108 protein-coding genes and 4 pseudogenes (2 of these 112 only partly in view) are annotated in these 110,387 nt (G+C 66.6%); 70 read left to right on the forward strand and 42 right to left on the reverse strand.

Translation table 11 applies throughout. The features are described 5' to 3' along the window. The 9 genes from leuC to ACSFBL_RS00305 all read left to right on the forward strand — a co-directional run. On the forward strand, nt 1-425 hold the 3' portion of the coding sequence (leuC, locus tag ACSFBL_RS00265) for a 3-isopropylmalate dehydratase large subunit (RefSeq protein WP_435513728.1). It extends 976 nt beyond the left edge of the window; 425 of the gene's 1,401 nt are visible here — the last part of the coding sequence; its start codon lies off the left edge, out of view; its stop codon occupies nt 423-425. Between the two features lie 8 nt (nt 426-433). Further along, the gene (leuD, locus tag ACSFBL_RS00270) at nt 434-1,060 is read left to right on the forward strand and encodes a 3-isopropylmalate dehydratase small subunit (RefSeq protein WP_435513729.1); all 627 of its coding nucleotides are present in this window, start codon (nt 434-436) and stop codon (nt 1,058-1,060) included. A 123-nt stretch (nt 1,061-1,183) separates the two neighbouring features. Continuing rightward, nucleotides 1,184-2,167: a Bug family tripartite tricarboxylate transporter substrate binding protein gene (locus tag ACSFBL_RS00275; RefSeq protein ID WP_435513730.1), complete on the forward strand. Its 984-nt coding sequence runs from the start codon at nt 1,184-1,186 to the stop codon at nt 2,165-2,167. Nucleotides 2,168-2,203: 36 nt separating this feature from the next. After that, nucleotides 2,204-3,319 carry a TauD/TfdA family dioxygenase gene (locus ACSFBL_RS00280; protein ID WP_435513731.1) on the forward strand — a complete coding sequence of 372 codons (1,116 nt, stop codon included), beginning with the start codon at nt 2,204-2,206 and terminating at the stop codon, nt 3,317-3,319. A 25-nt stretch (nt 3,320-3,344) separates the two neighbouring features. Then, on the forward strand, nt 3,345-4,079 hold the full coding sequence (locus tag ACSFBL_RS00285; protein WP_435513732.1) for a Sua5/YciO/YrdC/YwlC family protein: 735 nt from the start codon (nt 3,345-3,347) through the stop codon (nt 4,077-4,079). A 7-nt stretch (nt 4,080-4,086) separates the two neighbouring features. Continuing rightward, nucleotides 4,087-5,082 (forward strand): Bug family tripartite tricarboxylate transporter substrate binding protein, encoded by a 996-nt coding sequence (locus ACSFBL_RS00290; RefSeq protein WP_435513733.1) that lies wholly within the window; start codon nt 4,087-4,089, stop codon nt 5,080-5,082. A 56-nt stretch (nt 5,083-5,138) separates the two neighbouring features. Then, nucleotides 5,139-6,608, forward strand: a complete 1,470-nt coding sequence (locus ACSFBL_RS00295) for an MmgE/PrpD family protein (protein ID WP_435513734.1) — start codon at nt 5,139-5,141, stop codon at nt 6,606-6,608. A 31-nt stretch (nt 6,609-6,639) separates the two neighbouring features. After that, on the forward strand, nt 6,640-7,626 hold the full coding sequence (locus ACSFBL_RS00300; protein ID WP_435513735.1) for a Bug family tripartite tricarboxylate transporter substrate binding protein: 987 nt from the start codon (nt 6,640-6,642) through the stop codon (nt 7,624-7,626). Between the two features lie 101 nt (nt 7,627-7,727). After that, nucleotides 7,728-8,474 (forward strand): DUF4124 domain-containing protein, encoded by a 747-nt coding sequence (locus tag ACSFBL_RS00305; RefSeq protein ID WP_435513736.1) that lies wholly within the window; start codon nt 7,728-7,730, stop codon nt 8,472-8,474. On the opposite strand, the gene ACSFBL_RS00310 is transcribed toward ACSFBL_RS00305, so the two are convergent. Continuing rightward, nucleotides 8,415-9,575: a glycosyltransferase family 4 protein gene (locus ACSFBL_RS00310; protein ID WP_435513737.1), complete on the reverse strand. Its 1,161-nt coding sequence runs from the start codon at nt 9,573-9,575 to the stop codon at nt 8,415-8,417. The genes ACSFBL_RS00305 and ACSFBL_RS00310 overlap by 60 nt on opposite strands. Before the next feature lie 238 nt (nt 9,576-9,813). Between ACSFBL_RS00310 and ACSFBL_RS00315 the strand changes: the two are divergent. From ACSFBL_RS00315 to ACSFBL_RS00325, 3 genes and pseudogenes are all read left to right on the forward strand, one after another. Continuing rightward, nucleotides 9,814-9,996: pseudogene (locus ACSFBL_RS00315) on the forward strand (helix-turn-helix domain-containing protein); the annotation flags it as partial. 101 nt (nt 9,997-10,097) lie between these two features. After that, the gene (locus tag ACSFBL_RS00320; protein WP_435513738.1) at nt 10,098-10,916 is read left to right on the forward strand and encodes an SHOCT domain-containing protein; all 819 of its coding nucleotides are present in this window, start codon (nt 10,098-10,100) and stop codon (nt 10,914-10,916) included. A gap of 8 nt (nt 10,917-10,924) precedes the next feature. Continuing rightward, nucleotides 10,925-11,239 carry a hypothetical protein gene (locus ACSFBL_RS00325; protein WP_435513739.1) on the forward strand — a complete coding sequence of 105 codons (315 nt, stop codon included), beginning with the start codon at nt 10,925-10,927 and terminating at the stop codon, nt 11,237-11,239. Between the two features lie 26 nt (nt 11,240-11,265). Here the strand turns inward: ACSFBL_RS00325 and ACSFBL_RS00330 are convergent. Beyond that, nucleotides 11,266-11,592: pseudogene (locus ACSFBL_RS00330) on the reverse strand (NADPH-dependent FMN reductase); the annotation flags it as partial. 224 nt (nt 11,593-11,816) lie between these two features. On the opposite strand from ACSFBL_RS00330, the gene ACSFBL_RS00335 reads away from it, so the two are divergent. Further along, complete coding sequence (locus tag ACSFBL_RS00335; RefSeq protein WP_435513740.1) at nt 11,817-12,593, forward strand: SDR family NAD(P)-dependent oxidoreductase; 777 nt, start codon at nt 11,817-11,819, stop codon at nt 12,591-12,593. 111 nt (nt 12,594-12,704) lie between these two features. Here the strand turns inward: ACSFBL_RS00335 and ACSFBL_RS00340 are convergent, their stop codons facing one another. Further along, the gene (locus ACSFBL_RS00340; protein ID WP_435513741.1) at nt 12,705-13,919 is read right to left on the reverse strand and encodes a CaiB/BaiF CoA transferase family protein; all 1,215 of its coding nucleotides are present in this window, start codon (nt 13,917-13,919) and stop codon (nt 12,705-12,707) included. 88 nt (nt 13,920-14,007) lie between these two features. Here ACSFBL_RS00340 and ACSFBL_RS00345 point away from each other — a divergent pair, with 88 nt between their 5' ends. Next, nucleotides 14,008-14,970, forward strand: coding sequence for a Bug family tripartite tricarboxylate transporter substrate binding protein (locus ACSFBL_RS00345; protein ID WP_435513742.1), 963 nt, complete (start codon nt 14,008-14,010; stop codon nt 14,968-14,970). A 37-nt stretch (nt 14,971-15,007) separates the two neighbouring features. Here ACSFBL_RS00345 and ACSFBL_RS00350 read toward each other — a convergent pair whose 3' ends face one another. From ACSFBL_RS00350 to ACSFBL_RS00360, 3 genes are all read right to left on the reverse strand, one after another. Beyond that, nucleotides 15,008-16,522 carry a sensor histidine kinase gene (locus ACSFBL_RS00350; RefSeq protein ID WP_435513743.1) on the reverse strand — a complete coding sequence of 505 codons (1,515 nt, stop codon included), beginning with the start codon at nt 16,520-16,522 and terminating at the stop codon, nt 15,008-15,010. Beyond that, nucleotides 16,523-17,329, reverse strand: a complete 807-nt coding sequence (locus ACSFBL_RS00355; RefSeq protein WP_435513744.1) for an alpha/beta fold hydrolase — start codon at nt 17,327-17,329, stop codon at nt 16,523-16,525. Nucleotides 17,330-17,438: 109 nt separating this feature from the next. Next, nucleotides 17,439-18,245, reverse strand: coding sequence for an IclR family transcriptional regulator (locus ACSFBL_RS00360; protein WP_435513745.1), 807 nt, complete (start codon nt 18,243-18,245; stop codon nt 17,439-17,441). Nucleotides 18,246-18,392: 147 nt separating this feature from the next. Between ACSFBL_RS00360 and ACSFBL_RS00365 the strand changes: the two genes are divergently transcribed. The 9 genes from ACSFBL_RS00365 (at nt 18,393) to ACSFBL_RS00405 (ending at nt 27,455) form a co-directional block, all read left to right on the forward strand. Further along, nucleotides 18,393-19,370 carry a tripartite tricarboxylate transporter substrate binding protein gene (locus ACSFBL_RS00365; protein ID WP_435513746.1) on the forward strand — a complete coding sequence of 326 codons (978 nt, stop codon included), beginning with the start codon at nt 18,393-18,395 and terminating at the stop codon, nt 19,368-19,370. Nucleotides 19,371-19,390: 20 nt separating this feature from the next. Continuing rightward, nucleotides 19,391-20,188: an enoyl-CoA hydratase/isomerase family protein gene (locus tag ACSFBL_RS00370; protein ID WP_435513747.1), complete on the forward strand. Its 798-nt coding sequence runs from the start codon at nt 19,391-19,393 to the stop codon at nt 20,186-20,188. Continuing rightward, nucleotides 20,188-22,272, forward strand: coding sequence for an acetate--CoA ligase family protein (locus ACSFBL_RS00375; RefSeq protein ID WP_435513748.1), 2,085 nt, complete (start codon nt 20,188-20,190; stop codon nt 22,270-22,272). The genes ACSFBL_RS00370 and ACSFBL_RS00375 overlap by 1 nt, the downstream gene beginning before the upstream one ends. Before the next feature lie 257 nt (nt 22,273-22,529). Further along, nucleotides 22,530-23,666 carry an ABC transporter substrate-binding protein gene (locus ACSFBL_RS00380; RefSeq protein ID WP_435513749.1) on the forward strand — a complete coding sequence of 379 codons (1,137 nt, stop codon included), beginning with the start codon at nt 22,530-22,532 and terminating at the stop codon, nt 23,664-23,666. Nucleotides 23,667-23,814: 148 nt separating this feature from the next. Continuing rightward, nucleotides 23,815-24,042 (forward strand): hypothetical protein, encoded by a 228-nt coding sequence (locus ACSFBL_RS00385; RefSeq protein WP_435513750.1) that lies wholly within the window; start codon nt 23,815-23,817, stop codon nt 24,040-24,042. 44 nt (nt 24,043-24,086) lie between these two features. Beyond that, entirely contained in the window at nt 24,087-24,962 is an 876-nt protein-coding gene (locus ACSFBL_RS00390) for a branched-chain amino acid ABC transporter permease (RefSeq protein ID WP_435513751.1), read from the forward strand. Beyond that, entirely contained in the window at nt 24,959-25,939 is a 981-nt protein-coding gene (locus tag ACSFBL_RS00395) for a branched-chain amino acid ABC transporter permease (protein WP_435513752.1), read from the forward strand. Before ACSFBL_RS00390 ends, ACSFBL_RS00395 begins: the two co-directional genes overlap by 4 nt. Then, entirely contained in the window at nt 25,936-26,700 is a 765-nt protein-coding gene (locus tag ACSFBL_RS00400) for an ABC transporter ATP-binding protein (RefSeq protein ID WP_435513753.1), read from the forward strand. Before ACSFBL_RS00395 ends, ACSFBL_RS00400 begins: the two co-directional genes overlap by 4 nt. Nucleotides 26,701-26,756: 56 nt before the next feature. After that, nucleotides 26,757-27,455 (forward strand): ABC transporter ATP-binding protein, encoded by a 699-nt coding sequence (locus ACSFBL_RS00405; protein WP_435514507.1) that lies wholly within the window; start codon nt 26,757-26,759, stop codon nt 27,453-27,455. Here ACSFBL_RS00405 and ACSFBL_RS00410 read toward each other — a convergent pair. After that, nucleotides 27,433-28,356 (reverse strand): LysR substrate-binding domain-containing protein, encoded by a 924-nt coding sequence (locus ACSFBL_RS00410; protein ID WP_435513754.1) that lies wholly within the window; start codon nt 28,354-28,356, stop codon nt 27,433-27,435. The two genes, ACSFBL_RS00405 and ACSFBL_RS00410, sit on opposite strands and share 23 nt — an antisense overlap. Before the next feature lie 112 nt (nt 28,357-28,468). Here ACSFBL_RS00410 and ACSFBL_RS00415 point away from each other — a divergent pair, with 112 nt between their 5' ends. From ACSFBL_RS00415 to ACSFBL_RS00425, 3 genes are all read left to right on the forward strand, one after another. Continuing rightward, on the forward strand, nt 28,469-29,962 hold the full coding sequence (locus ACSFBL_RS00415) for a lyase family protein (RefSeq protein ID WP_435513755.1): 1,494 nt from the start codon (nt 28,469-28,471) through the stop codon (nt 29,960-29,962). Next, on the forward strand, nt 29,959-30,918 hold the full coding sequence (locus ACSFBL_RS00420) for a Bug family tripartite tricarboxylate transporter substrate binding protein (RefSeq protein ID WP_435513756.1): 960 nt from the start codon (nt 29,959-29,961) through the stop codon (nt 30,916-30,918). Before ACSFBL_RS00415 ends, ACSFBL_RS00420 begins: the two co-directional genes overlap by 4 nt. A 105-nt stretch (nt 30,919-31,023) precedes the next feature. Continuing rightward, nucleotides 31,024-32,448 carry an amidohydrolase gene (locus ACSFBL_RS00425; protein WP_435513757.1) on the forward strand — a complete coding sequence of 475 codons (1,425 nt, stop codon included), beginning with the start codon at nt 31,024-31,026 and terminating at the stop codon, nt 32,446-32,448. Nucleotides 32,449-32,475: 27 nt separating this feature from the next. On the opposite strand, the gene ACSFBL_RS00430 is transcribed toward ACSFBL_RS00425, so the two are convergent. The 4 genes from ACSFBL_RS00430 to ACSFBL_RS00445 all read right to left on the reverse strand — a co-directional run bounded on the left by ACSFBL_RS00430 (nt 32,476) and on the right by ACSFBL_RS00445 (nt 37,077). After that, entirely contained in the window at nt 32,476-33,501 is a 1,026-nt protein-coding gene (locus tag ACSFBL_RS00430; RefSeq protein WP_435513758.1) for a YeiH family protein, read from the reverse strand. A gap of 33 nt (nt 33,502-33,534) precedes the next feature. Continuing rightward, nucleotides 33,535-34,761 (reverse strand): porin, encoded by a 1,227-nt coding sequence (locus ACSFBL_RS00435; RefSeq protein WP_435513759.1) that lies wholly within the window; start codon nt 34,759-34,761, stop codon nt 33,535-33,537. 168 nt (nt 34,762-34,929) lie between these two features. Next, nucleotides 34,930-35,973, reverse strand: a complete 1,044-nt coding sequence (locus ACSFBL_RS00440; protein ID WP_435513760.1) for an AraC family transcriptional regulator — start codon at nt 35,971-35,973, stop codon at nt 34,930-34,932. 132 nt (nt 35,974-36,105) lie between these two features. Continuing rightward, nucleotides 36,106-37,077: a quinone oxidoreductase family protein gene (locus ACSFBL_RS00445; RefSeq protein ID WP_435513761.1), complete on the reverse strand. Its 972-nt coding sequence runs from the start codon at nt 37,075-37,077 to the stop codon at nt 36,106-36,108. A gap of 190 nt (nt 37,078-37,267) precedes the next feature. On the opposite strand from ACSFBL_RS00445, the gene ACSFBL_RS00450 reads away from it, so the two are divergent. The 4 genes from ACSFBL_RS00450 (at nt 37,268) to ACSFBL_RS00465 (ending at nt 41,371) form a co-directional block, all read left to right on the forward strand. Next, nucleotides 37,268-38,236: a tripartite tricarboxylate transporter substrate binding protein gene (locus tag ACSFBL_RS00450; protein WP_435513762.1), complete on the forward strand. Its 969-nt coding sequence runs from the start codon at nt 37,268-37,270 to the stop codon at nt 38,234-38,236. Between the two features lie 31 nt (nt 38,237-38,267). Continuing rightward, entirely contained in the window at nt 38,268-39,110 is an 843-nt protein-coding gene (locus ACSFBL_RS00455) for a TauD/TfdA dioxygenase family protein (RefSeq protein ID WP_435513763.1), read from the forward strand. A gap of 71 nt (nt 39,111-39,181) precedes the next feature. Next, on the forward strand, nt 39,182-40,255 hold the full coding sequence (locus tag ACSFBL_RS00460) for a beta-keto acid cleavage family enzyme (protein WP_435513764.1): 1,074 nt from the start codon (nt 39,182-39,184) through the stop codon (nt 40,253-40,255). A 57-nt stretch (nt 40,256-40,312) separates the two neighbouring features. Beyond that, nucleotides 40,313-41,371 carry a beta-keto acid cleavage family enzyme gene (locus tag ACSFBL_RS00465; protein ID WP_435513765.1) on the forward strand — a complete coding sequence of 353 codons (1,059 nt, stop codon included), beginning with the start codon at nt 40,313-40,315 and terminating at the stop codon, nt 41,369-41,371. 120 nt (nt 41,372-41,491) lie between these two features. On the opposite strand, the gene ACSFBL_RS00470 is transcribed toward ACSFBL_RS00465, so the two are convergent. Further along, a complete protein-coding gene (locus ACSFBL_RS00470) occupies nt 41,492-42,697 on the reverse strand; it encodes a BamA/TamA family outer membrane protein (RefSeq protein WP_435513766.1) in 1,206 nt (401 codons plus the stop codon). Nucleotides 42,698-43,080: 383 nt separating this feature from the next. Here ACSFBL_RS00470 and ACSFBL_RS00475 point away from each other — a divergent pair, with 383 nt between their 5' ends. Together ACSFBL_RS00475 and ACSFBL_RS00480 are read left to right on the forward strand one after the other, a co-directional pair. After that, nucleotides 43,081-43,293, forward strand: coding sequence for a hypothetical protein (locus ACSFBL_RS00475; protein ID WP_435513767.1), 213 nt, complete (start codon nt 43,081-43,083; stop codon nt 43,291-43,293). Further along, entirely contained in the window at nt 43,290-43,613 is a 324-nt protein-coding gene (locus tag ACSFBL_RS00480; protein ID WP_435513768.1) for a hypothetical protein, read from the forward strand. The genes ACSFBL_RS00475 and ACSFBL_RS00480 overlap by 4 nt, the downstream gene beginning before the upstream one ends. Before the next feature lie 5 nt (nt 43,614-43,618). Here the strand turns inward: ACSFBL_RS00480 and ACSFBL_RS00485 are convergent, their stop codons facing one another. Continuing rightward, entirely contained in the window at nt 43,619-43,861 is a 243-nt protein-coding gene (locus ACSFBL_RS00485) for a hypothetical protein (protein WP_435513769.1), read from the reverse strand. Between ACSFBL_RS00485 and ACSFBL_RS00490 the strand changes: the two genes are divergently transcribed. From ACSFBL_RS00490 to ACSFBL_RS00500, 3 genes are all read left to right on the forward strand, one after another. Next, on the forward strand, nt 43,845-44,225 hold the full coding sequence (locus ACSFBL_RS00490) for a hypothetical protein (protein ID WP_435513770.1): 381 nt from the start codon (nt 43,845-43,847) through the stop codon (nt 44,223-44,225). The genes ACSFBL_RS00485 and ACSFBL_RS00490 overlap by 17 nt on opposite strands. A 242-nt stretch (nt 44,226-44,467) precedes the next feature. Continuing rightward, a complete protein-coding gene (locus tag ACSFBL_RS00495; protein WP_435513771.1) occupies nt 44,468-44,932 on the forward strand; it encodes a (2Fe-2S)-binding protein in 465 nt (154 codons plus the stop codon). A 14-nt stretch (nt 44,933-44,946) separates the two neighbouring features. Next, nucleotides 44,947-47,277, forward strand: a complete 2,331-nt coding sequence (locus ACSFBL_RS00500) for a xanthine dehydrogenase family protein molybdopterin-binding subunit (RefSeq protein ID WP_435513772.1) — start codon at nt 44,947-44,949, stop codon at nt 47,275-47,277. 39 nt (nt 47,278-47,316) lie between these two features. Here ACSFBL_RS00500 and ACSFBL_RS00505 read toward each other — a convergent pair whose 3' ends face one another. From ACSFBL_RS00505 to ACSFBL_RS00540, 8 genes are all read right to left on the reverse strand, one after another. Beyond that, nucleotides 47,317-47,943 carry a DUF938 domain-containing protein gene (locus ACSFBL_RS00505; protein WP_435513773.1) on the reverse strand — a complete coding sequence of 209 codons (627 nt, stop codon included), beginning with the start codon at nt 47,941-47,943 and terminating at the stop codon, nt 47,317-47,319. A 41-nt stretch (nt 47,944-47,984) separates the two neighbouring features. Further along, entirely contained in the window at nt 47,985-48,428 is a 444-nt protein-coding gene (locus ACSFBL_RS00510) for a TfoX/Sxy family protein (protein ID WP_435513774.1), read from the reverse strand. Nucleotides 48,429-48,465: 37 nt separating this feature from the next. Next, complete coding sequence (locus ACSFBL_RS00515) at nt 48,466-48,714, reverse strand: hypothetical protein (RefSeq protein WP_435513775.1); 249 nt, start codon at nt 48,712-48,714, stop codon at nt 48,466-48,468. 175 nt (nt 48,715-48,889) lie between these two features. Then, the gene (locus ACSFBL_RS00520) at nt 48,890-49,627 is read right to left on the reverse strand and encodes a TraB/GumN family protein (RefSeq protein WP_435513776.1); all 738 of its coding nucleotides are present in this window, start codon (nt 49,625-49,627) and stop codon (nt 48,890-48,892) included. A gap of 62 nt (nt 49,628-49,689) precedes the next feature. Beyond that, complete coding sequence (locus ACSFBL_RS00525; RefSeq protein WP_435513777.1) at nt 49,690-50,247, reverse strand: hypothetical protein; 558 nt, start codon at nt 50,245-50,247, stop codon at nt 49,690-49,692. Between the two features lie 14 nt (nt 50,248-50,261). Further along, nucleotides 50,262-51,581, reverse strand: a complete 1,320-nt coding sequence (locus ACSFBL_RS00530) for a PQQ-dependent sugar dehydrogenase (RefSeq protein WP_435513778.1) — start codon at nt 51,579-51,581, stop codon at nt 50,262-50,264. After that, nucleotides 51,578-52,021, reverse strand: a complete 444-nt coding sequence (locus tag ACSFBL_RS00535) for a DUF2231 domain-containing protein (protein ID WP_435513779.1) — start codon at nt 52,019-52,021, stop codon at nt 51,578-51,580. The genes ACSFBL_RS00530 and ACSFBL_RS00535 overlap by 4 nt, the downstream gene beginning before the upstream one ends. Nucleotides 52,022-52,191: 170 nt before the next feature. Continuing rightward, complete coding sequence (locus ACSFBL_RS00540; RefSeq protein WP_435513780.1) at nt 52,192-52,809, reverse strand: TetR/AcrR family transcriptional regulator; 618 nt, start codon at nt 52,807-52,809, stop codon at nt 52,192-52,194. A 90-nt stretch (nt 52,810-52,899) separates the two neighbouring features. On the opposite strand from ACSFBL_RS00540, the gene ACSFBL_RS00545 reads away from it, so the two are divergent. Both ACSFBL_RS00545 and ACSFBL_RS00550 read left to right on the forward strand, forming a co-directional pair. Continuing rightward, nucleotides 52,900-53,631 carry an SDR family NAD(P)-dependent oxidoreductase gene (locus ACSFBL_RS00545; RefSeq protein ID WP_435513781.1) on the forward strand — a complete coding sequence of 244 codons (732 nt, stop codon included), beginning with the start codon at nt 52,900-52,902 and terminating at the stop codon, nt 53,629-53,631. Nucleotides 53,632-53,641: 10 nt separating this feature from the next. Next, entirely contained in the window at nt 53,642-54,871 is a 1,230-nt protein-coding gene (locus ACSFBL_RS00550; RefSeq protein ID WP_435513782.1) for an MFS transporter, read from the forward strand. Nucleotides 54,872-54,914: 43 nt separating this feature from the next. Here ACSFBL_RS00550 and ACSFBL_RS00555 read toward each other — a convergent pair whose 3' ends face one another. Beyond that, a complete protein-coding gene (locus ACSFBL_RS00555) occupies nt 54,915-55,730 on the reverse strand; it encodes a haloacid dehalogenase type II (protein ID WP_435513783.1) in 816 nt (271 codons plus the stop codon). Nucleotides 55,731-55,953: 223 nt separating this feature from the next. Between ACSFBL_RS00555 and ACSFBL_RS00560 the strand changes: the two genes are divergently transcribed. The 10 genes from ACSFBL_RS00560 (at nt 55,954) to ACSFBL_RS00605 (ending at nt 66,339) form a co-directional block, all read left to right on the forward strand. Then, nucleotides 55,954-56,163: a hypothetical protein gene (locus ACSFBL_RS00560; RefSeq protein ID WP_435513784.1), complete on the forward strand. Its 210-nt coding sequence runs from the start codon at nt 55,954-55,956 to the stop codon at nt 56,161-56,163. Nucleotides 56,164-56,675: 512 nt separating this feature from the next. Next, on the forward strand, nt 56,676-57,584 hold the full coding sequence (locus tag ACSFBL_RS00565) for an amidohydrolase family protein (RefSeq protein ID WP_435513785.1): 909 nt from the start codon (nt 56,676-56,678) through the stop codon (nt 57,582-57,584). A gap of 9 nt (nt 57,585-57,593) precedes the next feature. Then, nucleotides 57,594-58,562 (forward strand): ABC transporter permease, encoded by a 969-nt coding sequence (locus ACSFBL_RS00570; protein ID WP_435513786.1) that lies wholly within the window; start codon nt 57,594-57,596, stop codon nt 58,560-58,562. Continuing rightward, nucleotides 58,559-59,479 carry an ABC transporter permease gene (locus ACSFBL_RS00575; RefSeq protein WP_435513787.1) on the forward strand — a complete coding sequence of 307 codons (921 nt, stop codon included), beginning with the start codon at nt 58,559-58,561 and terminating at the stop codon, nt 59,477-59,479. The genes ACSFBL_RS00570 and ACSFBL_RS00575 overlap by 4 nt, the downstream gene beginning before the upstream one ends. A gap of 12 nt (nt 59,480-59,491) precedes the next feature. Then, a complete protein-coding gene (locus tag ACSFBL_RS00580; protein WP_435513788.1) occupies nt 59,492-60,331 on the forward strand; it encodes an ABC transporter ATP-binding protein in 840 nt (279 codons plus the stop codon). After that, nucleotides 60,328-61,170 carry an ABC transporter ATP-binding protein gene (locus ACSFBL_RS00585; protein WP_435513789.1) on the forward strand — a complete coding sequence of 281 codons (843 nt, stop codon included), beginning with the start codon at nt 60,328-60,330 and terminating at the stop codon, nt 61,168-61,170. Before ACSFBL_RS00580 ends, ACSFBL_RS00585 begins: the two co-directional genes overlap by 4 nt. 26 nt (nt 61,171-61,196) lie before the next feature. After that, the gene (locus ACSFBL_RS00590) at nt 61,197-62,882 is read left to right on the forward strand and encodes an ABC transporter substrate-binding protein (RefSeq protein WP_435513790.1); all 1,686 of its coding nucleotides are present in this window, start codon (nt 61,197-61,199) and stop codon (nt 62,880-62,882) included. 55 nt (nt 62,883-62,937) lie between these two features. Further along, nucleotides 62,938-65,082, forward strand: coding sequence for an acetate--CoA ligase family protein (locus ACSFBL_RS00595; RefSeq protein ID WP_435513791.1), 2,145 nt, complete (start codon nt 62,938-62,940; stop codon nt 65,080-65,082). After that, complete coding sequence (gene hutC / locus ACSFBL_RS00600) at nt 65,079-65,828, forward strand: histidine utilization repressor (RefSeq protein WP_435513792.1); 750 nt, start codon at nt 65,079-65,081, stop codon at nt 65,826-65,828. The genes ACSFBL_RS00595 and hutC overlap by 4 nt, the downstream gene beginning before the upstream one ends. Nucleotides 65,829-65,904: 76 nt before the next feature. Next, the gene (locus ACSFBL_RS00605) at nt 65,905-66,339 is read left to right on the forward strand and encodes a PaaI family thioesterase (protein WP_435513793.1); all 435 of its coding nucleotides are present in this window, start codon (nt 65,905-65,907) and stop codon (nt 66,337-66,339) included. Between the two features lie 52 nt (nt 66,340-66,391). Here the strand turns inward: ACSFBL_RS00605 and ACSFBL_RS00610 are convergent, their stop codons facing one another. Next, the gene (locus ACSFBL_RS00610; RefSeq protein WP_435513794.1) at nt 66,392-67,186 is read right to left on the reverse strand and encodes an IclR family transcriptional regulator; all 795 of its coding nucleotides are present in this window, start codon (nt 67,184-67,186) and stop codon (nt 66,392-66,394) included. 207 nt (nt 67,187-67,393) lie between these two features. On the opposite strand from ACSFBL_RS00610, the pseudogene ACSFBL_RS00615 reads away from it, so the two are divergent. Continuing rightward, nucleotides 67,394-68,697, forward strand: a pseudogene (locus tag ACSFBL_RS00615) (MFS transporter). Nucleotides 68,698-68,722: 25 nt separating this feature from the next. Further along, nucleotides 68,723-69,170: pseudogene (locus ACSFBL_RS00620) on the forward strand (type II 3-dehydroquinate dehydratase). A gap of 26 nt (nt 69,171-69,196) precedes the next feature. On the opposite strand, the gene ACSFBL_RS00625 reads toward ACSFBL_RS00620, so the two are convergent. Then, nucleotides 69,197-70,117, reverse strand: coding sequence for a LysR family transcriptional regulator (locus ACSFBL_RS00625; protein ID WP_435513795.1), 921 nt, complete (start codon nt 70,115-70,117; stop codon nt 69,197-69,199). Nucleotides 70,118-70,307: 190 nt separating this feature from the next. Between ACSFBL_RS00625 and ACSFBL_RS00630 the strand changes: the two genes are divergently transcribed. The 3 genes from ACSFBL_RS00630 to ACSFBL_RS00640 are packed head-to-tail and all read left to right on the forward strand — an operon-like array spanning nt 70,308 to nt 73,829. After that, nucleotides 70,308-71,663, forward strand: a complete 1,356-nt coding sequence (locus ACSFBL_RS00630) for an MFS transporter (protein ID WP_435513796.1) — start codon at nt 70,308-70,310, stop codon at nt 71,661-71,663. A 52-nt stretch (nt 71,664-71,715) separates the two neighbouring features. Continuing rightward, nucleotides 71,716-72,693: a PDR/VanB family oxidoreductase gene (locus ACSFBL_RS00635; protein WP_435513797.1), complete on the forward strand. Its 978-nt coding sequence runs from the start codon at nt 71,716-71,718 to the stop codon at nt 72,691-72,693. Nucleotides 72,694-72,716: 23 nt separating this feature from the next. After that, nucleotides 72,717-73,829 carry a Rieske 2Fe-2S domain-containing protein gene (locus ACSFBL_RS00640; RefSeq protein WP_435513798.1) on the forward strand — a complete coding sequence of 371 codons (1,113 nt, stop codon included), beginning with the start codon at nt 72,717-72,719 and terminating at the stop codon, nt 73,827-73,829. Nucleotides 73,830-73,910: 81 nt separating this feature from the next. Here ACSFBL_RS00640 and ACSFBL_RS00645 read toward each other — a convergent pair whose 3' ends face one another. After that, nucleotides 73,911-74,081: a hypothetical protein gene (locus tag ACSFBL_RS00645; protein ID WP_435513799.1), complete on the reverse strand. Its 171-nt coding sequence runs from the start codon at nt 74,079-74,081 to the stop codon at nt 73,911-73,913. 201 nt (nt 74,082-74,282) lie between these two features. Between ACSFBL_RS00645 and ACSFBL_RS00650 the strand changes: the two genes are divergently transcribed. Then, a complete protein-coding gene (locus ACSFBL_RS00650) occupies nt 74,283-74,447 on the forward strand; it encodes a hypothetical protein (RefSeq protein ID WP_435513800.1) in 165 nt (54 codons plus the stop codon). A gap of 19 nt (nt 74,448-74,466) precedes the next feature. Here ACSFBL_RS00650 and ACSFBL_RS00655 read toward each other — a convergent pair whose 3' ends face one another. Continuing rightward, the gene (locus tag ACSFBL_RS00655) at nt 74,467-74,727 is read right to left on the reverse strand and encodes a hypothetical protein (RefSeq protein WP_435513801.1); all 261 of its coding nucleotides are present in this window, start codon (nt 74,725-74,727) and stop codon (nt 74,467-74,469) included. Nucleotides 74,728-74,758: 31 nt separating this feature from the next. On the opposite strand from ACSFBL_RS00655, the gene ACSFBL_RS00660 reads away from it, so the two are divergent. The 3 genes from ACSFBL_RS00660 (at nt 74,759) to ACSFBL_RS00670 (ending at nt 76,060) form a co-directional block, all read left to right on the forward strand. Further along, the gene (locus ACSFBL_RS00660) at nt 74,759-74,998 is read left to right on the forward strand and encodes a hypothetical protein (RefSeq protein WP_435513802.1); all 240 of its coding nucleotides are present in this window, start codon (nt 74,759-74,761) and stop codon (nt 74,996-74,998) included. Between the two features lie 137 nt (nt 74,999-75,135). Further along, complete coding sequence (locus ACSFBL_RS00665) at nt 75,136-75,765, forward strand: DUF72 domain-containing protein (RefSeq protein ID WP_435513803.1); 630 nt, start codon at nt 75,136-75,138, stop codon at nt 75,763-75,765. An 82-nt stretch (nt 75,766-75,847) separates the two neighbouring features. Next, the gene (locus tag ACSFBL_RS00670) at nt 75,848-76,060 is read left to right on the forward strand and encodes a hypothetical protein (RefSeq protein ID WP_435513804.1); all 213 of its coding nucleotides are present in this window, start codon (nt 75,848-75,850) and stop codon (nt 76,058-76,060) included. A 77-nt stretch (nt 76,061-76,137) separates the two neighbouring features. Here ACSFBL_RS00670 and ACSFBL_RS00675 read toward each other — a convergent pair whose 3' ends face one another. Further along, a complete protein-coding gene (locus tag ACSFBL_RS00675; RefSeq protein WP_435513805.1) occupies nt 76,138-76,338 on the reverse strand; it encodes a hypothetical protein in 201 nt (66 codons plus the stop codon). A gap of 191 nt (nt 76,339-76,529) precedes the next feature. On the opposite strand from ACSFBL_RS00675, the gene ACSFBL_RS00680 reads away from it, so the two are divergent. From ACSFBL_RS00680 to ACSFBL_RS00700, 5 genes are all read left to right on the forward strand, one after another. After that, nucleotides 76,530-76,727, forward strand: coding sequence for a hypothetical protein (locus ACSFBL_RS00680; RefSeq protein ID WP_435513806.1), 198 nt, complete (start codon nt 76,530-76,532; stop codon nt 76,725-76,727). Nucleotides 76,728-76,892: 165 nt separating this feature from the next. Continuing rightward, nucleotides 76,893-77,558, forward strand: a complete 666-nt coding sequence (gene paoA, locus ACSFBL_RS00685) for an aldehyde dehydrogenase iron-sulfur subunit PaoA (RefSeq protein ID WP_435514508.1) — start codon at nt 76,893-76,895, stop codon at nt 77,556-77,558. Further along, nucleotides 77,555-78,499 carry an FAD binding domain-containing protein gene (locus tag ACSFBL_RS00690; protein WP_435513807.1) on the forward strand — a complete coding sequence of 315 codons (945 nt, stop codon included), beginning with the start codon at nt 77,555-77,557 and terminating at the stop codon, nt 78,497-78,499. The genes paoA and ACSFBL_RS00690 overlap by 4 nt, the downstream gene beginning before the upstream one ends. A 3-nt stretch (nt 78,500-78,502) precedes the next feature. Further along, complete coding sequence (gene paoC, locus ACSFBL_RS00695) at nt 78,503-80,698, forward strand: aldehyde oxidoreductase molybdenum-binding subunit PaoC (protein ID WP_435513808.1); 2,196 nt, start codon at nt 78,503-78,505, stop codon at nt 80,696-80,698. Nucleotides 80,699-80,792: 94 nt separating this feature from the next. Beyond that, nucleotides 80,793-81,722, forward strand: coding sequence for a cation diffusion facilitator family transporter (locus ACSFBL_RS00700; protein WP_435513809.1), 930 nt, complete (start codon nt 80,793-80,795; stop codon nt 81,720-81,722). A gap of 3 nt (nt 81,723-81,725) precedes the next feature. On the opposite strand, the gene ACSFBL_RS00705 is transcribed toward ACSFBL_RS00700, so the two are convergent. Beyond that, complete coding sequence (locus ACSFBL_RS00705) at nt 81,726-83,231, reverse strand: FAD-dependent oxidoreductase (protein ID WP_435513810.1); 1,506 nt, start codon at nt 83,229-83,231, stop codon at nt 81,726-81,728. 116 nt (nt 83,232-83,347) lie between these two features. Further along, nucleotides 83,348-84,595: an MFS transporter gene (locus ACSFBL_RS00710; protein ID WP_435513811.1), complete on the reverse strand. Its 1,248-nt coding sequence runs from the start codon at nt 84,593-84,595 to the stop codon at nt 83,348-83,350. A gap of 149 nt (nt 84,596-84,744) precedes the next feature. Between ACSFBL_RS00710 and ACSFBL_RS00715 the strand changes: the two genes are divergently transcribed. Both ACSFBL_RS00715 and ACSFBL_RS00720 read left to right on the forward strand, forming a co-directional pair. Beyond that, entirely contained in the window at nt 84,745-85,554 is an 810-nt protein-coding gene (locus tag ACSFBL_RS00715; RefSeq protein WP_435513812.1) for an AraC family transcriptional regulator, read from the forward strand. 69 nt (nt 85,555-85,623) lie between these two features. Continuing rightward, nucleotides 85,624-86,586 (forward strand): LysR family transcriptional regulator, encoded by a 963-nt coding sequence (locus ACSFBL_RS00720; RefSeq protein ID WP_435513813.1) that lies wholly within the window; start codon nt 85,624-85,626, stop codon nt 86,584-86,586. On the opposite strand, the gene ACSFBL_RS00725 is transcribed toward ACSFBL_RS00720, so the two are convergent. From ACSFBL_RS00725 to ACSFBL_RS00750, 6 genes are read right to left on the reverse strand one after another with little or no spacing between them, the layout of a single operon-like run. Further along, a complete protein-coding gene (locus tag ACSFBL_RS00725) occupies nt 86,574-87,458 on the reverse strand; it encodes an intradiol ring-cleavage dioxygenase (protein ID WP_435513814.1) in 885 nt (294 codons plus the stop codon). The two genes, ACSFBL_RS00720 and ACSFBL_RS00725, sit on opposite strands and share 13 nt — an antisense overlap. Before the next feature lie 34 nt (nt 87,459-87,492). Then, nucleotides 87,493-88,431, reverse strand: a complete 939-nt coding sequence (locus ACSFBL_RS00730) for a SphA family protein (protein ID WP_435513815.1) — start codon at nt 88,429-88,431, stop codon at nt 87,493-87,495. After that, nucleotides 88,428-89,495, reverse strand: a complete 1,068-nt coding sequence (locus tag ACSFBL_RS00735; RefSeq protein ID WP_435513816.1) for a maleylacetate reductase — start codon at nt 89,493-89,495, stop codon at nt 88,428-88,430. The genes ACSFBL_RS00730 and ACSFBL_RS00735 overlap by 4 nt, the downstream gene beginning before the upstream one ends. Then, the gene (locus tag ACSFBL_RS00740; RefSeq protein ID WP_435513817.1) at nt 89,492-90,373 is read right to left on the reverse strand and encodes an FAD synthetase family protein; all 882 of its coding nucleotides are present in this window, start codon (nt 90,371-90,373) and stop codon (nt 89,492-89,494) included. Before ACSFBL_RS00740 ends, ACSFBL_RS00735 begins: the two co-directional genes overlap by 4 nt. A 9-nt stretch (nt 90,374-90,382) precedes the next feature. Then, entirely contained in the window at nt 90,383-91,936 is a 1,554-nt protein-coding gene (locus ACSFBL_RS00745) for a 4-hydroxyphenylacetate 3-hydroxylase N-terminal domain-containing protein (protein WP_435513818.1), read from the reverse strand. 40 nt (nt 91,937-91,976) lie between these two features. Continuing rightward, entirely contained in the window at nt 91,977-92,528 is a 552-nt protein-coding gene (locus tag ACSFBL_RS00750; protein ID WP_435513819.1) for a flavin reductase, read from the reverse strand. 288 nt (nt 92,529-92,816) lie between these two features. Between ACSFBL_RS00750 and ACSFBL_RS00755 the strand changes: the two genes are divergently transcribed. Next, nucleotides 92,817-94,265 carry an efflux transporter outer membrane subunit gene (locus tag ACSFBL_RS00755; protein WP_435513820.1) on the forward strand — a complete coding sequence of 483 codons (1,449 nt, stop codon included), beginning with the start codon at nt 92,817-92,819 and terminating at the stop codon, nt 94,263-94,265. An 83-nt stretch (nt 94,266-94,348) separates the two neighbouring features. Here the strand turns inward: ACSFBL_RS00755 and ACSFBL_RS00760 are convergent, their stop codons facing one another. Continuing rightward, complete coding sequence (locus ACSFBL_RS00760) at nt 94,349-94,804, reverse strand: carboxymuconolactone decarboxylase family protein (protein WP_435513821.1); 456 nt, start codon at nt 94,802-94,804, stop codon at nt 94,349-94,351. A 13-nt stretch (nt 94,805-94,817) separates the two neighbouring features. Continuing rightward, nucleotides 94,818-95,243 (reverse strand): cupin domain-containing protein, encoded by a 426-nt coding sequence (locus ACSFBL_RS00765; protein ID WP_435513822.1) that lies wholly within the window; start codon nt 95,241-95,243, stop codon nt 94,818-94,820. 207 nt (nt 95,244-95,450) lie between these two features. On the opposite strand from ACSFBL_RS00765, the gene ACSFBL_RS00770 reads away from it, so the two are divergent. After that, complete coding sequence (locus ACSFBL_RS00770) at nt 95,451-96,785, forward strand: HlyD family secretion protein (protein WP_435513823.1); 1,335 nt, start codon at nt 95,451-95,453, stop codon at nt 96,783-96,785. An 8-nt stretch (nt 96,786-96,793) separates the two neighbouring features. Beyond that, nucleotides 96,794-98,395 carry an MFS transporter gene (locus ACSFBL_RS00775; protein WP_435513824.1) on the forward strand — a complete coding sequence of 534 codons (1,602 nt, stop codon included), beginning with the start codon at nt 96,794-96,796 and terminating at the stop codon, nt 98,393-98,395. Between the two features lie 34 nt (nt 98,396-98,429). Here ACSFBL_RS00775 and ACSFBL_RS00780 read toward each other — a convergent pair whose 3' ends face one another. Further along, the gene (locus ACSFBL_RS00780; RefSeq protein ID WP_435513825.1) at nt 98,430-99,092 is read right to left on the reverse strand and encodes a TetR/AcrR family transcriptional regulator; all 663 of its coding nucleotides are present in this window, start codon (nt 99,090-99,092) and stop codon (nt 98,430-98,432) included. A gap of 234 nt (nt 99,093-99,326) precedes the next feature. Here ACSFBL_RS00780 and ACSFBL_RS00785 point away from each other — a divergent pair, with 234 nt between their 5' ends. The 3 genes from ACSFBL_RS00785 to ACSFBL_RS00795 are packed head-to-tail and all read left to right on the forward strand — an operon-like array spanning nt 99,327 to nt 102,906. After that, nucleotides 99,327-100,937 carry a linalool dehydratase/isomerase domain-containing protein gene (locus ACSFBL_RS00785; RefSeq protein WP_435513826.1) on the forward strand — a complete coding sequence of 537 codons (1,611 nt, stop codon included), beginning with the start codon at nt 99,327-99,329 and terminating at the stop codon, nt 100,935-100,937. Further along, nucleotides 100,934-101,491, forward strand: coding sequence for an SCO family protein (locus ACSFBL_RS00790; RefSeq protein ID WP_435513827.1), 558 nt, complete (start codon nt 100,934-100,936; stop codon nt 101,489-101,491). The genes ACSFBL_RS00785 and ACSFBL_RS00790 overlap by 4 nt, the downstream gene beginning before the upstream one ends. A 29-nt stretch (nt 101,492-101,520) precedes the next feature. After that, complete coding sequence (locus tag ACSFBL_RS00795) at nt 101,521-102,906, forward strand: chloride channel protein (RefSeq protein ID WP_435513828.1); 1,386 nt, start codon at nt 101,521-101,523, stop codon at nt 102,904-102,906. A gap of 16 nt (nt 102,907-102,922) precedes the next feature. On the opposite strand, the gene ACSFBL_RS00800 is transcribed toward ACSFBL_RS00795, so the two are convergent. Then, the gene (locus ACSFBL_RS00800; protein ID WP_435513829.1) at nt 102,923-103,300 is read right to left on the reverse strand and encodes a FlxA-like family protein; all 378 of its coding nucleotides are present in this window, start codon (nt 103,298-103,300) and stop codon (nt 102,923-102,925) included. A 104-nt stretch (nt 103,301-103,404) separates the two neighbouring features. After that, nucleotides 103,405-104,169, reverse strand: coding sequence for a helix-turn-helix domain-containing protein (locus tag ACSFBL_RS00805; RefSeq protein WP_435513830.1), 765 nt, complete (start codon nt 104,167-104,169; stop codon nt 103,405-103,407). Between the two features lie 255 nt (nt 104,170-104,424). Between ACSFBL_RS00805 and ACSFBL_RS00810 the strand changes: the two genes are divergently transcribed. Then, a complete protein-coding gene (locus ACSFBL_RS00810) occupies nt 104,425-104,835 on the forward strand; it encodes a DNA-binding transcriptional response regulator (protein WP_435513831.1) in 411 nt (136 codons plus the stop codon). Here the strand turns inward: ACSFBL_RS00810 and ACSFBL_RS00815 are convergent. Beyond that, nucleotides 104,796-105,539 (reverse strand): response regulator, encoded by a 744-nt coding sequence (locus ACSFBL_RS00815; protein WP_435513832.1) that lies wholly within the window; start codon nt 105,537-105,539, stop codon nt 104,796-104,798. The two genes, ACSFBL_RS00810 and ACSFBL_RS00815, sit on opposite strands and share 40 nt — an antisense overlap. Before the next feature lie 13 nt (nt 105,540-105,552). Continuing rightward, nucleotides 105,553-110,387, reverse strand: the 3' portion of a protein-coding gene (locus tag ACSFBL_RS00820; RefSeq protein WP_435513833.1) for a PAS domain-containing protein. The gene runs 1,594 nt beyond the window's last position; only the last 4,835 of its 6,429 coding nucleotides appear in the window; its start codon lies off the right edge, out of view — the gene reads right to left on this strand; the stop codon is at nt 105,553-105,555.

Below are 110,387 nucleotides of genomic sequence, written 5' to 3' on the forward strand. Positions count from 1 at the left end.
ACATGGGTCTGCAGGCAGGCCAGGCGATCGCCGGCACGCCGGTCGACTGGGTGTTCATCGGCTCATGCGCCAACTCGCGCATCACCGACCTGCGCGCCGCTGCCGCCGTCGTGCGCGGCAAGCATGTCGCGGCCGGCGTCACGGCTTGGGTCGTGCCCGGATCGGAAAACGTCAAGCGCGCCGCCGAAGCCGAGGGCCTGCACGATGTCTTCAAGGCGGCCGGCTTCGCCTGGCGCGAGCCCGGCTGCAGCATGTGCGTGGCGGCCAACGGCGAGCAGGTGCCGCCGCAGCAACGCTCAGTCTCGACCTCGAACCGCAACTTCGTCGGACGGCAGGGACCGGGCGCGCGCACCCACCTCGCCAGCCCGGCGATGGCCGCGGCCGCCGCCATCGCCGGCGTCATCACCGATCTCGCACAGGCCTGAACATGTCGATGCAACCCTTCACCATCGTCACCGGCGCGGCACCCTACCTGTCGCGCGCCAACATCGACACCGACGTCATCATCCGGATCGAACGCCTGACCTCGCTCGCACGCGAAGAACTCGGCCCGTATGCGATGGAAGCGCTGCGCTACCGCGAGGACGGCAGCGAGGACCCGGACTTCATCCTGAACCAGCCTGCGTTCCGCGGCGCGCCGATCCTCCTGGCCGGCGACAACTTCGGCTGCGGTTCATCGCGCGAAGGCGCGGTGTGGGCGCTGCAGGGCATCGGCGTGCGCTGCGTGATCGCGCCGAGCTTCGGAGACATCTTCTACAGCAACTGCTTCCAGAACGGCGTGCTGCCCATCCGGTTGCCGGCGGCCGAGGTCGAGGCCTTCGCCGCCGCGTGCGCCGGCGGCGCGGCGATGACGGTCGACCTGACAAGGCGCAAGTTGATGGCGCCCCACGGCACCGAGTCGGGCTTCGTGGTCGACCCACTGCGTCGCGAGGGCTTGCTGCACGGCCTGGACGACATCGGCCTCACGATGAAGGACGACGCGCTGATCCGTGAATGGCAGCAGGCCGATCGCATCCGTCGCCCGTGGGCTTGGCCGAGCGCCACGGTCGCCGTCGGCTGAGCCACCGGCGTACGCCCGATCCCTCAAGACGACAGGCGCCCGCAGCGACCGCGCCGCTGCGACGACGAAGCAATCCCTCGCCGAACAAGGCGAAGTGCAAAGACCCATCACGGAGACAAACCGATGCCCGCTTTCCTTCTCACCCTCTCGCTGCGGCGCCGCGCCGTCGCTGCGTTCGCCCTGGCCGCCTGCATGCCCGTCGCAGCCCTCGCCGCCGACTGGAAACCCGATCACCCCGTGACGCTGGTGGTGCCCTACAGCCCCGGTGGAGGCACCGATGCGCAGACGCGTGTCGTGGCGAAGGAACTGCAGCAGATCTGGGGCCAACCGGTGATCGTCGAAAACGTGCCCGGCGCCGACGGCGTCATCGGCACGCGCAAGGTGATCGATGCCAAGCCGAACGGCCTGACGCTGCTGGTGCAGTTGCCGTCGCTGACGCTGATCAAGCATCTGCCCACCTTCAAGGGCACCGACCCGCTGGCGCAACTGGCGCCGGTGTCGGCCTTCTCCGCCCTGCCCGGCGTGGTGACGGCCAACGCGGCATTGCCGGTCAAGTCGATGGAGCAACTGGTGCGCTACTGCAAGAGCGCCGCCACGCCCTGTTCGGTCGGCACCACCGAGAACATGGCCCGGCTGCAGGCGCGCATCATGGGTGAAGAGAGCGCACTGCCGACGCTGGTGGTCGCCAACTACAAGGGCGGCGGGCAGATGATCACCGACCTGGTGGCCAACAACATCTCGTTCGCCATCGCCGGCAGCACCGCCGTGCTCCCCTTCGTCAAGACCGGCGCGCTCAGGGTCGTGATGACGATGGGCGACAAGCGCTCGGCCGTGCTGCCCGACGTGCCGACCGCGATCGAGGCCGGCTATCCGAGCTTCGACGCGACCACCTGGTATGGCCTCTTCGCGCCGAAGGGCACGCCCGTCGAGATCCAGGAGGGCATCGCCGCCGCCGTGCGCCAGGCGGTCAAGAGCGAGGACGTGCGCAAGTCCCTGTTCACGATCGGCGCCGAGCCGGTCGGCAACACGCCGGCCGAGTTCGCGGCCATGGTGCAGCGTGAAGCGAAGCGTATCGATGCCCAGGTGAAGCGCTTCCCGCTCGACTGACGCCCATCCATCCATCGTTTCGAGGAGTTCGAACCCGTGATCACCGCCCCCACATCCGCCGCCATCGGCCGCGACGCCGCTGCCTGGCGCGCCATCGACCTGGAGCGCGACACCGCGCGCTGGACGCTGCACTTCGACGACGCCGAGCGCGCCGATCTGCTGCAGGTGCTGCGCGCGGCGCATCGCCCGGGCCAGCCGCTGCTGGCCTACCGGCGCAGCGACTTCCCCTTCGGCGCCGCGTCGCTCGCCAAGATCCGGCGTGCCGTCGACGAGGCACAGCACGGCCTGGGCGTGGCGTTGATCAAGGGCTTCCCGCGCGAGGGCCTCGCGCCGGACGAGTTCGAGTTGCTGACCTGGGCGGTCGGATTGCATTTCGGCGTCGCCCGGCCGCAGGACAGGATGACGCGCTACATCAACCGCGTGCAGGACGTCGGCACCGTCTACCGCAGCCCGACCGGGCGCGGCTACTCGTCCAACGCCGAGCTCGACTTCCACGTCGACGGCGCCGACATCGTGCTGCTCAGTTGCTACAACCAGGCGCCGGTCGGCGGCGACAGCATGTGCGCCAGCGCCATCGCCGCCTGGCGCCAGTTGCTGGCCGAGCGCCCCGACCTGGCCGAGGTGCTGCGCGAGCCGCTGCCTTTCAGCCGCCAGGGCGAACAGGCCGAGGGATTGGCGCCGTTCCGCCTGATGCCGGTGTACGGCGAACTGGGGGACGACGTGTTCTGCATGTGGGTGCGCAACCGCGTCGAGCAGGGCGAGAAGCTCCCCGGTGCGCCGCGCGTCACCGCCCTCCAGCGCGAGGCCATGGATCTCCTCGACGCCATCGTGCGCCGGCCCGACTTCATGTACTCGATGCGGCTGGAGCCGGGCGACCTGCAGATCCTCAGCAACTTCACCGCGCTGCATTCGCGCACCCAGTTTCAGGACGTGGAGGAGCCGGACAAGAAGCGCCTCCTGTTCCGCCTGTGGCTGGCGACGCCGGATTCGCCGCGCCTGCCGGCCGGCTGGAACGGCTTCTACGAATCGATCGAGCCGGGCGTGGTGCGCGGAGGCGCCTACGGCCAGCACTACGACGACGCCTGCCGCCAATTCGATGCCGAGCAGGCGCATGCCATGGGCATGGCGCTCGGCCCGCGCTTTTCCGACTGAACCTTGAATCCCACCTGGAGACGACATGAGCAGACTCGACATCGCCGGCGACGCCCGCCGCACCATCGACGTGATCAAGCGCGGCGGCATCGCCATCGTGCCGAACGACACCGGCTACGCCTGCTGCGGCGCGTCGATGGACCCGCTGAAGAAGATCTACGACACCAAGCGCCGCGGCAGCCACAAGCGCAACGCGATGGCCGGCGACCTGGTCACGCAGCGCGAGCTGCACACGCTCAGCCCGCGCGCGCAGGAGATGGTCGAGGCGGTGGTCGTCGACCACGACCTGCCGCTGGGCGTCATCGGCAGCTTCAGGCCGGACCATCCGCTGCTGCGCAAGCTCGACGACGAGGCGGTCAAGGCCAGCACCGCCGTCGGCACCATCGGCATGCTGCTCAACGCCGGCCCGTTCCACAAGGAGCTGACGCGCCTCAGCCGCGAAGAGGTGGTGCCGCTGTTCGGCTCGTCGGCCAACCTCACCGGAACCGGCACGCGCTTCTCCGTCGAGGAGATCCCCGACGAACTCAAGCGGATCGCGGACATCACCATCGACTACGGCCTGCGCCGCTATCACACCTACCGGCGCGCCGGCACGCTGATCAACTTCGACACCATGCAGGTGGTGCGCATCGGCGCCTGCTACGAGTTGATCTCGGGTGTGCTCAAGCGCTGGTTCGATGTCGACCTGCCGGCCGACCCAGGCGTCGACGCGTTGCCCTCGGGGCACCTCAACGAGTTCGCGCTCAAGAACGTCCAGTAGCACCGCCATGGACTCGAACCTTTTCAATCCCGCACGCCGCACCGTCCTGGCCGGTGGCCTCGGCGGCGCGGCGCTGGCCTTGTGGGGCACCCGCGCACACGCGCAGGCCTGGCCCGCCCGGCCGGTGCGCGTGCTGCTGGGCTACACGCCCGGCGGTGCCGCCGACGTGACCGCGCGCGAGGTGATGACACCGCTCGGCAGGCTGCTCGGCCAGCCGGTCGTGATCGACTACAAGGCCGGCGCCAGCGGCACCATCGCGGGCGCCGAGGTGGTGCGCGCCCCACCCGACGGCTACACGCTGGGCCTGCTCGACAACGCGCCGCTGACCATCGTGCCGGCGCTGCGCAATGTCGGGTACGACCCGCTTACCGGTTTCGCGCCGGTCGCGATGGTGTCGCAGCTGCCGCAAGTACTGGTGGCGCCGCCCTCCGCCGGTGTCGCCACCGTGCAGGACCTGATCGCATTGATGCGCAAGGAGCCCGGCAAGCTGAGCTACGCCTCGGGCGGGTCGGGCAGCGTTGGCCACCTGGCGGCCGAGCTGTTCAAGTCGCGCACCGACACGTTCGCGGTGCACGTGCCGTACCGCGGCGGCGCGCCGGCCATCACCGCGCTGCTCGGGGGCGATGTCCAGTTCGCCTTTCTTACTGCATCGGCGACCGGGCCGTTCATCTCCAGCGGCAAGCTCAAGGCGCTGGGCGTGAGTTCGCTCACTCGCATGCCCTCGCTGCCCCATGTGCCGACCATCGCCGAATCCGGCGTGCAAGGCTTCGACGCGCCCGGCTGGTTCGCGCTGATGGGCCCGGCGGGCCTGCCGGAGCCCGTCGTCCTCGCCATTCGCAAGGCCCTGGCCGAAGTGCTTGCGTCACCGGGCATGGCCAGCCGGCTCGAAGCGCTGGGTCAGAACGCCGCACCGCCCAGTGCCGACGTGCGTCGCACCATCGCCACCGAAGGCGCGATGTGGAAGAAGCTCATCAGCGAACGAAAGATCGCGGTCGAAGGCTGAGCACGAGCGTCCCTTTTCCCATTCAGTACTGCAGCGACCACATCACGGAGCAACGCATGAGCCAACTTTCTTCCACCACCGCGCCGACTTCCACGACTTCTCCCGGTGCGCCGACGGACCCCGCCGGCCCGACCGGCCGCCTGTCGCAGTGGCTGGCCGACTTCCGACTCGATCAAGCGTCGGGTTCGGCGCGCGAACGTGCCCGGCTGCTGACCCTCGACGGCATCGGCTGCGCGATCGTCGGTGCGCAACTGCCGTGGTCACGCACGGCCGTCGACATCGTGCGCAGGTTCGAAGGCACCGGCGACCGCACGATCGTCGGCTGGGGCGCGAAGACGAGCGCGCCCGGCGCGGCGCTGCTCAACGGCACCTTCATCCAGGGCTTCGAGCTCGACGACTTTCATCCGCTCGGCCCGCTGCACTCCGCATCGATCGTGCTGCCGGCGCTGTGGGCCGTGGCCGAAGGGAGCGAAACGCCGGTGAGCGGCAAGCGCTTCCTCGAGGCCGCGATGGCCGGCTATGAAGTCGGGCCTCGTGTCGGCATGGCGCTGCACGGCGCGCAGATGCTGTCGCGCGGATGGCATTCGGGCGCGGTGTTCGGCACCCACGCGGCGGCCGCCGCGGTGGGCAAGTTGCTGGGCCTGGACGCCGCCCGCTTCGAGGACGCGCTGGGCCTGGCCGGCACCCAGTCCGCAGGCTTGATGGCCGCCCAGTACGAGGCGATGTGCAAGCGCATGCACCACGGCTTCTCGGCGCGCAACGGCATGTACGCGGCGGTGCTGGCCGAAGGCGGCTACACCGGCATCAAGCGCGTGTTCGAGCGCGAGTACGGCGGCTTCCTGTCTACCTTCGGCGAAGGCCACGACCCCGATGCCTCGCAGATCACCGACGGCCTGGGCGAGCGCTGGGAAGTCGAGCGCATCGTGCTCAAGCCCTATGCGGCAATGGGCGCGATCCATTCGCCGCTGGACGCCCTGTTCGACATCGACGCCCAACGCAAGCTGTTGCCCGGCGAGATCACGCGCATCGAGTGCGACGTGCCGCACGCGGCGTACCACCACGGCTGGTGGGTTCCCGAGCGGCCGCTCACGCCGATCGGCGCGCAGATGAACATCGGCTACGCGCTGGCGGTCGCCGCGATCGACGGCGCCGCGATGGTCCAGCAGTTCACGCCGGCGCGCATCGACTCGGACGACGTGTGGGAACTGCTGCGCAAGGTCGAGGTGCGGCACGAGCCGGCCTTCGACGCGATCGGCGGCGACATCACGAAGAAGTTTCGGGTGCGCCTGGCCGTCACCTTCAGCGACGGCCAGCGCATCGAGGTCGATCGCGGCGCATCGCGCGGCATCCAGTCGCCGTTGCCCGCGGCCGAGGTGTTGGCCAAGTACCGGACGCTCACCGACGGACTGATCGACGCGCCGCGTCAGGCGGCAATCGAGCAACTGACGCTGGGTATCGAGGACGTCGCCGACGTGCGCGAACTGCTGGCGTTGCTGGCACCGCCGGCGGCGGCTGCCTTCGAGTGACTGTTCTCAATCAGACGAAGAGAGACACACCATGAGCACCTTGCACCGTCGCACCCTGCTGCTGGCCGGATGGGCCGGCCTTGCCGTCATCGCAGCCGCCAGCGCGCCCGCGTATGCGCAAGGCACCTGGCCGGACAAGCCGATCCGCCTGGTCCTGCCCTTCTCGGCTGGCGGCCCGGGCGACATCACCGCGCGCCTGATCGCGCAGGGCCTGGGCAAGCAACTGAACCAGACCGTGATCGTCGACAACAAGCCGGGCGCGGGCGGCCTGATCGGTTCCGACTTCGTGGCCAAGAGCGCGCCCGACGGCTACACGATCCTGATTGCCGGCAACGGTGCGGTGGCCAATGCGCTGCTGCGGACCAAGATGCCTTATGCCGACAGCGACCTGGTGCCGGTGGTCGAAGGCAACACCGCACCCTCGGTGATGGTCGCATCGGCCACCGCCAGTTTTCGCGACCTGAAGGAATTGCAGGCCTACGGCAAGCGCAAGGGCGGCCTCACCTTCGGCACGGCCGGTGCCGGCAGCACGGGCCACTTCGTCGGCGAGATGGTTGGCGCCGCGCTCGGCGTGCCGGTGACCATCGTTCACTACAAGAGCGGCTCGGAAACCGTCAACGCCATCGTCGGCGGCCAGATCGACCTGGCATCGGAGGCGCCGATCGGCGTGACGGGCTACGTCAAGGGCGGCAAGCTGCGGGCCGTGGCCGTCACCGACGACAAGCGCACGGCCGCGCTGCCCGACGTGCCAACCACCACAGAACAGGGCTTCCCGACCATCCAGATGCAGCACTGGGGCGGCCTGTTCGCGCCGAAGGGCACGCCGCCCGTGGTGCTCGACCGCATCGCCGCAGCGCTCGACACCGCCTTCAAGACGGATGCCGCGATGCGGGCGCAGTTCGAGGCCAATGGCTCGCAGGTGGGTGGCGGCACGCGGGCCGACTTCGCGCAGGTGATCGCGAGGGAGAAGCAGCGCCTCGGCAAGATCGTGAGCGACGCAAGGATGTCGCTCGATTGATCAGCTTCATTCCACCGGAATCGCGCCGTGTAGGAGGGAGCCCACGCCCCGAAATGAAATATGCTGATACATAAGTATTACATCGTAGCAACGATCGTGGCATGGACGAACAACGCCACGCCGCCCTCCTTCGATGCCTCGACGCGGGCATCGTCGCCCTGGCTGCGTGCCTGCTGCTGGCCCTCGCCTCACCGCGCGCGGACGCCCAATCGGCGCCGCGGATCTATGCCTGCAAGGACGCCCGCGGCCGCACGCTGAGTTCCGACCGCCCGATCGCGGATTGCGCCGACAGGGAGCAGGCGGAGTTGCGCAAGTCGGGCGGCGTCCTGCGCACGATCGATGCGGCCGCATCGCCGATGGACCTCGCGGCGCGCGAGCGACGGGATGAGGAAGCGGAGCAGGCGGCGCTGCTCCGCTCGGGCGAGCGTCGGCGGGAGCGCGCGCTGCTGGTGCGCTACCCCGACGCGCGCATCCACGACCAGGAACGCGCCGAGGCCTTGGCGCAGATCGACCAGACTACCCGGGTGGCCAACGACTATCTCGCGGCGCTGAAGGTCGATCGCCAGCGCCTCGACGGCGAGCTGGAGTTCTATCGCGGCGACCGCGCGCTGGCGCCCGCGGTGTTGCGGCGCAAGTTTGACGAGAACGAAGCCGCGGTGCGTGCGCAGCTCCGCTTCATCCGGCAGGCCGAGGACGACAGGCAACGCCTCGCACTGCGCTTCGCCAAGGAACGCGCGCAGTTGGAACCGCTCTGGCGCACATCCTCGCAAGGCATTGACCTGCCGCGATCAGCACGCCACCGGCCGCTGCAAGGGAGGCGGTGCCTCGCCCGTGATCTCCCGCAGTAGCGCCACGTATTGATCCACGAGCGGGGCCGGTGCGAATTCCTTCGCGCGCTTGCGGCCACGAGCGGACTGCACGGCCTGCAATTCAGGGTTGTTCAACAGATGCGTCATGCGCTCGCCCAGTTCCTCGTGGTCGCCATTGGTGAAGACGAGTCCCGCATTTCCCATGCATTCCGCCAACCCTCCGTGCTTGGAAACGATGAGGTTTCGTCCGGCGGCCATCAGCTCGACGACCACGCCACCCATTGGCTCGTACCACGCGGAGGGCACCACACCGATACGCCCCTTGGAGACCCAGTGGACCAGGTCCTGACCGCGTCGGTTTCCGGCAAACACGACCGACGACTCGACCTCGAGCTCCAAGGCCAGCGCCTCGATCTCCGCCCTCCGGTCCCCATCGCCGATGATGAGCAATCGAGGCGGCGCGACAGGGTGGCGCGCGACGACACCGGCGAACGCCTTCAACAGCGTGTCGATGCCTTTCTCGGACACGAGCCGCCCCAGGTAGAGAAACTCGAACTCCGGCGCAGCCACCTCTCCTCCGACGGCTTCAAAACGCTCGACCGGAAACGGGTTGTAGATATGGACCTGCCGGGGCAGTCGGTTGGCATGCGCCATCCATCGGGTGATGGCGACGTTCTTCGTGACCACATGCCTTGCAACCAGGCGACGCACGCCGAGCTTGAGGCCTTCCCGCAAGGCGGGGGCCCAGCCGCGCAGCGTCGCGTGGTGGACGATCGAGGCGAAGGGGGTCAGCGGCGCGGGCTTGCCGTCCTGCCAACCCGCGCCGTCGATGCACGCGGCCTGATAGCCGACGTGGACCCAGACAAAGGGCTTGCGATACAGCAGCACCCACGGCAGCAGCGCGAGCGTTGCACCGTTGAAGAGAATCACGTCCGCCCATTTCACCAGTTCGCGCGCATCGCGGCTGCCAGGGTTGGCGACGACCTCGAACTCGAAGGACGTGCCGGGCTCGAGCGGCGTTCGCGTGACGACCTTGCACTCGAATCCAAGGCTCGTGAAACCCTCGGCGAGTTCCATCGAAACGGTCTCGACACCGCCGGTCGAGGGATAAAAGGCGTGGGAATAGAGAAGGATTTTCATGGGGGGGGAGGCGTGCCGCTTGGCTGACACCGGCGTGTCACCGGCGCACGGCAGGGATCCTGACGCGTTCTGGAGAAATTACCCTTCTCGCGATCATGCGGCGGGCAGTCCGGGGTTCCCCTTCGACGTAGGTCTACAGCCCATACCCAAGGAACTCCAAGGAACTCCGCACGGCTGCCAGGAACCCTGTCGTTCAAGACCTTCGCTTCCCGTGCTCGAGTTACTCAATGACACCGCTGTCCTCGAACTGGCGCGTGCCGAACTCGTGCCCCGCTATGTCGCGAGCCGTGACCGACCCCTGTCGGAGGTCGCGAGCCTCCTCGGTTTTGCATCGCTCAGCGCGTTCTCGCGATGGTTCAACGGACGGTTCGGGTGCAGCGTGTCCAGGTGGCGGGTGCGGGGCGATTCGACGCGGCGCTGACACGACTGCGGTTTTCTCGCGGCGCCGACTGACAAGGCCGGCTCGCCGGTCGCGGCAGAGTCGACGACCTGAAACCAGCAAGCTGAAAGCAAGGTCTCGCCATGCAAATGCAATCCCAGTCCCAAACCGGCGACGCCGCACGTCTGCGGGACGACCCAGGCCGAATGACTGCGCAGGGGCCGCTTCCCGCCCCGGTCGTCGAGATCGGCGCGCGACACGGCTTCGGGCGCGACGCGACCCGCGCGCTCTGGAGCGCATTGCTGCTGGGACGCGGCGCCATGGCGCAGTTCAGCCATGCCGAGTTCGGGGGCAGCGGGCAGTGGATGCGCGGCGGCATGTTGATGATCGGCGACATGTTCAACCGCCAGCTGGCCGCCCGCGTGGGCGCGTTGTGCGACGACCTCTCGCTGTGGCTGGCAGAGCATCCGGAGGCGGCCGCCTCGTCGGGCGCCGCTGCCATCGCGCGCGAATCGGAATGGTGGCCCGCCGGCCTTCACTCGCCCGCGACGAGCGGCGCTCAGAACGGCATGCGCTATGCGTACTTTCCGGATCAGCGTCGGCTGGCCATCGAACGAAACGGCGGCGTCGAGCTGTACGACACCGGGGATCACCTGATTGGCGGCGTATCGCAGCAGCAAGGGGGAGCGGACGCTCTCACCTTTGCCAGCCAGCGAGGCGCCGTCGACCTCGCGACCCTGCGCAGGATCGGACAGGAATCGGCGACGCCACCGACCCTTCAGCCACGCGCCGAGACCTCGCCTGACGCATCGCCGGCGCGGCGGCCCGACAGCGCGACGGCTTCGCACCAGAGCGGCGACGTCCTGGCAACCATCGAGCGACTGGCTGCCCTGCACGAGCGGGGCGTGTTGACCGATGCCGAATTCACTGCCAAGAAGACCGAATTGCTCGGGAGACTCTGATGGAACCGATGAAGCCTATGGAACCGATGAAGCCCATGCAGCCGATGAAGCCCATGGAACCCATGCAGGCGCCCGCCGCCGGCTGGTGGCCCGACGACCTCGGGCATCCTGCAAGCAGCGGCGCACAGGACGGGTGGCGCTACGCAGTCTTTCCTCACAAGCGACGACTCGCGATCGAGAAGAGCGGCAAGGTGCAGCTTTTCGACACCGGCGACCACGCCATATCGGGCATCAGCCAACAGCAGGACGGCCAAGGCACGTCGCCCACGTTCGTGAGCCAGCACGGAAAAGTCGATCTCGACGCCCTCACGCCGGTGAAGTAAGCTGATGGGTGCAAGCACCCCGCCGCCTACTTGGGCCTTGGTCGCGTCAATGCACGGTCCGGCATGCTGAGCTTGCCTTCACGCAATTCAACCACCGCACGGGCGACGGCGCGCGCCACGTTGCGGGTTTCCTCCTGCACGTTGACGTCCTGGTCGAGCGTGTCGTGGCTCGTGGCGTAGGGCTCGTAGTAGCCGATGTAACGATCCAGGCGCGACTGCGCGCCGGCGTCGACCAGGCCCATCCAATCGAGCCAGTCGCAGAGATTGCGGCGCAGGCTCTCGATGCCGGCCACATCGCCATGCACCAGCACGCCATAGACGCGGCCGGCCAGGTGCTTGGGAAAGTTCCAGCCGTTTCCGTCGAGGTCCCTTCAGCACGAAGCGCGCAGGCCATGTTGCAGTAGGTGCGCAACTACGTCGCGGCCTCAACGGCGCCGCCTCTGTTACGGGCGTAACGGCGCGACGCCGCGTTGAAATCATCTGCTCAACGAGGCTTCCGAAGATACGCCACCCGGAAGGCCGGCATCCCGATCTCCGGCGTCATCAACCATTCACTTGCATTCAGCCAGGAGCAGAAATGTCCGAAATCCCCACTCAGTCGACCTCGAAAATCGCCATCGTCACCGGCGGGAGCCGCGGTCTCGGCCGCAACACGGTGCTCAGCCTTGCCAGGCGCGGTGTTCGATCCATCTTCACCTACAACGCCAGCCCCGAAGAAGCCGAAAAGGTCGTGGCGGAAGCCAGAGGCCTCGGCGTGGAGGCGATCGCCTTGCAGCTCGATGTCTCCAAGGCCGCGACCTTCGATGACTTCGTTCGACGCGTGCGGCAGTCGCTCGTCGAACTGGGCGCGCAGGGCTTCGACTTTCTCGTCAACAACGCCGGAACCTCCTACCACGCATCGTTCGAAGCCTCCCTGGAGGAGGACCTCGACCTGCTCTACAACGTCCACTTCAAGGGCGTCTTCCTGTTGACGCAGAAGCTGCTTCCCCTGATCAACGACGGCGGCCGAATCGTCAATTTCTCGACGGGCCTGACGCGGATCATCGTTCCAGGAAGCGCCGCCTACGGGTCTTTGAAGGGGGCCGTCGAGGTGCTTACCCGCTACCTGGCCAAGGAACTCGGCCCGCGCCGGATCGCCGTCAACGTGGTGGCTCCCGGAGCGATCATGACCGACTTCAGCGGCGGAATGGTCCGCGACAACCCCGCAGTCAGACAGCGGGTTGCCGACATGACGGCACTCGGTCGCGCGGGCGAACCCGATGACATTGGACCGATGGTGGCGTCTCTTGTTTCCGACGACAACCGCTGGGTCAACGCACAGCGGATCGAGGTGTCCGGCGGCATGTCGATCTGAGGGGCGCCGGCGTGCAACGGCGAGCCACTATGCGACCCGCCGTGCCGCGCTGCTTGGCGCTGCCCGCGAAGACGCGACCAGGCGCGAAAACGACGGCGGACAGGCGAGGTTTTACTCAGGCAGTCGAATGACACCTGTCGCGTGCATCTCGTCGATCCGCTCGTCGTCGTAGCCAACCTCTCGAAGGATTTCACGCCCGTGCTCGCCAAGCGCTGGTGGCGAACTGCGCAGCGCGGTGCGCTCGCCGCCGAAGCGCAGGGGCTGTGCCACCGAGCGCATCGGGCCCAGCAGATCGTGCGCATACCCGAAGATCATGCCGCTCGCGGCGGCGTGCGGATGGGCTGACAACTCGCCCAGCGTATGCAAGGGCGAACACGGAATGCCCAGCGCACCCAGCGCTTCGATCCATTCGTCGCGATCGCGACCGGCGAGCGCGCGCTTGACCAGGGCCACGGTCTCCTCGCGGTTCGCCACGCGCGCTGCGTTGGTCGCGAAGCGCGGATCGTCCATCACCTCCTGCAGGCCCGCCACCGCACAGAACGCGCGCCAGAGGCCATCGTTCGCGACGCCCAGGATCAGCGGCTTGTCGCGGGTTTCGAAGACTTCGTACGGACACAGCGACTCGTGCCCCGATCCGGGCTTCTCCGGCTCGGTCCCCCGCTCCCAATACCCCTGCAGGAAGTAGCCGAGAAAACCGGTTGCCGTGTCGAAGAGCGAAGCCTCGACCGTTCCGCCCACGCCCGTCCGCGAGCGCTCGAGCAGCGCCGCGAGGATGCCGATCAACGCATGCAGCCCGGTCGCCTGATCGACCGGTGAAAAGGGACTGCGCACCGGCGGTCCGTCACGCTCGCCGGTGATCGCGAGCATGCCGCAGAAGGCCTGCAGAATGACGTCGTAGCCCTTGCCGTCCCGCATGGGACCGACGCTGCCGAAACCCGAGATGCTGCAGCAGACGAGGCGGGGATTGCGTGCGCGCAAGGTGGCGGCATCGACGCCCAGGCGCTGCGCCACGCCGGGCCCGAAGCTCTCGATGACCACGTCCGACTGGTCGACGAGGCGCAGCACGGCCGCCTTGCCCGCTTCGCTTCGCAGGTCGATGGCGAGGCTGCGCTTGTTCCGGTTGGCGCTCAGGAAGACGGTGCCGGTGGCCTCGCCATCCGCGTCGGTCCGAAACGGGGGCCAGCCGCGCGTCTCGTCGCCCGCACCGGTGGTTTCGACCTTGATGACGTCCGCGCCCATGTCGCCGAGGTACTGCGCACACAGGGGACCGGCCAGCACCTTGGACAGGTCCAGCACCTTCAGCCCCGCGACGGGTGTCGGACTCATCTTTGTCTCCGGAAAATGTTGGTATTTATCATAACCTAGCATACTATATGCGAGCAAACCGTAGCTCGCGGAAACCGGAGACAAAGGAATGAGAAGACGCGCAATCGCCGGCATCGCGGTGGCCGCACTGTGGTGCCTTGGCGCATCCGCTGAGGTCTGGCCGTCCAAACCCGTCCGCATCGTGACGGCCTTCGGGGCGGGCAGCGCGAGCGACATCGTCGCGCGCACGCTGGCGGACGAACTGCAAAGAGTCTTCGCGCAGCCTTTCATCGTCGACAACAAGCCGGGCGCCTCGGGAATCATCGCCGCTGAACAGGTCGCCCGATCCGCACCGGACGGCTACACGCTGTTCCTCAGCACGAACACCGCGCATTCGGCGAACCCCTTCCTGTTCAAGAAGCTGCCCTACGACCCTCTCAAGGACTTCACGCCCATCGCGCGCGTGTGCTACTTCCCCTTCGTGCTCGCAGTCAATGCGTCGATTCCGGTGAAAACGGTGCCGGAGCTGATCGCCTACGCGCACGAACCGGGGCACAAGCTGAGCTATGGTTACGGCAACAGCACCGGCCAGGTGGCGGGCGCCGCCTTCAATTCGCTGGCGAAGCTCGACGCGACCGCCGTGCCCTACAAGAGCACGCCACAGGCGCTGACGGACCTGATCGGCAACCAGATCGGCTTCCTGTTCGTCGACCTGGCCTCGAGCCAGGCGCACCTGAAGTCGAACCGCCTGCGCGCCCTGGCGGTCACGACGGAGCGCCGCAGCAAGCTCGCGCCGGAACTTCCCACGATCGCCGACAGCGCCAGGCTGCCGGGCTTCGACCTCGCCGCCTGGGTCGGCGTGCTGGCGCCGGCCGGCCTGCCCAAGGACATCACCGACAGGCTCAGCGTCGAGATCACCCGCGCGCTCGCGAGCCCGAAGATCTTCGACAAGCTCACGGCCTTGGGCGCGGAGGTCGCGCCGGGCTCGGCGAGCGAACTGCGCAGCACCATGGATCAGCAACTCGAAGTTTGGGGTCGCAAGGTCAAGGAATCGGGCATCGAGGCCGAGTAGCGGGCCCGGGCTTCGACCCGCTTGCCGGGCCGGACGGTCACATCCGGGGGAATGCGAAGACGAAGGTCGTCCCCTCGGCGTGCGACGAACTGACGCTGACCTCACCGCCATGCGCAAGCGCGATGGCGCGAACGATGAACAAGCCCAGCCCGACGCTGCGCGCTGCACTGTCGCCCGGGTCGCCGCGCACCATGGGCTCGAACAGCGAGGCCTGCATGCCGGCCGGGATGGGCTCGCCATCGTTGTGAACCGACAGGCTGGCGGTCTCGCCGCGCAATGCCGAGGTTACGGTGACCACGCTGGCCGGCTCGCCATAGGCCATGGCATTGCCCACCAGGTTGCCGATGAGCTGGGCCACACGGTCCGCGTCGGCGATGCAGGCCCCCTCGCCTTCGGCATGGTAGACAAGCGCGCGTCCGGGAAAGGCCAGCGCAAGCTCGTCGACGATCCCCGCGACCAAGACGTGCAGGTCGACCGGCGCGGGTGCGACCGTCAGGCCGCGGCCCACCCGCGCGAGCGTGAAGTCCAGCAACTCCTCGATGAGCCGCTGGGCTCGCTGCGCGGAGCTGGTGACATGACCGAGTACACGCACCTTGGCCGGTGCGTTCTCGCCGTGCGCGAGCAGCTTGGCGCCCATGAGGATGGCCGACAGCGGGTTGCGCAGGTCGTGGCTCACGATCGCCACCATCTGCTCTGCAAACAAGGCCCTGTCCTGCGCACGGGCGTGCTCGCGGGTCGGCTCCGTGATGTCGCTCAGCACGCCGACGAAATAGGCCAGCGTGCCGTCGTCGTTGAAGACGCCATGGCCCGATGACGCCACCGTCCGCGCGACGCCGTCGACGCCGTTGAGCCGGTAGGTGCAGTTGTAGGCATCCTCGCTTCGGCCGAGGGCGCATGCCATCGCCTGCCGTTCGCTGTCCCTGTCCTCGGGATGCACCGCCGCGGCGTAGCAGGCGTCGTCGATCGGGCGCGCACCGCCGTAGCCCAGCAGGCGCGCGACGTCGTCTTCGTACCGACGCGCGCCGGTGGCGGCGTCGACGTCCCAGAGGAACAGGTTTCCGAGCCGCAGGGCCTGGCGAAGTCGGGCTTGCGTCACCTGCAAGGCGGCCTGCGCCTCGCGCTCCTTCGTCACGAGGTCGTCGGCTCGCTTGCGCGCGACGACGAGCTGCCGTTCGTACTTGTTGCGCTCTTCGGCGACGACGATCGAGATCTCGTCATAGCTGCCCCGGTCGGTGATGCGCCGGATGGCGTTCAGCATCATCGGAATCGTGTGGCCGCCCTTGTGCCGCACATCGAGCTTCACTTCCGACAGCGAGCCTTGCATCTCCAGCGTCGGCAACCAGTGGGTCTGGTGGAAGATGCGCCCACCCATCGTGAAGAGCTCCTGCAGCCGCTTCTTTCCGACCAGTTCATCGCGCTCCAATCCGAGCCAGGTGCAGAACGTCCTGTTGACCTTCAGGATGGTGCCCGTCGTGCTCGTGACGAGCAGCCCCGTCGGAAACTCGTCGAAGAGTTGCTCGGCGTTCGGCAGCTCGAAAGCGTTCTCGGGCATTCACGGACGGCCGAGCGTCGCGAGAAACTCGTCCATTGCGCTGGCACTGGCGCAGGGCGCGCTCAGGTGCGGGCAATGCCCGACGTTCTCGACGACGCGAAGCATGCAGTTGGGAAGCGTGCGTTGGAGGTATTCGCCGACGGCCATTGGCGCGATGAGGTCGTCGCTGGACTGGACCACCAGCGTCGGCGCGGTCAGCCTGGGAAGGTCGGCGCGGTTGTCGGACAGGAAGGTCACGCGTGCGAACTGCTTGGCGATTTCCGGGTCGGTGCGGCAAAAGCTGTTCGTGAGCTCCACGCCGAGTTCAGGCTGCTCCGGCGCGCCCATGATGGCCGGCGCCATGCTACTGGCCCATCCCAGGTAATTTGACTCGAGCGTGTCCAGGAGCGAATCGATGTCCTCTCGCGTGAAGCCGCCCACATAGTCGCCGTCGTTGATGTAGCAGGGAGAGGGCCCGACCATCACGTGGCCCGCAAAGCGCTGCGGAGCGCGGATTCCCGCCAGCATGCCGATCATGGCGCTCACGGAGTGCCCGACGAAGACCACAGGGCCCTGCGCGAATTCGTCCACGATTTCAAGGACGTCGTCCGCGTACCCGGCAAGCTGGCTGTACTTAAGCGCGTCGTAGGCCGCGAGATCCGATTGGCCCGCGCCGACCAGATCGAAGGTGACCGTGCGGAACCGGGCCGAATACTGAGGCGCAAGAAACCGCCACATGTGCTGGTCGCAGCCGAAACCGTGCGAAAACAACAGGGTCAGCGGGCCATCCCCGAGAACCTTCACGTTGTTGCGTTTTTCGACAGACATGTCCGGGCCTTCTTGACAGTAGCCGGCGCAGCCCAGCAGTCCGCTCAGCGATGGAAAAGGCCATTATCGCGGTTTGCGAAGGCGGCGAGCGGCGCAAAATCCAGCGTCTTCACGATGCGTCCGTCGCGGCGTCCAGGTCATGCTGAATGCGCGCACGCAAGGCGAGGAGCGTCGGCGCGAGTTCGCGCACCACCGCCGCCAGGGGTTCGGCCGTCGACAGGCTCACGTTCAAGGCATACCGCGAGCCCTTGAACAGCAGTGGACTCGCTACAGCGACGACCTCGGGCTGCCAGGCGGCCGCACAGAAGCCCTTTTCCTCGACGTCGCGGATGGCCGCTGCGATCGCAGGCCCCAGTTGTGCCCATTGCGCACGCCGGCTGTGGCGGAAATGCGCGAACAGGGCCTTCCGCTGGGCTTCCGGCGCGCTGGCGAGGTAGGCGCGGCCGAGCGAAGTCAGTGCCATCGGAACACGCTGGCCCGAAACGACCCGCCGCAGGGAAGGCCGGCGGTTGTATCGGATCGATTCCAGGTAGACCATTTCGTCCCTGTCGGGAGCGGCCAGGCCCAGGTTGATCCGCTCCGCCTGGGCCACGGCGCCCATGTAAGGCGCGGCAATGGCGAGCACGGTGGAACCGGTGCGCATCGCGTGCGCCAAGCTGAGCACGGCGGGCGCCAGACGATACGCCCTCGTACGCGGTTCGACCTGCAGATAGCCAGACCCGACGAGCGTCTGCGTCAGCCGGCTCACCGTCGAGCGAGAAAGGCCCGTTCGCTCCGCAATCTCGGCGTTGCCCAGCAGTTCGGAGCCGGGACGGAAGGATCGCAGGATCTCGATGCCCCGCTCCAGCGACCTGTTTGCGGGCGAGACACCGGGTTTCTCTGCCCCGAGAGACTGCGCAAGCTTGGATGAATTCATGAGTCCGCACGAGTGTAGTGAATTCCACTGGTTGGAATCGAAGGTATGTCAAACGCAGCGCGGCTCCCTAAGCTTCTTCTGCACGGCGGCTTCATCCCGAAGCGCCAACCGCCAGAGACCTTTGCCCCCGTGGCAGGAGACAAACCAATGACCCTATCCTTCCGTTCCTTTCTGTGCCGTCTCGCAGCCTGCCTGGCCGCGACCGCGCTGGCAGCCTCCGCGGCTTTCGCCGTGTACCCCGACAAGCCCATCAAGCTCGTCGTTCCCTTTGCCCCGGGGGGCGGAACCGATGCCATCGCGCGCGCACTGGGCGTCGCGATGGGCCAGGCGCTGGGCAAGCCGGTCATCATCGACAACAAGCCCGGCGCAGGCACCATCATCGGCAGCGATGCTGTGGCCAAGAGCGCCCCCGACGGCTACACGGTGCTGGTGTCGACCTTCGCACATGCCATCAACCCCAGCCTGATGGCCAAGCTCCCGTACGACACGCACAAGGCGTTCGCACCCGTCATCCTGCTGGCGCGTGGCCCCAACGTCCTCGTCGTGCGTGCGGACAGTTCCTACAAGTCGGTGGCGGACGTGGTCGCGGCCGCGCGTTCCAACCCCGGCAAGCTCACCTACGCCTCGCAGGGCAACGGCACCTCCGCGCATCTTGCGGGCGAGATGTTCACCAACCTCGCCAAGGTGCAGATGACGCACATCCCGTACAAGGGCGCCGGACCGGCGCTGACGGATCTCCTCGGGGGCCAGGTCGACATGATGTTCGCCACCGCGGCAGCAGCCTCTTCCCAGGTCGCCTGCGGCAAGCTGCGCGCCATCGGGGTCACGACGCCACAACGCGCGCCCGCGCTCAAGGATGTGCCCGCCATCGCGGAGACCGTGCCCGGCTACGCCGTGGAAAGCTGGTATGGACTTTTCGTCCCGGCAACGACCCCGCCCGACGTCGTCGGCAAGCTCAACGCTGCGGCGAAGAAGGCCTCCGCGAGTGCCGAGTTTCGCAAGATGCTCGAACCGGAAGGACTCACGGTAAGCGCCGGAACGCCGGCCGAACTCGCTGACTTCGTCAGTTCCGAGACGTCGCGGTGGTCGCGGATCGTCAAGGAAAACAACGTCAAGACCGACTGAGCCGAAGAAGGATGATTGCCATGGACTACTCCCTGATCCAACTGCAGGTGGAAGGCGGCATCGCCACGCTGACCTTCAATCGCCCCGACAAGCGCAACGCCATGAGCGACGAGATGCGCACCGAGTTCGTCGACGCGCTGGAGCGCGTTGCCGCCGACAAGGCCATTCGGGCCCTGGTGCTTACGGGCGCCGGCAAGGGCTTCTGCGCCGGCGGCGACATCGCCGGCATGGAGCGCCGCATGAACGCGCCAGCCGGCGAGATTGCATTCAACGGCTGGCACCGGCAGCAACGCGTGCACCACACGCAGGCGCTGCTGCACACGATGCCCAAGCCGGTGATCGCTGCCGTGAACGGCGCCGCCTCCGGCCTCGGCGCGGACACCGCACTCGCGTGCGACTTCGTCATCGCGAGCGAGTGGGCCAGCTTCACCTGGTCCTACATCCACCGCGGCATCATCCCCGACGGCGGCGGCATGTACTTCCTGCCGCGCCGCGTCGGCTTGTCCAAGGCCAAGGAGCTGATCTTCACCGGCCGCAAGGTGGATGCCGCCGAGGCGCTTGCCCTGGGCATCGTGGACCGCAAGACCGCGGCGGACCGGCTCGTGGCCGATGCGCAGGCATGGGCGCTCGAATTGAGCACGGGTTCCGCGACAGCACTCGCGCTCTCCAAGACGATCCTGAACCAGACCTTCGAGCTGCCGGCCCAGCAGGTCTTCGCCCAGGGCAGCCAGGCGCAGGGCATCTGCTACACCAGCACCGAGCATCGCGAGTCGGTCCAGGCCTTCCTGGCCAAGGCCAACGCCAACCGGACGGAATGATGGACGCCCTCTCCCGATTGCTCCAGCCCCGAAGCGTCGCCGTGATCGGCGCCTCGGGCGACCCGGCCAAGACGGCCGGCCGTCCGGTGTCCTACCTGCTCAAGCATGGCTTCGCCGGCACGATCTACCCCGTGAACCCGAAGCTCGATCGCATCGGCGAGCTGCCGTGCTACCGCGATGTGGCCTCGCTGCCGGAGGTCCCCGATGTGGGCATCGTCCTGCTCGGCGCGGAGCGGGCCCATGTCGCCGTTCGCGAGCTCGCCGAACGAGGTGCGGCCGCGGCCATCGTGCTGGCGAGCGGGTACACCGAGACCGGCGCTGAAGGCGCACGGCGCCAGCAGCAACTGCTGGAGGCCGCGGGCGGCATGCGCATCCTGGGTCCCAACACCATCGGCCTGGTGAACCTCACCGACGACATCGTGCTCTCGGCCAGCGGCGCGCTGGAGATGGACCATTTCCACGCAGGCGCCATCGGCGTGGTGTCGCAGAGCGGCGGCATCCTCGGCGCGCTTCTGTCGCGAGCGTCCGCGCGGGGCATCGGCCTGTCGAAGCTGGTGTCGACCAGCAACGAGGTGGACCTCGAGCTGGCCGATTTCGTCGATGCGCTGGTCGACGATCCGGCCACGCGCGTGATTGCGCTGTACATCGAGGCGATCCGCTACCCGGAGAAGTTCCGCGCCGCCGCGCTCAGGGCCGCGCGTGCCGGCAAGCCCATCGTCGCCTTCAAGATCGGGCGCTCCGAGGCAGGCGCCAAGGCCGCCGTGTCGCACACGGGTGCGCTGGCCGGCGCGGACCGCATGTACGACGCCCTGTTCCGGCAGACCGGCGTGATCCGGGCACAGACCTTTGCCGATCTGCTCGACATCCCGGCGGCCCTCGCGACGGGCCGCGTCCTGCGTGGCAAGCGGGTCGCGATCCTGACCTCGACCGGCGGCGCCGGCACGCTCGTGTCCGACAGCCTGGGGGTGTCCGGCTTCGAGACGCCTGTGCCGGATGAGCCCACGGCGGCCGCCTTGCGCGCCCTGCAGACGGGCGATCACGCCGCGCTGGACCGCAACCCGATCGACGTCACCCTGGCGGGCCTTCAGCCTGATCTGCTGCGCGGTGCGATCAAGGCACTCCTGGCGAGTCCGAGCTACGACGCCCTCGTCGTCATCGTCGGCTCATCGGGCGTCGGCAGGCCCGAGCTGATGGCCGGCGCGATCGAGGACTGCCTGCCCCTGTCGGACAAGCCGGTGCTGGCCTATGTCAGCCCGCATGCGCCCGAGGCGGCCGCCCTGCTCACGCAGCACGGCGTGCCTGCATTCGTGGCCGCGGAGAGTTGCGCAGCGGCGCTGGCGGGCATGCAGCAGGCGAGCGAATGGCAGGCGCCAGTCGGCGAATCTGGCCGCGCTGCGCAAGTGCCGATGCAGGACCTGCCCAGGGGCTCGCTGGACGAGGCACAGGCCAAGCAGTTGTTCGCGCGCTTCGGCGTGCCCTGCGCCCGCGAGCGGGTCGTCGGAAGTGGCGAGGAAGCAGAACGCGCCGCGCGCGACCTGGAGGGACCGGTCGTCCTGAAGATCCTCTCCAGCGAGATCACGCACAAGAGCGACGTCGGCGGCGTGGCCGTGAATGTCCCGCCCGAGCAGGTCGCGGCACGGCTCGGCGCGATGGCCACCGAGGTGGAGCGGCAGACGGGCGTGCGCCCGGCCCGCTTCCTGGTGCAGGAGATGGTCAGCGGCGGAACCGAACTCATCCTCGGCATGCACCGCGACGCGCTCGGCACGGCCATCCTGCTCGGCATGGGCGGGGTCACCGCCGAACTCTTCAAGGACACGGCGATCCGCCTGTTGCCCGCGGAAGGCGGCCTCGGCCGCGACGAAGCCCTGGCCATGGCGCGCGAGCTCAAGACCTGGCCGCTGCTCGATGGCTTTCGCGGACGGCCCAAGGCCGACGTGGAAGCACTGGTCGACGCCATCGTCGCCTTCTCATGCATGGCCGCGCAGCTGGGCGATCACCTGGTGGAGGCCGAGATCAATCCGATCTTCGTGCTGCGCCAAGGCGCGGGCGTGCGTGCCGCCGACGGGGTCGTGGTGCTTCTCTGAAGGCGGCCGGGGCGAGTGGCGCCCCGCAACAACGGGGCAGCCGGCACGGCGCGCCGGTCGTGAAGCATTGCCTCCGTGATAACCCGTAAAACAGTCGATTGGCGAGCATGCGCGTTTGAATATCGAGCATATTTGCAGCAAGGAACGGGTTGCTGCCTTGCTTTCCGCCTTACAACGCTCGCCGGGTCGGGACATCAGCGCGTCTTGAACTCGGCGCGCCGGGCCTGGCAACAAGAAATCACTGAGGAGACACGACCATGCACAGAGCGGGATTCATTCGTCTGGCCATCGCCGGACTGCTTGCAACCGGCGTTGGCCTGGTACAGGCCCAGGACATCAAGATCGCCAACATCGTCGAACTCTCCGGACCCGGCACGACCTCCGGAACGATGTTCAAGAACGGCGTCGAGATGGCCATCAAGGAGATCAACGCTTCGGGCGGCATCCTCGGCAAGAAGATCAGCTACACCACGGAAGACACGCAGTCCAATCCGGGCGTCGCGAAGGGCCTCACGCAGAAGGCGGTGGACAACGAGGTCTTCGCCATCTACGGCCCTGTCTTCTCGGGCTCCATCATGGTGTCGATGGCCGAGAGCAAGCGTGGCGAGACGCCCAACTTCACCGGGGGCGAGGCGGCATCGATCACGCAGCAGGGCAATCCCTATGTCTTCCGGACCTCGTTCGGCCAGAGCATCGCCTTCCCCAAGGTGGCCCGCTACATCAACGCCAAGTCGAAGAAGCTCGCGGTCATCTATGTGAACAACGATTTCGGCAAGGGCGGGCAGGCTGCCATCAAGCAGTTGCTGGCCAATTCACCGACCCAGATCGTTGCCGAGATCTCGACGGAATCGGGCCAGGTCGATTTCTCCGCCGCGGTCATCCAGGCCAAGCAGTCGGGCGCCGACGCGCTGTTCGCCTATACCAACGAGGAAGAGTCGGCGCGACTGCTGCGCGAGCTGCGCAAGCAGGGATGGGACAAGCCCATGATCGGCGAGACGGTGCTGACCAGCGCCAAGGTGGTCGAGTTGGCCGGCGAGGCTGCCAACGGTGCCGTGGCCCACGTCGGCCTGACGGTGGATGCGCCGCAACTGCAGGACTTCGGCAAGCGCTACCAGACGGTCTACAACTCGGTGTCCGATCACAACGGCGTGAAGGGCTATACCGGCGTCTACATCCTGAAGGCCGCGATCGAGAAGGCAGGGAAGATCGACCGCAAGGCCGTGGCCGCGGCGCTGCACGACAGCTGCTTCAGCGCCAAGCAGAACCCCGGCATCCTGATGGACGTGTGCTTCGACGCCAAGGGCGACCTGGATCGCGACAGCTTCATGACGGAGATCCGCAACGGGAAGACGATGGTCGTCGAGACGCTGCCTCCGCTGACCGGCAAGAAATGACCGGCCGCGGCGGCCACATCGATCCGGGAGCACCGATTGTCTGATTCGCGTTTCATCCTGGCCGGTGTCATGGGCTGGCCCGTGGCCCACACGCGCTCGCCGGCCATCCACAACCACTGGATCGCGCACTACGGCCTCAAGGGCGCCTATGCTGGATGTGGCGCTCGACGCGCTGCCCGCGCAGGCGCTGGTCTCCGATGCGATCTACATCCCGCTGGAGACGCCCTTGCTGGCGCAGGCCCGGCTTCGCGGCCACCTCACCGTCAACGGCCTCGGCATGCTGCTGAACCAGGCGCGGCCCGCCTTCCAGGCGTGGTTCGGCGTGCTGCCCGAGTTGACGCCCGAACTGCGCGCGGCTGTCCAGGCGACGTTCTGACGTGACGTCGTGATCGCCCGAAGACCTTCGGCCGCTCGACGCGCATGACCGACTTCCTGCAGCTTTTCTTCAGCGGCCTGGCCACCGGAAGCATCTACGCGCTGGCCGCACTCGGCTTCACCTTGTTGTGGCAGGCATCGGGCACCATCAACTTCGCCCAGGGCGAGTTCGTGATGCTTCCCGCGTTCATGATGCTGATCCTGCTGCATCAGGGCGCCCCGATGGCGCTCAGCTTCGCGCTGACGGTCATCGTCGCGGTGGTGGTGCTGGGATGGCTCTTCAAGCGCGGCCTGGTCGACCCGCTCTTCCGCTTCGGCATGATGCCCATCGTGGTGGCGACCATCGGCCTGTCGATCGCCCTTCGCAATGGCGTGCGCGCGGGCTACAGTGCCGAGCCGCAACCGTTCCCGCAGATCTTCCCCGACACGGTGTTCCACGTGGCCGGCGTGGCGCTCTCGCCGAGCGATGTCGGCACCTTCGCCTTCGCGGTGGGCCTGGTGCTGCTGACGCAGGCCTTCCTCGCGAAGACGGTCACCGGCCGCGCCATGCAGGCCGTAGCCCAGAACACCGAAAGCGCGGCGGTGCTCGGCATCAACGTGCCACGCATGATCTTCTATACGTTTGCGATCAACGCGGTGCTCGCCACCGCCGCGGCCTTGCTGGTGACGCCGACCTACCTGGCCAAGTTCGACATGGGCGAGTCGCTCGGCAACAAGGCCTTCTTCGCGGCCATCATCGGCGGCTTCAACAACTCCCGCGGGGCCCTGCTGGGCGGGCTGATCGTCGGGGTGTGCGAGAACCTGGCCGCGGCGTACATCTCTCCCGCGTACAAGGACGCCGTGGCCCTGGTGATCTTCATGATCGTCATCCTGTTCAAGCCGCAAGGCCTGCTGGGACGCAAGCAGGAGCGCAAGGTATGAGGAAGGCTGGGCTCGGGCTCGGGCTGCTGTCGCTGGCGCTGCTCGTGCTCGTTCCGGCCTTCCTGAAGAACTACGGCATCCATCTCTTCACGACATGGCTGGTGTTCATCATCGCGAACATGGGTCTGAACCTCACGGTGGGCTACGCAGGCCAGAAATCGCTGGGCCATGCGGCGTTCTTCGGCATCGGTGCCTACACCGTGGCCATCTTCCTGCGCGAGGGCATCAGCTTCTGGCTCGGGCTGCCGGCCGGCGCGCTGCTGTGCTTCGTCGTCGGCCTGGGGCTGGGCTTTCCGGCGCTGCGCGTGCAGACGATCTATCTCGCCTTCGCGACGCTCGGCTTCAACACCGCGCTGTGGCTGGTGATGCGGAACGAGGAATGGCTGACCGGCGGCTCGTTCGGCATCAACAACATCGCGCGGCCGAGCCTCGGCGGGCTGAGCCTGGACGGCAACCTCGCCTTCTACTACCTCGTGCTGGTGGTCGCGCTGCTGCTCGCCGCCGCGATGTGGCTGCTGCTGCGCAGCCCCTGGGGCAAGGCCTTCAAGGCCCTGCGCGACAACCCGATCCGCGCGGAGAGCCTGGGCATCGACACGCGCAGCTATACGCTGCTGAGCTTCGCGATCGGCGCGGCCTACGCCGGCGTGGCGGGCGGGCTCTATGCGGCGCAGATGCAGTTCATCGATCCGGCCCTCTTCACGGTGGGCCAGTCGATCATGATGTACCTGATGGTGGTCGTGGGCGGCCCGGGCTATTTCCTCGGCCCGCTGCTCGGATCGGCCGTCGGGGTCATCCTGCCGGAGTGGCTGCGCTTCGCCCAGGCCTGGTATCTCTTCGTCTTCGGCACCGCCGTGGTCGTGCTGATGATCTGGCTGCCCGACGGCCTGCTCAGCCTGCCTGACCGCGTGCGGGCACGCCGCCGCTCGCGCGAGGCGTCGTCCGCGCGTGCGCTTCAGGCGCAAGGGGCGAAGCCGTGAGCGTCACGCAGCCGCTGCTCAAGGTGTCCGGCCTGAAGAAGGCCTACGGCGCCATCCAGGCCGTGGGCGGCGTGAGCTTCGAGGTGATGCCGGGCGAGATCTTCGGCGTGATCGGGCCGAACGGGTCCGGCAAGACGACGCTGTTCAACAGCATGCTCGGCCAGATCGCGCCGGACGAAGGAAAGATCGAGCTGAACGGCGAGAACGTGACCTCGCTCGGGCCGCTGCAGCTCAACCGCCGCGGCGTCGGGCGCACGTTCCAGACCCTGCAGGTCTTCGCGAGGATGAGCGTGCGCGACAACCTGCTGGTCGCCGCGCAGGAGCACCAGGGCTCGATGTTCAGCCGCATGTTCGCGCCCTCGGATTCGGGGCTGGGAAAGAAGGCCGATGCACTGATCGACCAGTTTCACATGGGCCACGTCGCCGACAAGCGCGCGGGGGAGCTTTCGTACGGCCAGCAGAAGCTGGTGGACATCGCGATGGCCTTCATGAGCGACCCGGCGCTGGTGCTGCTCGACGAACCCTGTGCAGGTGTCAATCCGAGTCTCGTGGGCGGCATCGGCCGGCTGCTGAAGCAGCTCAACCGCGATCCGGCCGCCGGCTCGCGCAGCTCGTTCGTGGTGATCGAACACAACATGGATTTCGTGATGGATCTCTGCCACCGCATCATGGTCATGGTGGAAGGCAAGGTCATGGCCATCGGCACCCCGGCGCAGATCCGCGCGAACAAGCAGGTGCTCGACGCCTACCTGGGAAGCTGACCGTGCGCGACACCTGCATCGAGTTCCGGGACGTGGTGGCGGGCTACAAGGATTTCATGATCCTCAACGACCTGTCGTTCCAGGTGCCGGGCGGGTCCATCACCCTGCTGATCGGTCCCAACGGCGCGGGCAAGTCGACCGTGCTGAAGACGCTCTTCGGCCTTCTCAAGCCACGCAAGGGGCGTATCACCCTCCATGGGCAGGACATCGCGGGCGCCACGCAGAAGGAACTGCTCGCACGCGGCATCGCCTTCGTTCCGCAGGGCCGCAACCTGTTCGGTCAGCTCAGCGCCTTCGAGAATCTCGAACTGGGCGGCATCACGCTGGGGATGAAGGTCACCCATGAGCGAATCCCGGAGGTGCTGGAGTTCTTTCCGCGCCTGAAGGAGCGCCTGCACTCGGCGGCTTCGACGCTCTCCGGTGGGGAGCAGAAGCAGTTGGAGATCGGTCGGGCCCTCCTGCTGCGGCCGAAGGTCCTCCTCATCGACGAGCCTTCGATCGGCCTGTCGCCGATCGTCGTGCAGGACGTCTTCAAGCTGCTGCGGAAACTCGCGGACCAGGGGACCACGGTGCTGATGGTCGAGCAGAACGTCAAGAGCGCGCTGAAGTTCGCCGACGACGCGATCGCGCTCGAATCCGGACGGCTGGTGCTGCACAAGTCCGCGAGCGAAATCCTGCTCGACCCGCAGATGGAGCGCCTGTTCCTCGGCGGCGCGCACGCGATGGCCGGCGTCAGCGAAGCTGCGCCTCGATAGCCTCGCGCGTCCATCCGGGCGCGACCATCCCGATGAAGTCGAAGGCGAACTTCTTCAACAGATGGTCTCGCCGCAGGCTGATCATCGCGGTCGACGAGGGGAACAGGTGGTCGACCGGCACGGCGCGCAGGTCCTTGTCCTGCGCCGCGTTGAACGCCATCTTCTGCAGCACGGCCACCCCGACACCCGCAGCGACATAGGCTTTGATGATGCTCGCGTCCATCGCCCGCATCACGACCCAGGGCGTGACGCCATGCCGTCGAAACTCGCTCTGGACGACCGACCCCGATGTGTAGCTGTTGTCGTAGGTGATGAGCGGCCATCGCGCGATCTGCTCCATCGTCACCTTGCCCATCTTCAACAGCGGATGGCGCGGCGGCACGATCAGGCACCGGTCGATGTCGTAGGCCTTCACCGAGACGATGCCCTTGGGCACCGCGTCCGGAAGCGTGCAAAGGCCGATGTCGAGGGTTCCTGCCGTCACGCCCGCCAGGATCTGGGACGGGGGGCCGACGGTGAATTCGAGCTTCACCTGCGGATAGACCGACAGGAACCGCCTGGTCACTTCGATCAATGAATAGCGCGCGTGGATGTGGGTCGTCCCGACGCGCAAGGTGCCTTCGCTGTCGGCAGGCAGATCCTGCTTCAGGCGCCTGAGGGCCTGGGCGTCCTGCAGCACCCGGGCGCACAGCGAGAGCGCTTCCTTGCCGGGCTCGGTCAGCGCCGTGAGGCGGTTGCCGGACCGCACGAACAGCTCGACGCCGATCTCCTTTTCGAGCGCGCGGATCATCTTGCTGACGCCCGGCTGCGTGGTGTGCAGCGCTTCGGCCGCGCGCGACACGCTGAAGCCGCTGTCGACGACCTGGCGCACGCACTGGAGCTGCTGGAAGGTGATGGGCACTGCGCAATCCAGTATGCCTTGAGGGCAATGATGACGGCCTAAATATTCATTTTACACAATGGTCTTCGGCGTCAAGAATCGCGTCACCCCAAGCAATCCCGGAACCAGAGACATGCCAGAGGCTGCCGATCCCCACGACGTGAATGCGAGTTTCCGGGGCGGTGGCCGCTCCGTCGAATACCTCGACCGGATCAACAAGGCCTCGATCGTGGCCCTGCACGAGGCGCACATCGTGACGCCCGGCATGGCTCGGCGCATCGCGACCGGCATCCTCGCGGTGATGCGGACCGAGCAGGACATGCCACGGCAGTGGTCCGCCGACTACCTCGACTACGAACCGAAGCTGCTGGCCGCCGTGGGCCCCGACGCCTCGCGCCTGCATTGCGGACGCAGCCGGCAGGACATCTCCGCGACCATCGCGCGCATGAACCTGCGCGCAGGGGTGCTCGACGAAAGCGACGCGCTGATCGAGGCCCGCCAGGCCTTGCTCGCCCTGGCGGAAGCGCACAAGGAGACCATCGTGCCGGCCTACACGCACGGCGTGCAGGCCCAGCCGACGACCCTCGCCCACTACCTGCTCGGCATGGGCGGCGCGCTGGCTCGCAGTTCGTCGCGGCTGCGAGCCGCATACGGGCACGTCAACGAGGGGCCGCTGGGATCGGCGGCCCTCACGACGTCGAGCTTCGCGCTCGATCGTCACCGCCTGGCTTCGCTCCTGGGATTCGACGGGCTCGTCGAGAACGCCTACGACGCGAACCATCTCGCGCCCGTCGACACCAGCCTCGAAGTGGCCGCCGCGCTCGGGATCGCAGCGGTGCAGATCGGGCAGTTCGCGCAGGATCTCCATGCGCAATACGCGTCGCCGACGCCGTGGATGACCCTGCAGCGGGGCGAACTCGTCGGGGTCAGCAGCATCATGCCGCAGAAGCGCAATCCGGCCGCCCTGGAGCAGTTGCGCGTGCAGAGCAGCATGCTGCTCGGCGAGATGCAGGCGGTGTCGCTCCTGGCGCACAACGTGCGCAGCGGGATGTTCGACTACCGGGCCTACGACCCGGTGCCGAGCGGCCGGGCCCTCGCCCTGTTCGAGCTGCTGCGCAAGGTGCTCGGCGGACTCGTCGTCGACAAGGAGCGCGCGCTCGCCGAGGTCCTCGCCGACTATTCGACGGCGACCGAGATCGCGGACGCCCTGCTGCAGCGCGCGGATGTCCCCTTTCGCATCGGCCACCACTTCGCGTCGGCTCTGACAGACTTCGGCCGCGCGCGCCATCTCAGCCTGCGCGAGATTCCCTACCGCGAGGCCGCCCGCATCTACGAGTCCATGGCCTCGCATGCCTTCCCGCTGGACGCGCAAGCCTTCGCCGAGGTCGCGAGCCCCGAGTACATGGTCTTCGGCCGCAAGGGGGCCGGCGGCCCGCAGATCGCCGAGGTGGACCGGATGCTTTCCCGTCAACGCGAATCCGTCGCTGCCGACCGTGCCTGGACGCAATCCCGCCGCGCCGAGTTGTCACATGCCGATGCCCGGCTGGACGCCGCCGTCGAGGCGATCGCGAACGGCGCGACGGCCTCTTTCCCCACCATTCCTTCGAACCCGGAGACAACCTCATGAAAAGACTTCTCTCGCTGCTGGCGGTCCTGACCGTATCGCTCTCCGCCATGGCCGCGCCCTACCCGGACAAGCCGGTGCGCATCGTCGTGCCGTATTCCCCGGGCGGCGGCGGCGACGTGGTGGGCCGCCCGCTCTCCCAGGAACTGGGCAAGCAGTTGGGCAGCTCGTTCTTCATCGACAACCGCGGCGGCGCGGGCGGCAACATCGGCATGGAGTACGTGGCGCAGTCGCCGGCGGACGGCTATTCGGTGGTGCTCGCCCTCACCTCGCAACTGGCGATCAACCAGGCCCTGTACCCCAAGCTGCGCTACGACGCGCTGACGGATTTCGTGCCGATCACGCTGCTGGGCTCGGCGCCCTACTTTCTCGCGGTCAACGCGTCGCTGCCGGTGAAGAACCTGGCCGAGTTCATCCAGCTCGCGAAGTCGAAGCCCGGCGGCATGTCCTATGCATCGACGGGCAACGGCAGCGGCCTGCACCTGTCGATGGAGCTGCTCAAGTCGATGGCCGGCATCGACCTCGTGCACGTGCCGTACAAGGGCGGCGGCGCGGCACTGACCGACCTGCTCTCGGGCAATGTGCAGGCGATGTTCGTGAGCTACGGGACCGGCAACGCGCAGATCAAGGCCGGCAAGATCCGGGTTCTCGCCGTGTCGTCCAGCCAACGCTCGCCGGCGCTGCCGGACGTCCCGACCATCGCGGAAGCCGGCGTGCCGGGCTACGAGTCCGGGGTCTGGTACGCCCTGCTCGCGCCGCACGGCACGCCGAAGGAGGTCGTCAAGCGCCTGCACGACGGGTCGGTGGCCGCGCTCCAGTCGAAGGACCTGCGCGAACGCTTCGCGTCGGACGGCGTCAAGGCCATCGGCTCGACGCCGGAGGACCTCACGAAATACATCCAGTCCGAGCGGGTCAAGTGGGCCGAGGTCGTGAAGCGGTCAGGGGCCACGGTCGAGTGAGAGCGTCAACCGCCCGGCGGAACCCGAGACATCGCACGGATCCGGACCTATCATGCGTCGACCCGGCCCATCACGTGTGTCGGCAGTGCCATCAAGGACACGCATATGGACAACCCACCGTCAGGGCTTTCGCGTCGCGGCTTCGTGGGCGGCATCGGTGCCGGAGGACTCGCCCTTGGCGCCAGTCTGATGGGTCAGCCCGGAAGGGCAGCGGCCGCATCCGTGATCGACGTGAGCACGGTCACCACGCCCATCTCCAGCGTGCAGGCCCTGCCGAACGCGTATTACCTGACCAACGTCCGCGTCGAGACTGGGTTTATCGAGGAAAGGAAGCCCTGGCTCGATACGCCGGTCATCGCTCATACCAGGACCGAACTGAAGACGCTGCGCATCGCCAACGGCGCGGTGGCCGAAATCCTGGAGACGAAGTCGCCTGTTCCTCCAGACGCAGCGGTCTATGACGCGCAGGGGCAGTTGATGCTGCCGACCTTTCGGGACATGCACATCCATCTGGACAAGACCTTCTACGGCGGCCCGTGGGAAGCGACACTTCCCACGCAGCATGGACGCGCAGACCGCGTCGCCCAGGAGCAGGAACTTCTGCCCCGGCTTCTCCCGGTGGCCGAAGAGCGGACGGCTGCAATGATCCGTCTCATGCATTCGCAAGGCACGACGGTGTGCCGCAGCCACTGCAATGTCGATCCCGTCAGCAAGCTGGGGAATCTCGAACATCTCAAGGCGTCGCTGGACCGGTACAAAGGTACGCTTGATTCAAGGATCATCATCTTTCCGCAACACGGCCTGTTGGCCTCCGACAGCGTGGGATTGATGCGCGAAGCGTTGAAGTCGGGCGGCGTCAGCTATGTCGGTGGGGTCGATCCCACCTCATTCGATCACGCGATGGAGAAGTCGGTCGACACGACGGTTCAGCTCGCGGTCGATTTCAACGTCGGGATCGACATCCACATCCATGAGCCGCGCGGAACCGCGATACCCGCATTCAATCGCTTCATGGATCACGTGGAGAAGAACAAGCAACTGCAAGGCAACGTGACCTTCAGCCACGCCTATTCCCTGGCCGAACTCTCCAAGGACGAACTCAAGGACATCGCCGCCCGCATGAAGGCACTCGGCATCACGCTGGCCAGCGCGGTTCCGTTGGGCAAGAACGCCATGCCGCTACGCGAACTGCACGAGGCGGGCGTCAAGGTGATCTGCGGCACCGACAGCGTCATGGACTGGTGGAATTCGTTCGGCAATTGCGACATCCTGCAGAAGGCGCAGGAGATTGCCCGAATCCAGTACCCCAGCACCGAATACGACATCAGCCGCACGCTGGGGTATGCGACCGGCTTCGTCACTCCGCTCAACGACAAAGGTGAGCAGGCGTGGCCGAAAGCCGGGGACGAGGCGAGCTTCAATCTTCTGCCGGCGAGTTGCTCGGCCGAAGCGGTTGCCCGTCTGCCCGTCCGCAATGCCGTATTTCACAAGGGCAGACTCGTCCACGGCGCCGTGCCGAAGGCCGTCTGACCGCCTGCTTTCCGGGGCAGGACTTGCTCACCCGCGTGCTGCGCCATCCAGGTGCAGCCAACCCGCCACGAACGCGGCCAGGAACAGCGTCTCGCCGACCATCAGGGCGATGGGCTTCCATCCCACCGTTGCAAGCTCTTTCAAACGGGTCTTCATGCCGATCGCGGCGATCGACGCGACGAGGCACCATTGCGAATGGTCCACGCCCGCCTGGGTGACGGCCTTGGGCACCCAGCCCGTGCTGTTGATCGCGACCAGTGCCGCGAAGGCGATCGCGAAGAAGGGCAGGAGCGGCGGACGCTTGCCTTCGACGGCGCTGCCTTGATGAGCTCGCGTCAGGAAGCCCGCGAACACGATCACCGGCAGGAGCATCGCAACGCGCAGCAGCTTCACGAAGGTGGCGGCATCGCCCGTGGCGTTGGAAATGCCATAGCCGGCGCCAACGACCTGGGCCACGTCATGGATGGTGCCCCCGAGGAAGATGCCGGCCTGTACCGGATCGAGGCCGAGCGCGCGCACGATCATCGGATAGATGATCATCGCGAGCGTCGACAGCGCGCTGACGCTGATCACGGTAAACAACGTGGCGCGTTCCCGCATGGGATGGTTCGGCATGGCCGCAGAAAGCGCCATGGCCGCCGACGCACCGCAGATCGCGACTGCGCCGCCCGTGAGCAAGCCGAAGAAGCTTCGATACCCCATGAGCCTGGCCAAACCGATACCCAGGCCGATGGTGAGCGCGACCGACGCCACCACCATCAACACCGGGTGCCAACCCATCGCGGCAATCTGGCCGGTCGTGATGCGCAAGCCCAGCAGCGCCACGCCCAGGCGCAGCACCTGGCGTGCCGTCCACTCGATGCCGGCGATGCAGGGGCCGTCGGCGGACAGGAAGTTCATTGCCATGCCGAGCAGCAGCGCGAAGAGCATGACAGGCGCGCCGTAGTGCTGCGACAGGAACGTGGCCGCTGCGGCCACGACGCCACTGGCGAGGACGCCCGGGAACAACTGGCGTCCGAGCGTCGGCCAACCCGCCAAGGTCAATGCAGTCATGGTGATGCGCTCGCAACCGGGCGAAGGGTTCAATCAGAAGATGTGCCGAATGCCGACGTCGTAGCCGGTCGACGACTTTGGCGTCGGCACGGCGCCGTTGATCGCCTTCGTGAAGAAGGCGGGCCCGCCAACGGTCAGGTCCGCACCATTCTTGTTGTCGATCCGCGCAGCCGTCGCGTAGACGGCCGTCCGCGCCGACAGGTTGTACACATAGCCGAGGGCGAACTTCTCGGACTTCGGGTCCGGCGCCAGACCAGGCGCGATCTGATTCGCGGCAGTGACGTTGTTGTACTTCACCTGCGTATAGACGGCGCGAATCAGGCCCGGCCCGACCGGTATGTTCAGGCCGACCAGCGCGCCATTGGCGCCCGGGCTGGTGAACCCGAAAGCGTTCGCGACTGGCGGGACGCCGGAGAACTCCGTCTTCAGCTTGTTGTGCGAGTACTCGCCGAACAGCTTGACGACGCCGAAGTCGTACGTGGCGGCGAGGTTCCAGATGTCGAGGTTGGTCCTCGTGCCCAGGAAGTACTGGTCGCCGATCGTGCTTTGACCCGCGGCCACCGCTACATCCAGCGGGCCTTTCGTGTAGCCGAAGCGACCGCCGACGTAGCGCCCGGTCCGCTGGGTGTTCGGCGTGTTCGGTGTCAGGGCGCCCGGGTCGTACTTGATCGCTTCGTTGAAGGCGTACATGACCTGGCCATAGAAGCCGCCCAGGTCCGGCGGCAGGAAATAGCCCACCGAGTTGGAAGCGCGAATGTAGTTGGGATTGGCCTGGAAGCCGTTGGCTGCCTGGCCCGGCGTATTGAAGCCGCTCGCGGTGGCGATCAGGTTGATGCCCACGCCGTTCGAGGTGAACGGATCGGCCACGGCGTCGTTCCAGAACGTGGGCGTGTAGTCCCTGCCGAGGCGGATTTCGCCCAGCACGCCCGACAGGCTGACCGTCGAACGACGGTTGAAGACAAGACCCCCGCCGGACCCGAGGCCGGCGCCCGTGTCGTTGAGGATCCCGGCTTCGAGCCAGAAGCTGGCCGCCGCACCGCCACCGAGATCCTCCGTGCCGCGGAAGCCCAGGCGACTGCTCGCGTAGCCGCCGCTGTTCTGCACGGTGCTGCTCGTCGTGACGCCGACGCCGAACGGCGTCTCTGCCCTGTTCGAATAGCCGCTGACCGTGGCGTCGACGACGCCGAACAGCGTGACGGAGGACTGGGCCGCAGCACCACCGGCGGCGAGGACGGTCAAGGCGATCAGGGGTTTTTTCATTGGGCGTCTCTTCGTTGTCTTCGTGACTCGCTCGTTCGAGCGAACTGGAATGAATCAGGCGACGTGCATTGCCTGATTGCCTGCGTCCAGTATCCGGACCCTCCCCCTTTCCCGCTTGTCCTTTTGGGACGCGAACTTGCCGATCCGGGACAGTCGCCACGGAACCGGTCAAGGCGTTCGCACACTTTCGCTGTCGTTACGCCGGTCGCTCGCCTGCCTGATCCATTGCGAGGCGCTGCAGCCGAACTGCCCCTGGAACCAATGGCTGAAGCTGCTGGACGTTGCAAAGCCCAGCAGCTCGGCCACCTCGCTCAGCGGCAGGTCGCTGTCGCGCAGATGGCGCTTGACGAGGTCCGAGCGCACCTGGTCCAGCAAGCCGCTGAAGTTGAGACCCTCCGCAGCGAGCCGGCGGTGCAGCGTGCGGCGATCGACGCGCAGGTGCCGGGCAACCTCCTGCGCGCTGCAGACGCCACCCGGCAGCATTGCAAGGATGAGCTGCCGACAGCTGTCGTGCACGCTTTCACTGCGATCCCTCAGGGCCGCTTCGAGGTACTTGCGCGCGTAGCCCGCCGCCACCTGGTCGCCCGGCTCGCGCGGCCTGGACAGGTCGTTCGCGAGGCAGACCAGGCCGTTGAACTCCTGGTTGAACTTGACGCGCCGTCCGAAGAATGCGCGATGGGTGGAGACGTCCCGGGGCGGGCGATGCGTGAAGCAGACTTCAAGCGGCCGCCAATGCGGCCCGATCAGATCGCTCAGCATGCGAAACATGGTGCCCACGGCGAGTTCCACCGACTGCCGCATCGGCAGCCCCGGGCTTGGCAGCAAGTCTTCCCGGATGACCACCACGCTGTCGGTGTCCTCGACATGGACAGTCAGCGAGGAATTGACCAGCTTCAGGTAGCGGCACAGCGTGTCGAGCGCGTCCCTCGGCGTGGCCTCCTCCCTCAGCAGGAGGCTGATCGGCCCGAGGGCGGAGAGCTTGCGCTGCGCCGCAAGGCGCAGCGCCAGATCCTCGGTTCGCGTGGCGCGCGCGGTGATCTCCAGCAATTCGCGTACGGCATCTCTCGGGATCAGCGTCTCGGGGTCTTCGAGGACCTTCGGCTGCAGCCCGACTGTCCGCATGAAGGCATGGGGATCACGACCGAGCGAGTTCACCAACTCGACATATCCGCTCAAGCTGGCGCTGCGCATGAGTCGTGCAATGTGTCTCATGGGACGGTGCTTGAGCGCCATTATGGTCCCGGCCTTCCATCGGAAACTCGGACCCCGCCTGGCCCGGTCGGTCCCTTACGACGACGGTTGCAGCGTGCCACGCCGCGGCGGCGGATCGCGATCGGAGGTCGCTCAGGGAACGAGCACCGTGGAGCCGATCGTCTTGCGTCCTTCGAGCGCGCGGTGCGCTTCCGCCGCATCGGCCAGGGCGAAGCTCTGCTTGGGCTCGCTGACGATGTGCCCGGCGAGCACATGGTCGAACAGCTCGCGCGCCATGTCGAGCATGTGCGCGCGCGGCTCGATGTAGTGCCGCATCGCGGGCCGGGTGAGCCAGATGGAACCCTTGGTCGCCAGCAGTCGGGTATCCAGGATCACCGGCCCTGACGAAGTGCCGTTGCTCACCAGCGTTCCGCGCGGCTGCAGGCAGTCGAGCGAGGCTTCCAACGTGTCCTTGCCGACCGAGTCGTAGACGACGGAAACGCCCTTTCCGCCGGTGATCTCCTTCACACGCTCCACGATGTTCTCGCGCGATGTGACGATCGTGTGCGCGCAGCCGTTGGCCTTCGCGATGGCGGCCTTCTCGTCGGTGCTGACCGTACCGATCATGGTCACGCCCATGGCGCGCGCCCACTGGCAGGCGATCAGGCCGACGCCGCCCGCCGCGGCGTGGTACAGGATGGTCTCGCCGCCCTCGAGCGGGTAGACCTGCCGGAACAGGTACTGCGCGGTCATGCCCTTCATGATGAGCGACGCGGCCGTGCGATCCGTGATGCCGTCGGGCAGCGGAATGAGCACCTCGGCCGGCATCACGCGCGCCTGCGCATAGGCGCCCGGTGGTCCCACCAGGTAGCCGACCCTGTCGCCCACGCCGATGTCCGTCACACCGGGCCCCACCGCCTCGACCACGCCCACCGCGTCGGTACCCAGCCCGTTGGGCAACGCGAGCGGATAGAGGCCGGTGCGAAAGTAGATGTCGGCGAAGTTGACGGCGATGAAGCTGTGGCGCACGCGGGCTTGGCCGGGGCCCGGCTCTCCGACCTCGACGCTCTCGAGCCTGAGGACATCTGCGCCCCCGGTTTCATGAAGGCGAATGGCCTTGGTCATGGTTCATGTCCTTGTAAATGCATGTGGAGACGCGATTCTTGAGGGGCGGCTCCGCGACGGGAAGCGCGGCATCGGCAATGCCCCAATCCGACAACTTCATGTCCCAAATGAGCAAGTTGTGGTTGCCGGTGCGCCAGATACTGAACCCGCTGGCAGATCAGCCCGAAACGCACACAAAAGGAGACTCGATATGACACTGCATCGATTTGCGCGCCCCGCGATGGCGTTGATCACATGTTCGCTGGCGCTCAATGTCTGGGCATCCGGCGAGAAGCCTCTGAAGGTCATCGTTCCGGCCCCGGCGGGCGGCACGATGGACACCGCGGCCCGCGTGGTCGGGCAACAGATCTCCCTGGACACCGGCCGACCGGTGGTCGTCGAGAACCGCGCCGGCGCAACAGGCTCGATCGGACTCCACGCCATGCTGCAGGCGGCGCCCGACGGCAACACGATCCTGATGGGGGCGAGCAACCTGCTGGTGGAGGCGCCGCAGGTGATGAAGGTGCCGTACGACCCGCTGAAGGACATCGTCACCATCGCCAGGGTGGCGACTTCGGGCTACGTCCTCGTGTCCGGTGCGAACTACCCGGCCAAGGACTTCCAAAGCCTCATGGCGCAGTTGAAGACGCGCAAGGGCAAATCCAGCTTCGCCAGCTACGGCATGGGAACGGTGTCGCAGTACTCGGGACTGATCCTCAGCAGCCAGGCTGACCTGGACATGCAGCACGTCGGCTACGCCGGATCGCCGCCCGCGCTCCAGGACCTCATCGGCGGCCAGGTCGACGTCATGTTCGATGGCGTGGTGACCTCGCTGCCCCTGATCAAGAGCGGGATGCTGCGTGCCTATGCGGTCTCCGGCAAGAGCCGGTCCAGGTACTTCCCGGACGTGCCGACCATGACCGAACTCGGCTACCGGGACATCCAGTTCCAGGGACAGGTCTGCTTCTACGGCTCCAGCAAGCTGCCGGCCGACGTCCTGGCGAAGCTCCAGGCCGTCATCAAGCGGGCCGCCGAAGCGCCCGCGGTGCAGCAGAAGCTGATCGACGTGGGCGTGGAGCCCGATGTGAGCATCGATACGGCTGCGATGCTGGCCGAGAACAAGCTGCTGTCCCAGCGCAACGCCGGGATCGTCAAGAAATTCAACATCCAGGCGAACTGAGCAGGCGCCGCCATTTCTCGAGAGCAACGACATGCAGATCAATCCAATCACGCCGGCGATCGGCGCCGAAATCAGCGACGTCCATCTGGGCGAAGCCGCGCGCAATCCCGAGCTCTTCGCGCAGGTCAAATCCGCGCTGCTGAAGCACAAGGTGCTGTTCTTTCGCAAGCAGGACATCACGCGGGCCGACCACGTGGCCTTCGCGAGCTGCTTCGGCAAGCTGGAAGACCATCCCGTCGTCAACAGCGATCCCAAGTACCCCGGCCTCGGGCTCATCTATCGCAGCGAGACGAGGCACAGCTACGAAAACTCGTACCACTCCGACGGCCTTTGGCGCCAGCAACCTTCCATGGGCGCCGTGCTGCGCTGCGTCGAATGCCCCGAGGTCGGCGGCGACACCATCTGGGTCAACATGGTTCAGGCCTACGAGGAGTTGCCCGAAGAGATCAAGCAGAAGATCCTGAAGCTGCGCGCCAAGGCCAGCATCGAGCCCTCCTTCGGTGCCGTGATGCCGGACGAAGCACGCAGGAAGTTGGACCGCGACAACCCGCCGGTCGAGCACCCCGTGGTGCGTACGCATCCAGAAACCGGCGAGAAGATCCTCTACGTCGGCGGCTTCACCACGCACTTCGTCAACTACAACACGCCGGAAAACATCCGTCACGGCATCGACAAGCTGCCCGGCGCATCGCTGCTGCTGAACTACCTGACAAGCCGGGCCACCATTCCCGAGTACCAGGTGCGCTGGTCCTGGCAGCCCGGGGACGTGGCGGTCTGGGACAACCGCAGCACGCAGCACTACGCGGTCAACGACTACTGGCCCGCACCTCGCAAGATGGAGCGCGCCGCCATCGTTGGCGACGTGCCGTACTGAGTCCCTGCACTCCCTCACCCCCGTTCGACATTCCCGACGTCACGTCACATTTCAATCCGGAGACCATCCCCATGAACTTCCTCGACGGCCACCTGTATCCCGAGAACCAGCAGCCCCTCATCATCACGGCCGCGCCCTATGCGCCAGGCTGGATCCCCTCGGACTTCCCGGAAGACATCCCCGTCACGATGGAAGACCAGATCCAGAAGGCGGTGGATTGCTACGAAGCCGGCGCCACCGTGCTGCACCTGCATGTGCGCGAACTCGATGGCAAGGGCAGCAAGCGCCTTTCGAAGTTCAACGAGTTGATCGCCGGCGTGCGCGCCCGCGTGCCGGAGATGGTCATCCAGGTGGGCGGCTCCATCAGCTTCGCGCCCGAATCGGACGGCGCAGCCGCCAAGTGGCTGAGCGACGACACGCGCCACATGCTCGCCGAGCTCGAGCCGAAGCCCGACCAGGTGACGGTGACCGTCAACACGTCGCAGATGAACGTGACGGAGCATGCGGGCCTGGACGACTTCAAGGGCGTGTCGCGGGGATTCCCGCACCTCTATGCGACCTACAAGGACATGGTCGTGCCCGCCAATCCCAGCTGGGTCGAGGAACACATCCGCCGCCTGACGGCCGCCGGAATCCAGAGCGAGTTCCAGTGCTACAACATCAACAGCTTCGAGACGATCGAGCGAATGATCCGCCGTGGTGTCTACAAGGGGCCGCTCGTGATGAACTGGGTGGCCATCAGCGGCGGCATGGACCAGGCGAACATCTACAACATGGCCAACATCCTGCGTGCCGTGCCCGACGGCGCGGTGGTCACGGTGGAAAGCTCGGTGCTGAATGTGCTGCCCGTGAACATGATCGGCATCGCCCTCGGCCTGCACGTTCGGTGCGGCATCGAAGACGTGCTCTGGAACCAGACCCGCACGGGAAAGATGAGCTCGGTCGAGCAGATCAGGCAGCTGGTGCGCATTGCCGGCGAATTCGGCCGCCCGATCGCGACCGCCAAGCAGGCGCGAGAGATCATGAAGATCGGCGTCTTCTACGACACGGCAGAAGAGACGCTCCAGGCCAACGGCTTCGCGCCCAATCGCAACGGCGGCAACCAGGGGTTCCTGCGCAAGCCCGACAGCGAACTGGTGGCCTGAGGACCGAGCCGCGTCCCATCCCTCCGACATCCGCATTGCAACCCGAGACGAGACGACATGAACTTCCTGGACGGCCACCTGTTTCCCGAAAACCAGCAGCCCCTGATCATCACGGCGGCGCCCTATGCGCCGGGTTGGCTTCCATCGGACTTCCCCGAAGAAATCCCGGTCACGATGGCGGAGCAGATCCAGAAGGCGGTGGACTGCTACAACGCTGGCGCGACGGTGCTGCACCTGCACGTGCGTGAACTCGATGGCAAGGGCAGCAAGCGCCTGTCCAAGTTCAACGAACTCATCGCCGGCGTGCGTGCACGCGTGCCCGACATGATCATCCAGGTGGGCGGCTCGATCAGCTTCGCGCCGGAATCCGAAGGCGCGGCTGCCAAGTGGCTGTCCGACGACACGCGCCACATGCTGGCCGAACTCGATCCGAAACCGGACCAGGTGACGGTGACCGTCAACACCTCGCAGATGAACGTCACGGAGCACGCCGAATTGGCGGACTTCAAGGGCACTTCGCGGGAAATCCCCGCCATCTTCGAGGCCTACAAGGAGATGACGGTACCGGCCCAGCCCGGCTGGGTCGAGGAGCACATCCGCCGCCTGACGGCCGCCGGCATCCAGAGCGCCTTCCAGTGCTACAACATCAACAGCTTCGAGTCGGTCGAGCGACTGATGCGCCGCGGCGTCTACAAGGGCCCGCTGGTGATGAACTGGGTGGCGATCAGCGGTGGCATGGACGCGCCGAACATCTACAACCTCGCCAATTTCCTGCGCGCCGTTCCCGATGGCGCCGTGCTCACGGTGGAAAGCTCGGTCCGCAACGTGCTGCCCGTGAACATGATGGGGATCGCCATGGGCCTGCACGTGCGCTGCGGCACCGAGGACGTGCTCTGGAACCAGACGCGCACGGCCAAGATCGGCACGGTGGCGCAGATCGAGCAGCTGGTGCAGATCTCGCGCCAGTTCGGTCGCCCCATCGCGACCGCCCAGCAGGCGCGCGAGATCTCGAAGATCGGTGTGTTCTACGACACGGCGGAAGAATCGCTTCTGGCGAATGGCTTCGCGCCCAATCGCAACGGCGCCAACCAGGGCTTCCTGCGCAAGGCGGCATGACTCCTCGTCGAGGGCGTGTCGCACGCCCTGCGTCTGGACGTACTCGGCCTGTCTTGCCCGGGCTCTGAGCGCACCGGCGCGCCCTGAGCTGAAGCGCCACAGGCCGTCGACCGGATCACCTCAAGGCCGGAACCAACTGTTGCCGATCACCAGGTACACGGCCGTCGTTCCCGGGCTGTGCGCCACGTCGACGCCCACATCCAGCCCGAACTTGCGGGCCAGCTCGTAGCGGAAGCCCAGGCCGCCGCTGCCCACGTTCTGGGTGGCGGAGAAATCCAGACCTTTCGTTCGTGTCGTCCCGCCCCCGGCGAAGACGACACCGCTCCATCGGCCGAAAAAGCGCCAACGCGCCTCCACTTCGAGGGAGGCCACCTGGTCGCCCTGGTATCGCATCGCGGGGACACCACGCAGTTGGACGAAGGGCCGCAGGAAGAACGGGGTGCCGTCCGAAGACCACGCGTAAATTCCCCGCGCGCCCACCGTGAGGCCATGCGTGAACGGGTGCCAGCCCATGACGACCTGCTGGAATCGCTCGAAGTCGTCGGTCGACCCCAGGGCCTCGCGCGAGGCGAGCCAGGACGTTTCGGCGTAGATGCCGCGCGTCGGCGTGAAGACGTTGTCCCGCGTGTCGTATTCGAGGATGGCGGTCGGCGCGGAAACCTTCACGCGCGCAGTGTCGGCGAGGCCGGGCGGCTGGGTTTCCTCACGCAGCTTCGGGTCCACGTCGGCGAAGACGTAGCGCATGCCGATCGCCCATGGCGACTTCGGTGCCAGCTGCCAGTTGAACTGCGCGACGGCCCCTGCGAACTGCAGTTGGTAGCGGACCTTCTGGTTCAGCGAGGGCAGTCCGGGACCGAGACCGTAGAAGTCCAGGTTGACCTGCCCGGCCGCGGCGCCGAACAACGTGCGCAGGCGCCCGTCCATCCAGCGGCTCGCGTCGCCAGCGAACGCACCCTTGGTTCCGTTCTCGGTGGCGAAGGCCCCGACGCCGGAGATGTCGGGGCGTGCCCACCCTTCCTCGCCCTCTTCCCTTCGCGGCCGCAGGAACATTCCGGCGGCGCCGCCTCCGTAGCCGATCGCCGGCTCCGTCACGATGATCGGTATCGGCAGGAAGCCCCGAGGGTCCTCCAGAAAACTGCTCAGATCGAGTTGTCCGTCCTCCGGATCGAAGAACCGTGCCAGACCTTTGCGCGCGGGGTCCTTGGGCGTCTCCGAAGACAGCGCCGGCTCATCCCGCAACGGCTCGGAGGAACCCTGGGCGCCGACGCCCGCCGATGCGCTGGCGGCCAACGCGGGGAGCAGAGTGCGCAAGAGCCATCGGGGCATTCAGTGATTCTTGGCGCCTGCCGCCGGACCAGGATTGATCTTGCTCAATGGAAGGCCGCCCCCTCCTTCGGGGAGGGGGTGCGAGGCACGTGTGGATTGCAGAATGCCGCCCGTGCGACGCGTCCCGCGCCGGGGTTCAGTGCGCCTGCGCGCGGACGCGATTCGCCGAATTCGCGCGCCAACCCATCCACATGACATCCACGATGCAGAGCATTCTTTCCCGTTCCCTCGTCGCCACTGCCGTCCTTTCGTCGCCACTGCCGTCCTTTCGTCGCCTCCGACTGGAAGGTGAAAAGCTTCGATTCAACGGCGCCAGAGAGACCCTCCCACGTACGCCCTGCCCCGGCAGCGCCGGGGCCTACCTCTTTCCTTCTTGAAAGCAAATGAAGACGCGCGCAACGACCGGCGGGTGGAAACCCGCCCGTCATCCAACGGTGGACGGCTTTTTCTGCCTCACACGCCAACACCACTCTGGCCACTACGAAGTGCTGGCCAACCGCCTGAGCGGATCACCCGCCATCGAGGCCTTCGCGACCCAGGAACAGGCCGAACGGGTCGCCGAGCATCTCTCGCGCACGCGCCGGGATGGGAATTGACGCGGAACGTTGGCGCGGCGCGGCAACTGCTGGCGCTGCTGCTTCCGGCAACGCTGTGGGGGCCAATTCCGTGCGCGGCCGACGCCGCGCACGGAACGTCCCATGCCTCTGCCCACCTGCAGTTCAGCGTGACCCTCCCACCCGTGCTCAGGATCCTGCAGGTGCGGCGCAATGAGGACGGCATCGAAATTCACGTGTGGACCAACATGCGTTCGGTCGTCCTGAGCAACCGTGAATTTCGCTTTCACCGCGTCGGGGAGCATGTGCTGCACCTTCCGGATCCGGCCGATGCCGGAATATGGATCGTGCACGGCCTGTAGACACGTCATCTGCCGCCCGACCGCTTCGGCACCTTCGTCGAGGTTGATCGTTTCCGGCGAGACGGCGCGGCCTCCAGACCGTACGCGCGTCCATGCAGACGCGAGATCTCGGCAGCCGCATTCGCAAAGCTCGCCCGGACGAACTCGAACGCACGCGAGGTTGCGGGCACCAGCGTGCGACCGGCGCGATGGACGATCCCAAGGGTCAGATCGAGGTCGAGTCGCGGCGTCATGTCGATCGGCACCACGACGCCTGCGTTCAGCGGGTCGAGGACTGCGATGGCGGTCGACGGCGTGACGGCGTCGCTCGATGCCAGCAATGCGTGCACGGTGCCGAGATCGCTGGTGCTGAGCACCGCGATGTTCGGCGCGGCGGGCCTGGTGGCGGTACCGGAACTCCTGCCCATCGCGGTGCGAAGCACGGGCCTGTCATTGGTCTACGCGATCGGTACTTCGGTGTTCGGCGGCACCACCCAGTTCGTCGTGACGTGGTTGATTGCCGTCACGCACGATCCGATGGCACCGGCCTATTACGTGGTCGCGATGTGCGCCCTCAGCGTGGCGGCAATGTGGATGCTGCCCGAGTCGCGCGATGTCGACGTCATGAAGTAGCTTGCGGGAGCCGGGGTCGGAAAGACACGTCGCGCGACCGCCGGGACCGGGTGAGGCCAAGGCGAGGCGGAACAGTTGTGCTCGCCGGTGCCGAGCAGCACAATCCCATCCGGCACCTTTGGCACCCTGACTCCAGGAACGTCCATCCGGCGCATGCTGATCTGGCGGAATGCGCTCGCACGTTTCAGATTCACGATGTCTTCAAGGCTTTTGGTTTCCACCCGCGATGGAGGACTTCACAAATGACCACGTTGACTGTCAATGGGAAGGCGACCACCGTCGCCGCGGCGGATGACACGCCGTTGCTATGGGTCTTGCGCGACCATGTCGGCCTGACCGGCACCAAGTTCGGTTGCGGCATGGCCCTCTGCGGCGCATGCACCGTACACCTCGACGGCGCGCCGGTGCGCTCGTGCCAGACGCCGCTGTCGGCCGCGGCGGGCAAGAAGGTCACGACCATCGAGGGCATTGGCGCCACCAAGTCCGGCAAGGCGATCCAGGCCGCGTGGATGAAGATCGGCGTGGTCCAGTGCGGCTACTGTCAATCCGGCCAGATCATGAGCGCCACCGCGCTCCTGCAGAACAATCCCAAGCCCAACGACGCCGACATCGACCTGGCGATGAGCGGCAACATCTGCCGCTGTGGCACCTATACCCGCATACGCACGGCCATCAAGACCGCTGCCGGGATGGGAGAGGCATCATGAACGCGGGTCGGAACATGCAATCCCTTGCCGACTGCATCACGCCGGTCACGCCGGTGAGTGCGATCTCGGTCGGTACCAGCCGCCGCCGCTTCCTGCAGGCCATGCAGTTGACCGGTCTGGTGCTGTATGTGGGCATCCCGGCGATCGGTACCGCAGCCGGTGAACCCCAGAAGTACGGCGGCGACGGCATGCCGCAAGGCCTGCGCGACAGCCCGAAGATCTTCGTGTCGATCGCGCCCGATGGCATCGTCAGCATCGTCGTCAACCGCTCCGAAATGGGCCAGGGCGTGCGCACCAGCATCCCCAAGATCGTTGCCGACGAGCTCGAGGCCGATTGGAAGCGCGTGCGCGTGGTGCAGGCGCAGGGCGACGAAGCCAAGTATGGAAACCAGGACACCGACGGCTCTCGCAGCACACGCCATTGGTTCGATCCGATGCGCCGCTGCGGCGCCAGCGCCCGCGTGATGCTCGAACAGGCGGCCGCCGCACGGTGGAAGGTGCCGCTCGACTCGGTGCAAGCCAGGAACCACGAGGTCGTGCACATCCCCAGCGGCCGCAAGCTGGGCTACGGCGCCCTCGCGCTCGACGCTGCCAAGCTCGAAGTCCCGCCGCCGGCCAAGGTCAAGCTGAAAGAGCCGAGCCAGTTCCGCTACATCGGCAAGGAAGACACCTTCCTGACCGACGGCCTGGCGATCACGACCGGCAAGACCTGGTACGGCATCGACACCCGCCTGCCAGGCATGTTCTACGCGGTGATTGCGCGTCCACCGGTGCTTGGCGGCAAGCTCAAGAGCTTCGACGCCGCCGAGGCGTTGAAGGTGCCCGGCGTCGTCAAGGTCTTCGCGATGGACGGGACGCCACCGCCTTCCGAGTTCGAGCCGATCGGTGGCGTCGTGGTGGTCGGCAAGGACACCTGGGCAGCGATCAAGGGTCGAAGTCTCCTGAAGATCGACTGGGACGACGGCGCGCACGCGAGCTACAACTCGACCGCCTTCCGAAGCGAACTCGAGGCGGCCGTGCTGAAGCCCGGTGGCAAGGAAGTGCGCAACGAAGGCGACACCTACGGCGCACTGTCAAAGGCCGCGAAGCGGATCGAGGCCAACTACTACGTGCCGCACCTGGCGCACGCGTCCATGGAATGCCCGGCCGCAACCGCGCGCATCGTCAACGGTGCTTGCGAGATCTGGGCCTGCACGCAGTCCCCCCAGGCGGCGCATGACCGCGTGGCGAAGCGTCTCGGTCTGGCGACCGACAAGGTCACGGTCAACGTGACGCTGCTGGGCGGCGGGTTCGGGCGCAAGTCGAAGCAGGACTTCGTCGTCGAGGCGGCGCTGGTGTCGAAGGAGATGGGCGGCCAGCCGGTCAAGCTGACCTGGACGCGCGAGGACGACCTGCACCACGACTACTTCCACACGGTCTGCGCACAGCATCTGGAAGCGGGCCTCGACGCCAACGGCAAGGTGACCGCCTGGCTGCACCGTACCGCCGAGCCGACGATCCTCTCGATCTTTGCGCCGGACCCGAAGACGCTGGCGCCGTTCGAACTGGGGCTGGGCCTGGCCGGGATGCCGTATGCGATCCCGAACGTACGAATCGAGAACCCGGAAGCGACCGCCCATGCGCGCATCGGCTGGCTGCGCTCGGTCAACAACATCCAGCATGCGTTTGCAGCGCAGTCGTTCATCGCCGAGATCGCACAGGCGCAGGGACGCGACCATCGCGACTTCCTGATCGAGCTGCTGGGACCCGATCGCCTGATCGACCCGAGCAAGATCAGCGACGCCTGGAACCACGGCGAGTCGCCCGAGCGCTATCCGATCAACGTCGGTCGGTTGCGCAAGGTCATCGAACGCGCGACTCAGGAAGCTCAATGGGGCCGCAAGATGGGCGCCGGACAGGGCCTCGGGCTCGCGGCGCACTACAGCTTCGTGACCTATGTCGCCGCAGTCGTCGAAGTGAGCGTCGATCCGACGGGCAACCTTGTGATTCCGCGCGTCGACATCGCCGTCGACTGCGGGCCGACCGTGAATCCCGATCGCGTCCGCTCGCAGATGGAAGGCGCTTGCGTGATGGGCCTCAGCCAGGCGGTTGTCAGCGAGATCACTTTCAAGAATGGCCGGGCGGAACAGGACAACTTCCATCAGTTCGAAGTCGTGCGCATGAACATGGCACCGAAAAAGATCGTCGTGCACATCATGCCGTCGGCGTACGACGTACCGCTGGGCGGTGTGGGAGAACCCGGTGTGCCGGTGGTGGCGCCGGCGCTGATGAACGCGATCGCCGCAGCGACCGGCAAGCGCATCCGCCAATTGCCGTTGCGTGCGCAGCTCGCGCAAGTGTCCTGACCGGACTGCGGGGCGCATTCGAGCCATCGAGATGCTGCGCTAACGGCGATAGATCAGCATCAAGTTGTTCGCCGGCATCTCGACCAGCCGCGTTCGTGCGAAAGCGCGCGCGGCGGCGACGGCGTCGAGATCCTCCACCCGCCGCAGTCCCCAGTGCGGATCGCGCGCCTTGAGCGAAGCGTCGAACGCTTCGTTCGACGGCGCGGTTTCCACGCCCTCGCGGCGCCACGGACCATAGAGCATCAGCGGCGCGCCCTTGGCCAGCACCCGCTCCGCGCCCGCGACCAGACCGAGCGTCGCTTCCCACGGACTGATGTGCGCCATGTTGACGCACAGCACCGCGTCGGCGGCATCGACCGGCCAATCCGTCGCCGCGGCGTCGAGCGCGAGCGGCGGCAAGACGTTGTCGAGCCCCGCGCACCAGCTCACGATCGAACCGCGCGCGCCCGGGTCCGGATCGGTCGGCTGCCAGACATGGCCGGGGAAAAGCGCCGCGAAGAAAGCGCAATGCTCGCCCGATCCGCTCGCGACTTCGAGCACCTTGCCGGTGACCGGCAATTCCTCTCGCAGCACGTCGGCGATCGCCTCGCGGTTGCGTAGCGTGGCAGGCGCGTGCTTGCGCCCCGCACTATCGTCACCGGGCATCCAGGGCGTCGAACCTTGCATTTCGGACTCTCAAGAAAGTTGGTGCTAAAGAAAATCGTCGGTCATTTGCTCGCCTTGTTCTTCTTCTTAGCGGCCTTCGCCACTGGCGACTTCTTCGCGGCCGGCTTCTTCGGAGGCGCCTTTTTCGCAGCCATCTTCCCGGCTGCCGGCTTCCGTCGCGCGGCCTCGTCGCCCTTCCGCAGAACGGCCTGCCAGGCCAGGCGGGCCCAGCGTGCCGCCTCCTCGCGGTCTTCGTAGACTTCGGGCGGTGCTTCCACGTACGAAGTCGGCGTCAGCTTGCCCGAGCGCATGTACGCGAAGGGCGCGAGCCCTTTCGCTTCGAACCTCGCGCGGCTCTCGTCGTCGGTCTTGAGGTACAGGCGCTCGCCGCTCACAAGGCCGAACATGCGCCCCTCGTGAAAGATGCCGTGGCCACCGAACATGCGGCGGACCGACACGCGGCCGAAGCGCTCGAACACTTCGGGAAGTTCCTCGGCCAGGCTCACCGCGCCCACTGCTCGCTATCGAGGTGCTCGGGACCGGTCAAGGAGGCGGCGGGATGGTCGTCGCCGGCCCCATCGGGTTCGCATCGATCCAAGCCTGGATCGGCGGCTCGGGAGGTTCGTCCGGCTCCGTGAGGTCATAGTTGAACTCAGCACCATTGCTGCGCACCTTGAGGAGGGTCTCGCCGTAATACCGGTAGTAGCCGAGGATCACGACCTCCACGCCGGTGTCCAGCTTGACGGTGGCGGGCACTGCCCGCGTCGGGGGCTCAGGTTGAGTGGGCGTCATCGTGGTCCTCCTGCTCGTACGGTAGTGTGCATCGAATACCAACAGCCGATACCTCGAATGGGTCCGAAGAGGCAAAAAAAGAGTCGCTCAATCCTTGGAGCGCCCGGGGGCCCCGCTTGGATCGAACGTCCAGGGTGCGCGTTGAGGCCTGGAACGTTCCGGACCCGGACGCCAGCTACATCAACAGGCGTTGCACAACGTACCCATGGTCCTTCTGGAGCACTTCACGCAGATTGCCCGGTCCGCATAGATGTGCGGCACCGCAAAGCACCAGCGTGCGCTCCGGCGATTTCGCCTCGCGCGCAATGGTCTCGGCCCATTTTCGATTTCGTGTTTCGAGCAGGGCGCGGCGCATCGCTTCGGTCGAACCCATCTTCATGAGTGCCTCGAGTTTCGGGATGTCGTGGACTCGCCATGCCCGGGACTTGGCCTCGAGGCTTCTTTGGGCGTCTGCCTGCTGTCGAAGCACAAATCGGAGCGAGAAGAGCAGGTCGTCCAACGGAACTTCATTCGCGGCTTGCACCACATCCTCCGGCGTCTCGAGTTCCAGAACATCACCCGACGGTCCCAGCCATGTCCTCACCATGGCCTCGATGCCGTCGACACGGGAAAGGCCGAGCGCGCCCACAAGGAGACAGACGCCGGGCAGATTGCAGTCGTCGAGAGGGCCGACCACTTCCTCCGGCCAGGATGGTTGAACGGCCGCGTACAGATCTGCAGGGAGATCCCGGGCCATGTACCGGGCAGGCAGCGTGAACAGGGCTAGACCCTTCTCCGACTTCATCTCCACGTAAATTCGATCTGCCCAGTCGTAGATGCGCCGGACCGGATCGATCCATCTTTGCGGACCGGGTGGAAAGAAATGCAGCGTTCCAAGTATTCGGGTCTTTGTGCCTGCGACTTCGTACAGCATGCTGTCTCCGAGGGTTGAGCGGCAGCATACCCGGCGATTCCGCAGCCCCTTCTGTCGATGCTTCAGTGCGCCGGGCCGAAGGAGTGGCCGTTGACGCTGCGCGCCTCGATCACGCGTCCGGCACCCGTGGCGAGTGGCCGCGCTGTGCCTTCGGCCTGGACCTTGTCACCGATCTTCAGGCCCAAGCGCGCCATCCCATCGGGCTTGGTGTGGATGAAGTCGCCGCTGTCGAGCACCACGCCGTTCGCGACGCCATGCTTCGCATAGTTGAAGCGAACGACGGTGCCGACCGCTTTGCCGCCGTGCGAATGCTGCGGCGACGCGAGTGACTTGCCATCGACCGATGCAAGTCGTTCGAACTGATAGACGGTGTGCTCCGGTTCTCCCTTGGGCGAGGGGTCGGCCTCGGTGCCTTCGATGACGAGCGCCTGGCCCTCGCGCAGCACCGCGAGCTGCCCGGCGAGGGCGGGATCATGCCGGTCGACGACAAACTGCGTCGACACACCGTCGGTGTCGATGAGTACACCTTCAATGGTGCCCTTGGGGCTGTAGATGAGCTGTCGGAAGCGGCCCTCGACCGACCAGACGTCGAGCATTTCATGACCATGAAGATGAGGCATGGGGAGTTTCTGGGTCATTGGTTGCTGGCACTGACAGACCACACGGCATTTCCAACATCGTCGGCAATCAGCAAGGCGCCATCCGCAGCTTGCGCAAGTCCGACGGGCGCGCCGAAGAGAGACTTCTCGTCCGGGGACGCAAAGCCGGTGACGACGGGCACCTTCTGACCGGCCGGACGTCCGTCCACGAACTTGACGAAGCTGACCTCGTAGCCACTGAGCGGCGATCGGTCCCAGCTCCCATGCTCGCCGATGAAGGCGCCTCCACGGTACATCGGCGGGAGATTCGTGCCGGTATAGAAGAGCAGCCCCAGGGGGGCGACGTGCGACGTCAACGCGAAGTCGGGCTTGATCGCCTTCTGAACGAGGTCAGGGCGCTGGGGTTGGACCCGCTCGTCGACATGCTGTCCGAAGTAGCTGTACGGCCAGCCGTAGAAGCCGCCTTCCTGCACGGCGGTCATGTAGTCCGGCACGAGATCGGCGCCGATCTCGTCGCGCTCGTTGACGATGGCCCAGAGCTTGCCGGTCTGCGGCTCCCATTGGAGCCCTGTCGGGTTCCGGAGCCCGGAAGCGAAAACGCGGCTGCCCCCTGTCGCGACATCGACCTCCAGAATGGCGGCGCGGCGATACTCCACGGCCAGACCGTTCTCCGTGATGTTGCTGTTCGAGCCGACGCCGACGTAGAGCTTCTTGCCGTCAGGGCTGGCGAGCATCGACTTGGTCCAGTGGTGATTGATGGTGTTGGGCAGGTCGGCGAGTTCGCTGCCCGGATCGGTGATGCGCGTGGCGCCCGCGGTATAGGCGAACTTCATGACTCGATCGGTGTCGGCCACATACAGCGTCTGGCCGATCAGCTGCACCCCGAATGGCGAGTGCAAGTGATCCAGGAAGACGAACTGCTCCCACTTGGCGGAGCCCGCCTGCTTGCGCAGCAGCGTGATCCGGTTCCCGCCCTTGGCCCCTTTGCCGGAACGGTTCTTGACCATGCCCGCAATGAGCTGCTTGGGCGTCGTCACGGGTTCGGTGCCGGGTCCGTTCGATTCCACAACGAGCACATCCCCGTTGGGTAGCGTCAGGAGCTGCCGGGGATGCTGCAACGCATCCGCGATCTTTTCGATCTTCAGGCCGCTGGCCACCGCCGGATGCGCATCGCCCTGCCATCCGACCCCGTCTGGAACCTGCATCGGGGGCACCAGGAAATTCTTGGCAGCGGGCAGGACGGGCTCGCGTCCCATTTGCTCCGCGGGGTCGACAACGGCCCGCTCGCCGCATCCGCTGATCGCCACGGCCAGGGCCGTTGGAAGAACGACTTTCCACAGTTGCTTGTTGTTCATGCCCGGCTCCTGTAGTCGTCTTCCGAGTGCTGCAGGGTCACAAGGACATTGCCGACGATCAGGAGCGTCACGGTCAGTACCGAAAGCCATACGCCTTCGGGGACGACCCCGTAGGCGTCCCGGCTGTGAACGAAGGCGTTGACGATGGCCGCAGCGACGCCCAGCAGGTAGAAAAAGAAGGCCGCCCTGGAGCGGCCCGCGCTGTGCTGTACGCCCGGAAACCAGACTCGCACGAGATTGATGAGACGCGGCACGACGGCGAAGAACAAGCCGATGGAAATCAGCCAGGCCGCCGACTTGAACCACAGGACGTCGGCGCTCCTGGCGAAGAGCGCATCGAATATCAATGCACCCACAAAGAAGCCGAATGGAATGGGATTGAGCAGGTCGAAAACGACAGAGGTAGCCAGGGAGTGTCGCTTGTGCGCGATGGGTGTCATACAGGATTCGGCCTGTTCCAGTGACCTGGAGCAGCGCATATCGTTAGGGGCTTTGAGCCTGCGCCCGTGCGCACGCCAGCACGGCCCCGATCTGCCCTGATTCGATGTAGGACGACCTACCTCGTGCGGGTGCGCTTGTCATCGCCTCCCGCAAGGCGCCGGCAGGGCCGTCAGCGACCGCGCCTGCCGCGCCTGACCTTGGGCGCCGCGTCAAGCAGTGCGGCGGCGGCCCCCTTGGCGGCATGCGCCGGCGCCGGGCCGCGCTCCATCTGGCCCATCAAGGAAGCGCCGTCGTAGAGCAACACGAGTTGCGTCGCGAGCGACTCCGCATCGGCGACGCCGGCCTCACCGGCCAGGCGCGCGAAGAGACTGCGCATCCAGTTGCGGGCCGTGTCGCAGACGCCGCGCACCGGTCCCGACGGCGTCGACTCCGAGCTGGCACGGGCGAAGGCACAACCACGAAACCCGGGCTGCCCCATCGTCATCGCCATCGCGTCGAAGACTCCGAGCAACTGCTCCTTCGGCGTCGCGAGCGGCGCGATCCAGGCTTCGATGCGCGCACGGGTGGCCGCGTGACGCGCCTCCAGGTAGGCGCTGACGAGCGCCTCCTTGCTGCCGAAGGTGTCGTAGAGCGACGCCTTGGCGACGCCCGCGCGTTCGATCACGCGATCGATGCCGACCGTGTGGATGCCGCTTTCGTAGAAGAGCTCATTCGCCGCCTCGAGCAGACGCTCGCGTGCAGAGCGGCGCTCGGGTGCAGCGGAGTTGGATTCGGAATTCTTGCGCATGGCTTGACATTACCAGACAGGTCTGTACACTGCAACCAGACAGACTTGTCTGTTCACAACTTCTCCACCCCAAACCTCGAGGGAATCGCGATGACTTCATCCAATTCCGCGGCTGCTCGCCGCGCGTTCGTCACTGGCGCGACCGCCGGCATCGGCCGTGCCATCGCGCAGCGGCTCGCTGCCGACGGTTTCGAGGTGATCGTCCAGGGCCGCGACGCGACGCGTGGTGCCCAGGTGGTGGCAAGCATCGAGGCCGCCGGCGGCAAGGCTCGGTTCGTTGCCGCCAACCTGGACGAGCTCGACGAGATTCATCGCCTCATCGAACAGGTCGGCGACGTCGACGTGCTCGTCAACAACGCAGGCTTCGCGTGGTTCGGCGCGTCGGACCAGCTCGACGCCGCCACCTTCGACCGGCTGTTCACAAGCAACGTGCGGTCGGCCTACTTCCTCACCGCCGCGATCGCGCCTTCCATGGCAAAGCGCCGCGCCGGCAGCATCATCAGCATCGGCAGCATGGCCGGAACGATCGGCATGGCGGGCGGCGCGGCGTATGGCGCGACGAAGGCGGCGCTCGCCGCGATGACGCGCGCCTGGGCGGCGGAATATGGCGCGGCCGGCGTCCGCGTCAATGCCGTCGCGCCAGGGCCCGTGTACACATCGAGCCCGGCCGACCGCATTGCCGCGATCGGCGAGTCGACGATCCTCAAGCGCGCAGCCGACCCCGAAGAGATCGCGGAGACGGTGGCCTTCCTGGCCTCGGACCGCGCCCGCTACGTCACCGGCGCGACCTGGGCGGTCGATGGCGGCCGGACGGCCCTCTGAGAGCGACCGCATGAACACCGCCCTCACCTCCCAGGCGCCGTCCCGCGCCGCAATCCCGGCGCAGCGGCTGACGTTCTCGCCGCGCATCGCCTTCGGCCTCCAGGCATCGATCACGCTCGCCTTCCTCGCCGGGTCGAGCGCGCCGACGCCGCTCTATGCGATCTATCGCGCGCACTGGGGCTTCTCGCCGACGCTGCTCACGGTGGTCTTTGCCGTGTATGCGCTGGCGGTGCTCGCATCGTTGCTGGTGCTCGGACGGCTGTCGGACCACGTCGGGCGTCGCCCTGTGCTGATCGGCGCGACGATCGTGCAGGCACTGACAATGGTCGTCTTCGCGACGGCATCGAGCGTCGGGGACCTGCTTGTGGCGCGCACCCTGCAGGGCCTGTCGGCCGGTGCCGCCATTGCGGCAGTCGGCGCGGGCCTGCTCGACCTCGACAAGACGCGCGGAGCGGTCGCCAACTCGGTCGCGCCGATGCTGGGTACCGCGATCGGCGGCGCCATCGCCGGGTTGTTTGTGCAGTTCCTGCCGGCGCCAACCAGGCTCGTGTACGAAGTGCTTGGCGCCGTCTTCATCGCGCAGGCGGTGGCGCTGTGCTTCATTGCCGAGACGGCGCCGCCGCGCGCCGGCGCGTTGGCCTCGCTGCGACCGCGGCTGGCGCTTCCCCAGGGTGCTCGCGGCACCTTCCTGCGCGTCGCCCCGGCGGTGGTGGCGGTCTGGGCGCTTGCCGGCTTCTACGCCGCGCTCGGCCCGACGCTTGTCGCCCGCCTGCTCGATGGGGCCTCGATGCTGACCGGTGGGCTCGCTCTCTTCGTGGTTGCCGGCAGCGGAGCGCTCGCCGTCCTGGCGACGCGGCAGCGCGACGCGCGAACGCTGATGCGCATCGGTGCTTCCGCACTCGTGATCGGGCTGCTGGGTGTGCTCGTCGCCGTGTCGCTGCGCTCGATCGCTGTGTTTCTGCTGGCATCGGCGGTTGCCGGCATCGGCTTCGGGACCGGCTTCCAGGGGGCGCTGCGCTCGCTCGTTGCGCGCATCGATGCGAACGAACGAGCCGGCACCCTCGCGGTGCTGTTCGTGCTCTCGTACCTGGCGATGGGTGCGCCCGCGGTGGCGGCCGGCTATCACCTCTCGCTCCACGGCGACATCGTCGGGACCACGCGCGCGTTCGCGGCGGCCGTGATCGCACTCGCGCTGGCAGCCGGACTCGCCACCATCGAGCGGGCGGGCGGACGGGCCTGAAGACGGAGCGGAAGCGGCCCGGCAGGCGACGGACGGCGTTGCCCTATACACGGCCGCCCGAAGAATTCGCGGCGAGCAAGTTTCCCAAGTCAATCAAGCCCGGGGCCATGACGTCGAAGTAGACCTCCGTATCGACATCCACTTGGCCCAGGGGTCCGAACTCTTGGGGACGCGGAATGAAGGCCACCTTGAAACCGAACTGCTTCGCAGCCGCCAGATCGTATTTGTGGCACGCAACCATGAGGATTTCGTCGGCGCGCACACCAAGTGACTTCTGCGCCAATGCGTAAACCCGGGGATCGGGCTTTGACGAATCGACCAATTCCGCAGTCAGAACACAATCGAACGGAAGGTCGTGCGTCTTGACGATGTTGATGATCGAGGCCATCGAACCGTTCGACAGGGTCGACAACTTGAACCGCTTGCGCAGCTGCATCAATCCCGGCCTTGTATCCGGCCACGGTTTCAGGACTGACCATGCGGCGCTCAGTTCATCGCGGTCCTCCGGCGAAAGCACACTCCCCCAGTCGACCTCGCCCAGAAGGCGATCGAGCGTGCTCCGATAAACGCTGTCGGTGGACATCCAGGGAATCGCACCACACAGTATTCCATTCAGCTGATCGCGGTAAGCCTTGCGCCACCGATTCAGAACGCCGGTCCAATCCACTTGAATGCCCCGGCGCCCGGCGAGCTTCGTTCCTGCATCGGCAATCGTTGTATGGAAGTCGAGCAGGGTGCCTTGCATGTCGAACGTCAAGGCCTTGATCGACAAGGGATCGATGCGGCAAAAGGCCGTTTCGGGAGGACGAGCAGCTGAAGTAGCCTGCGATTGGCTGATGGATTGGCGTGACGTGAACATGGGGAGATGGTCTCCAATCCGGGCGGACCACTGTGGCTCGCGATTCCCACTTCTGTACAGGCCGTCTCAAGCCGCCCGCGGCGGTTCGCATCAATTTGTGACTATGTTCGCCAGCGTACAGAGACGCGCAGTCCCGAAGTTCTATCTTTGGGAAATGAATGCCCCCATGCCGCCTCTGCGGGCGCCCGCCCACGGCGATGGCAATGAGAGGTGGACCCGATCGATGGAGCTCGAGCCGATGGATTGGGGAACGTCCTGTCATGCCGACCTGTTCGACAACGGCACTTTCGTTTGTCGCATTGTGTTGGCAGGCACCTTCCGAAGCACCGCCACTGCGGAGGCCGATCTGAACTTTTTCGTCGATCGCTGGATTGAAGAGCATGAACTCATTCGGGGCGAGACCGAAAGGCATGATCGCTCGGCGCTGCCCTAGACCAGCCGAAGCCGATGTGAGCGAGGGCACGCCGCACCCGCAAGACACCCACGCCAGGTTTCGAGCGAAGCTGCAATGGGACACTGCCTGCGAGCGGCTTCTACTCGCCCTGCGGCCGCAACCCGATGACCTGGTTGATCGAACAAGCGATCTGAAGATCGCGGTCAGGTCGATGCAGACCGCCTTGGAACAGTTCCGCAACTGCGATCGGGCAGAGCAGAAGTAGCGCGTTCCAGTTGCCGGCGTTGTCGTGTTGGCGACGCCCTCCACGCCATGCCGACTTCAGAATCCGTCGGCGCTCTCACCGTCGTGATGCACGGTGCAGCATCGCGCGCGCATCGCTCCAATCACTGGGGTTTATGTGTATATACAGGTCCAGTCACCTCTTGAGAATGAGGCCCGACCGACGCCTGTCTTCGCCGACATCGATGCCCCGATACAGCGGGCACCAACGCATGTCCCGGCTCCGGCAGCGTCCCATGGCTTCAACGACCAACATCAAAAGGAACGACATGCCGCGCGTCATCGATCTGGAAATCAGCCTTCCCAAAAGCGAGGCCGACCCCGCCATCAACGAGATCAGCAATGGCCGCCCCGGCAACCCGTTCCCCGAGCCGCTGCCGCGCCCGCCCGGCTACGGCTTCGACAACTACAAGCAGGTGTTCCGCAACGCCACCAACCGCAAGCCGGCCGGCGACGCCAAGATCGAGGACGGTGGCATGCCCAAGCTCGTCGCCGACATGGACCGGGCTGGCATCCAGGCAGGCCTGCTCGTCGGCGCATCGAACTACGCGATCGGCAAGATCCATCGCGACTACCCCGGCCGCTTCATGACGCTGGTGGCGCTCGATCCGCGCGACGGCATGCGGGCCGTGAAGGAGCTCGAGCGGCTGGTGCGCGAGGAAGGCGCGGGCGGGATCCGCGTGTCGCCTCTCTACACCTGCATCCCGGCAAACGACAAGCGCTACTACCCGCTCTATGCGAAGTGCGTCGAGCTCGACGTGCCGGTGCGCATCTACACCGCGATGAGCTACGCCAACGATCGCCCCTACGACCTCGCGCACCCGCGCCACCTCGACGAGATCGCGATCGACTTCCCGGAGCTGCGCATCATCGCCGGCCTGGGCGGCTGGCCCTGGATCGCCGACATGGTCGGCCTGCTGCGCCGCCATCCGAACCTCTACTGCGACACCGCCGCCCATCGCCCGCGCTATCTCGCGCAGCCGGGTTCGGGCTGGGAGCAGCTGATCCAGTTCGGCAACACGCTGCTGCAGGACAAGATCATGGTGGGGCTGTCGCGCTATCTGTTCGACACCTCCTTCGAGGAACTGATCAAGGAATACCAGGACCTGCCGATCAAGGAGAAGGTGATGGAGAAGTGGCTCTACGGCAATGCCGCCACCTTCTTCCGGATGGGCTGAGGCAAGCTCATGCTGCGCTTCCTTCTGTCGCGGATCCTGCACTCGATACCGCTGCTCATCGCGGTGATCCTTGCGATCTTCATGATGCAGCAGATGATCCCGGGCGACCCCGTCCAGGCGATGGTCGGGGACTTTCCGGTACCCCCGGCCTTCCGCGAAGCCATCGAAGCGCGCTACCGCCTCAACGATCCCTTCCTGACACGCGTCTGGTCCTACTTCTCCAACCTGGCCCACGGTGACCTGGGCTACTCCTACCAGTTCCAGAAGCCGGTGCTGGAGCTGATCCTGGAGCGGGCGCCGCGCACCATCCTGCTGGCGAGTGCGGGCTTCGGCGTGGCGATTCCGCTGGGCGTTTTGATCGGCATCCTGTCGGGAACCACCCGCCGCAAGAACGTCGACCGCCTCTGGACCACCACCACGCTCGTGGCCTATGCGGTGCCGACCTTCTGGCTCGGCCAATTGCTCGTGATCCTGTTCGCACTGCACCTGGACTGGTTTCCGACGCAGGGCATGGGGCCCGTCATCTCGCAGGCCGAGGGCCTCGACTGGGTGGGCGAGCGCCTGCGCTACATGGCGCTGCCGGTGCTGGCCTTTGCGGTGCACGAAGGCATGCGCGTCGCGCGGATCATGCGCGCCAGCGTGATCGACACGCTGGGTCAAGGCTACATCGTCACCGCGCGTGCCAAGGGGCTCACGCGACGCGCCATCATCTTCCGCCACATCCTTCGCAACTCGAGCCTGCCGCTCGTGACCGTGGCCGGCTACGCCTTCGGTGCGGCGCTGGGCGGCACCGTGCTGCTCGAGACGGTGTTCACCTGGCCCGGCCTGGGTCTGCTGCTGATCGAGGCCATCCGCATGCGCGACAACATGACGGTGATCGGCATCGTCATCTTCTCCGCGCTCGCAGTGATCACGATGAACTTCATCGTCGACCTTCTCTACGCATTGCTCGATCCCCGCATCCGGACCCAAAGATGAGCAGCCTTCCTGACTCCCTTCCGGCCATCCGGCCAGCGCCCGCCAAGGGCCTGGCACGGTGGCTGCGCATCGCCTCGCGGCAATTGCGCAACATCATGGGCACCCGCCACGGCTCGATCGGCTTCACCATCCTGGTGCTGCTCGCGCTGGTGGCGATCGCAGCGCCGTGGATCACGCCCTACGGCCCCTTCGAGCAGACGCCGCAGAGCCTCTCCGCACCGTCGCGAGCCCACTTGTTCGGCACCGACAACATCGGCCGCGACATCTTCTCGATGGTGGTCTACGGCACGCGCGCATCGCTGACCATCGGCTTCGGTGCCGCGCTGGCCGCCCTGCTGGTGGGCGGCACGGTGGGCATCCTCGCGGGCTATTTTCGCGGCCCGGCCGAGGCCGTGCTCATGCGCCTCACCGAGCTCTTTCAGACGCTGCCGGTGATCATGTTCGTGCTGTTCGCGGTCGCGCTGTTCGGCAACAGCTTCTGGCTGCTGATCGCCGCGGTCACGCTGGCCATCTGGCCGGTGGAGGCACGCCTGGTCTACGGCCAGTACATCAAGCTGCGCGAACGGGAATTCGTCGCGGCCGCCAAGGTCATCGACCTGTCGACTTTCCACATCATCGTGCGCGAGATCCTGCCCAACGCGATCCAGCCGGTGATCGTGCAGGTCGCGCTCGACGCCAGCATCGCGATCCTGCTGGAGGCCGGACTCGGCTTCCTCGGGCTCTCGGACCCGAACCTGATCAGCTGGGGCCAGCTGCTGTTCGTGGCGCAGGACTACATGGACCAGGCCTGGTGGATGAGCCTCTTCCCGGGCGCCGCCATCTGCCTGGCCGTGATCGGGCTGAACCTCTTTGCCGACGGACTCAACGAGCTGTCCGATTCGCGCGCCAAGGGGACGCTCGGTGGTCTCGAACACTAGACGGAAGCGCAGATGCAAGACAACAACTCCCGCGCGTCCCTGCTCGAGGTCCGCAATCTCAAGGTCCACCTGCGCGTGGGCGGCAATGTGGTGCGCGCCGTCGACGGCGTCGACCTCACGGTCGGCCGCGGCGAATGCGTGGGCATCGTCGGCGAGTCCGGATCGGGCAAGAGCACGCTGGCGCGTGCAGTGCTGCGCCTGCTGCCGAACGTCGACATGGCCGAGCTGAGCGGCGACATCTCCTTCAACGGTGCCGACACGCTCTCGATGCCCGATGCCGCACTGCGCAAGCTGCGGCAGCACGCGGGCTTCTCGATGATCTTCCAGGATCCGCTGGGCTACCTCAATCCGACGATGCGCGTCGGCCGGCAGATCCGCGAGGCGCTGTGCCCGGACGAGAGCGCCGGCTCCGACGACGCGCGGGTCTACGGTCTCCTGCGCGACGTCGGACTGAAGGATGTCGAGCAGGTGGCGCGCCGCTATCCACATGAGCTGTCCGGCGGCATGCGCCAGCGGATCATGATCGCGATCGCCCTGGCGAGCGAACCCCTGCTGCTGGTGGCGGACGAGCCGACCACCGCACTCGATGCGACCGTGCAGCTTCAGGTGCTCGAGACGCTGCAGCGGCTGCACCGCGAGCGCAACATGGCGATGGCCATCATCACCCATGACCTCGGCGTCGTCGCCGCGCTGTGCGACCGCGTCTATGTGATGAACGGCGGCAAGGTCGTGGAGAGCGCCGAGACCGTGCAGCTCTTCGAACGCCCGGCGCACCCCTATTCCGCGCGGCTGATCGAACTGAGCCGGCGGGGTGCGAAGCAGCCCGCTGCCCAACCGGAAGGCGTTGCATGACCGAACCGATCCTGCGCATGCGCGGCGTGACCCAGGTGTTCGCGAGCCGCGCCCGCAACGGCTGGCGGCGCAGCTTCAATCACGCGCTCGACGGCGTCGACCTCGACGTCCACGAGGGCGAGACACTGGCGATCGTGGGTGAGTCGGGCTCCGGCAAGAGCACGCTGGCCAAGCTGCTGCTGCTCCTGAACAAGCCGACCAGCGGCGAGGTCAGCTACAAGGGCACTTCGCTCGGCAGGCTCGACGGCGCCCAGCGCAGCGCCTACCGGCGCAACGTGCAGGCGGTGTTCCAGGACCCCTCGGCCTCTCTCAATCCGCGCATGCAGGTGGCCGAGACCCTGGGCCACGTGATCCGCCGCCACGACCTGGCCAGCCCGCCGGAGCAGCAGGCCTTCATCGAACACCACCTTGCTGCGGTCGGACTCAATCCCCCGGCGCAGTTCAGCACCCGATATCCGAGCCAGCTGTCGGGCGGCCAGCAGCAGCGCATCGCGATCGCCCGCGCGATGATGCTGGAGCCGCGCATCGTGGTCGCCGACGAACCGCTGTCGGGGCTCGACATCTCGATCCAGGGCCAGGTGCTCGAGCTCATGCGCGAACTCAAGCGCAAGACGAACGTCGGCTTCGTGATCATCAGCCACGACCTCAACGCGATGGAATCCATTGCCGACCGCGTGGTGGTCATGCACCGGGGACGCATCGTCGAGATGGGCCGCGATGTCTTCTCCAATCCCCGGCACGAATACACCCGACTGCTGCTCAGGGCGAGGCTCCCTGCGGATCCCCTGCAAGCCCGCGCCCAACTCCTGGCCAGTGCCAGCCAACGCGAAGCTCTTTGAAATCAACCCCTCAGGAAAGACGAACCATGTTCTTGCACCGCAGCGCCTCGACGGTCGACCTTGCCCCTGCCCTGCCCGCGACGCGGCGGCAGGCGAAACTCCCCGCCACCCTGCGTGGCGGCGTGTTGGCGGTCTGCGCCGCGGCCGTCCTGGCGCTCGGTTTGAGCACGGAGGCGCTGGCCCAGGCGGGCAAGCCGGAGCGCGGCGGCACCGTAATCGCCGCGGTCGACCCGGCGGCGATCTCCACGCTCAATACGCACCTGACCTCGCTCACCTCCTCGCTCTTCATGGCCGACGTATGGGCCGACGGCCTGATGTCCTATGACCGCACCGGCAAGCGCATCCCCCGCCTGGCCACGGACTGGCAAGTCTCCGAGGATGGCAAGACCTATGTCTTCAACCTGCGCAAAGGCGTGAAATGGTCGGACGGCCAGCCGTTCACGGCCGAGGACGTGGTCTTCACGCTCAACAACTTCGCCAAGTTCAACACTTATCTGGGCAAGCTCGTGCCGCTGATCGACAAGGCCGAGGCACCCGACGCGAACACCTTCCGCCTGGTCCTGAAGCAGCCCCTCACGGCCACGCTGGACCTGTTCGACAAGGAGGTGTTTCCGCTGATGCCGAAGCACGTCTACGACGGCACCGACGTCGCCACCAATCCGGCGAATCGCGCACCGGTCGGCCTCGGCCCGTTCAAGTTCCAGTCGTGGGAGAGCGGACGCTCCATCACCTTCGTGCGCAACCCCAACTACTGGGACCAGCCCAAGCCCTACCTCGACTCGGTGGTCTTCGCCCTCATTCCGAATGCACAGCAGCGCCTGAACGCGATCAGCCGCGAGGAGGTCCACTGGTTCCGGCCCGAAGCCGCGCAGATCGCGAGCGCCCGCCAGGCCGAGAAAGGCGGAAAGTTCAAGGTCATCGAGATCGAGAACAACGCGCCCGAGCGCGCCGTCGTCGACTTCAACATGCGCCGCGCGCCGCTCGACAACGTCAAGGTGCGACAGGCGCTGTTCCAGGCGATCGACCGGGAACGCGTCGTCGCCGACGCCTACCAGGGCCTGGCCTTTACCGCGAAGAACGCGATTCCGGTCCAGTTCAAGCAGCTCTTCGATCCATCGGTCGACTACGACAAGCTCTACCCGCACGACGTCAAGAAGGCGGGTGCGCTGCTCGACGAGGCCGGCCTTCCGCTGAAGGATGGCAAGCGCTTTACGGTCGAGATCACCTACGTGGCCAAGCCGCCGTACGACTCGGTCGCCAAGATCGTGCAGAGCTACTGGAGCGCGATCGGCGTCGACGTCAAGCTGGCCGGCCTCGAGCCGCAGATCTGGACCGACAAGGTCTACAAGCAGCACGATTTCGACGCCTCGGTGATCTCGCTGACCGGGCGCACGAACCCGGTGCTGGGCGTCGACCGCGCCCACGTCTGCAACACGGGCAGCGTGCCTTTCGCGAATCCGTCGGGCTATTGCAACCCCGAGTTCGACAAGATCGCCGCCGAGGCCGCCGCCGCGCCGCTGGACAAGCAGCGTGCGCTCTACAAGAAGTACGCCGAGGTGGTCGCCCGCGACCTCAACCAGCTGACCCTGACCAGCTCGCGGATGTACGAAGTCGCCTCGACCCGCCTGCAGGGCCTGGACGAGCAGTTCAACTTCTCGTTCAACACCCATCCGAACTGGGCCGAGGCCTGGTTGCCCAAGGGCCGCAAGTGAGGCGCGCCCATCCCCTTTTTGCAATCCGCTTCGGCAACTTCGCAGGACATCCATCGTGAATTCGTACAGAGACGTGACGGCGCTGGTCAAACCGGCCACGGTCGCTGTCGTCGGGGCTTCGGCCCGGCGCAGTTCCCAGGGCAATGTGGTGATCCAGAACCTCCAGGGCTGGGGCTACAAGGGCCGGATCCTTCCGGTGCACCCGAGCGCCACCGAGATCGACGGCCTGCCCGCCATCAACGCGATCGCCGACCTGCCGCCGGCCACCGACACCGCGGTCGTCGCGGTGCCGGCGGCCGACGTGCTCGACACGCTGAGGCAGCTCGAGGCCGCCGGCACACGGTCCGCGATCGTGTTCGCCAACGGCTTCTCGGCCGCCGACGAGGCCGCCATGCGTGCCTTCGGCGAGACCAGCCGGCTCGCCGTCCACGGACCCAATTGCATGGGGCTCGTGAACTACACCGACTCGGTGCCGCTCTACCCGTCGCGGCCCTCGCTGCGCCTGAAGGCCGGCAAGGTGGCGATCGTGGCGCAGTCCGGGTCGGCCGCCATCGCGGTCATGAATTCGACCACCGTGGGCTTCTCGAAGATCGTCACCGTCGGCAGCGAATTCCAGCTCGCGACGGCGGACTACCTGCACTGGCTGGCCGGCGACGATGCGACCCAGGTCGTCGGCGTCGTCGCCGAGTCGATCAAGGATCCGGTCGCCTTCGCGCTCGCGGCCGAAAGCCTTCACGCCGCCGGCAAGGCACTCGTCGTGCTCAAGGTCGGCACGTCGGAGATGGGATCGGCCGCCACCCAGGCCCACACCGGGGCACTGGTCAGCAGCCGCGACGCCTCGGACTGCTTCTTCTCCGCTGCCGACATCGCCACGGTCGATGACTACGACGAGCTGATCGCCTCGCTGGAATGCGCGTCCGTCGCGCGCCGCATGGTGCGCCACGGACGCATCGCCATCGCCGGCATCTCGGGTGGCCAGACCGCCCTGGCCTGCGACGTCGCGGCCGGGCGGAACGTGCCGCTTGCCGTCTTCTCCGACGCCACGCGTGCACGCGTGATCGAGGCGCTGCCCGGCACGCCGGGCCACAACCCGGTGGACATCGGCGCGACCGTGCTGGCCGAGTCCCGCAAGACGCCCGACGCGCTGCGGGCCATCCTCGCGGACCCCGAAGTTGGTGCCCTCGCCCTGCTGCAGGACGCGCAAGCGAGCCTGAATCCGAAGACGCTGGAGAACTACATGAACCACATCGGCGGCTATGCGGCGCAGGGCCGCGCGTCCGCCAAGCCGGTGGTCATGATCTCGCCCACGTCGGAAGCGACGCATGACCAGATCGCCGAGGCACTGGCCGGCTCCGGCGTGCCGATCATCCGCGGCCTGCAGGAGGGCTTCGTGGCGATGCGCAACCTCGGCAAGGGCCACGCGGGCCATGCCGCGCGCTGGGCCGAGGCCCACCGGCGCGGCCGTCCGCTGCGCAACCCGGCGGCGGCCGAACTGCGTCGCGAACTCGAGGCATCGAAGGGCAGCCTCGCGCCCGAGGTCTGCTTTCGCATCCTGCGCAACTACGACCTCCCGGTGGTCAGGTCGACGGTGGTCAAGGACCGTGACGAGGCGCTTCGTCGCGCCGCCGAGATCGGCTTTCCGATGGTCGTGAAGGTCGCCTCGCCCCAGATCACGCACCGCTCTGACGTCGGCGGCGTCGTGCTCGGGGTGCGCGACGCCGATGGCCTGGCGACGGCCATCGCCAACATCGCGCGCAACGTCGGCGCCGCGGCGCCGCACGCGACCATCGATGGCTACGAGCTTCAGGAGCAGATCACGGGCGATGCGGAGGCCGTCGTGGGCTTCGCCGACTCGGCCCCCTTCGGCACCTTGATGGTCGTGGGCACTGGCGGCACGCAGGTCGAACTCATGGACGACCGCGCCGTGGCGCTGGCCCCCGTTTCCGGCGACGAGGCCAAGGCCATGATCCTCCAGACCCGGCTCGGCAAGCTGCTCGACGGCTACCGCAACCTGATGCCGAAGACCGACCTGGGCCCGCTGTCCAACCTCCTCAGGAACCTTTCCGATCTGGCCATGGACCTCGGCGACCTCATCGGCGCCTGCGACCTGAACCCGGTCCTGGTGAAGAAGGGAAGCGGCGAGATCCGGGTGGTCGATGCGCTGATGATCATGCGCAACGCTGACGCGGCACCGCGATGAAGCCCGAACCGCTCGCAGGCGAGGCCTCGCTCGCGCGCTACGAGCAGGTGAAGGTCTACGTCACGCGCAAGATCCAGGACGGGACCTGGCCACCGGCGCACCGCCTGCCCTCGGAACACGACCTGGTCTCACTCTTCGGCCTGTCGCGCATGACCGTCAACCGCGCGCTGCGCGAACTGGTCGAGCAGGGGCGCATCGTTCGCGTAGCGGGCGTCGGCAGCTTCGTCGCGGAGACCAAGCCGCAATCGACGCTGCTGCACATTGCCAACATCGCCAGCGAGATCAAGGAGCGCGGCCACGACTATCGCTGCGACATGCGGGTGGTCGAACGCATCGCCGCCTCGCCCGATGTCGGTGTCTGGCTCGATCTCGCGCCTGGCGAATCGGTATTCCACACGGTGTGCCTCCACCTCGAGAACGAGGTGCCGGTGCAGTTGGAGGACCGCTACGTCAATCCTCGCGTGGTGCCTGCTTTCATCGAACAGGACTTCACCAGCATGCCGCCTGGCGAGTACCTGGTGCGCAACGTGCCGTTCGACGAGATCGAACACGTGGTGGATGCGTGCCTGCCCACCGCCGCACAGGCGGAGCAGCTCGCGATGTCTGCCGGCGACCCCTGCCTCCTGCTGACCCGGAGAACGTGGACGCGCGGCGTGCCGGTCACGATGGTCCGATGCCTGCACCCGGCGTCACGCTACCGGTTGGGTAGCCGGTTTCGCGCCGACGGCAATCCGGTGACGGGTTGAGCCTCGGCTGAACGACGGCCTGACTCAGGCCTAAACAACCGAAGCACACCGCAATTCCAGTGACCCGACATTGATGATGACGACGACGATCACACACACTTCGGACAGCTTGCAGGCGCAAGGATGGCGCCCTCGATCCCTGCCGGGCTTCGTCGGACTGGTGGGTCCGCTCTGGACGCAGCAACTGGCGTCCGGCTGGGCCTACGGCGTGCTCGCAGGGCCCGAGCACCTGAACCCGGCCGGCGTCGTACACGGCGGACTTCTCATGAGCCTGATGGACCATACGCTCGGTGCCATCGCGTGGGAAGCAATTGGCAGGCGCGCCTGTGTGACGGTGCAGATGGACACGCAGTTCTTGAGCGGCGCCCGCGAAGGCCAGTTCCTGATTGCCCAGGGCCGCGTCACACGCACCACGTCCAGCCTGGTATTCATGAACGGCATGGTGAGCGTCGAGGACAAACAGATCCTTGCGGCGTCTGCCCTCTTCAAGGTGTTGGAACGGTCGCCTTGATGCCGCGCGCCCGGCGGATCGCCCGCCGCCAAGTCGATGGCCGCGTCCCCTGTCAGGCCTTGCCCAGCGGCGGCTTCGAGAAGAGACCCGAGGCGTTGCTCAGCGTGGCGAGTTCGCGGGCGGTGTCGAGCAGCACCGGGCCGAGTTGCTGCATGCGTTCGAAGGTGAGCCGGTTGCGCGGGCCGGCGAGACTGATCACACCGATCGGCGGATGGTTCGGCCGACACACAGGCGCTGCCACCGCCGTCATCCCGGGCGCGAACACCTCGTCGATCATGGCGTAGCCCCGGACGCGGGCCGCGTGGAGAAAGCCGAGCAATGCCTTGACGGTCGTCGGTGCCTTGGGCCCGTAGTCCTCGGGCTTGCCGAAGCCCTGCTTCGAGACCAATGCGACGGCGAGTTCGTCCGACATCGTCATGAGCCATGCGTGCCCCGAGGAGGTGCAGGAGAGCCGGGCGTTCATCCCCATGTCGGGGTCGTAGCGGAAGCCCTTTCGATTGCCTTCCGCCTTCGCGACCCACGTCAGGCGATCCTGGTCGACGATCGACAGGCGCGCAAGCTCGCCCGACATGTCGGCGAGTCGCTCGATCATCGGCTGCGCGATGTCCACGAGGCCGGAACTGCTCAGGAAGCTCAGTCCGAGCGCCGGCAGCTTCGTCGTCATCACGTAGTCGCCACGTTCGCGGATCTGCCGCACGTAGCCCCGCTGTGCGAGCGCTTCGAGCAGCCTGTGGCAGGCGCTTTTCGGGACGTCGACGGCATCGGCGATCGAGGCCAGGGACATGCCGTCGTTGCTGTCGGCCAGCAGTTCGAGGATCTGCATGCCCCGGTCAAGTGCCACACTCATTCGCGCCTCCTGTTTTGCGATGCGAAAGACAATTCCAATTTGAAACGCGCCGCTGTCCGAGGTTCAACAATCTCTCTCGCCCCTGCAGGATGCGGGGTCCCGAAGGTCCGAAAAACCCCAGAAACCTAGAGAGACATCGACATGACGAACAACATGGCGGCGGCCCACTCTGCCGCCGAAATACCAGCCGAGCAATCCCGCGACGCGATGGCAACCCGGGCCGTGACGGCGGCCACCATCGGCACCGCGCTGGAGTGGTTCGACTTCACCCTGTACGGCACCGTGGCGGCGACGATTCTGCCCCGGCTTTTCTTCCCGTCGATGGACCCGACCTCGGCGCTGCTGGCGTCGCTGGCCACTTTCGGTGTGGGCCTGGCAGCGCGACCGCTGGGCGCGATCATCTGCGGCTATCTCGGCGACAAGCTGGGCCGCCGCAACCTGATGCTGGGCACGGTGAGCGTCATGGGCCTGGCCTCGGTCCTCATGGGCCTGCTCCCGACCTATGCGCAGATCGGCATCTGGGCGCCGATCCTGCTGGTGCTGCTGCGCATCATCCAGGGCTTCGCACTCGGCGGCGAATCGACTGGTGCACAACTCATGGCGCTCGAATTTGCAAAGCCCGACCGGCGCGGCAAGTACTCCGGGCTGCTGGGCCTTTGCTCCCCCTTGAGCCAGATACTGGCCAATGCGGTGCTCCTGCTGCTGTCGTCGACGCTTTCGCCGGAGCAGTTCGACAGCTACGGCTGGCGCATCCCTTTCCTGATCAGCTTCGTGCTCGTGGTGGTGGGCGTGTACATCCGGTTGAAGGTGGATGAGACGCCGGCCTTCGTCGAGATGCAGAAGACCAAGGTGGCCCAGGTGGGCAGCCCGCTGCGCGATGCGGTGCGCCTGCACTACAAGACGATCCTGCGGCTGATGTTCTTCTTCTGCGGGCCGGCCGCCCTCTTCTACCTGATCGTGGTCTTTTCGCTGAGCTTCATCACCAAGGACCTCGGTGTGCCAAAGCAGACCGGCTTCATGCTGCTGATGGGCGCCAACGTCTGCGCCATTGTGGGCTCGCTGGCCGGTGGCCTGCTGAGCGACCGGATCGGGCGGCGCAAGGCGCTGGCCCTCGGCTCCATCGCGACGCTGGTGATCCTGTTCGTCTACTTCGGCGTGCTCGCGACACGCAGCTTCTATCCGATGCTCGCCATCATGGGCCTCTTCCTGGGCTTTACGCAGTTCCAGAGCGGCATCCAGCCCGTGTGGTTCGCCGAGGCCTTTCCGACCAATGTGCGCTATTCGGGTTCGGCGCTGGCCTACACCGGCGCGAATCTCCTGACCGGTGGTCCGATGCCGCTGGTCGCCGTGTGGCTCGTGAGCGTGTTCAATGGCTCTCTCCCTGGGGCGTCGTGGCGGTGTGCGCGGTGCTCAACGTGATCTCGCTGATCATGATCCTGACCGGTCCCGAGACGCGCGGCATCGACATGAACCGTGTGGACCCGGCCGCCAAGGTCGGCGCCCCTCACTGACAACCCCCTCCTCCGGAAGCACAAAATGAACAAGGTGTTTGTCCTCAACGGCTCGAACCTCAACATGCTCGGCAAGCGCGAGCCCCACCTCTACGGAAGCACGACGCTGGCCGAGATCAAGGACCGCACGGAGCGCCTGGCCGCCGAACTCGGCCTGGAGTGCCACTTCCGGCAGACCAACAGCGAGTGCCAGTTGATCGAGTGGCTGCAGGAAGCCTTCGAGAAGGACGCCGCGGTCATCATCAATCCGGCGGGCTTTTCGTTCGGATCGATCCCTGTGCTGGATGCGGTCAAGCTGATCAGCAAGCCGGTGGTGGAGGTCCACATCACCAACATCCACAAGCGCTCGGAGCAGTACCAGCACTCGCTGATTTCGCTGGCCGCGACGGGCGTCATCTGCGGGCTCGGGCCGGGCGGCTACCCTGCTGGCGATGCGGGCGGTGGCCGAAGCGCTGGCCAGTGCGCCAGCCTGAGCAAATCGACAGAGGCCGGAGAAAAGCTAGGCCCTGACCCGCCTTCCCCGCCGCTCCTCGGGCGGCCACTCGGGCGGCCATTCCTGCTGCAGGTGCTTCAGCAGTGCAGCAACACGTGCGACGTTCACTCGGCGCCTTGGCACATAAGCCTTGAACCAGTTTTCCTGCGGAGCAAAGTCGGAGAGCACCACTTCGAGCTGCCCCGCGGCAATTGCATCCGATGCGATGTAGGCGGGCAGCAGCGCCAATCCAAGCCCGGCTGTTGCTGCCTGAAGCAAGGTGCGGTTGTCATCCGCGAGAAGCCGAGGGTGCACATCGACCAAGAGCGTCCCTCGGCTGCTCTGAAAGGCCCAGGTCGTTCCGGTGGCCGAAAACACCAGGCAGGCGCAATCGGGTAGATCTCGTGGATGAGCGATCGCCGGATGGGCGCGCAGGTAAGACGGCGCGGCGCAAAGCAGCGGCTTCACGGGGCGCAGCGGGATGTCGACGACGCCCTCGTAGCTCGCTGCACGGCCGCTGATCGCAAGGTCGAATCCGCCCTCGGCGGGATTGGTGGAGCGGTCCTCGAGCACGATCTCCATCGTGATGCCCGGATGGACGCGCAGGAACTCGCTGAAGACGGCGCCCAGCTGCATCATCGTCAATGAAGTGGGCGCCATCACCTTCAGATGGCCGCCGAGTGCTGCTTCGTCGCTCTCCACAGAATCAATCAGTTCTTCGAACTGCGACACGACCACGGAAGCCTTCGCATGGAGTTTCTCCCCCGCTTCGGTGAGACCGACCCGCCGCGTCGTCCGGTCGAACAGCTTGCATTTGAGTTCTGCCTCGAGCTGGACGATGCGCTTCGCGACCACCGAGGGCACGACGCCGAGCTGCCGGGCGGCCTCCGAGAAATTTCCCCATCGCACGACCGCCACGAAGGTCTGCATGTGGGTCACGACGTCCATCTGGCTGCTCCTTGACCCTCGGGTCCCTATTTGTGCAAAAACGCGCTAGCTGATTGCCAGAATTCAGTTTAATTGACTTCTATCAGAATCAATAGACTTCGCTCACCCCCACAGCCATACGACCACTGCCCCGATGCCCTCACCGGCAGCAAAGGGGCCCTGGACCAAATGGCCCCACCAGGAGACAAGAGTGAGCAATGTTTCGCCTTCGCTGGACGTGAAGTCCTTCATCGATCGCAGAGGGATCACGGCCACGCAGTGGCTGCTGGTCATCCTGTGCTTCCTGATCGTCGCCTCCGACGGCATGGACGTCGCGATCATGGGTTTCCTGGCGCCCTCGATCATTCAGGAATGGGGCATCTCCCGCGCCGGCTTCGGGCTGGTGATGAGCGCCGCACCGGTCGGTCTCGTGCTCGGTGCCCTGGTCGCGGGCCCTTCCTCCGATCGCCTCGGGCGCAAGACCGTCCTGCTCGCTTCGGTCCTGGTCTTCGGCGTTTTCAGCATCCTGGCGGCGTTCACGCAGGACGTGACGCAGTTGGTCGTGCTGCGCTTCCTGACCGGCATCGGCCTGGGCGCCGCGATGCCCAACACCACCACACTGCTGGCCGAATTCATCCCGGAGCGTCGGCGCTCACTGCTGATCACCGTGATGTTCATCGGCTTCGGCGTGGGCTCCGCGGTCGTCGGCTTCGCAGCCGGCTGGATGATCCCCAATTTCGGCTGGCGCTCGGTGCTCATCGCCGGGGGCGTGTTCCCTCTCGTGCTGCTGCCGTTCCTGGTGTTGTTCCTCCCCGAATCCGTGCGATTCATGCTGGTTCGCAACTTTCCGGCCGAGCGCATCGCCGCAACGCTGGGACGCGTCTGCAAGGCCCGGTTCGCGGCAGGGACGCGCTTCTTTGCGCCAGAGCCGGCGGTCAAGGCGAAGCGGCCCATCGGTGTTCTGTTTTCGCAGGGCTACTCGCTGATCACCGTATCGCTCTGGGTGACCTACTTCATGGGCCTGCTGGTGATCTACCTGATCACCGGCTGGCTGCCGACGCTGATGAAGGACGCGGGTCTGCCGATCACGCAGGCCGCCAACATCACCGCGATGTTCCAGACCGGCGGCATCCTCGGCGCCGTCCTCACCGGCTGGTTGATGGACCGCCTCAAGCCGACCCTCGTGATCGCTGCGGCCTACCTCGGCGGTGCCTTGTGCGTCTTCGGCGTCGGCGGCGTCGGTGCCACCGCCGCCAGCCTGCCGTTGTGGATGCTGGCAGCCGGCTTCTTCATGAACGGTGCACAGACCGGCCTCAACGCCTTCGCCCCCGCTTGCTACCCCACGATGGCCCGCGCGACCGGCGTGAGCTGGATGCAGGGCATGGGTCGCTTCGGCAGCATCCTGGGGTCTGCCGTGGGCGGCATCCTGCTGGGCATGGGATGGGGCTTTGCCGGCATCGTTTCGGCGCTCGCCATCCCGGCTGGCATCGCCGCCGTGGCGATCCTGGCCGGACAGGTCGCATCCAGGCGCAACCCGCCAGCCACCGAGGCGCTCGCCCACTCCTGAAGCCGCCGGAGGCCCGGGCGGCTTCCCGTCTTCAACCTCCAAGGACTACGCCATGGCAAGACCCAACTTCGACGTTCAGGTCACCGGTGTTCGCCAGCTGACCGATCGCGTGCGCGAATACTTGCTGACCCGCGTGGACGGCACGCAGCTGCCTTCGTTTTCGGCCGGCTCGCACGTGTCGCTGCACACTGTCTCGACAGAGCGTGGGCTCATCGTGCGGCACTACTCGCTCGTCGGCGGCTGTACCCTCGACGACGATGCTCGCAACACCTACCGCATCGCGGTGCAGCGCGAGGACCATGCACGAGGCTCGGCCCATATCCACAAGACGCTCGAAGTGGGTACCCGGCTGCAGATCGGCCCGCCGACCAACAATTTCCCGTTAGACAGACGCGACCATAACGTGCTCCTCATTGCGGGCGGCATCGGCATCACGCCGATCTTCTCGATGGTGCGCAGCCTGGCGCGACGCCGCTGCGACTACCGCGTGTTCTACGCTGGCCGGCAGTCCGCCGGCATGGCCTATCACGGAGAGCTCGCAGACCTGGCGGGGGACCGAGTCAAGTTTCACCACAGCGACACGCAAGGCCACCCCGACATCGAAGCACTTCTTCGCAGCCAGCCGGAAGGCACGCGAGTCTATGTGTGCGGGCCGCGGTCGATGATCGATGCCACCCACGCGGCGGCGGAACGCCTCGGCTGGCGCCCGGACCGCGTGCGCAGCGAGATGTTCACGGCGTCGATCTCGGGGGACGCAAAGCCTTTCACTGTCCATCTTCGGCGATCCAACAGGACGGTGGAGGTGGGCAGTGACGTGAGCATCCTGGATGCGCTGCTGGCCGATGGCGTGCCCGTCCTTTTCGATTGCCGACGCGGCGAATGCGGCCTCTGCCCGCTTCCGGTGGTCGCCACCGATGCCGGCATCGAGCACCACGACCACTATCTGTCACCCGAAGAGAAATCATCCGACGAGACGCTGTGCATATGCGTTTCACGCGCCCGAGGCAGTCGACTCGTGCTCGACGCCTGACCTCTACCTGCAGGAGAAAAACAATGGACCTGATCGTTGAGCGCCCTGTCGAATTCGTGGTGCGTGAAGAACGTGAATTCGTGCCCGGCGGATTCGCGGATCACACGACCCCGCTGATCCGCAATTGCTGGTACGTCGCCGCGATGGCGAGCGAGGTCACGCGCGACATCATCAGCCGCCGTCTGCTCGGCGTGGACGTGGCGCTCTACCGCACGCTGGCAGGCGAGCCGGTGGCGGTGCGCAATCGCTGCCCCCACCGATCGTTCCCGCTGGCCAAGGGCAAGCTCGTGGGCGACGTGCTCATGTGCGGCTACCACGGCATGCAGTTCGATCCGTCGGGCCGCTGCGTCAACATGCCGGCGATGCCCATCGTGCCGACCAATGCCAATGTGCGGAGCTTTCCGACGGTGGAGCGCGGACCCTTGATCTGGATCTGGATGGGGGATGCCGACCATGCCGACGAGAGCCTGGTCCCGGACACCCGATGGTTGGCCAGCCCGGAGTGGAAGAGCGTCAGCGGCAGCTTCCACATCGCTTCGGACTACGTGGCGATGCACGAAAACCTGCTCGACCAGACGCACTTCCCCTTCCTGCATCCGGGCGCCATCGGCACGCCCGAATACGCCCGGTCCAAGTTGAAGGTGCGCGAGGAGGACAACAAGATCATCATCGACCGCGAGCTGCGAAATTCTCCCCCTCCCGGCGTTTACGGCGTGCCCACTGGCCTCACTGGCAAGCCGGTCGATCGCTTCTCGGACGCGCGCTTCGTCTCGCCGGCACTGCACACCGCCTATGCGCGCATCGTGGACAACAACGATCCAAGCGGCGCGCCTCGCACCTACCGATTCAATATCAGCCACATCTTCACGCCGGAGACGAACGGCGGCATTCACTACTGGTGGTTCTGCAGCCGGAACTTCAACCTCGAGGACAAGGCGGCCGACGATCACCTGCTGGCCGCGTCGACCAAGGCCTACCAGGAAGACGTGGATGCGCTGGAATGGATCCTGGATGTCGTCAGAAACGACACCGAGCCACAGTTCGACTTGAACTTCGCTCCCGACAAGCCCGGCCTCCTGATGCGCCAGGTGCTTTATCGGCTTGCCGCGGCCGAGGCCGGGGTTGCCGGCGGGTGATCGGAATGGGGAAGCGAGCCCGACCCTGTCGGGCTGCCCTTAGGGCGGGATTCGCTCATCAAATTCAGGCAGCGTCGGGCCCTAGGTCTGGTCCGTCTCCTCCTTGTCCACCTCCTGCTTGTCAACATGCTTGAGGGCCGGCTTCTGACCAGGCTGAGGGGCGTGTTCGGCTCCGGGGGCGATTTCCTCGCCGCGATGCTTCTTTTCCTGTTGCACTTTTTTGTCGTGCGCGACATTGCGTGGATCGGTCATGCAGGCACCTTGCACGTGCCTGGGCAAGGCATGCGTGGGACGACGCGCCGTCCCTGCGGCAAAAGGACACCGTTGGCAGCACCGGGGAGGCCACGAAGCTCAAACGGCCAGCGGACAGGTTCCGAGCGCATTCACCGCGCCATCGTCTTACATGAACATCTCGGCGTTTGCGTCACGCTGCGCGATCACCAAGGAGTTTCCATGACCGCCCAAAAACCACCCGAAACGACCGAAGAAAAAACCGGGGACCTGCTGGAGCAGGCTCGCAGCGAGGCGCAGCAGCGCGTCGCGGAGGTCCACACCGAGGAAGGAACCGTCCAATCCGAAGAGGCGCAGAACTCGCCGCACTCGGACGATCACGACTAGGGCGGGCGCATCGATCTCCCTAGCTTCGCGGTGCCGGGTGAAGTCCGACGCCGGCGCGTTGCGTACGTTGTTGCTGAACCCAGCGCACGGCCATCTGCTCCGCCCACTGGAGAGCCGCCCATTCGGACTGGAAACCCTGAGAGCCCTGGGCAAGCAGGAGCGTCTCCGACTCCGGCCAGGGACGCAATCTCTCGAGTTGCGCTCGAAACAGCCCTGGACGTTCCTCGATGGCGCCACAGATGAATTCCTCGTCCCCGTAAGCGAACACGAGTCTGGACATCGATCCTCCTTCGCGAAAAGATGGTCGAAGCATGGAGGCGAAAGTCGCTGGTCGGGCCAGTGGTGAACGCCTCCTCGTGCGGGGCATTCCTTACATGCCGATGGCTGACCAGGCGCCTGGCACCGACCTGGAAGTGCGCGTCGGCCTACATCGCGCTCGACATCCGGGCGATAGCTTGCATGAGAAGTTGGCCACACCCACCTGGAGCCCTTCCATGTCGCGCGACACCACCATCGCCCCGGGCCCCACCGGTTCCGGCAGCATCGATTGACGCAAGCCGCCCCTGCGACCCCACATCGTCGCCGCCTCCGTCTCGGTTGCGCGGGCTGGAATATTCCGCGCGCATTCGCGGCCGCATTCGGAGAGGGAAGCTCGCAGCTGGCGCGCTATGCGACCCGATTCAATGCCGTGGAGATCAACAGCTCCTTCTACCGGCCGCATCGCCGACAGACCTACGAGCGCTGGGCCGCGAGCACGCCATCCGGCTTCGCCTTCAGCGTCAAGCTCCCACAGGCCATCACGCATGAACTGAGGCTCGTCAGCGCGATGCCGATGTTCGATCCGTTCTGGGAGCAGGTGCAGGGCCTCGGGGAGCGATTGCGCTGCCTGCTGGTGCAGCTCCCGCCCAGCCTGGCCTTCGACTCGCGCGTGGCGGGCCGCTTCGGCGCGGCGCTGCGACGGCGCTACGCGGGACCGGTGGCGATCGAGCCGCGTCATGCCAGCTGGTTCACACCGGAGGCTGATGCCCTGCTCGCGCACTTGAGATTCGGCCGGGTGCTGGCCGACCCGGTGCGCCACGACCCGGGAGCGGCGCCGGGCGGGTGGCGGCAGACCGTCTACCTGCGCTTGCACGGTTCGCCTCGCATGTATTGGTCACGCTATGAGGACACGCTGCTCGACTTGCTCGCGCCGCGGCTGTCGGCCGCCGTGGCGGATGCCGAGAACTGCTGGTGCATCTTCGACAACTCGGCGGCCGGCGAGTCCGTGGGCGACGCTTTGCGGCTCGACGCGCTGCTGGCCGCTTTCGAATGCGCGTGATAGTGCGCACGAAGTCACATTCGGTCTGCAGCACCAGGCGAAGTGGATGAATACCTATTCATTACATTTCTAGAATGAATGCATGACACGCAAAAATGCCGACGACAGCGACACCAACTTCGGATGGTGGGTAGACAAGCCCGAGCGGGAGGAGCGCCCCACCACGTTTCACGCGCCAATCAGCAATGCATCCCGGCCTCCCGAGAGCAGCGGATTCAGTTGGGGCACCGCGCTGCTCATCGTGCTGCTCATGATGGCATTTGTCTGGTCTTTGAAGTCGCTCGCTGGCTGGTAAGGCCGCAGGTGCAAACTGCGCCGGATTCGGCGCGCACAGGGGGGCTGCGTTCCCGCCTGTTGGCCTATCGACCCGTCCTACAGGTCTGCGTAGAAGCTGGTGCGATAGCCCGTGAGGCCACCGCCCTTGTGTTCTTCCGAAGGACTCGCCTTCCCCGTCGAGAATGCGATCGTGGCTGCCAACATCGCGCCAGTCGCGGCAAGCACCCAGAAGCCCAACAGATAGACGAGCCAGAGTGGTCCAACGATGGCCACCAGAAGAAAGAGTGCTTTGAACATTGATTCAGTTTGCGCTTGTCGGCTCGAACGGCGCGTGACGGAATCGCCGAAAACACGGCAAATGATTGCACTCGCGAACCGACACCAGAAACGACATTTGCAGCCATGACGGCGGCGCACGGCATTCGCCTACTTGAAAACGGGCGGCCGTGCCGATGGTTGAACTGCGCGCACGGGCGCAGCTTCTCGGCATGAAAGCACTCATCGCCCTCCTTACTTCCGCTGCCGCCCTTGCAGGCTGCGTCGCCGTTCCCTATGACGCCGGTCCGCCGGCCGGCGCCTACTACAGCCGCCCTGCGCCACCGCCGCCAAGCGCACGGCGTGACTACGACCGCGACGGCGTGCCGGATCGTTACGACCGCCGTCCGGACAACCCGTACCGCTACTGACGAAGGTCTTTGTCGCGCGCATCTCCGTCCAGACAGGTCATCGCGAACGGGCGGTGAAGGTTTCTCCTACGGCACACGCTGGCTAAACCTCACCGGTCCGCGCAACGCACCTCCTAGGCTGGTAGCTTTATCGTGATCGCGCGCCAGCCGCGACGGAGACCCATGATGACATCGACCTCTTCTGACTTTCTCGAAATGCGCAGGCGAGGCTTGCTGGTCGGCGGCCTTGCCACAGCAGCCGGGGCACTGATTCCCGCCTCCCACGCCGAGGCGCAGGCAACAGGCGCTCCGGGCCAAGGCGGCGGCGCCGCAGCGCCCCCCACCGCGCAGGTCACGCTCAAGATCAATGGCAAGACGCACACCTTGACGCTCGACACGCGCACCACGCTGCTCGACGCCCTGCGCGAGCACCTGCAGCTCACCGGTTCGAAGAAGGGCTGCGACCACGGCCAATGCGGCGCCTGCACCGTGCTGGTGAGCGGACGACGAATCAACAGCTGCCTCACCCTCGCGGCGATGCACGACGGCGACGAGGTCACGACGATCGAAGGCCTCGGTACGCCGGCCAGGCTCCATCCGCTGCAGGCCGCCTTCGTCAAGCACGACGGCTTCCAGTGCGGCTACTGCACGCCGGGGCAGATCTGCTCGGCGGTCGGTACGCTCGCCGAGATCAAGGCCGGCATCCCGAGTCACGTCAGTGCCGACCTCAACGCCGGTCAGCAAGCCACGCCCGAGGAGATTCGCGAACGCATGAGCGGCAACATCTGCCGCTGCGGCGCGTACTCGAACATCCTCATGGCGATCCAGGAAGTCGAGGGGGTGAAGTCATGAAAGCCTTCACTTTTGAACGCGCCTCATCGCCCGCTGCGGCTGCCGCATCGCTCGCGAACCACCCGGGCGCCAAGGTGATCGCTGGCGGCACGAACCTGCTCGACCTGATGAAGCTGCAGATCGAGACGCCCGCGCACCTGATCGACATCAACCATCTCGGACTTGATCGGATCGAGCTCGATGCCGGCGGCGGCCTGCGCATCGGTGCGCTGGTGCGCAATACCGACCTCGCGGCCGATGCGCGCGTTCGCCGCGACTACGCGGTGCTCAGCCGGGCGCTGCTGGCCGGTGCGTCCGGGCAGTTGCGCAACAAGGCGACCACCGCCGGCAACCTGCTGCAGCGCACCCGCTGCCCCTACTTCTACGACACGACGAAGCCCTGCAACAAGCGGCAGCCCGGCACCGGTTGTTCCGCGCAGGGCGGGTTCGACCGCAACCTCGCCATCCTCGGCACCAGCGAGCAATGCATCGCAACCCACCCGAGCGACATGGCAGTGGCGATGCGCGTGCTCGATGCAACCGTGCAGACAGTGCGCGCAGACGGCTCGCAGCGCACGATCCCGATCGTCGACCTGCACCGCGCGCCCGGCAGCACGCTCGACGTCGAGACGGTTCTGGCGCGCGACGAGATCATCACCTCGGTCACCCTGCCCGCGCCGCTCGGCGGCAAGCACTTCTATCGCAAGGTTCGCGACCGCGCCTCCTATGCCTTCGCGCTCGTTTCCGTGGCTGCAGTCATCCAACCCGACGGCCGTGGCCGCTTCGCGTATGGCGGGCTCGCGCCGAAGCCCTGGCGGGTCGAGGCCGCGGAGCAGCAAGGCAGCGCGCAGGCGATAGCGCAGCCCACGCTGGCGGGCGCGCGCACCAGCGCGCACAACGCATTCAAGCCGGTGCTGCTGGAGCGCACGCTGGCATCGGTACTGTCGGAAGCGAAGGGCTGAGTCATGAAATTCGATCAACCCGCCACGCGCAATCCGATCGACCGCCTGCAGGTCGTCGGCAAGCCCCACGACCGCATCGACGGCCCCTTGAAGACGACCGGCACCGCACCCTATGCCTACGAGCGCCATGACGTGGTGGCGAACCAGGCCTATGGCGTGATCGTCGGCGCAGCGATCGCCAAGGGCCGCATCGTGCGCATCGACACCGACGCGGCGCGCGCCGCACCCGGCGTGCTCGCCGTCGTCACGTACGAGAATGCAGGCAAGGTCAACAAGGCGAAGGCGATCACCGCAAAACACCTCGCGGGACCGGAGGTGGATCACTTTCATCAGGCGGTGGCCATCGTCGTCGCCGACAGCTTCGAGCAGGCGCGCGCGGCGGCCCATCTGGTACGTGTCGACTACCAGACGGCACCGGGACAGTTCGATCTCGCGCGCGGACGCGAATCGGCGGTCAAGCCGAAGATGGATGAGCAACCGCCCGACTCCGCCGTGGGCGACTTCGATGGTGCCTTCGCACAGGCGCCGGTCAAGGTCGAACAGACCTACACGACACCCGACCAGAGCCACATGGCGATGGAGCCCTTCGCGACCATTGCCGCATGGCAGGGCGACAAGCTCACGCTCTGGACCTCGTGCCAGATGATCGACTGGGCGCGGCGCGACCTGTCGGAGATTCTCGGCATCCCGCGCGACAAGCTGCATGTCATCTCCAGCTTCATCGGCGGCGGCTTCGGTTCCAAGCTCTGGGTGCGCAGCGATGCGGTGATGGCCGCGCTGGCGTCGCGCGCGGCGGGCCGCCCCGTCAAGATCGCGCTCGCGCGGCCGCAGATTCCCAACAACACCACGCACCGGCCCGCGACCATCCAGCGCATCCGCATCGGCGCGGGGCGCGACGGGCGCATCACCGCGATCTCGCACGAGAGTTGGTCCGGCGATCTGCCGGGCGGCCAGCCCGAAACGGCCGCGATGCAGACCCGTCTGCTGTACGGCGGCGCGAACCGCCTGACCTCGCACCGGCTCGCGACGCTCGACCTGCCCGAAGGCAATGCGATGCGCGCGCCCGGCGAGGCTCCGGGGATGATGGCGCTCGAGATCGCGATGGACGAACTCGCTGAAGCAATGAAGATGGACCCGGTCGAACTGCGCATCCTCAACGACGTGCAAACCGACCCCGAGAAGCCGGGCCGCGCGTTCTCGCACCGCGACCTGATCGGCTGCATGCGCACGGGCGCACAGCGCTTCGGCTGGGACCGCCGCAAGGCGACGCCCGCGCAGGTGCGCGAGGGACGGTGGCTGGTCGGCATGGGCATGGCCAGCGCATTCCGCGGCAACATCACCATGAAGTCGGCCGCGCGCGTGGCCATCGACGGGCGCGGCAAGGTCACCGTTTCCACCGACATGACCGACATCGGCACCGGCAGCTACACCATCATCGCGCAGACCGCCGCCGAAATGCTCGGCGTGCCGCTCGCGCAGGTGGAGGTACAGCTTGGCGATTCAGACTTTCCGGTCTCCGCCGGTTCAGGCGGCCAGTGGGGCGGCAACAGCTCGACCGCAGGGGTCTTCGCGGCCTGCACGAAGCTGCGCGACGCGATCGCCCGCAAGGCGGGCCTGTTGCCGGCCGATGCACGCTTCGCGGACGGACGGGTCAGTGCCGGCACGCGCAGCTTCCCGCTGGCCGAGGTGGTCGGCCGCAGCGGCATGACGGCCGAAGACGCGATCGAGTTCGGCGACCTCACCAAGACTTACGCGCAGGCCACGTTCGGCGCGCACTTCGCCGAAGTCGCCGTCGATGCCGCCACGGGCGAGGTTCGGGTGCGCCGCATGAGCGGCGTCTTCGCGGCCGGTCGCATCCTCAACCCGAAGACCGCGCGCAGCCAGGTGATCGGTGCGATGACGATGGGGCTCGGCGCGGCGCTGATGGAAGAAGCCGTGGTGGACACGCGCTTCGGCTACTTCGTCAACCACGACCTTGCCGAATACCACGTGCCGGTGCATGCGGACGTGCCCGTGCAGGAAGTGATCTTTCTCGACGAAGTGGATGAGAAGTCCTCGCCGATGAAGGCCAAGGGCGTCGGAGAGCTGGGCCTGTGCGGCTCTGCCGCGGCGGTGGCCAACGCGGTCTACAACGCGACCGGCGTGCGAGTGCGCGACTATCCGATCACGCTCGACAAGATCATCCTCGCGCTCATGTAGGCATGGGAGTGGTTGACTCCCAAGCCGCCGCCCGAACCGGGATTGGCGCCTACATTCGCCGTGACAGGTCCGGGATACCTTCCCTTCACTTGCCATGGCCGAATCCAAGCTCTCCATCTACGGTGCCATCGCAGCCAATGTCGCGATCGCGATCACCAAGTTCATCGTCGCCGGCATCACCGGCAGCTCGGCGATGCTGTCGGAAGGCGTGCACAGCGCGGTGGACACCTTCAACGGCATCCTCCTGCTGGTCGGGCTGCGGCTCAGCAAGCGCCCGGCGACGGACGAACATCCGTTCGGCCACGGCAAGGAGCTGTACTTCTGGAGCCTGATCGTCGCAGTGCTGATCTTCGGCCTGGGCGGCGGCGTCTCCTTCTACGAAGGCTTCCAGCACATCCAGCAGCCGGAGCCGATCCGGGATCCGACCTGGAACTACGTCGTGCTGGCCGCTGCCGCCCTGTTCGAAGGGACGAGCTTCGCGATCGCGCTGCGCCAGTTCAGGAAGGAGGTCGGCGCCCGGCCCTTCTGGCGCGCGCTCCACACGAGCAAGGATCCGACCACCTACACGGTGCTCGCCGAAGACTCGGCGGCCCTGCTGGGCCTCGCCATCGCGGCGGTCGGCATCTACCTGAGCCATCGGCTGGAGATACCGGAGCTCGACGGTATCGCGTCGCTCGTGATCGGGCTGCTGCTGGCGGGCGTGGCGGTGCTGCTGATCCGCGAATCCCGCGGCCTGCTGATCGGCGAAGGCGTGCGGCCTGAGACCGCGCGCGCGATCCGCGCCATGGCGCGCGAGCAGCCCGGCGTCTATGCGGTCGGTCGCATCCTCTCGATGTACATGGGGCCGAACGACGTGCTCGCGGTCATCGACCTCGACTTCGAGGATGGCACCTCGACCGAGAACGCGGCCGCCGCCATTGCCGAGATCGAGGCGCGCGTGCAGGCGCGCTATCCGATGATCAAGCGGCTCTTCATCGAGGCCGGGGCGTCCGCGCCGGGCGGACCAGTCCCTGCCGTTCCCTGAATATCAGCAATGTTGCTCCAGTTCGCGCTCCGCGCGCAGGCTGGCCATGTCACGGCCGATCGTCGCGACGGCGAGCACCCGGTCGCCTTGGCGGTAGCGCACACTGCAGTCGCGCGCCGACGGCGATCCGTCGATGTCGACCGCATCCCAGCGTTCAGCATGGCCCACGTACTGGATCGTCACGTCATAGTGCTGGCTCCAGAAGAACGGACTGATGTCGAAGGGGTGGCGGCGGCCGAGCATGTTCAGCGCGGCGACCTGGCCCTGGCGCTGCGCCAGCGCCCAATGTTCGACGCGGATGCGCTCGCCCGAATGCGGATCGGGCCAGCGTGCGATGTCGCCGGCTGCGAAGATGCCCGGCGCACTGGTTTGCAGGTAGGCATCGACGGTGACGCCGCGATCGACCGCAAGGCCGGCCTGCTCGGCCAGCACGACCGATGGCCGGACGCCGACGCCCGCGACGATCAGATCGGCCTCGATCACGGTGCCGTCGGCCAGGCTTGCGCGCTGACCATCCAGGCGCGTCACTGTGGTGCCCAGATGAAAGGTCACGCCGTGCGACGCATGCAGGTCGCGCACGAAGGTGCCGAGTTCAGGGCCGAGCACGCGCTGCATCGGCACCGCGTCCGGAGCCACGACATGCACTTCCAGACCGCGACCGCGCAGGGACGCCGCGACCTCGAGCCCGATGAAGCTCGCACCGATCACGAGTGCCGAACGGGCCGATGCGGCCCGCGCGACGATGGCGCGGCTGTCGGCGAAGCTGCGCAGGGTCATCACCTGGCCGGCCGTTGCGCCGGGCACTGCGAGTTGAACGGGTTCGGCGCCGGTGGCGAGCAGCAGCGCACCGAACGGGCAGGCCGGTCCGCCGGCCACGCGCAGTTGGCGCGCGGCCACGTCGATGGCCTCGACGCGCATGTTCAGCCGCAGGTCGATGCGCTGTTCCCGGTACCAGTCGTCCGGCTTCAGCGGCATCCAGTCGGCCTCCGCCGTGCCGGCGAGGAAGTCCTTGGACAGGTTCGGCCGGTCACATGGCGGGTCGACGTCGGCACTGAGAATCGTGAGGCGGCCTTCATAGCCTTCCCTGCGCAACCTGTCGGCGGCAGCCAAGCCGGCCGCGCCGCCACCGACGATGACCACATCGTCCAACGGCGCGTTCTTGTGCGAACGCGGTGCAGCGACGATGCGCTCGCGCGCGAACACCCGCCCGTCGACCTGCTCCACGCGCCAGGCGGGCAGGTCGTCGAGTGCCGGCGCACAAAGCGCCGAGCCAGTACGGATGTCGAACTGCGCGTGGTGCATCGGGCAGTGCAGCACATGCTCGCAGACCAGGCCTTCGGCGAGCGCCGCGTGGTAGTGGGTGCACTGCCCGCCGATCGCGTAGAACGCATCGCCTTGGCGCAGCAGGAGCGCGTCTTCGCCGTCGATCTGCCCGGGCAGCATCGCACCGTCTGCGATGTGTTCGAGCGGGACGCCGGCCTTCAGGTCGGGGGAAGTGGAGTCGGTCATGGCCCCCACACTACTCGCGCAGCGCGGGGTGTGCAAACCCCCCTTTCGGACGACCCGCCCATCCCCCGTTCCGGGAGGCTCGGGCGCCGCAGCTCATCGCCGCGCGCCGAATCCGCTCACCGTCGGCGGACCGTCCTGGGCAGGAAGGCCGCCACCACGCCCAGCAGCGGCAGGTAGGCAATGGCGTCATACACGAAGGCAATGCTGGTCCGGTCCGCAAGGATCCCGAGCACCGCCGCGCCGAGCCCGCCCATGCCGAAGGCAAAGCCGAAGAACAGGCCCGACACCATGCCGACCTTGCCCGGCATCAGCTCCTGTGCATAGACGAGGATCGCCGAGAACGCCGAGGACAACACGAGGCCGATCACGATGGTCAGCGTGGTGGTCCAGAACAGGTTTGCATGCGGCAGCAGCAGCGCGAAGGGCGCCACGCCCAGGATCGACACCCAGATCACCGGCTTGCGGCCGATGCGGTCACCGATGGGGCCGCCGACCACAGTGCCCACGGCCGAGGCAAAGAGGAAGAGGAACAGATGCAACTGCGCGCTCTGCACCGACAGGCCGAAGCGGTCCATCACGTAGAACGTGTAGAAGCTGCTGAGCCCCGCCACGTAGAAGTACTTGGAAAAGATCAGCACCAGCAGCACCGCGATGGCGCCGAGCACCACCTTGGGCGGATACGGCGCTTCGGCCGGCGCCTTCGTGCTGCGAGCGACGGCCACGTGGTGCGTCGAATACCAGCGGCTCACCTGCAACAGCAGGCCGATCCCCAGCAGCGCGGCCAGACCGAACCAGGCCACGCTGCGCTGGCCGAAAGGCACGATCACGGCGGCTGCCAACAGCGGCCCGATGGCCGTACCGAGGTTGCCTCCCACCTGGAACACCGACTGCGCGAAGCCATGCTGCCCGCCAGAGGCAAGCCGCGCGATGCGCGACGACTCCGGGTGAAAGATCGACGACCCGAGCCCGATGAACGATGCCGCCACCAGCAACATGCCGAAGTTGGGCGCCATGGCCAGCAGCAGCAGTCCGATCAGCGTGGAGAACATGCCCAGAGGCAGCGAATAGGGCTGCGGCCGGCGGTCGGTGAACAGGCCCACCAGCGGCTGCAGCAGGGAGGCCGTGAGCTGGTACGTCAGCGTGATCAAGCCGATCTGGGTGAAGCTCAACGAGAACTCGCCCTTCAGGATCGGATACATCGCCAGGATCAGCGACTGCATCATGTCGTTGATCATGTGGGAGCCGCTGATGGCCCCGAGGATGCCGAAGGCCGGTCTGGCCTTCTGGAAGGATGCCGGTGGACTGCTGGCGGCGCTCGAGGGCGTTCCGCTCACGTCCACCGCTGCGGCGGAGGAAGTCGACATGGATGGCTTTCAATCCCCAACAAGACAGCCTGCCGCCTTGGGGCGCGGAGGCACATGGGCCGGTGAGACGCGCCCGGCGTGACAGAATTATCGAAAACGCCGTCACGCCTGTCTTGCGCCAATCCACCTTCAACCCTCGCGAAAACGACATGGACCGGCCACGCCGACCCGCCCCCCTCTCCCAGACGCTGAAGGAGATCGACGAGGCGCGCTCGCCGATCACTGCGCGGGCCACCGATTACCCGGTGGGTTGGCACATCGAGCCGCATGCGCACGCCAAGCACCAATTGATCCATGCGGTGCGGGGCGTCATGGTGGTGCAGGCCGAAGCCGGCCGCTGGGTAGTCCCGCCGACCCGCGCGATCTGGATGCGGGCGGGCATGACCCACGAGATACGCTGCATCGGAGAGGTGCACATGCGCAGCCTGCTGGTCGCCTCCGATGCCGCTCCGAAGCTGCTCGGCGAGACCCAGGCCGTTGGCGTGTCGCCCCTGCTGCGGGAACTCATTTGCAACGCCATGGAGATACGGCAGCCCTACATGCCCGCCACGCGCGACGGCCGTGTCATGCGCTTGATCCTCGACGAGCTTCGCGCGCTGCCGGTGCTGCCCCTTCACCTGCAGACGCCGTCCGACCCGCGGCTGCTGCGCATCTGCGATCGGCTTCAGCAACGTCCCGATGACGCCTCCACCATGGCCGACTGGGCGCGACGGCTGGCGGTGGACGAGAAAACCATCCAGCGCCTTTTCCTGAAGGAGACCGGCATGACCTTCGGCCAGTGGCGACAGCAGGCTCGCCTCTTGCGGGCGCTGGAGCTGCTGGCGACGGGCGAGAAAGTCATCGACGTCGCGCTGGCTTTGGGCTACGAAAGCCCCAGCGCCTTCGCAACGATGTTTCGAAGGCAGTTCGGCCAGACGCCCAGCCAGTTCTTTGCCGCCGAACGAACTTCGCCAGGGTAGTGGCTTGCAGCGTGCCGCTTGCAAAGGTACGCTCCTTGCTTCCTACAGCCCATGGACGCGATTCCCAGGATGAATGATGCCGAACTCGATCTGCAGCATCTGCAGATCTTCGACATCCTGCTGGCAGAGCGCAATCTGACCCGCTGCGCACGGGTGCTCAACATGACGCAGCCGGCGCTCAGCAAGATGCTGGCGCGCCTTCGCCTCTATTTCGGCGACCCTCTCTTCGTGCGGGTTGCGCTGAAGATGGAGCCGACACCCAAGGCGCTCGAACTGGCACAACCCGTGCGCGCGATTCTCGACAGCATGCGTGCGCTCCGCTCGGACCACGTGCCTTTCGATCCCCTCGTTTCCGAGCGGCGATTCAGCTTCTTCATGATCGATGCCGCGGTGGTCCAGCTGCTGCCGCCTCTGCTGGCGATCCTTCGCGTCGAGGCGCCCAAGGTGCACGTGCAGGCGGTTCCCTGCGACGTCCATCACCTGGACCAATGGCTCGAATCGGGCCTGGTCGACCTGGCCATCGGCTCCTTCGCCTCGCTGACGCAAGGCATCCGGCGCCATCCGCTCTGGACGGAAAGCTATGTGTCCCTGTTCCGCAAGGGGCATCCGCGCCTCGATGCGGAGAGCCTCACAAAGCAATCCGGTGACGCGGGAGCGTCCACGGCGCTCCATCGCTTCCTCGAGGAGCAGCACGCGCTCGTTTCCGTGACCGGCACCGGGCACGAGTACGCGAATGCCGAGCGGCTGCTCGAAGCGACGCTGCCGCGGGATCACATCGTGTGCCGCGTGCCGACCTTCGCAGCGGCTGCCCACATCGCGCGGAACTCGGACATCGTCGCGACCGTGCCGCGCACGTTGGGCGTTGCGCTGGCCAACGACCTGGACCTGGTCGCGGTCGAGCCACCCCTGGCGTTGCCGAGCATGGAGATCGCGCTGTACTGGCACGACCGCTTCCACCGCGACCCGGGCAGCCAGTGGCTGCGTGGCGTGTTCCGCCGGCTGTTCCTGCGTGACGCCGCTCAGGCCGCCTGAGCTTCCGCTTGCGGGACGGAAGCGGTTGTCGCTGCGGGATCGCGAGGCTCGGGGTTCAGGATCAGGTCGAAGTTCAGCACGTAGCTGCCGTCAGCCTGCTTCACCCACTCGCCAACCAGCGATTCGCGCACGCCGAAGACCGCGTCCGAGTCGAGGTACGGATCGCCCTTTCGGAAGACATGGGTCACCAGCATCTGGAAGCCCGGTGCCTTCACCATGAAGTGCAGATGGGCCGGCCGCCACGGGTGCCGTCGCGTGGCGCGAAGCATGTCGCCGACAGTGCCGTCATCGGGAATGGGATAGGCCACGGCGGCAACGGTGCGAAAGTGGAAGCGGCCCTGCGCATCGGTGCGGAGCACGCCGCGTCCCTGGGCATGGTCGAGTTCCGCATGCTGCACGTCGTAGTGGCCTCCGCTGTCGGCCTGCCAGACATCGAGCGTCGCGCCGGCGATCGGGCTGCCGTCGAGCGAGCGCACCGTGCCGCGCACCACGCAGGGCTCGCCGCTCGCGCCGTTGCCGACGTCGTCGCCGTTCTCGTAGTGCGGCGCGCCTTCGACATGGAACGGCCCGAACACGGTCGCCTCGGTGCAGCCGGCGGGCTTGTCGTGGTTCATCATGACGGTGAGCATCGACAGTCCGAGCGTGTCGCTCAGGAGGATGAACTCCTGGCGCTTGTCATCGCACTTCTGGCCCGTTGCCGTGAGGAACTGGATGCCCTGCATCCACTCGTCTTCGGTCAGTTCGACCTCGCGGGCGAAGTCGTGCAGGTGCCGTACGAGACTCGTCAAGACACGCTTCAGGCGCGGGCTCGGCGTGTCCGCGAATCGTTCGATCACCGCGTCGGTGATGTTGTGCTGGTTCAGGTTGCGCATGGTGGGGTCTCCTTGGAATGAATGGGTCGGACATTCAGAAAGGGCACAGCGCCATCGCCCAGAAGCGTGTGCCCTGCGGACGGTTGCGCGCGCCGAACTCCGACTGCACGCGCAGCGTCAGCGCGAAATTGGGGCTGAAGCGAAAGCTCGCGAAGGGCCCGAGCGCATTGACGCGGCCCTTGCTGCCCTTCACCGCAACACCGTTCACTTCGTCGTCGGTGGTCTGCCGATAGATGTAGCCGTTGATTCCGACCAGCAATTCCGGCGTCGCACGGTAGCCGGCGCTGAACTCGACCGAGGCCTCGTTGCCCGAGTGGTACCCCGTCGCCTTGTTGCTGTCGTTGAAGCCCCAGCGAAACTTCGCGCTGATGTCGCCGCGCGATGTCGGAAACCAGGTGAAGGCATAGGCCGGAGCGATCTGGTCGTAATTGCGGCCGGTGTTGACGTAGCGGTGAACGTCGTAGCTGCCCGTGGCGATGTTGGTCTCCACGCCCAGGGTCTGGTGGAAGGTCTCACCGTGCCAGCCAAGGATGATCGGGGAGAAGAACAGGTCGGACAGCCCGGATTGCTGGCCGCCGTGATCCAGGGGCGGAAGCGGCGCTGGCCGGGCGATGCCGAGCCGAAGGTCGACCGCGCTGATCGGCTGCACGATCCGCGTCTCGACGTTGGCGCCGAGCACGACGACGCCCGGCCACACATAGGACAGCCGCGGCGCCACCACATCGGACTGCAGCCGGAAGTCGGAGAAGCGGGGATTGTCGTTGCCGGCGCCGTCCTTGAACTGGTTCGCCGTGTAGTGCTGATAGAACAGCAGCCAGTGGGCGCCTTCGGGCAGCATGTAGCCGGCAAAGGTGTTGTCGACACCGAGCGGGTAGGAGTTGCCGCCGCCTTCGGTGGCCGAAGCCGTACCCGGCGGCGCCCCGCAGGCGACGAGCGCGAGCAGCGCGCCCCATTTCAGGCCGCGAGAATTCATGGGGCAGGCCGGTCGCCGTCGAAGGCATGCTGAAGCAGTTGACGGATGGCCCGCGCCTCCAGCGGACGCGGGTTGGGGTAACGGTTCTCCATCGCGAGTGCGCAGGCCCGGTCGAGATCGCTGGCGCGAAGTCCGAGGTCCTTCAGCGCCATGCCCGCGCCGGCGCCCTTGGCGAGATCGAACACGCCCTGTGGCGCATTCGGGCATCCGAGCGCCTGGGCGATGCGCGCCATGGCCTGCGGTGCCGCGGCGGCGTTGTAGGCGAGCGCATGCGGCAGCACGATCGTGTGCACCTCGGCGTGCGGCAGGTTGAAGCTGCCGCCGAGCGTGTGGCAAAGCTTGTGATGCAGGCCCACACCGACGCTCCCCAGCGCGGTGCCGCACAGCCAGGCGCCGTACAGCGCATCGGCGCGGGCGGCCGAGATCTGCGCGTCATCCCCGCTGGCGAATCCAGGCAGCGCCCGGCCGAAAGCGGCGATCCCTTCCTGCGACATCAACGCGACGACCGGATTGATGTCGGCGGCATAGAGGCTCTCGGCCGCATGCGCCAGTGCATTCATGCCGCTGGAGACGCTGATCTCCAGCGGTAGCGAGCGGGTGAGGTCGATGTCGTAGATCACGGTGCGCGGACGCACGCGGGCATCGTTGCCGGTCTTCTTGAGGCCGGCCTCGGTGATGCCGTAGATGGCGGTCATCTCGGAACCGGCATAGGTCGTCGGTATCGCGAGAACCGGCAGGCCCGATTCGAGCGCGATGGCCTTGCCAAGCCCGATGGTGGATCCGCCACCGATGGCCACCGCGCAATCGGCCCCGAGGCGTCGGGCGAGGGCACGGGCTTGGCGGGCCGTCTCGATCGGCACGTGCATCTCGGCGCGATCGAAGATGCCGACGCACGCGTTGCCCAGGATCGATGCGACGCGCTTGGCTTCCGAGCGTTGGCCTGGCGTGCTCAGGACGATGGCCCGAGTCGCACCCAGCATGTCGATCTCCGCGACCAGGCGGTCGAGCGTGCCGGCGCCGAAGACGACGCGCTGTGCGTGAGTGGAATGGATGAAGCTCTTCATGCCGGCATGCCTTCCTGCACGGTGAATTCACGTCTTTGCCGGGCGCGATCGACGAAGCGGATGCGCAGTTCATCGCCCGGCGAAACGTCCACCTCGTCCTCCGCCAGAAGGCGCACGATCCGTTGGCTCGATCGCCCGTCGTTGCGCACGTGCAGCAAGGCCGGAATCCAGCGCGACTCCGAGCCGTTGCGCCGCACCGCGCCCACGTAGTCGGCCTCCGCGGGAGTGCACATCGCGCTCGCCAGGGCCGCCTGGATGCGCCGTCGCGGGGCACGCGAGGAGCGGGTGATGGTGCCGGTCATCTCGTGCGGCCGCTGCAGCACCGACGACGCACCGGCCACGTCCCCGATCTGGATCAGGCGTCGCGCTTCGGTGGACGAACAGCGCACGGCTTCTTGCACGCCCGGCACCGTATCGAGTGCAACGGGCGCCACACTGAAGCCGACTGCTCCTCCCAACGCCGAGAGATAGGCGACCGTGCCGACACGCCCGCGTCCGCAGGCGAAGTTCTCGCCGACGATCAACTCCCGCATGCCCAACTGCGCGAGCAGCGTGTCGCGCACGAACGCCTCGGCATCCTGCCGGCTTCGCTGCTGATCGAAGCGCAGCACCAGGCAGTGGTCGACCGCTCCGGTCGCGGCCAGCAACTGCATGCGATCGTCCACGCTCGACAACAACCTGGGGCATCCGTCGGGGCGGACGACCGCCCGGGGATGCGGATCGAAGGTCACCACCGCGGTCGGCAGACCGAGGGATTCGCCGCGTGCGCGCAATTGCCGGAGCACCTTCGCGTGGCCGCGGTGGACGCCGTCGAACATGCCGATCGAGACGACCGCGCCCGGCAGCGCGATCCGGCTGGAGTCCGTGATGACCTTCATGAGGCGGTCTCAGATCGCGAGAGTGCTGCCGAGCGAGAGCTTTTCCTGGTGCCGCGCGGCGTCCATCGCCTTCGCGTAGTCGGCCGTGGCCTTGTAGTCGGTGTTGTCGTCGATCTCGGACTCGATGCCGCAGACCTGGCGCGCCAGCTTGCCGTAGGTGCCGGAACCCGAGAACTCGGCGCGCTGCATCGTCAGCATGCGAATGCTCTGCAGCGGCGTGCCGTTGAAGTTCTCGAACACGAAGAGCCGGTTGCCCCAGTCGGTCAGGAACAGGTCGCGAATCACGCGGCCAATGCGAAGGCGGTCCTTCGGCCTGCCGACCGGCCCGGTGTTCATCTTCTCAAAAAGCGTATTGAGCTTCGAGTCCTCCCACTGATCCTCGGTGGCAAAGAGCAGCGCGCTTCGGCCCGACAAGTCGACCAGCTCGTAGATCATCTGCGAGAAATTTTCGAGGTACAGCGCGCGGCCGAAGTCGTAGATCAGGATGTTCGGCTTGTAGAGCCCACCCGGCGTATGGAAGCCGAGTTCCTCGCTCGCCACCACGTGCGCCAGCATCGCCTGGTGGAAGCCGATCAGCTTGGCCACCCGCGTCTGCACCGCCGGGATCTTGCTCGTGCCGATGTGTTCGGTGACGAGCACGGCGAGCCCGGCCATCAGTTCGGCGCGGACCATCTGGCGCACAAGGGCGTGGTAGTGCAGCCAATCGAAGACCCGCTGCGGATACAGCTTGGCATGCTCGGCATTGCCGAGATGGAAGACGTGCGACCAGGGGATGAAGACGTGGTCGAAGACGGTCATGCCGTCGAGCTCATCGCCCTTGGAGGCCAGCGGATGCTCGATCGCATCCTCCTTCACCAGGCTCTCGCGGCACACGACGCTCACGCCCCTGGTCGCCACCGGCACGGCAGCGAAGATGATCTGGTCGCCCGGAATCCCCGGGCGGAAGAAGACGCCGATGTGGACCCAGTCGGCAAAGGCGGTGCCGGTCGACACGGCCTTCACACCATCGACCACGATGCCCCGTTCATTGCGCTCGATCACGCGCAGGCCCGGCGACCTCGCCTGCGCATCGGGGCTCGACCGGTCCATCTGCGGATCGACGAAGTTGGGCGCGCAGTTGTGGTCGCGCACGCGCACGAACTCGGCGAACGCGAGGATGTTCTGTGCCAGCGGCTGGCCCTCGGTGCCGATCGACTGCGTCTGCCAGGGCATCGGATCGTCGGTGTAGGTGGTCAGCACGTAGTTGTTGACGTCCGGCGTCCGCGGGAACGATGCGCCCATCATTTCGCGCATCACGGTTTCGTGATAGCGGCGCTTCTTCTTGAGCTCCTCCTTGGTGCGGTGACCGAACCACATCATCGAACGCCGCTCGCCGGCCTCGTCGACGTAGGTCATCACATCCTGCAGGTCGGGGCGATGGTGCAGGTCGTAGAAGTCGGCGTGGCGCTGGGCATAGTCGCGGGTCTTCGGATGCGTCGCGACGTTGTCGATCTTCTCGTTGCCGACCCAGACGACACGGCCGTCATTGAGGGACTCGAGGTATTGCTTTCCGGTTCTCAGCATGGCTGTTCCTTGGTTGGTGGTGACGAAAGAAACCGTTGGCTCAGGCATGAGCGGTCGGCTGGGTGGTTGCATAGGTCCGCTTGCAATACACGAGCGGATCGCGGTGCTCTTCGGGGTGTGCTGCAGTCGCCAGCACGCGCGCGATGAAGATGCTGTGGGTGCCGACCTCGGTCGCGCTGACGACGCGGCAGTCGAGCGCGACGAGTGCGTCTTCGCTGTAGGGTGCACCGGTGGCCAGGGTGCGCCAGCCGCCCATCTCGAAGCGCTCGGTCATCGGAACGCCGCCGACGCCCGCGAACACGTCGGAGGTGCCGCGCTGATGCGCGCTGAGCCAGTTGACGCAAAGCACGTCGTTGGTCTTGATGACGCCGTTGACGTAGCTTCGCCGGTTCATGCACACCAGCAGCGTGGGTGGATCGGCACAGACGGAGGCAACGGCGGAGCAGGTCACCCCGGCGATGCCGGCAGGACCGGCCGTCGTCACGACGGTCACCGCCGTGACCGCGCGTGCCAGGGCATCGCGGAACTCGATGTCCGAGACAGCTCCCTCGGCCAGTGATTCGACTGCATCGTTCAATCCATGGTGGGTCATGTCTGCGCTCCTCAGGGCCGTTGGGACAGAGGCCGGACTGGTCTCTGCGGGTGAGGAAAATAGTAGGCGGCGCAGGCTCGCGGCACCATTGGTCGCAGCGGAATAGACACTATTCCCCGATCAAGGGTCGGCCGTTGCCAGAGGACGCGCGGCCGGACACGCGGTCGCCGTGCACTGTTGGCGCGCCGTCCCTTCTTCGTGATCGTTCTGCGCCAGATTGAAGCGAATCGTCAAAGAAGAATCGCATCGCCGAGCCGAACATGGGCCAACGAAATCCGGAGGTCCTCCATGAACGCTCGCCATGCATGCCGTCGCGGTAGGGCTGGCGGCATCGCCGCCATGGCGTCGACCGCGCTGCTGCTCGCGGGTTGCGCGTTGCCGGCGAAGCTCGATCCCCCGGCGGCCCGGCTGGACATCGCCGCACTCGGCGTGACCGCAGACGCTGCGCCGGTGCCGGTCGATGAAGACTGGTGGCGGGTCTTCAATGACCCAGCGCTCGATGCACTCGTCCACAAGGCCCTCGAGGACAACCCTTCGCTGGTCATCGCGGAGGCCCGTCTGCGGCGTGCGAACGCGCTGGCCGATCGCATCGACAGCGAAGACTGGCCGCTGGTCGTGGCCCGCTACGACGACACGCTGCAGCGCTTTCCGCAGCATGCGCTCTACCCGCTCACCGTCGCGGGCACGCGGCAGCACCTCGCGACCGCGCAACTCGCGATGGTCTGGGAGCTGGACTTCTTCGGCCGGCATCGCGCGGCTTTCGAAGCGGCGCTCGGCACGGTCCGCGCGACGCAGGCCGATGCCGCCATGGCGCGCCTGTTGCTCGCCGCCCAGGTGGTCCGCACCTACGTCCAGATGGCGCGGCTGCTGGCGCTGCGCGAAGTGGCCGAACGCGCGCTGTCCCAGCGCGCCGAAGTGCTTACGCTGGTGCGACACCGCACCAGCGCGGGTCTCGACACCGCGGTCGACCTGCAGCAGGCGGAAGGGGCCATCCCCGACAGCCGCCAGTCGATCGAGGCACTGCACGAACAGATCGACTCGCGCCGTAACGCGCTCGCTGCGCTTACCGTGCAGCCTGCGTCGGCGCTCGCGGGACTGGCGCCGCGCATGGTGCAACTCAGTCCCGCGCCGCTGCCGTCCAGCGTACCGGCGGATCTGCTCGGCCGCCGCGCCGACATCGCTGCCGCAAGACGGCGCGCCGAAGTCGCCGCCAGCGAACTCGACGTCGCCCATGCGGACTTCTATCCCAGCGTGAACCTGATCGGCTTCGCGGGCTTCAGCGCACTCGGCCTGGGCAACCTGCTCGAAAGCGGAAGCCGTCAGTACGGCATCGGCCCTGCGATCCGACTTCCGATCTTCGATGCCGGACGGTTGCGCGCCAACCAGCGCGCCAAGGCGGCCGAACTCGATGCGGCCATCGGCGCCTACAACGCCGCGGTGCTGGAGGCGGTCCGCGATGCGGCCGATCGGATCCTGGCACTGCAATCGATCGATCGCCAGCAGCAGGACCAGACCCGTGCGCAGGCCTTTGCCGAACGCGCCTACGGGCTTGCGGTGCAACGCTACAAGGCGGGGATCGGCTCGTATCTCGTCGTGTTGACGGCCGAGTCGAGCGTGCTGGCGCAACGCCGCGCCGCCGCCGACCTGCGGGGACGCGCCCTCGACGGGCAGGCCGAGTTGATGCGGGCGCTCGGCGGTGGCTACACCGCGTCCGCGAACAGCGATCGAGCGTACTGAAGGACCGCCCGGCAAGGACGACCCAATGAACGCCAATCAATGACGACGGGCCCGGCGCGGCCCGTGGCATCGAGCGCTCCCCGTCAGGCGGCCGACACGGCCTCCGGCGTCTTGCGGAAGCCGATCGCCAGCCGGTTGAAGGTGTTGATGAGACCGATGGCCAGGCTCAGGTCCACGCGCTCGCGCTCGGTGAACTGCTCGCACAGCGCTGCGTAGTCGTCGTCGGGTGCGTGCGTCTGCGACACCTGCGTGAGCGATTCGGCCCACTGCAGCGCGGCGCGCTCCCGGGCGGAGAACACCGCGCCGGCCTCGCGCCAGGTCGTCAGCATCAGCAAGGTGCCGATCGGAACGCCGGCCTTCAGCAGGTCGCGCGAGTGCGAGGACACGCAGTAGGCACAGCCATTGATCTGCGACACGCGCAGGTACACGAGGTCGACCAGTTCGTGTGGCAGGCCCGACTTGCGCACGTACATGTAGACGCCGCCGAGGCTGCGCATGCCCTCTGGCGCGATGGCTTGATGGTCCAGGCGTTGTTCCATGGTGCTTTCTCTTTCAAGGTTGATCGGGGATCTTGAGCGCGTCGCCGGTGTTCGCGACGAACACCACCAGCAGGCGCGCCGGTTGCGTTTGGCTCGCGTTCTCCGTCATCGGATGGCGAGCGCCTGGCGGCTCGAACCAGTTGTCGCCGGTGCGGTAGACGCGCGGCGCCTCGTCGTTCAGAGCACTGCGCACGGACCCCTTGAGCACATAGGCGTAGACGAAGGCCTCGCCATGGCGGTGCGGCTTCGCCTTCGCGCCCGGCCGGAAGTCGACGATGGCCGTGGCGAAGGTCTTGCCCGGCACGTTGGGCAGCGCCTGTGAGAACTTGGGCGACGCGGTCTCTTCGCCGGCCTCGTGCGCGCCCGCCGGCGGTGCGTGACAGAGCAGGGCTCCCGTGCAGGCGAGAGTCAGGACGATGGCGGATCTTCGAAGCGGCATGCCGTTCTCCTGCGGTGTGATCGAACAAGCGGAGATCGTGGCGCCAACGCTCTTCGCGCGATGGAACAAAGCCGGCGTGTTTGGCCGCGTTCGAGCAACAGATGGCGGAGGCCGCGTTGCGTGATCGGTTTCGTCCAATGCGACGCGATTCATGAAAGAAGCGCGGCGGCACGCGTCCGACCATCGGAGCATCCAGGAACCCTGGTCATGAACACACCGCGCCCAGACCCCGTCCCCGTTGCACCGGCCGCCGCCGCGGGCACCCCATCGCGCCGCGCGTTCACCCTGACCCTCTGCGTCCTTGCCCTGTTCGCCATCCTCGGCTACGCCGGCTACCGGATGCTCGGTCCCGGAGGCACGGTGACCACCGACAACGCCTACGTGCAGGGTAACGTGATCCAGATCACGCCGCAGATCGCCGGCACCGTGCTGGAAGTGCGGGCCGACGACACCGACTTCGTGCGCGCGGGACAGCCCCTGGTGCGCCTGGACCCGTCCGACGCGCGCGTGGCGCTCGATCAGGCCGAGTCGCAACTCGCGCAGACGGTGCGCGAAGTTCGCACGCTGTACGCCAACAACGAGGTGCTCGGCGCGCAGATCGCCTTGCGGCAGGCGGAAGTGAGTCGGCTCGAATCGGAGCTTGCACGGGCCCAGGTGGACGCGCAGCGTCGCGAGGCGCTGGTGGAGGACGGCGCCGTCGGGCGTGAGGAATTCGAGCATGCCAACACGCAACTGACATCGGCGCGCAGCGCGCTCGCGTCGACCCGCGCGGCCGCGCGTGCCGCCCAGGCCCAACTCGCGGCCAACATGTCGCTGACGGACCGCACGACCATCGAACGCCACCCGAACGTGCTGCGGGCCTCGGCGCGCGTGCGCGAGGCCTACCTCGCCCTGCACCGCGCCGAGGTGAACGCGCCCGTCGACGGCTTCGTGGCGCGGCGCAGTGTGCAGGTCGGCCAGCGGGTGCAGGCCGGCGTTGGCCTGATGACGGTGGTGCCGCTGGACGGCATCTGGGTGGATGCCAACTTCAAGGAGGCCCAGTTGCGCCATCTGCGCGTCGGCCAGTCGGCGACGCTGGTGTCCGACCTTTACGGCGACGACGTGCACTACCACGGCACGGTCGCCGGGCTGGGTGCGGGCACCGGCGCGGCGTTTGCGCTCTTGCCTGCGCAGAACGCGACAGGCAACTGGATCAAGGTCGTGCAGCGGGTGCCTGTTCGCATCCTGCTGGACCCGCGCGAAGTAGCGGCCCATTCGCTGCGCATCGGGCTGTCGGTGGAAGTGTCGGTCGAGACGCGGCGCACCGACGGACCGCGGCTCGACGAGGTCGCGCGGCCCACGGCGGCCGTGACGACCGTACCCGGCGGCGATGACCGCGCAGCCGACGAGGCAGTGCGACGGATCATCGGCGAGAACCTAGCGGAGAACACCGCTGGGGCATCGAAGGACAGGAGAGGCACGGGTCGCCCTCCGATATCTCGGCCGGGCTCGCACTCGTACGAGGAGCACGGGCACCTCGTGGTCGCCCGAGTGCCCCGCTGAAGCGAACCATGTCTTCGATGCCCTCCATGCCCACTGGCGCAGCGTCGTCGCCGACGCCTGTAGCGTCCCGCGTGCAGCGGATGGCGCTCTTGCTGCTCATTGGCGCCCTGCCCTTCAGCGACTTCCTGCAGACGGGCGTCTTCGCCTTCAACGCCGCGCCGATCATGGGCGACCTGGGCGCGAGCCCGGAGGAATACAGCCTGGTCGCCACCTTCTACGCCGTCACCGCGATCGGCATGATCTTCAACCACCGCTGGCTGGTCGAGCGGATGGGCTGGCGCTGGTTCATGCGCTGCGCGAGCCTTCTTTTCGCGGCCGGCGCGATCGTTTGCGCCACGAGTGACTCGCTGGCCTCCTTCGCCGCCGGACGGCTGGTCACGGCGCTGGGCTGCGCCTCTTTCTTTACGGCGGGGCGGGTGCTGGTGAATCGCATACCGCCTTCGGCCAGTCGATTCACCGGCGTGAAGTTCTTCGCTTCGGGCATCGCCTGGGGCGGTGTGTGCGGGCCGCTGCTGGCATCTGTGGCGCTGTCGGTGCAGGACTGGCGGCTCGCCTTCTCGGCGCAGGTGGTACCCGCGGCGTTGATCGCACTCTTCGGCGAACTCTCGCTGCCGCACCTGCCGCCGCCGGCGCGCGCGCCCTTCGATGCGCGCGGCCTCGTCACGCTGGCCGGCGGCAGCGCGCTCATCCTGTTCGCGTTGCAGCGCAGCGCCTTCGACTTCTACGCCGAGCGGCCAGCGCTGTATGCCTATGGGTCGATCGGGCTGCTCGCGCTCGTCCTCGCGGTGTGGCTGTTGCTGCGCAGCGAGATGCCAGCCATCCGCCTGCACGAGATGTCGCAGCGCCGCTACCTGATCGGCCTGGCCGCCTTCGGTGTGAGCTATGCGCTGCTGGGCGGCAACAACACGGCCGTCCCGCTGCTGCTGTTGCGAGGGATGAACCTGCCGCTCGAAGTCATCGGCCGCTACGTGGCCGTCGGTGCGCTCGGCGGCGTGATCGTGTGGATCCTGCTAGCCCGGCTGGTGCCGCGCCATCCGGGGCCGACACGCTACTACGTGCTGGGCTTCTCGCTGCTGGCGGCCTGCGGCGTCCTGCTGGGGCGTCTGAGCGAGACGGTGGATCCGGTGGCGCATCTGTTGCCGGCCCTGTTGTGCAACGGCGCTTTCGTGATCGCGGTGCTGTCGACCACTGCCGTGCAGACCTTTCGCGACCTGCAGCGCGACGAAGCCTTGTTCTCGCACGCCAACCAGGTGAAGAACGTGATTGCGCAGTTCGGCGTGGCCGCGGGCATGTGCGTCGCGACGCTGTTCATCCAGTGGCGCACGACCCTGCACTACGTGGAGTTGGGCGAGGCGCTCGGTCCTTCGAGCCTGGCGCTGCAGGACACGCTGCGCATCCTCGCGCTGCGCTTCGGCGCCACGCACGACGCGGAGGCGGCGGCCCGCATGGCGACCGCGACGATCAACGGCCTGCTTCTGCAGCAGTCGAGCTTCATGGCCGCGCTGGACTACTTCGTCGCCATCACCGCCGTGGCCGGACTGTGCCTGGTGGCGGTATTGGCGGAACGGGTGCTGCGCCACCTGCGCCGTGCCGGTACGGCCTCGGCGTGACCCACGTTGCGCAGAGTCCGCGCGAACGATGGGCTCATCCATCTTGTCCGGCGGATTCCCATTGCCGAACCACTGTCGTCACGAGCTGGTTCACCATCGCGCGGGTGTCCGACCATTCCATCGTGCGCGTCATGCACGGGAAGACGATCGCACCGTGAACGGCGGCAATCAGCATGTCCGTCGCAAGACGGGAAGGCATGGGGGGGCGCGGCAAGGTCCGGAAGAATCCATCGACCGTCTCGTAGTAGAGATCGAGGCTCTCCTGCACGACCGGGGACTTGCCGAACGGGACCGCACCCGGTGCCACTTTCGGGTCCTGCGCCGACGGTGCCGGAAAGATGATCAGGAAATCGTCCATGTGCGCCAGCCAGTAGTCCGCGGTGCCGACGAACAGCTTCTGCACACGCTTCGCGGGGTCGCGCGTACGGGCGATGAGCCTGCGCAGTTGCTCCGTCGCGGCATGCATGTCGCGCGCACGCACATGGAAGAAGAGTTCGCGCTGGTCGGCGAAGTACTGGTAGATCGCGCCGGGCGCATACCCTGCTTCCGCGGCGATCATCCGAAGCGAGACCCGCGAAGGATCTCCTTCGGCCAGCAGTCGGCGACCAGCCGCGATGAACGCGTCCCTGACCTTGGCCTTGTCCTCCGCCGTCCGTGCACGGCTGAGTACTTCGTTCTTGGGTTCGCGGAATGACATGGCGCAGAGGGATCGGTGAGGGTGGCGGAGAAAAGTATAGGGTGGCCTCACATGCCGAGGTAGGCCGCCTGCACGGCGGGGTCCTGCAGCAGTTCGCGGCCCTTCCCGCTCAGCGTGATGGATGGCCGTCGCCGCCTGGCCTGACAATCGCTCACAGTTTAATTGAACGCGATCATTTATGATGCCGACCCGGCACACGACTCGCGTGGCGCCATCTCCAACGGAGCGATGCCGATGTCCTCGAATCCCGCCACCCTCACCGACAACGATGTGCTGATTGCGCAGGCGCGGCAATGCGACGCCCGGTCGCCGCGCCTCGACAAGTTGCAGCTCGGCCACCTGCGCCACATCGAGAACCTTGCCGCCCGACCTGACGGCGACTGGTCGCTGATGGGCACTGCAGACCCGGGCCAAGAATGGCTCGACGCCTATCGCTACCAGCTCGCCAAGATGGTCTATGCGCTCGGACTTGCGCACTACCACCGGCTGCCCGCTGCCCCGTGCGTCTTCCAGCCGCTCATGCAGACGCTGATCCGCAAGATGCTTCGGCGCGATGTCTGGGGCTACTGGAAGGAGACGAGCCAGTCGGGCCCCTTCCTCGATCCGGGCCTCACCGAGTTGCGAACGCCGTGGATCGATCCGGTCGTGAAGGAGAACATCATGTACAGCGGCCACCTGCACGCGATGACCGGCATGTACGCGGTCCTGTTCGACGACGACCGCTATGCGCAGCCGGGCGCCCTCACCTTCGTTCACCAGCCGATCTTCTATGGGATGGGTCCTCAGAAGTTCGAATACGACTTCAGGAAGATCAACGACACGATCTACTGGCAGATGGTCGAGAACGGCTGGCTCGGCGTTGCCTGCGAGCCGAACTGCATCTTCCTGATCTGCAACCAGTTCCCGATGCTCGGCTTCCGGTTCCATGACCTGCGCCACGGCACGCAACTCGCCGAGGAAGCGACCTCGAGCTACCGCGCCGCCTGGCAACAGAAGGGCATGCTCGACGAACACGGCCACTTCCAGTATTTCTGGCGCCAGAAGCAGGAAGTGTTCTTCTCGCCCGGCCGGGCCATGTCGGACACCTGGCTGGGCGCGGTGATGAATGCCTGGAATTCCGAGATGATCCAGTCGCTCGCACCGGTGCAGGCCGCGGACTGGTTCAAGCACCATGCCGACGGCACGGTGTCGCTGCGACCGCCGACCGTCGTGAAGGCGTGGCGAGAAGCGTTGGCCGCGGGCGCGGCGCCGCCCGCCGACGAGGACACGGCGTACAACTTCGGCGCGCCCGAATTCGGCTACGCGGCGATCTGGGCCTCGGAGCTCGGCAACCAGCCCCTGCTGGACGGCCTGCTGGCGCATGCCGACCTCTACATGGACCCGACCTGGTCCGACGGCGGCCTCTACTACCCGCGCCACGATGCGAGCTGGGATGTCGAAGGCCACATGCGCTACATGGACCCGTTGACCGGCAATGCACTGATCGCCTATGCGCGGCTCAACGTCGCCGACGGCCTGCGCACGCTGTATGAAAGGCCCTGGGATGCGAGCCACTTCGAGCAACCCGCCGTGCGCGCGATCTCACCGGGCTTCGACCTGCTGCGCGCGCGCTTCGACGCGGAGGCGCAGGCGCTGGCCTTGACGATCAGCCCGCGCAACGCGGGCCTGCAGTCCCTGGCGATGATCATCGATCGTGTCGACGCCCATCGCCGGTGCCTGGTCCTGCGCGACGGTGTGCAGGTCGATCGCGAGAGCGTCGGCATGAGTGTCGAGGACGGCCGGATGACGCTGGCGCTCGATCTGGACCGCAGCACCGACCTGGTCCTGGCGTGGGAGCTGCAATGAGCACCGCTACCTCCACGGGTGCCGCGCCCGCTTGCTGCTGCGGCGGCGCGCCTACCGCCGCCGTGACGCCACCCGTGAAAGGCGCCTACGACCTCGTCGATCACTTCGGCCAGCCGGTCACCGAGCGCAGCTATGCGGGCCGCTTCCAGCTGATCTTCTTCGGCTTCACCCACTGCGCCGTGGTGTGCCCGCGCGAGCTCGCCAAACTGACGCGTACGCTCGAACTTCTCGGCGATGAAGCAGCACGGTTGCAGCCCCTCTACATCAGTGTCGATCCGGCGCGCGACACGCCGGCGCGGATGCGCACCTTCCTCGCCGGCTACCACCCCGCCTTCGTGGGACTGACCGGCACGCAGGCGCAGGTCGACAGCGCCAAGGCAAACTTCCGGATCTTCGCCACGCGGAAGGAGGATGCGGAGGCACCCGGCGGCTATGTCGTGCCGCACACCGCCATCAGCTACCTGCTCGACCGCGAGGGGCGGTACCTCGCCCACTTCGGCGACACTATCGATCCAGTCACCATGGCCCGCAGGCTGACATCGACCTTCACATGATTGCTTGGGATTGAGGTTCATCGGCGCCGATGAACCACGAACCGGACTTTCTTGAGCATTTGCGCGCCGAGCTGTCCGGCGCCCGCGTCTGGCTCGACCGCGCCATCGTGCTTGGCTATGCGATCGCGGCCGGGCTGTTCGTCGTGGTCTTCACGCTCGCGAGCGACTGGGTCTTCGGCGAGTTCCACCGCTTCTATCGCGCCTGGCCGTGGGCCGTGCTGTTGACCACCCCGTTGCTGACGGCCGGCATCGTGTGGTTCACGCTGCGCTTCTTCCCCGGCGCGGGCGGCTCCGGCATTCCGCAGATCAAGGCAGCGCTGCACCCTGACCTGCCCCGCGAGCAGCGCTTCATGTTCGCGTCGCTCAGACTCACCGTCGCAAAGATCGGCCTTGGTGCCGCCGGCTTCGCGGCCGGCCTGTCGATCGGTCGCGAGGGCCCCTCGGTGCAGGTCGCAGCAGGTGTGATGCAGCATGCGCGGCGCTGGCTGTCCCCTGACACCACCATCGATGCGCGCGCGCTGCTGGTGGCCGGCGGAGCAGCCGGCATCGCGGCCGCCTTCAACGCGCCGCTGGCGGGCGTGGTATTCGCCATCGAAGAGCTGTCGGGGCGGCTCGAGGCTCGCTCCAGCGGACTGATCATCACGGCCATCGTGCTGGCCGGCCTCGTCGCGGTGTCGGCCTTCGGCAACCTGAGCTACTTCGGCGTGATCCGTGTGCCCCGGCTAGGCTGGGATGCACTCGGCCCCGGGCTGCTGGTCACGTTGGTCAGCGGCATCATGGGCGGCGTGTTCGCGCGATTGCTGATCGCGTCGCTGACGGGCGCGCCGCAACGGATCAACCGCTGGAGGGCGCGCTACCCGGTTCGCTTCGCTGCCATCGGCGGCTTGGCAGTGGCCGTCATCGGGGTCGTCACGGGCGGTGTCACCTTCGGCGCCGGCTCGGATGCGGTCAAGCAGATGCTGCAAGGCCATGAGGGTCTGACGCCGCTCTATACCGTGCTCAAGTTCGTGGCCACTTGGCTCACGGCCTGGTGCGGTGTCCCGGGCGGCATCTTCGCGCCGTCGCTGTCCATCGGCGCGGGCATCGGCGACGCGGTGGGGCAGCTGACCCGCAGCGAGCTCGCGCCGGCGCTCATCGCGATGGGCATGGCCGGCTTCCTGGCCGCGGTGACGCAGGCGCCGCTCACGGCCTTCATCATCGTCATGGAGATGGTGGACGGGCACTCGATGGTGCTCAGCCTGATGGCCGCCGCCATGCTGGCCAGCCTGATCTCCCGCATGATCAGTCGCCCGCTCTATGACACGCTGGCCGAGCACATGGTCGGCCGGGCCATCGGCACGGTCGAGCCGATGCGTTCGCCGTCATCGCAAGCAAGCGAAGGCAACGATTCAGGCGAGCGAGCCGGAGGGGTGTGAACGGAGGCTTGCCACACTACGCCGTGGTATCCACCCGGCCGCCGACAGTGGTCACGACGGCAACTCGGGCGCTGCCGCTGGCGGTCTTCTTGCTCGTACTGGCGACCCCCTCCATGGCAGCGACGACCCCGTTTTCCTTGCCGGCCTTGGCGGCGTCCTGCTGGAGCCGTGCGATCTGCTCCTGAATCATCTGGATCTGCCTTGACAGCTCGGTCAGCTGCTTCTGGACCGCCTCCCGTGCATCGCCCGGGGCCATGGATCGCAAATCCTCCTGAAGGCCGCGCGCCTGCTTCATCAAGGCGTTGGCCTGCTTCTGCAGCGCCACGATCTGGGCGCTGATCCTTCCAGCGCTGAAGTTGGACCCACTGCTGACCGAACCGATTGCCGCGACCATCTGATCTCCATTCACAACGTTGAAGGGATATCGGCAGGCTTCATGAAAATTGAAGGCCTGTCGGCAGCAAGCGCACCGCCTCTTGCAAATAGGGTCTCGGCACATCATCGATGGAGATACCGGAACCGGCGCGGCGACGCACCCATGTGCGCCGTAAAGACCCGGGTGAAATGACTCTGGTCGGAGAATCCGACTTCCAAGGCGATATCGGACATCGGCCTGTCGGTGGACCTGACCAGGGCCGCCGCTGCCTGCACGCGGCGCGACAGCACGTACCGATGCGGCGGGACACCCACGCTCTGCTTGAAGGCACGCGAGAAGTGGCACGCCGAGAGACCGGTCATGGCAGCCAGTTGAGCGACGTCGATGTGCTCGCACAGATTCTGGTCGATGTGTGCGCGGACACGTTGCAGCGCCGACGGCGCAATACCGCCTCGCGGAGAGGCGCCGCGTTTGCGAGCGGCGTTCACGCCGGCACGCGGGTCACCGATCGTGCGAGGCAGGACGATGGTCCCCATCAGGCTGCACACCGTCCTCAACAGATCGTCCTGGCCGCAGCTGTGCGGCAGGCATGCGCTGACGCCGTGAGGCAGGGGCTGTGCCCCTGGCGCGTCATCCCTCGCCGCTGTCAAAAGGACGATCTGCGGCCGCACGCGCGCGGGTGCGGCCCACGCCCCGGCGTGACCCTGCGTCGACTGCGGCAGCGAGGCGGAGTCGGCGATGATCAAGTCGATGTCGTCGAGCCGGTTGGCGAAGTCGATGCCATCCCCCTCCGTGTTGCACTGGATTTCGCAGTCGCGCAACTTCTGCATCGTCGCCACCAGGCCGGCAGAAATGAGAGCGTTCGAATGCGAAATCAGGATGCTCATCGCCGAGGAGCCGGGCCAGGCAGGGGCAGCATGCGTTCTCATGGGAACTCCGGTTTCTTTGTGGAGGAATGGCCATCAGCTTGATCTCATTCCGCCCCTGCACGATGTCTGATCGCCGAACTCGGTTTGTCATCTGACACACACACGCCGCGTTGGCGACCCATGTCAATTGACACGCGGGCGCTGGCACTTTGCGTGATTGGAAACACCCAACTCGGGTCCAATGCGAAATGACACCAAGGGGAACCCCACGCAATGACCAATGCGCGCCGCATTGCGGTGATCGAGGGAGACCAGCTCGTGCGTGAACTCGTGCGGCGGTGGCTTTGCGATGCGCGTCACGTTGTGGAGGTGCATTCCGTGCCTTCCACGATCGGTGCGGTCGACCTCATCGTCGCCGACGTCGCGAACCCTCGCGCTGCCTCGCCACTTCTGGTCCGGCTTGTCCAGACGCATCCGAGCATCCCGATCCTGCTGTTGTCGGCGAGATTTCGCGCGGGCCAGGGTGGCTCGGTCCAGCTTGCCAACGAACTCGGCGTGGCCGCGGTCCTTCCGAAGCCATTCACCCAACGTCAATTGCTCGCCGCAGTCCGGCAGTCGCTGGCCATGCCGGGCATGGTCAGGCGTCAGCCCCGGAGCACATCGACAAGAGCGTCGAAGGAATAGCCCTTGCCGCGCGCCGTGCGAATGAATGTCGGCGCCTTCGGATCAGGCTCGATCTTCCTGCGCAGGCGACCGACTTGAACGTCGATGGCCCGGTCGAACACCTCGGCGTTGTGAAGCCGGGACGATTCGAGCAGACGCTCGCGATCCAATACCGTCCGCGGGGCGGTCAGGAACGCGACTAGCAGGTTGAACTCGCTGTTGCTCAACATCACGGTGCGCTGGAGCGGGGAAGTCAATCGCCGCAGCCGGATGTTGAGCTCCCAGCCGGCGAAGCGATAGGCCCGCACGCTTGCGAGCGTGTCGGACACGCGCTCGTGCATCCGGGTGCGGCGCAACAATGCGCGAACGCGTGCGAGGAGCTCTCGGGGTGAGAACGGCTTGGTGACGTAGTCGTCGGCACCCAGTTCGAGCCCCATGACCCGGTCTGCCTCGTCGAGCCGGCCGGTCAATATGATGATCGGGACCTTGGAGCGCTCGCGAAGGCGGCGGGCGATCTCAAGCCCGTCCTCTCGTGCGAGCCGAAGGTCCAACACGACGATGTCTGCCGAGTCCCGGGCCATGAGCCCGGTCATCTCGCTTTCGTTCGTTGCCGTACTCACGCGAAAGTCATGGTCGCCGAGGTAGCTGCTGATGAGGTCGAGCACATGGGGATCGTCATCGACGGCGATCACATGGGCGGGCGATGTCGAGCTCAAGGCCTGCATGACGGGTCACCTCTCATGATGCTGGCTCGGACTGCGGCGCGACCCGCAACGCGTCCGAGAGGGCCATGGCGAGATCGTGCCGCGCGATCGGCTTTGCAAGGATGACGTCGGCGCCGAGCTTGCGAGCCTTTTCAGCCGTCGATCCAGCCAGGAATCCACTCACCAGGAGAATCGGGACCTTCACGTCCAGCCCTCTCACGGCATCGATGAATTCCATGCCGGACATATGGGGCATCCGAAAGTCCGTGATGATGGCATCGAAGGACCCGGCGTCCCTTCGAAGGGCCTCCAGCGCCAGTTCAGCCGAAGTGAAAGCCTCGGGTCGATAGCCGAGTTCGGCCAGCATGTCGCTGGTCAACTGGACGAGGGGCTCCTCGTCGTCGACGATCAGGATCCGCTCGTTGTTGCCCCGTGCCACCGGCAGTGGCAGCTGTACGCGCTGCGCCGCCTTCTCGCCCGCGCGGGGCAGGAAGGCCGTGAAGCAGCTGCCGACATCGAGTTCGGTCGACACATCGATCGCGCCGCCCAGTTCAGTGACGATGCCATGGACGAGCGAGAGACCGAGCCCCGTGCCGGTGCCGACGTCCTTCGTCGTGAAGAACGGGTCGAAGATCCGGTCTCGAATGCTCGGGTCGATCCCCGCACCATCGTCACGCACCGACAGCACGATGTAGTGACCCGACGCCAACGGCCCCGTGGTGGCCATCCTTCCCTGTTCGATGGTGGCGCAGCAGAGATCGATCTGCAGGCAGCCGGAGGACCGCATCGCCTGGATGCCGTTCGTCGCGAGGTTCATCAGGAGCTGGTGGACCTGGGTGGGGTCGCCGATCATGGTCGCGCCGCCGGAACCAAGCCGCGCCGTCACTTCCACATGCGGGGGCCGCATGGCCTCCAGCATTGCGAGCGACTCCGCCACGACGCTCTCGACGTGCACCACGACGCGTGCACCGACACTGCTTCGACTGAACGTGAGGATGCGCTCCACCAGTGCGCGCCCCCGCTCTCCAGCCGACAGGATTCGTTCCAGATCGCGGCGCATCCTGCTGCCTGGCCGCGTGTTCTTCATGGACGCTTCGCCGAAGCCGAGGATGACCGCAAGGATGTTGTTGAAGTCATGGGCCACGCCGCCCGCGAGGGTGCCCACAGCGTCGAGCCTCTGCATCTGCTGGATCGCGGCTTCCGCGCGCCGGAGGGCGGCCTCCCCCGCCTTCCGTTCGGTGATGTCGCTGACCGAACCGGTGTACCGCCTGGGTCGACCCTGGTCATCGCGGGACAGCAGCCCATTCGTGTGGATCCAGCGCACCTCGCCATGGCGAAGCAACCGGAGCTCGAACTCGAAGCGCGATCTTCCGCTCGCGAAGTGCTCCGCCGCCGCAGCCTCCCACCGGGGACGGTCCTCGGGATGGAAAGGAAAGCGGTCGAGAAAGTCCTGCCTTCCATTGAAGTGGGTGTCCGGGGGAAATCCGTAGATCTCGAGCATCCGCGGCGAGGCGTAGTACTCATCCGTCTCGGCGATCCAGTCCCAGTGCCCGTCGCGCGCAGCCTCCATGGCCAGCGAATGGCGTCTCTCCGACTGCTGCAGCGCAAGCACCGCGGTCCGCTGTTCCGTCACATCCGTGGAGATGCCGCTGACCCGGCGCGGACCGTCACTCTCCTCGCGCAGGAAGACACCGCGCTCGTGGATCCAGCGAATATCTCCCGAGGGCGTGACCACGCGGAATTCGACGTTCCAATTTGCACTGCCGTCCGATCGGACCCATTCACCGAAGGCGGCGCGAACAGCGGGTCGGTCGTCGGGATGGATGCCCTCCATCCATACGCGCGGATCCTGGTAGAGCCGTTCCAGGCTGACGCCCCATATGCGCTCGAAGCTGGGACTTGCGTAGAGCACGCGCACCGGCTCGGTCTCCGTGATCCATATGACGTCCGGCGTGGCGTCAGCCATCGCGCGGAATCGCCCCTCGCTCTCTCGGAGCGCACGCGCGGTGCGATCGGCGCTCTCCTCCGCCAGTTGGCGCTCGTGGTTCTCGCGCTTCAGGTCGCGATAGAGCCGGGCTTTTTCCAGCGCGATGGCGGCCTGCGCGGCCACCAGCCTCAGCACTGCAATGCGCTTGCTCGTGAAGGCGCCGGTGATCAGGTCGTTCTCGAGATAGAGGACGCCGGCCAGGCGCGCCTGCTCGATCAATGGCAGGCACAGCACTGACCGCGTCCCCCGCCGCTGGAAATAGGGCTCGCCCGCGTGCTCCGCCGAATGGGCTGCATCGTCGAGCAGAACGGTCTGCAGGCTCTTCCCCACGAAGTCCAGCACCGACGCCGGCAGGGGCACCTGCGGATTCACGCCATCGGGGCGAACGACCCGGACGCAGTCGCCGAAGACCTCCGCCTGTGCCTCGAACTGCATGCCGCCCGGGCCGTGCAGGAACAGGAGTCCGCGCTCGGCCCCGGCGTGCTCGAGCGCCACGCGCATCAGGGTCTCTGTCAGGCGTTCGGAGTCGATCTCGCTGGAAATGGCCTCCGAGACCGCGAGGACCGTTTCGAAGTCGAGCGATTCGACGGAGGTGCCCGGCGAGGCGACCGACCCCGCAGGCGCCTTCTCGGAGAGCCAGGGGTTTTCGCGCTCGACGAGTTTGACCTTGCCGACGGCGCCCCACCGCATGTAGGCGTAGTGCGCCTGACGCAGGTAGGCCTGCGCGACAGTGGCCAGGCCCCTTCCAGCATGAAAGTTCGCTGCCATTTCGTTGGCCAGTGCTTCGGTGCAGGTACAGGCATTGGCGCGCGCGAGGCGAACGGCCTCCTCGAAGTGAAGCTCGGCAGCCAGGTCCCGGCCCTCGCAGCGCGCAAGTTCAGCCTCGACCAGTTCGCTCTTGTCCGCGAAAGTTGCAGGGTTGCAGTCACGCCAGGCCCTCAGCTGTTGAAGGTGCGCCATGACAGTGGCGCAGGTCCGCGCCCTCGCCTCCGGTGTCGACACGCCCGCACCGGCGCCGGCGGCGAGCGCCGCGTACAGGTGGTAGTTCACCAGTTGGCTCTGGACGGCCGAGGACATCCAGGGTGTCGCCTTCCGAAGCGCTTCGCGGGCTTCTTCGAATCTTCCGGCGATGAACCGAAGCTGTCCCTTGAAGACCCAGTACCAGAAAACCAGCGTCGGCATGCGCCCATCGTCGAACCTCGCTTCGAATTCGGCTTCTTCGAAACCGTCGCCATCGAAGGTGCCGAGCACCGGCGTCAGGCCCCGCAATGCCGCCACGAAGCGCTGTTGAGTGACTAGTTCATCGACGACGTCGCGGAACTGCGCGCGGCGAACGAACGCGAGATGGCCTTCGATGTCCCTTGCAACGTCTTCCAGACGGTCGCCTCGGACCAACAGATCGTTGACGGTGTGGTGACAGGCCCAGCAGGCGACGGCCATGTCGCCGCGGTCCATGCCCGCCGCAAGTGCCGCGCGGCCGGTATCGACAGCGACGGAGATCGGTCTGGCCCAGACGCTTGCGAGCTGCAACGCGAGGACGGTCTTCGCCTCGCTCGCGGCGAAGCCCTGCCTGTCGACGATGCAGCGGGCCAGTTCCGCAAACCGGTAGCCCTCCAGGTAGCGTCCGAAGTGCTGGCCGATCATGACGCCGAACCAGGCGAATCCTTGCGCCGACGCAGGCGTCAACCCGTGCTGCAAAGTCAGCCGCACCATCCGGCAGAGATGCACGACCACCAGTCCGGCATCGGTGAAGTAGGAGAAGGAGAAGATCTCCCCCAGCACGTTCATGGCCGCGGCAACCTCGGGGTCCGACGACACAGGCAGGTCCACAAGTGCTTCGATGGGGCCTTCCGAGAGCAGCGCCATCGTTTCGGCAAATGTGCGCTCCACCTCCTCGATCGCCGGGTGGAGATCGATATCGACCCCCAGGCGTTTCAGGCAGCTGACGGCCTGCTCCGCGGCCTCGGTGTAGCGAGAACTCACGACGTAGAGCTCGATCAGCCGTCGTCCGATGGCTGCGCTTTCGAGGGCAGTGCGTTCGCCCCGCATGAGGCACCGCAATGCACGCTCGGCGGGTTCGACCAGACCCGCGAGGAAGTCGCTTTCCGCGCAAGTCAGTTCGAGCTCGAAGCTGATGCGCCGCTGCCGTACGCGACCTTCCGGTCCCAACAGATCGATGCCTGCCGTTGCGAAGCCGCGGGCCGCGGCATGCGCCGTCGCCGTCAGCGCATTTCGCGCCGCCTTCAGGTTCAGCTCGGCAATCTCGTCGCGTTCCGCCTGCGATCCCAATGCGGCAGCTGCGAGATTGAACTGCCGCACGAGGTCGAAGCCTCCCGCGTCCGCGATGCGATCGGAGGCCGCCATCGCCATTCCGCGCAGGCAACGGGCGATCTCGAGATGCGCGGCCGCGCGTCGGTCTTCCGGGATCATTGCATAGGCGGCCTCCTGAACACGGTCATGAAGGAATCGATATTCGCCCTGTGATCGAAGGCACAGGCCTCCGATGACGGCGGGCCACAGCGCCGCGTGCAGGTCGTCCTGCGTCAGTCCGGCCACATGCGCCAGGGTCGCCGCCGGACTGCGGATGCCCAGGCATGCGAGAAGCCTCAAGGTCTTGCGCGTTGTCACCGGCAGCTTGCGGATCCGCTCGATCATCAGTGCAGGCAAGTCGGCTTGATGGGGGTGGATGCGAAGCCGTGTCACGTCCCAGACCCAGTCGCCCGAATCGTTGCGTCGCTCGAAGAGCCCTTCGTCCGAGAGCCCGCTGATGAACTGCGTGGCAAAGAAGGGGTTACCGGCACTGGCCCGATACACCAGTTGCGCGACCTCCGCGCAGGTCTCCGGCGCGCGGGCGAGCGTGTCGCCGACCAGTTTGGCAATTT

The sequence above is a fragment of the Variovorax glacialis genome, from assembly GCF_051216375.1.
Lineage (GTDB): Bacteria > Pseudomonadota > Gammaproteobacteria > Burkholderiales > Burkholderiaceae_C > Variovorax.

Excerpts from the sequence above, each read along its gene's own strand:
- ACSFBL_RS00635 (WP_435513797.1), top strand. The coding sequence starts at position 71,716 with ATGGCAAGACCCAACTTCGACGTTCAGGTCACCGGTGTTCGCCAGCTG.
- ACSFBL_RS00755 (WP_435513820.1), top strand. The coding sequence starts at position 92,817 with ATGAACGCTCGCCATGCATGCCGTCGCGGTAGGGCTGGCGGCATCGCC.
- ACSFBL_RS00715 (WP_435513812.1), top strand. The coding sequence starts at position 84,745 with ATGGACCGGCCACGCCGACCCGCCCCCCTCTCCCAGACGCTGAAGGAG.
- ACSFBL_RS00445 (WP_435513761.1), bottom strand. The coding sequence starts at position 37,077 with ATGACCAAGGCCATTCGCCTTCATGAAACCGGGGGCGCAGATGTCCTC.
- ACSFBL_RS00475 (WP_435513767.1), top strand. The coding sequence starts at position 43,081 with ATGAAGACGCGCGCAACGACCGGCGGGTGGAAACCCGCCCGTCATCCA.
- ACSFBL_RS00360 (WP_435513745.1), bottom strand. The coding sequence starts at position 18,245 with ATGAATTCATCCAAGCTTGCGCAGTCTCTCGGGGCAGAGAAACCCGGT.
- ACSFBL_RS00740 (WP_435513817.1), bottom strand. The coding sequence starts at position 90,373 with ATGAAGGTCATCACGGACTCCAGCCGGATCGCGCTGCCGGGCGCGGTC.
- ACSFBL_RS00290 (WP_435513733.1), top strand. The coding sequence starts at position 4,087 with ATGGACTCGAACCTTTTCAATCCCGCACGCCGCACCGTCCTGGCCGGT.
- ACSFBL_RS00440 (WP_435513760.1), bottom strand. The coding sequence starts at position 35,973 with ATGAGACACATTGCACGACTCATGCGCAGCGCCAGCTTGAGCGGATAT.
- ACSFBL_RS00335 (WP_435513740.1), top strand. The coding sequence starts at position 11,817 with ATGTCCGAAATCCCCACTCAGTCGACCTCGAAAATCGCCATCGTCACC.
- ACSFBL_RS00815 (WP_435513832.1), bottom strand. The coding sequence starts at position 105,539 with ATGCAGGCCTTGAGCTCGACATCGCCCGCCCATGTGATCGCCGTCGAT.
- ACSFBL_RS00670 (WP_435513804.1), top strand. The coding sequence starts at position 75,848 with ATGACACGCAAAAATGCCGACGACAGCGACACCAACTTCGGATGGTGG.
- ACSFBL_RS00675 (WP_435513805.1), bottom strand. The coding sequence starts at position 76,338 with ATGTTCAAAGCACTCTTTCTTCTGGTGGCCATCGTTGGACCACTCTGG.
- ACSFBL_RS00590 (WP_435513790.1), top strand. The coding sequence starts at position 61,197 with ATGTTCTTGCACCGCAGCGCCTCGACGGTCGACCTTGCCCCTGCCCTG.
- ACSFBL_RS00465 (WP_435513765.1), top strand. The coding sequence starts at position 40,313 with ATGAACTTCCTGGACGGCCACCTGTTTCCCGAAAACCAGCAGCCCCTG.
- ACSFBL_RS00720 (WP_435513813.1), top strand. The coding sequence starts at position 85,624 with ATGAATGATGCCGAACTCGATCTGCAGCATCTGCAGATCTTCGACATC.
- ACSFBL_RS00345 (WP_435513742.1), top strand. The coding sequence starts at position 14,008 with ATGAGAAGACGCGCAATCGCCGGCATCGCGGTGGCCGCACTGTGGTGC.
- ACSFBL_RS00275 (WP_435513730.1), top strand. The coding sequence starts at position 1,184 with ATGCCCGCTTTCCTTCTCACCCTCTCGCTGCGGCGCCGCGCCGTCGCT.
- ACSFBL_RS00725 (WP_435513814.1), bottom strand. The coding sequence starts at position 87,458 with ATGCGCAACCTGAACCAGCACAACATCACCGACGCGGTGATCGAACGA.
- ACSFBL_RS00320 (WP_435513738.1), top strand. The coding sequence starts at position 10,098 with ATGCAAATGCAATCCCAGTCCCAAACCGGCGACGCCGCACGTCTGCGG.
- ACSFBL_RS00550 (WP_435513782.1), top strand. The coding sequence starts at position 53,642 with ATGAACACCGCCCTCACCTCCCAGGCGCCGTCCCGCGCCGCAATCCCG.
- ACSFBL_RS00380 (WP_435513749.1), top strand. The coding sequence starts at position 22,530 with ATGCACAGAGCGGGATTCATTCGTCTGGCCATCGCCGGACTGCTTGCA.
- ACSFBL_RS00495 (WP_435513771.1), top strand. The coding sequence starts at position 44,468 with ATGACCACGTTGACTGTCAATGGGAAGGCGACCACCGTCGCCGCGGCG.
- ACSFBL_RS00455 (WP_435513763.1), top strand. The coding sequence starts at position 38,268 with ATGCAGATCAATCCAATCACGCCGGCGATCGGCGCCGAAATCAGCGAC.
- ACSFBL_RS00325 (WP_435513739.1), top strand. The coding sequence starts at position 10,925 with ATGAAGCCTATGGAACCGATGAAGCCCATGCAGCCGATGAAGCCCATG.
- ACSFBL_RS00650 (WP_435513800.1), top strand. The coding sequence starts at position 74,283 with ATGACCGCCCAAAAACCACCCGAAACGACCGAAGAAAAAACCGGGGAC.
- ACSFBL_RS00365 (WP_435513746.1), top strand. The coding sequence starts at position 18,393 with ATGACCCTATCCTTCCGTTCCTTTCTGTGCCGTCTCGCAGCCTGCCTG.
- ACSFBL_RS00430 (WP_435513758.1), bottom strand. The coding sequence starts at position 33,501 with ATGACTGCATTGACCTTGGCGGGTTGGCCGACGCTCGGACGCCAGTTG.
- ACSFBL_RS00355 (WP_435513744.1), bottom strand. The coding sequence starts at position 17,329 with ATGTCTGTCGAAAAACGCAACAACGTGAAGGTTCTCGGGGATGGCCCG.
- ACSFBL_RS00655 (WP_435513801.1), bottom strand. The coding sequence starts at position 74,727 with ATGTCCAGACTCGTGTTCGCTTACGGGGACGAGGAATTCATCTGTGGC.
- ACSFBL_RS00545 (WP_435513781.1), top strand. The coding sequence starts at position 52,900 with ATGACTTCATCCAATTCCGCGGCTGCTCGCCGCGCGTTCGTCACTGGC.
- ACSFBL_RS00690 (WP_435513807.1), top strand. The coding sequence starts at position 77,555 with ATGAAAGCCTTCACTTTTGAACGCGCCTCATCGCCCGCTGCGGCTGCC.
- ACSFBL_RS00530 (WP_435513778.1), bottom strand. The coding sequence starts at position 51,581 with ATGAACAACAAGCAACTGTGGAAAGTCGTTCTTCCAACGGCCCTGGCC.
- ACSFBL_RS00505 (WP_435513773.1), bottom strand. The coding sequence starts at position 47,943 with ATGCAAGGTTCGACGCCCTGGATGCCCGGTGACGATAGTGCGGGGCGC.
- ACSFBL_RS00575 (WP_435513787.1), top strand. The coding sequence starts at position 58,559 with ATGAGCAGCCTTCCTGACTCCCTTCCGGCCATCCGGCCAGCGCCCGCC.
- ACSFBL_RS00680 (WP_435513806.1), top strand. The coding sequence starts at position 76,530 with ATGAAAGCACTCATCGCCCTCCTTACTTCCGCTGCCGCCCTTGCAGGC.
- ACSFBL_RS00645 (WP_435513799.1), bottom strand. The coding sequence starts at position 74,081 with ATGACCGATCCACGCAATGTCGCGCACGACAAAAAAGTGCAACAGGAA.
- hutC (WP_435513792.1), top strand. The coding sequence starts at position 65,079 with ATGAAGCCCGAACCGCTCGCAGGCGAGGCCTCGCTCGCGCGCTACGAG.
- ACSFBL_RS00730 (WP_435513815.1), bottom strand. The coding sequence starts at position 88,431 with ATGAATTCTCGCGGCCTGAAATGGGGCGCGCTGCTCGCGCTCGTCGCC.
- ACSFBL_RS00490 (WP_435513770.1), top strand. The coding sequence starts at position 43,845 with ATGTCGATCGGCACCACGACGCCTGCGTTCAGCGGGTCGAGGACTGCG.
- ACSFBL_RS00425 (WP_435513757.1), top strand. The coding sequence starts at position 31,024 with ATGGACAACCCACCGTCAGGGCTTTCGCGTCGCGGCTTCGTGGGCGGC.
- ACSFBL_RS00700 (WP_435513809.1), top strand. The coding sequence starts at position 80,793 with ATGGCCGAATCCAAGCTCTCCATCTACGGTGCCATCGCAGCCAATGTC.
- ACSFBL_RS00340 (WP_435513741.1), bottom strand. The coding sequence starts at position 13,919 with ATGAGTCCGACACCCGTCGCGGGGCTGAAGGTGCTGGACCTGTCCAAG.
- ACSFBL_RS00385 (WP_435513750.1), top strand. The coding sequence starts at position 23,815 with ATGCTGGATGTGGCGCTCGACGCGCTGCCCGCGCAGGCGCTGGTCTCC.
- ACSFBL_RS00765 (WP_435513822.1), bottom strand. The coding sequence starts at position 95,243 with ATGCCGCTTCGAAGATCCGCCATCGTCCTGACTCTCGCCTGCACGGGA.
- ACSFBL_RS00350 (WP_435513743.1), bottom strand. The coding sequence starts at position 16,522 with ATGCCCGAGAACGCTTTCGAGCTGCCGAACGCCGAGCAACTCTTCGAC.
- ACSFBL_RS00625 (WP_435513795.1), bottom strand. The coding sequence starts at position 70,117 with ATGGACGTCGTGACCCACATGCAGACCTTCGTGGCGGTCGTGCGATGG.
- ACSFBL_RS00390 (WP_435513751.1), top strand. The coding sequence starts at position 24,087 with ATGACCGACTTCCTGCAGCTTTTCTTCAGCGGCCTGGCCACCGGAAGC.
- ACSFBL_RS00460 (WP_435513764.1), top strand. The coding sequence starts at position 39,182 with ATGAACTTCCTCGACGGCCACCTGTATCCCGAGAACCAGCAGCCCCTC.
- ACSFBL_RS00435 (WP_435513759.1), bottom strand. The coding sequence starts at position 34,761 with ATGAAAAAACCCCTGATCGCCTTGACCGTCCTCGCCGCCGGTGGTGCT.
- ACSFBL_RS00405 (WP_435514507.1), top strand. The coding sequence starts at position 26,757 with ATGATCCTCAACGACCTGTCGTTCCAGGTGCCGGGCGGGTCCATCACC.
- ACSFBL_RS00810 (WP_435513831.1), top strand. The coding sequence starts at position 104,425 with ATGACCAATGCGCGCCGCATTGCGGTGATCGAGGGAGACCAGCTCGTG.
- ACSFBL_RS00310 (WP_435513737.1), bottom strand. The coding sequence starts at position 9,575 with ATGAAAATCCTTCTCTATTCCCACGCCTTTTATCCCTCGACCGGCGGT.
- ACSFBL_RS00520 (WP_435513776.1), bottom strand. The coding sequence starts at position 49,627 with ATGCTGTACGAAGTCGCAGGCACAAAGACCCGAATACTTGGAACGCTG.
- ACSFBL_RS00745 (WP_435513818.1), bottom strand. The coding sequence starts at position 91,936 with ATGCTGAGAACCGGAAAGCAATACCTCGAGTCCCTCAATGACGGCCGT.
- ACSFBL_RS00525 (WP_435513777.1), bottom strand. The coding sequence starts at position 50,247 with ATGCCTCATCTTCATGGTCATGAAATGCTCGACGTCTGGTCGGTCGAG.
- paoA (WP_435514508.1), top strand. The coding sequence starts at position 76,893 with ATGACATCGACCTCTTCTGACTTTCTCGAAATGCGCAGGCGAGGCTTG.
- ACSFBL_RS00540 (WP_435513780.1), bottom strand. The coding sequence starts at position 52,809 with ATGCGCAAGAATTCCGAATCCAACTCCGCTGCACCCGAGCGCCGCTCT.
- ACSFBL_RS00640 (WP_435513798.1), top strand. The coding sequence starts at position 72,717 with ATGGACCTGATCGTTGAGCGCCCTGTCGAATTCGTGGTGCGTGAAGAA.
- ACSFBL_RS00775 (WP_435513824.1), top strand. The coding sequence starts at position 96,794 with ATGTCTTCGATGCCCTCCATGCCCACTGGCGCAGCGTCGTCGCCGACG.
- ACSFBL_RS00585 (WP_435513789.1), top strand. The coding sequence starts at position 60,328 with ATGACCGAACCGATCCTGCGCATGCGCGGCGTGACCCAGGTGTTCGCG.
- ACSFBL_RS00780 (WP_435513825.1), bottom strand. The coding sequence starts at position 99,092 with ATGTCATTCCGCGAACCCAAGAACGAAGTACTCAGCCGTGCACGGACG.
- ACSFBL_RS00785 (WP_435513826.1), top strand. The coding sequence starts at position 99,327 with ATGTCCTCGAATCCCGCCACCCTCACCGACAACGATGTGCTGATTGCG.
- ACSFBL_RS00660 (WP_435513802.1), top strand. The coding sequence starts at position 74,759 with ATGGAGGCGAAAGTCGCTGGTCGGGCCAGTGGTGAACGCCTCCTCGTG.
- ACSFBL_RS00370 (WP_435513747.1), top strand. The coding sequence starts at position 19,391 with ATGGACTACTCCCTGATCCAACTGCAGGTGGAAGGCGGCATCGCCACG.
- ACSFBL_RS00285 (WP_435513732.1), top strand. The coding sequence starts at position 3,345 with ATGAGCAGACTCGACATCGCCGGCGACGCCCGCCGCACCATCGACGTG.
- ACSFBL_RS00805 (WP_435513830.1), bottom strand. The coding sequence starts at position 104,169 with ATGAGCATCCTGATTTCGCATTCGAACGCTCTCATTTCTGCCGGCCTG.
- ACSFBL_RS00420 (WP_435513756.1), top strand. The coding sequence starts at position 29,959 with ATGAAAAGACTTCTCTCGCTGCTGGCGGTCCTGACCGTATCGCTCTCC.
- ACSFBL_RS00395 (WP_435513752.1), top strand. The coding sequence starts at position 24,959 with ATGAGGAAGGCTGGGCTCGGGCTCGGGCTGCTGTCGCTGGCGCTGCTC.
- ACSFBL_RS00415 (WP_435513755.1), top strand. The coding sequence starts at position 28,469 with ATGCCAGAGGCTGCCGATCCCCACGACGTGAATGCGAGTTTCCGGGGC.
- leuD (WP_435513729.1), top strand. The coding sequence starts at position 434 with ATGCAACCCTTCACCATCGTCACCGGCGCGGCACCCTACCTGTCGCGC.
- ACSFBL_RS00300 (WP_435513735.1), top strand. The coding sequence starts at position 6,640 with ATGAGCACCTTGCACCGTCGCACCCTGCTGCTGGCCGGATGGGCCGGC.
- ACSFBL_RS00770 (WP_435513823.1), top strand. The coding sequence starts at position 95,451 with ATGAACACACCGCGCCCAGACCCCGTCCCCGTTGCACCGGCCGCCGCC.
- ACSFBL_RS00560 (WP_435513784.1), top strand. The coding sequence starts at position 55,954 with ATGGAGCTCGAGCCGATGGATTGGGGAACGTCCTGTCATGCCGACCTG.
- ACSFBL_RS00750 (WP_435513819.1), bottom strand. The coding sequence starts at position 92,528 with ATGACCCACCATGGATTGAACGATGCAGTCGAATCACTGGCCGAGGGA.
- ACSFBL_RS00500 (WP_435513772.1), top strand. The coding sequence starts at position 44,947 with ATGCAATCCCTTGCCGACTGCATCACGCCGGTCACGCCGGTGAGTGCG.
- ACSFBL_RS00515 (WP_435513775.1), bottom strand. The coding sequence starts at position 48,714 with ATGACGCCCACTCAACCTGAGCCCCCGACGCGGGCAGTGCCCGCCACC.
- ACSFBL_RS00605 (WP_435513793.1), top strand. The coding sequence starts at position 65,905 with ATGACGACGACGATCACACACACTTCGGACAGCTTGCAGGCGCAAGGA.
- ACSFBL_RS00555 (WP_435513783.1), bottom strand. The coding sequence starts at position 55,730 with ATGTTCACGTCACGCCAATCCATCAGCCAATCGCAGGCTACTTCAGCT.
- ACSFBL_RS00800 (WP_435513829.1), bottom strand. The coding sequence starts at position 103,300 with ATGGTCGCGGCAATCGGTTCGGTCAGCAGTGGGTCCAACTTCAGCGCT.
- ACSFBL_RS00450 (WP_435513762.1), top strand. The coding sequence starts at position 37,268 with ATGACACTGCATCGATTTGCGCGCCCCGCGATGGCGTTGATCACATGT.
- ACSFBL_RS00610 (WP_435513794.1), bottom strand. The coding sequence starts at position 67,186 with ATGAGTGTGGCACTTGACCGGGGCATGCAGATCCTCGAACTGCTGGCC.
- ACSFBL_RS00535 (WP_435513779.1), bottom strand. The coding sequence starts at position 52,021 with ATGACACCCATCGCGCACAAGCGACACTCCCTGGCTACCTCTGTCGTT.
- ACSFBL_RS00790 (WP_435513827.1), top strand. The coding sequence starts at position 100,934 with ATGAGCACCGCTACCTCCACGGGTGCCGCGCCCGCTTGCTGCTGCGGC.
- ACSFBL_RS00565 (WP_435513785.1), top strand. The coding sequence starts at position 56,676 with ATGCCGCGCGTCATCGATCTGGAAATCAGCCTTCCCAAAAGCGAGGCC.
- ACSFBL_RS00760 (WP_435513821.1), bottom strand. The coding sequence starts at position 94,804 with ATGGAACAACGCCTGGACCATCAAGCCATCGCGCCAGAGGGCATGCGC.
- ACSFBL_RS00375 (WP_435513748.1), top strand. The coding sequence starts at position 20,188 with ATGGACGCCCTCTCCCGATTGCTCCAGCCCCGAAGCGTCGCCGTGATC.
- ACSFBL_RS00470 (WP_435513766.1), bottom strand. The coding sequence starts at position 42,697 with ATGCCCCGATGGCTCTTGCGCACTCTGCTCCCCGCGTTGGCCGCCAGC.
- ACSFBL_RS00580 (WP_435513788.1), top strand. The coding sequence starts at position 59,492 with ATGCAAGACAACAACTCCCGCGCGTCCCTGCTCGAGGTCCGCAATCTC.
- paoC (WP_435513808.1), top strand. The coding sequence starts at position 78,503 with ATGAAATTCGATCAACCCGCCACGCGCAATCCGATCGACCGCCTGCAG.
- ACSFBL_RS00570 (WP_435513786.1), top strand. The coding sequence starts at position 57,594 with ATGCTGCGCTTCCTTCTGTCGCGGATCCTGCACTCGATACCGCTGCTC.
- ACSFBL_RS00795 (WP_435513828.1), top strand. The coding sequence starts at position 101,521 with ATGAACCACGAACCGGACTTTCTTGAGCATTTGCGCGCCGAGCTGTCC.
- ACSFBL_RS00735 (WP_435513816.1), bottom strand. The coding sequence starts at position 89,495 with ATGAAGAGCTTCATCCATTCCACTCACGCACAGCGCGTCGTCTTCGGC.
- ACSFBL_RS00295 (WP_435513734.1), top strand. The coding sequence starts at position 5,139 with ATGAGCCAACTTTCTTCCACCACCGCGCCGACTTCCACGACTTCTCCC.
- ACSFBL_RS00305 (WP_435513736.1), top strand. The coding sequence starts at position 7,728 with ATGGACGAACAACGCCACGCCGCCCTCCTTCGATGCCTCGACGCGGGC.
- ACSFBL_RS00705 (WP_435513810.1), bottom strand. The coding sequence starts at position 83,231 with ATGACCGACTCCACTTCCCCCGACCTGAAGGCCGGCGTCCCGCTCGAA.
- ACSFBL_RS00710 (WP_435513811.1), bottom strand. The coding sequence starts at position 84,595 with ATGTCGACTTCCTCCGCCGCAGCGGTGGACGTGAGCGGAACGCCCTCG.